Origin of the sequence: Gilliamella sp. B3022 (assembly GCF_028751545.1) — a bacterium.
In the GTDB taxonomy this organism is placed as follows: Bacteria; Pseudomonadota; Gammaproteobacteria; order Enterobacterales; family Orbaceae; genus Gilliamella.
Map to the genome: position 1 here is coordinate 1,557,129 of NZ_CP071867.1, position 115,343 is coordinate 1,672,471.

At 33.1% G+C, this 115,343-nt stretch carries 101 protein-coding genes, 5 tRNA genes and 1 pseudogene (1 of these 107 only partly in view); 63 read left to right on the forward strand and 44 right to left on the reverse strand.

Features of this window, described 5'->3' with window-relative positions; all coding sequences use genetic code 11:
* Window positions 1-154: 154 nt before the first annotated feature.
* Window positions 155-331: a hypothetical protein gene (locus tag J4T76_RS07030; RefSeq protein WP_267339982.1), complete on the forward strand. Its 177-nt coding sequence runs from the start codon at window positions 155-157 to the stop codon at window positions 329-331.
* Between the two features lie 65 nt (window positions 332-396).
* Here J4T76_RS07030 and pntB read toward each other — a convergent pair whose 3' ends face one another.
* Together pntB and pntA are read right to left on the reverse strand one after the other, a co-directional pair.
* Window positions 397-1,791 carry a Re/Si-specific NAD(P)(+) transhydrogenase subunit beta gene (gene pntB, locus J4T76_RS07035; protein ID WP_267339981.1) on the reverse strand — a complete coding sequence of 465 codons (1,395 nt, stop codon included), beginning with the start codon at window positions 1,789-1,791 and terminating at the stop codon, window positions 397-399.
* Window positions 1,792-1,806: 15 nt separating this feature from the next.
* On the reverse strand, window positions 1,807-3,339 hold the full coding sequence (pntA, locus tag J4T76_RS07040) for a Re/Si-specific NAD(P)(+) transhydrogenase subunit alpha (protein ID WP_267354569.1): 1,533 nt from the start codon (window positions 3,337-3,339) through the stop codon (window positions 1,807-1,809).
* A 723-nt stretch (window positions 3,340-4,062) separates the two neighbouring features.
* Here pntA and J4T76_RS07045 point away from each other — a divergent pair.
* The 10 genes from J4T76_RS07045 to J4T76_RS07090 all read left to right on the forward strand — a co-directional run bounded on the left by J4T76_RS07045 (window position 4,063) and on the right by J4T76_RS07090 (window position 18,981).
* Complete coding sequence (locus J4T76_RS07045) at window positions 4,063-4,245, forward strand: hypothetical protein (RefSeq protein WP_267339979.1); 183 nt, start codon at window positions 4,063-4,065, stop codon at window positions 4,243-4,245.
* Window positions 4,246-4,584: 339 nt separating this feature from the next.
* Window positions 4,585-4,842 carry a hypothetical protein gene (locus J4T76_RS07050; protein WP_267339978.1) on the forward strand — a complete coding sequence of 86 codons (258 nt, stop codon included), beginning with the start codon at window positions 4,585-4,587 and terminating at the stop codon, window positions 4,840-4,842.
* 4 nt (window positions 4,843-4,846) lie between these two features.
* Window positions 4,847-6,235 carry a uridine transporter UriT gene (gene uriT, locus J4T76_RS07055; protein WP_267345406.1) on the forward strand — a complete coding sequence of 463 codons (1,389 nt, stop codon included), beginning with the start codon at window positions 4,847-4,849 and terminating at the stop codon, window positions 6,233-6,235.
* Window positions 6,236-7,326: 1,091 nt separating this feature from the next.
* On the forward strand, window positions 7,327-8,649 hold the full coding sequence (gene mukF / locus J4T76_RS07060) for a chromosome partition protein MukF (protein ID WP_267345404.1): 1,323 nt from the start codon (window positions 7,327-7,329) through the stop codon (window positions 8,647-8,649).
* A gap of 43 nt (window positions 8,650-8,692) precedes the next feature.
* Window positions 8,693-9,415: a chromosome partition protein MukE gene (gene mukE, locus J4T76_RS07065; RefSeq protein WP_416380343.1), complete on the forward strand. Its 723-nt coding sequence runs from the start codon at window positions 8,693-8,695 to the stop codon at window positions 9,413-9,415.
* Between the two features lie 2 nt (window positions 9,416-9,417).
* Window positions 9,418-13,836 carry a chromosome partition protein MukB gene (gene mukB, locus J4T76_RS07070; protein ID WP_267354573.1) on the forward strand — a complete coding sequence of 1,473 codons (4,419 nt, stop codon included), beginning with the start codon at window positions 9,418-9,420 and terminating at the stop codon, window positions 13,834-13,836.
* Window positions 13,837-14,229: 393 nt separating this feature from the next.
* Entirely contained in the window at window positions 14,230-14,451 is a 222-nt protein-coding gene (locus J4T76_RS07075; RefSeq protein WP_267339971.1) for a hypothetical protein, read from the forward strand.
* 559 nt (window positions 14,452-15,010) lie between these two features.
* Entirely contained in the window at window positions 15,011-15,232 is a 222-nt protein-coding gene (locus J4T76_RS07080; protein ID WP_267339969.1) for a hypothetical protein, read from the forward strand.
* Window positions 15,233-15,584: 352 nt separating this feature from the next.
* Window positions 15,585-16,877, forward strand: coding sequence for an HlyD family secretion protein (locus J4T76_RS07085; protein WP_267339968.1), 1,293 nt, complete (start codon window positions 15,585-15,587; stop codon window positions 16,875-16,877).
* Complete coding sequence (locus J4T76_RS07090) at window positions 16,870-18,981, forward strand: peptidase domain-containing ABC transporter (RefSeq protein WP_267345400.1); 2,112 nt, start codon at window positions 16,870-16,872, stop codon at window positions 18,979-18,981. Before J4T76_RS07085 ends, J4T76_RS07090 begins: the two co-directional genes overlap by 8 nt.
* 786 nt (window positions 18,982-19,767) lie before the next feature.
* Here J4T76_RS07090 and J4T76_RS07095 read toward each other — a convergent pair.
* The 8 genes and pseudogenes from J4T76_RS07095 to secG form a co-directional block, all read right to left on the reverse strand.
* Window positions 19,768-19,926, reverse strand: coding sequence for a hypothetical protein (locus J4T76_RS07095; protein WP_267339966.1), 159 nt, complete (start codon window positions 19,924-19,926; stop codon window positions 19,768-19,770).
* A gap of 936 nt (window positions 19,927-20,862) precedes the next feature.
* On the reverse strand, window positions 20,863-21,351 hold the full coding sequence (locus tag J4T76_RS07100) for a hypothetical protein (protein WP_267339965.1): 489 nt from the start codon (window positions 21,349-21,351) through the stop codon (window positions 20,863-20,865).
* 334 nt (window positions 21,352-21,685) lie between these two features.
* Entirely contained in the window at window positions 21,686-22,012 is a 327-nt protein-coding gene (locus J4T76_RS11880) for a primase-like DNA-binding domain-containing protein (RefSeq protein ID WP_416380344.1), read from the reverse strand.
* A 9-nt stretch (window positions 22,013-22,021) separates the two neighbouring features.
* A complete protein-coding gene (locus J4T76_RS07105) occupies window positions 22,022-22,255 on the reverse strand; it encodes a hypothetical protein (RefSeq protein ID WP_267339964.1) in 234 nt (77 codons plus the stop codon).
* Window positions 22,256-22,329: 74 nt separating this feature from the next.
* On the reverse strand, window positions 22,330-22,599 hold the full coding sequence (locus J4T76_RS07110; RefSeq protein WP_443135218.1) for a primase-helicase zinc-binding domain-containing protein: 270 nt from the start codon (window positions 22,597-22,599) through the stop codon (window positions 22,330-22,332).
* Window positions 22,600-22,692: 93 nt separating this feature from the next.
* A pseudogene (locus J4T76_RS11885) lies at window positions 22,693-23,927 on the reverse strand (integrase domain-containing protein).
* A 164-nt stretch (window positions 23,928-24,091) separates the two neighbouring features.
* A tRNA-Leu gene (locus J4T76_RS07130) sits at window positions 24,092-24,177 on the reverse strand.
* Window positions 24,178-24,184: 7 nt separating this feature from the next.
* Entirely contained in the window at window positions 24,185-24,559 is a 375-nt protein-coding gene (gene secG, locus J4T76_RS07135; RefSeq protein WP_267354575.1) for a preprotein translocase subunit SecG, read from the reverse strand.
* A gap of 421 nt (window positions 24,560-24,980) precedes the next feature.
* On the opposite strand from secG, the gene thiI reads away from it, so the two are divergent.
* The 4 genes from thiI (at window position 24,981) to trmL (ending at window position 29,194) form a co-directional block, all read left to right on the forward strand.
* Complete coding sequence (thiI, locus tag J4T76_RS07140) at window positions 24,981-26,432, forward strand: tRNA uracil 4-sulfurtransferase ThiI (RefSeq protein ID WP_267339958.1); 1,452 nt, start codon at window positions 24,981-24,983, stop codon at window positions 26,430-26,432.
* A gap of 131 nt (window positions 26,433-26,563) precedes the next feature.
* Window positions 26,564-27,274, forward strand: a complete 711-nt coding sequence (locus J4T76_RS07145) for a response regulator (protein WP_267339957.1) — start codon at window positions 26,564-26,566, stop codon at window positions 27,272-27,274.
* A gap of 41 nt (window positions 27,275-27,315) precedes the next feature.
* A complete protein-coding gene (cpxA, locus tag J4T76_RS07150; RefSeq protein ID WP_267340145.1) occupies window positions 27,316-28,695 on the forward strand; it encodes an envelope stress sensor histidine kinase CpxA in 1,380 nt (459 codons plus the stop codon).
* A gap of 13 nt (window positions 28,696-28,708) precedes the next feature.
* Window positions 28,709-29,194: a tRNA (uridine(34)/cytosine(34)/5-carboxymethylaminomethyluridine(34)-2'-O)-methyltransferase TrmL gene (trmL, locus tag J4T76_RS07155; RefSeq protein ID WP_267339956.1), complete on the forward strand. Its 486-nt coding sequence runs from the start codon at window positions 28,709-28,711 to the stop codon at window positions 29,192-29,194.
* 165 nt (window positions 29,195-29,359) lie between these two features.
* Here the strand turns inward: trmL and efp are convergent, their stop codons facing one another.
* The gene (gene efp / locus J4T76_RS07160) at window positions 29,360-29,926 is read right to left on the reverse strand and encodes an elongation factor P (RefSeq protein WP_267339955.1); all 567 of its coding nucleotides are present in this window, start codon (window positions 29,924-29,926) and stop codon (window positions 29,360-29,362) included.
* A gap of 32 nt (window positions 29,927-29,958) precedes the next feature.
* Here efp and epmB point away from each other — a divergent pair, with 32 nt between their 5' ends.
* The 6 genes from epmB to nudC all read left to right on the forward strand — a co-directional run bounded on the left by epmB (window position 29,959) and on the right by nudC (window position 34,603).
* Entirely contained in the window at window positions 29,959-30,987 is a 1,029-nt protein-coding gene (gene epmB / locus J4T76_RS07165; RefSeq protein ID WP_267339953.1) for an EF-P beta-lysylation protein EpmB, read from the forward strand.
* A gap of 328 nt (window positions 30,988-31,315) precedes the next feature.
* The gene (gene rpmH, locus J4T76_RS07170; RefSeq protein WP_025314679.1) at window positions 31,316-31,456 is read left to right on the forward strand and encodes a 50S ribosomal protein L34; all 141 of its coding nucleotides are present in this window, start codon (window positions 31,316-31,318) and stop codon (window positions 31,454-31,456) included.
* A gap of 11 nt (window positions 31,457-31,467) precedes the next feature.
* Window positions 31,468-31,824: a ribonuclease P protein component gene (gene rnpA / locus J4T76_RS07175; RefSeq protein WP_267345374.1), complete on the forward strand. Its 357-nt coding sequence runs from the start codon at window positions 31,468-31,470 to the stop codon at window positions 31,822-31,824.
* Window positions 31,825-31,871: 47 nt separating this feature from the next.
* A complete protein-coding gene (yidD, locus tag J4T76_RS07180) occupies window positions 31,872-32,114 on the forward strand; it encodes a membrane protein insertion efficiency factor YidD (RefSeq protein WP_267340143.1) in 243 nt (80 codons plus the stop codon).
* Window positions 32,114-33,742: a membrane protein insertase YidC gene (gene yidC / locus J4T76_RS07185; RefSeq protein WP_267339950.1), complete on the forward strand. Its 1,629-nt coding sequence runs from the start codon at window positions 32,114-32,116 to the stop codon at window positions 33,740-33,742. The genes yidD and yidC overlap by 1 nt, the downstream gene beginning before the upstream one ends.
* Window positions 33,743-33,799: 57 nt before the next feature.
* Window positions 33,800-34,603, forward strand: a complete 804-nt coding sequence (gene nudC / locus J4T76_RS07190) for an NAD(+) diphosphatase (protein WP_267355545.1) — start codon at window positions 33,800-33,802, stop codon at window positions 34,601-34,603.
* Window positions 34,604-34,638: 35 nt separating this feature from the next.
* Here the strand turns inward: nudC and J4T76_RS07195 are convergent, their stop codons facing one another.
* The 3 genes from J4T76_RS07195 to hemB form a co-directional block, all read right to left on the reverse strand.
* Window positions 34,639-35,439: a hypothetical protein gene (locus J4T76_RS07195; RefSeq protein WP_267339947.1), complete on the reverse strand. Its 801-nt coding sequence runs from the start codon at window positions 35,437-35,439 to the stop codon at window positions 34,639-34,641.
* Window positions 35,440-35,528: 89 nt separating this feature from the next.
* On the reverse strand, window positions 35,529-36,299 hold the full coding sequence (locus J4T76_RS07200; RefSeq protein WP_267339946.1) for a hypothetical protein: 771 nt from the start codon (window positions 36,297-36,299) through the stop codon (window positions 35,529-35,531).
* Window positions 36,300-36,680: 381 nt separating this feature from the next.
* On the reverse strand, window positions 36,681-37,694 hold the full coding sequence (gene hemB / locus J4T76_RS07205) for a porphobilinogen synthase (protein ID WP_267339945.1): 1,014 nt from the start codon (window positions 37,692-37,694) through the stop codon (window positions 36,681-36,683).
* A gap of 184 nt (window positions 37,695-37,878) precedes the next feature.
* Between hemB and rpsU the strand changes: the two genes are divergently transcribed.
* The 13 genes from rpsU to ribD all read left to right on the forward strand — a co-directional run bounded on the left by rpsU (window position 37,879) and on the right by ribD (window position 53,788).
* Window positions 37,879-38,094, forward strand: coding sequence for a 30S ribosomal protein S21 (rpsU, locus tag J4T76_RS07210; protein ID WP_034882800.1), 216 nt, complete (start codon window positions 37,879-37,881; stop codon window positions 38,092-38,094).
* 132 nt (window positions 38,095-38,226) lie between these two features.
* The gene (gene dnaG, locus J4T76_RS07215; RefSeq protein ID WP_267339944.1) at window positions 38,227-40,005 is read left to right on the forward strand and encodes a DNA primase; all 1,779 of its coding nucleotides are present in this window, start codon (window positions 38,227-38,229) and stop codon (window positions 40,003-40,005) included.
* Between the two features lie 84 nt (window positions 40,006-40,089).
* Window positions 40,090-41,931, forward strand: a complete 1,842-nt coding sequence (gene rpoD, locus J4T76_RS07220; RefSeq protein WP_267339942.1) for an RNA polymerase sigma factor RpoD — start codon at window positions 40,090-40,092, stop codon at window positions 41,929-41,931.
* 67 nt (window positions 41,932-41,998) lie between these two features.
* Complete coding sequence (locus J4T76_RS07225; RefSeq protein WP_267339941.1) at window positions 41,999-42,970, forward strand: bile acid:sodium symporter family protein; 972 nt, start codon at window positions 41,999-42,001, stop codon at window positions 42,968-42,970.
* 69 nt (window positions 42,971-43,039) lie between these two features.
* The gene (gene pitA / locus J4T76_RS07230) at window positions 43,040-44,554 is read left to right on the forward strand and encodes an inorganic phosphate transporter PitA (protein WP_267339940.1); all 1,515 of its coding nucleotides are present in this window, start codon (window positions 43,040-43,042) and stop codon (window positions 44,552-44,554) included.
* A gap of 65 nt (window positions 44,555-44,619) precedes the next feature.
* Window positions 44,620-45,072 carry a universal stress protein UspA gene (uspA, locus tag J4T76_RS07235; RefSeq protein WP_267339939.1) on the forward strand — a complete coding sequence of 151 codons (453 nt, stop codon included), beginning with the start codon at window positions 44,620-44,622 and terminating at the stop codon, window positions 45,070-45,072.
* A gap of 190 nt (window positions 45,073-45,262) precedes the next feature.
* On the forward strand, window positions 45,263-46,015 hold the full coding sequence (locus tag J4T76_RS07240) for an SDR family NAD(P)-dependent oxidoreductase (protein WP_267339938.1): 753 nt from the start codon (window positions 45,263-45,265) through the stop codon (window positions 46,013-46,015).
* A gap of 139 nt (window positions 46,016-46,154) precedes the next feature.
* Window positions 46,155-46,484: a hypothetical protein gene (locus J4T76_RS07245; RefSeq protein WP_267345368.1), complete on the forward strand. Its 330-nt coding sequence runs from the start codon at window positions 46,155-46,157 to the stop codon at window positions 46,482-46,484.
* A gap of 355 nt (window positions 46,485-46,839) precedes the next feature.
* Window positions 46,840-49,296, forward strand: coding sequence for a bifunctional aspartate kinase/homoserine dehydrogenase I (gene thrA / locus J4T76_RS07250; protein ID WP_267339935.1), 2,457 nt, complete (start codon window positions 46,840-46,842; stop codon window positions 49,294-49,296).
* Window positions 49,297-50,235 (forward strand): homoserine kinase, encoded by a 939-nt coding sequence (gene thrB / locus J4T76_RS07255; protein ID WP_267339934.1) that lies wholly within the window; start codon window positions 49,297-49,299, stop codon window positions 50,233-50,235.
* A gap of 118 nt (window positions 50,236-50,353) precedes the next feature.
* On the forward strand, window positions 50,354-51,643 hold the full coding sequence (gene thrC / locus J4T76_RS07260) for a threonine synthase (RefSeq protein WP_267355547.1): 1,290 nt from the start codon (window positions 50,354-50,356) through the stop codon (window positions 51,641-51,643).
* A gap of 573 nt (window positions 51,644-52,216) precedes the next feature.
* Complete coding sequence (gene nrdR / locus J4T76_RS07265) at window positions 52,217-52,669, forward strand: transcriptional regulator NrdR (RefSeq protein ID WP_267339932.1); 453 nt, start codon at window positions 52,217-52,219, stop codon at window positions 52,667-52,669.
* 9 nt (window positions 52,670-52,678) lie between these two features.
* Window positions 52,679-53,788: a bifunctional diaminohydroxyphosphoribosylaminopyrimidine deaminase/5-amino-6-(5-phosphoribosylamino)uracil reductase RibD gene (gene ribD / locus J4T76_RS07270; protein ID WP_267339931.1), complete on the forward strand. Its 1,110-nt coding sequence runs from the start codon at window positions 52,679-52,681 to the stop codon at window positions 53,786-53,788.
* 131 nt (window positions 53,789-53,919) lie between these two features.
* On the opposite strand, the gene J4T76_RS07275 is transcribed toward ribD, so the two are convergent.
* The 4 genes from J4T76_RS07275 to J4T76_RS07290 are packed head-to-tail and all read right to left on the reverse strand — an operon-like array spanning window position 53,920 to window position 57,617.
* Entirely contained in the window at window positions 53,920-54,357 is a 438-nt protein-coding gene (locus J4T76_RS07275) for a PTS sugar transporter subunit IIA (RefSeq protein ID WP_267339929.1), read from the reverse strand.
* 45 nt (window positions 54,358-54,402) lie between these two features.
* On the reverse strand, window positions 54,403-55,818 hold the full coding sequence (locus tag J4T76_RS07280) for a PTS fructose transporter subunit IIC (protein ID WP_267339927.1): 1,416 nt from the start codon (window positions 55,816-55,818) through the stop codon (window positions 54,403-54,405).
* A 12-nt stretch (window positions 55,819-55,830) separates the two neighbouring features.
* Window positions 55,831-56,751, reverse strand: coding sequence for a 1-phosphofructokinase family hexose kinase (locus tag J4T76_RS07285; RefSeq protein WP_267339926.1), 921 nt, complete (start codon window positions 56,749-56,751; stop codon window positions 55,831-55,833).
* An 11-nt stretch (window positions 56,752-56,762) separates the two neighbouring features.
* The gene (locus J4T76_RS07290) at window positions 56,763-57,617 is read right to left on the reverse strand and encodes a tagatose bisphosphate family class II aldolase (protein WP_267355549.1); all 855 of its coding nucleotides are present in this window, start codon (window positions 57,615-57,617) and stop codon (window positions 56,763-56,765) included.
* Between the two features lie 343 nt (window positions 57,618-57,960).
* Between J4T76_RS07290 and J4T76_RS07295 the strand changes: the two genes are divergently transcribed.
* Both J4T76_RS07295 and J4T76_RS07300 read left to right on the forward strand, forming a co-directional pair.
* Window positions 57,961-58,788, forward strand: a complete 828-nt coding sequence (locus tag J4T76_RS07295) for a DeoR/GlpR family DNA-binding transcription regulator (protein WP_267339923.1) — start codon at window positions 57,961-57,963, stop codon at window positions 58,786-58,788.
* Between the two features lies 1 nt (window position 58,789).
* Window positions 58,790-59,755, forward strand: coding sequence for a sugar kinase (locus tag J4T76_RS07300; RefSeq protein WP_267339922.1), 966 nt, complete (start codon window positions 58,790-58,792; stop codon window positions 59,753-59,755).
* A 250-nt stretch (window positions 59,756-60,005) separates the two neighbouring features.
* On the opposite strand, the gene hemW is transcribed toward J4T76_RS07300, so the two are convergent.
* Window positions 60,006-61,139 carry a radical SAM family heme chaperone HemW gene (hemW, locus tag J4T76_RS07305; protein WP_267355551.1) on the reverse strand — a complete coding sequence of 378 codons (1,134 nt, stop codon included), beginning with the start codon at window positions 61,137-61,139 and terminating at the stop codon, window positions 60,006-60,008.
* Window positions 61,140-61,338: 199 nt separating this feature from the next.
* On the opposite strand from hemW, the gene J4T76_RS07310 reads away from it, so the two are divergent.
* The 21 genes from J4T76_RS07310 to yfbR all read left to right on the forward strand — a co-directional run bounded on the left by J4T76_RS07310 (window position 61,339) and on the right by yfbR (window position 84,069).
* On the forward strand, window positions 61,339-62,211 hold the full coding sequence (locus J4T76_RS07310; RefSeq protein ID WP_267355553.1) for a D-hexose-6-phosphate mutarotase: 873 nt from the start codon (window positions 61,339-61,341) through the stop codon (window positions 62,209-62,211).
* 181 nt (window positions 62,212-62,392) lie between these two features.
* Complete coding sequence (rplY, locus tag J4T76_RS07315; protein ID WP_267345362.1) at window positions 62,393-62,677, forward strand: 50S ribosomal protein L25; 285 nt, start codon at window positions 62,393-62,395, stop codon at window positions 62,675-62,677.
* A gap of 181 nt (window positions 62,678-62,858) precedes the next feature.
* The gene (gene zwf, locus J4T76_RS07320) at window positions 62,859-64,319 is read left to right on the forward strand and encodes a glucose-6-phosphate dehydrogenase (RefSeq protein WP_267339915.1); all 1,461 of its coding nucleotides are present in this window, start codon (window positions 62,859-62,861) and stop codon (window positions 64,317-64,319) included.
* A gap of 13 nt (window positions 64,320-64,332) precedes the next feature.
* The gene (pgl, locus tag J4T76_RS07325) at window positions 64,333-65,031 is read left to right on the forward strand and encodes a 6-phosphogluconolactonase (protein WP_267339913.1); all 699 of its coding nucleotides are present in this window, start codon (window positions 64,333-64,335) and stop codon (window positions 65,029-65,031) included.
* 415 nt (window positions 65,032-65,446) lie between these two features.
* A complete protein-coding gene (gene mraZ, locus J4T76_RS07330) occupies window positions 65,447-65,893 on the forward strand; it encodes a division/cell wall cluster transcriptional repressor MraZ (protein ID WP_267339911.1) in 447 nt (148 codons plus the stop codon).
* A gap of 18 nt (window positions 65,894-65,911) precedes the next feature.
* Window positions 65,912-66,850, forward strand: coding sequence for a 16S rRNA (cytosine(1402)-N(4))-methyltransferase RsmH (rsmH, locus tag J4T76_RS07335; RefSeq protein WP_267339910.1), 939 nt, complete (start codon window positions 65,912-65,914; stop codon window positions 66,848-66,850).
* Complete coding sequence (gene ftsL / locus J4T76_RS07340; RefSeq protein WP_267339909.1) at window positions 66,840-67,217, forward strand: cell division protein FtsL; 378 nt, start codon at window positions 66,840-66,842, stop codon at window positions 67,215-67,217. Before rsmH ends, ftsL begins: the two co-directional genes overlap by 11 nt.
* A complete protein-coding gene (ftsI, locus tag J4T76_RS07345; RefSeq protein ID WP_267339908.1) occupies window positions 67,217-68,995 on the forward strand; it encodes a peptidoglycan glycosyltransferase FtsI in 1,779 nt (592 codons plus the stop codon). Before ftsL ends, ftsI begins: the two co-directional genes overlap by 1 nt.
* 13 nt (window positions 68,996-69,008) lie before the next feature.
* The gene (murE, locus tag J4T76_RS07350) at window positions 69,009-70,559 is read left to right on the forward strand and encodes a UDP-N-acetylmuramoyl-L-alanyl-D-glutamate--2,6-diaminopimelate ligase (RefSeq protein WP_267345360.1); all 1,551 of its coding nucleotides are present in this window, start codon (window positions 69,009-69,011) and stop codon (window positions 70,557-70,559) included.
* The gene (murF, locus tag J4T76_RS07355; protein ID WP_267339906.1) at window positions 70,556-71,911 is read left to right on the forward strand and encodes a UDP-N-acetylmuramoyl-tripeptide--D-alanyl-D-alanine ligase; all 1,356 of its coding nucleotides are present in this window, start codon (window positions 70,556-70,558) and stop codon (window positions 71,909-71,911) included. Before murE ends, murF begins: the two co-directional genes overlap by 4 nt.
* 18 nt (window positions 71,912-71,929) lie before the next feature.
* Window positions 71,930-73,012: a phospho-N-acetylmuramoyl-pentapeptide-transferase gene (gene mraY, locus J4T76_RS07360; RefSeq protein ID WP_267345358.1), complete on the forward strand. Its 1,083-nt coding sequence runs from the start codon at window positions 71,930-71,932 to the stop codon at window positions 73,010-73,012.
* Window positions 73,013-73,033: 21 nt separating this feature from the next.
* Window positions 73,034-74,368: a UDP-N-acetylmuramoyl-L-alanine--D-glutamate ligase gene (gene murD, locus J4T76_RS07365; protein ID WP_267339904.1), complete on the forward strand. Its 1,335-nt coding sequence runs from the start codon at window positions 73,034-73,036 to the stop codon at window positions 74,366-74,368.
* Window positions 74,365-75,516 carry a cell division protein FtsW gene (gene ftsW, locus J4T76_RS07370; RefSeq protein WP_267339902.1) on the forward strand — a complete coding sequence of 384 codons (1,152 nt, stop codon included), beginning with the start codon at window positions 74,365-74,367 and terminating at the stop codon, window positions 75,514-75,516. Before murD ends, ftsW begins: the two co-directional genes overlap by 4 nt.
* Complete coding sequence (gene murG, locus J4T76_RS07375; protein WP_267339901.1) at window positions 75,516-76,568, forward strand: undecaprenyldiphospho-muramoylpentapeptide beta-N-acetylglucosaminyltransferase; 1,053 nt, start codon at window positions 75,516-75,518, stop codon at window positions 76,566-76,568. Before ftsW ends, murG begins: the two co-directional genes overlap by 1 nt.
* 148 nt (window positions 76,569-76,716) lie before the next feature.
* Window positions 76,717-78,165 (forward strand): UDP-N-acetylmuramate--L-alanine ligase, encoded by a 1,449-nt coding sequence (murC, locus tag J4T76_RS07380; protein ID WP_416380539.1) that lies wholly within the window; start codon window positions 76,717-76,719, stop codon window positions 78,163-78,165.
* Complete coding sequence (locus J4T76_RS07385; RefSeq protein WP_267339900.1) at window positions 78,166-79,074, forward strand: D-alanine--D-alanine ligase; 909 nt, start codon at window positions 78,166-78,168, stop codon at window positions 79,072-79,074. It begins immediately after the preceding gene.
* A 12-nt stretch (window positions 79,075-79,086) separates the two neighbouring features.
* Window positions 79,087-79,914 carry an FtsQ-type POTRA domain-containing protein gene (locus J4T76_RS07390; protein WP_267339899.1) on the forward strand — a complete coding sequence of 276 codons (828 nt, stop codon included), beginning with the start codon at window positions 79,087-79,089 and terminating at the stop codon, window positions 79,912-79,914.
* Between the two features lie 21 nt (window positions 79,915-79,935).
* Window positions 79,936-81,189 carry a cell division protein FtsA gene (gene ftsA / locus J4T76_RS07395; protein ID WP_267339898.1) on the forward strand — a complete coding sequence of 418 codons (1,254 nt, stop codon included), beginning with the start codon at window positions 79,936-79,938 and terminating at the stop codon, window positions 81,187-81,189.
* An 81-nt stretch (window positions 81,190-81,270) separates the two neighbouring features.
* Window positions 81,271-82,410 carry a cell division protein FtsZ gene (gene ftsZ, locus J4T76_RS07400; protein WP_267339897.1) on the forward strand — a complete coding sequence of 380 codons (1,140 nt, stop codon included), beginning with the start codon at window positions 81,271-81,273 and terminating at the stop codon, window positions 82,408-82,410.
* A 67-nt stretch (window positions 82,411-82,477) separates the two neighbouring features.
* Window positions 82,478-83,392, forward strand: a complete 915-nt coding sequence (lpxC, locus tag J4T76_RS07405; protein WP_267339896.1) for a UDP-3-O-acyl-N-acetylglucosamine deacetylase — start codon at window positions 82,478-82,480, stop codon at window positions 83,390-83,392.
* Between the two features lie 83 nt (window positions 83,393-83,475).
* Window positions 83,476-84,069: a 5'-deoxynucleotidase gene (yfbR, locus tag J4T76_RS07410; protein ID WP_267339895.1), complete on the forward strand. Its 594-nt coding sequence runs from the start codon at window positions 83,476-83,478 to the stop codon at window positions 84,067-84,069.
* A 469-nt stretch (window positions 84,070-84,538) separates the two neighbouring features.
* On the opposite strand, the gene J4T76_RS07415 is transcribed toward yfbR, so the two are convergent.
* The 15 genes from J4T76_RS07415 to J4T76_RS07485 all read right to left on the reverse strand — a co-directional run bounded on the left by J4T76_RS07415 (window position 84,539) and on the right by J4T76_RS07485 (window position 99,937).
* Window positions 84,539-85,177 (reverse strand): autotransporter outer membrane beta-barrel domain-containing protein, encoded by a 639-nt coding sequence (locus tag J4T76_RS07415; protein WP_267355557.1) that lies wholly within the window; start codon window positions 85,175-85,177, stop codon window positions 84,539-84,541.
* Between the two features lie 146 nt (window positions 85,178-85,323).
* Window positions 85,324-86,463 carry a hypothetical protein gene (locus tag J4T76_RS07420; protein ID WP_267345351.1) on the reverse strand — a complete coding sequence of 380 codons (1,140 nt, stop codon included), beginning with the start codon at window positions 86,461-86,463 and terminating at the stop codon, window positions 85,324-85,326.
* A 125-nt stretch (window positions 86,464-86,588) separates the two neighbouring features.
* Entirely contained in the window at window positions 86,589-87,260 is a 672-nt protein-coding gene (locus J4T76_RS07425) for a response regulator (RefSeq protein WP_267339889.1), read from the reverse strand.
* Window positions 87,253-88,881 carry a DcuS/MalK family sensor histidine kinase gene (dcuS, locus tag J4T76_RS07430; RefSeq protein ID WP_267345350.1) on the reverse strand — a complete coding sequence of 543 codons (1,629 nt, stop codon included), beginning with the start codon at window positions 88,879-88,881 and terminating at the stop codon, window positions 87,253-87,255. Before dcuS ends, J4T76_RS07425 begins: the two co-directional genes overlap by 8 nt.
* A gap of 116 nt (window positions 88,882-88,997) precedes the next feature.
* Window positions 88,998-90,155 (reverse strand): NAD(P)-dependent malic enzyme, encoded by a 1,158-nt coding sequence (locus J4T76_RS07435; RefSeq protein ID WP_267339885.1) that lies wholly within the window; start codon window positions 90,153-90,155, stop codon window positions 88,998-89,000.
* A 119-nt stretch (window positions 90,156-90,274) separates the two neighbouring features.
* Window positions 90,275-91,570: a 2-hydroxycarboxylate transporter family protein gene (locus J4T76_RS07440; RefSeq protein ID WP_267355559.1), complete on the reverse strand. Its 1,296-nt coding sequence runs from the start codon at window positions 91,568-91,570 to the stop codon at window positions 90,275-90,277.
* A gap of 501 nt (window positions 91,571-92,071) precedes the next feature.
* A complete protein-coding gene (locus J4T76_RS07445) occupies window positions 92,072-92,737 on the reverse strand; it encodes a DUF799 domain-containing protein (RefSeq protein WP_267339883.1) in 666 nt (221 codons plus the stop codon).
* Between the two features lie 3 nt (window positions 92,738-92,740).
* Window positions 92,741-93,100 (reverse strand): DUF4810 domain-containing protein, encoded by a 360-nt coding sequence (locus tag J4T76_RS07450; RefSeq protein ID WP_267355562.1) that lies wholly within the window; start codon window positions 93,098-93,100, stop codon window positions 92,741-92,743.
* Window positions 93,101-93,134: 34 nt separating this feature from the next.
* Window positions 93,135-93,806, reverse strand: coding sequence for a CsgG/HfaB family protein (locus J4T76_RS07455; RefSeq protein WP_267339880.1), 672 nt, complete (start codon window positions 93,804-93,806; stop codon window positions 93,135-93,137).
* A 487-nt stretch (window positions 93,807-94,293) separates the two neighbouring features.
* Window positions 94,294-94,881 carry a hypothetical protein gene (locus J4T76_RS07460; protein ID WP_267339879.1) on the reverse strand — a complete coding sequence of 196 codons (588 nt, stop codon included), beginning with the start codon at window positions 94,879-94,881 and terminating at the stop codon, window positions 94,294-94,296.
* Window positions 94,882-95,061: 180 nt separating this feature from the next.
* A complete protein-coding gene (locus tag J4T76_RS07465) occupies window positions 95,062-95,766 on the reverse strand; it encodes a lipopolysaccharide core heptose(II) kinase RfaY (protein ID WP_267345348.1) in 705 nt (234 codons plus the stop codon).
* A 936-nt stretch (window positions 95,767-96,702) separates the two neighbouring features.
* Window positions 96,703-96,999 carry a GIY-YIG nuclease family protein gene (locus J4T76_RS07470; RefSeq protein WP_267339875.1) on the reverse strand — a complete coding sequence of 99 codons (297 nt, stop codon included), beginning with the start codon at window positions 96,997-96,999 and terminating at the stop codon, window positions 96,703-96,705.
* A 44-nt stretch (window positions 97,000-97,043) separates the two neighbouring features.
* Entirely contained in the window at window positions 97,044-98,030 is a 987-nt protein-coding gene (locus J4T76_RS07475) for a serine/threonine protein kinase (RefSeq protein ID WP_267339874.1), read from the reverse strand.
* Window positions 98,031-98,046: 16 nt separating this feature from the next.
* Entirely contained in the window at window positions 98,047-98,658 is a 612-nt protein-coding gene (gene yihA, locus J4T76_RS07480) for a ribosome biogenesis GTP-binding protein YihA/YsxC (protein WP_416380537.1), read from the reverse strand.
* Between the two features lie 67 nt (window positions 98,659-98,725).
* Window positions 98,726-99,937: an aspartate aminotransferase family protein gene (locus tag J4T76_RS07485; protein ID WP_267339873.1), complete on the reverse strand. Its 1,212-nt coding sequence runs from the start codon at window positions 99,935-99,937 to the stop codon at window positions 98,726-98,728.
* Between the two features lie 216 nt (window positions 99,938-100,153).
* Here J4T76_RS07485 and J4T76_RS07490 point away from each other — a divergent pair, with 216 nt between their 5' ends.
* The 5 genes from J4T76_RS07490 to pflA all read left to right on the forward strand — a co-directional run bounded on the left by J4T76_RS07490 (window position 100,154) and on the right by pflA (window position 105,937).
* Window positions 100,154-100,423: an oxidative damage protection protein gene (locus J4T76_RS07490; RefSeq protein ID WP_267355566.1), complete on the forward strand. Its 270-nt coding sequence runs from the start codon at window positions 100,154-100,156 to the stop codon at window positions 100,421-100,423.
* An 8-nt stretch (window positions 100,424-100,431) separates the two neighbouring features.
* Complete coding sequence (mltC, locus tag J4T76_RS07495) at window positions 100,432-101,502, forward strand: membrane-bound lytic murein transglycosylase MltC (RefSeq protein WP_267339870.1); 1,071 nt, start codon at window positions 100,432-100,434, stop codon at window positions 101,500-101,502.
* A 199-nt stretch (window positions 101,503-101,701) separates the two neighbouring features.
* Window positions 101,702-102,550 carry a formate transporter FocA gene (gene focA, locus J4T76_RS07500; RefSeq protein WP_267339868.1) on the forward strand — a complete coding sequence of 283 codons (849 nt, stop codon included), beginning with the start codon at window positions 101,702-101,704 and terminating at the stop codon, window positions 102,548-102,550.
* Window positions 102,551-102,618: 68 nt separating this feature from the next.
* A complete protein-coding gene (pflB, locus tag J4T76_RS07505) occupies window positions 102,619-104,901 on the forward strand; it encodes a formate C-acetyltransferase (protein ID WP_267339867.1) in 2,283 nt (760 codons plus the stop codon).
* Between the two features lie 259 nt (window positions 104,902-105,160).
* On the forward strand, window positions 105,161-105,937 hold the full coding sequence (gene pflA, locus J4T76_RS07510) for a pyruvate formate lyase 1-activating protein (RefSeq protein WP_267339866.1): 777 nt from the start codon (window positions 105,161-105,163) through the stop codon (window positions 105,935-105,937).
* A 47-nt stretch (window positions 105,938-105,984) separates the two neighbouring features.
* Here pflA and rarD read toward each other — a convergent pair whose 3' ends face one another.
* From rarD to recA, 10 genes are all read right to left on the reverse strand, one after another.
* On the reverse strand, window positions 105,985-106,881 hold the full coding sequence (gene rarD, locus J4T76_RS07515; protein WP_267345343.1) for an EamA family transporter RarD: 897 nt from the start codon (window positions 106,879-106,881) through the stop codon (window positions 105,985-105,987).
* Between the two features lie 80 nt (window positions 106,882-106,961).
* Window positions 106,962-108,254, reverse strand: a complete 1,293-nt coding sequence (serS, locus tag J4T76_RS07520) for a serine--tRNA ligase (protein WP_267339863.1) — start codon at window positions 108,252-108,254, stop codon at window positions 106,962-106,964.
* A 156-nt stretch (window positions 108,255-108,410) separates the two neighbouring features.
* A tRNA-Arg gene (locus J4T76_RS07525) sits at window positions 108,411-108,487 on the reverse strand.
* A gap of 19 nt (window positions 108,488-108,506) precedes the next feature.
* Window positions 108,507-108,583 (reverse strand) — tRNA-Arg (locus J4T76_RS07530).
* 18 nt (window positions 108,584-108,601) lie between these two features.
* A tRNA-Arg gene (locus J4T76_RS07535) sits at window positions 108,602-108,678 on the reverse strand.
* Window positions 108,679-108,697: 19 nt separating this feature from the next.
* Window positions 108,698-108,790: transfer RNA gene (locus J4T76_RS07540), tRNA-Ser, on the reverse strand.
* Window positions 108,791-108,915: 125 nt separating this feature from the next.
* Window positions 108,916-109,116 (reverse strand): carbon storage regulator CsrA, encoded by a 201-nt coding sequence (csrA, locus tag J4T76_RS07545; RefSeq protein ID WP_198235577.1) that lies wholly within the window; start codon window positions 109,114-109,116, stop codon window positions 108,916-108,918.
* A 152-nt stretch (window positions 109,117-109,268) separates the two neighbouring features.
* On the reverse strand, window positions 109,269-111,902 hold the full coding sequence (alaS, locus tag J4T76_RS07550) for an alanine--tRNA ligase (protein ID WP_267339861.1): 2,634 nt from the start codon (window positions 111,900-111,902) through the stop codon (window positions 109,269-109,271).
* Window positions 111,903-112,114: 212 nt separating this feature from the next.
* Window positions 112,115-112,615 (reverse strand): regulatory protein RecX, encoded by a 501-nt coding sequence (locus J4T76_RS07555; RefSeq protein ID WP_267345340.1) that lies wholly within the window; start codon window positions 112,613-112,615, stop codon window positions 112,115-112,117.
* A complete protein-coding gene (gene recA / locus J4T76_RS07560; RefSeq protein ID WP_267339858.1) occupies window positions 112,615-113,661 on the reverse strand; it encodes a recombinase RecA in 1,047 nt (348 codons plus the stop codon). Before recA ends, J4T76_RS07555 begins: the two co-directional genes overlap by 1 nt.
* Window positions 113,662-114,208: 547 nt before the next feature.
* On the opposite strand from recA, the gene J4T76_RS07565 reads away from it, so the two are divergent.
* Window positions 114,209-115,343, forward strand: partial view of a PqiA/YebS family transporter subunit gene (locus J4T76_RS07565; RefSeq protein WP_267339856.1) — the 5' portion only. Its footprint extends 119 nt past the window's final position; the window shows 1,135 of its 1,254 coding nt (coding positions 1-1,135); the start codon lies at window positions 114,209-114,211; its stop codon lies off the right edge, out of view.

Consider the following 115,343-nt stretch of genomic DNA (forward strand, 5'->3'; position numbering starts at 1 on the left):
ATTAGTCAGAGGTTTTACTTCAGAAAGTTTAAAAGATGTTTAAAATTCTTTCTTTAATTATTGATGCAAGAGTCGATGTTGGCGATATGGATGCAAAACTTGGCTTAGGCTATTTATACAGTTTCTGTTAACTTATACGGTGATACCAGATGCAATGCATTTTAGTTTTATACAAGTTTGTAAACCTAAGGCGATAGCGATATTAGAACAAGAAGCTCGAAGCGAAGGCATTATTTGTAAGGATGGAGGGAAACGGACTCGAGCCGAAATTCATCGTGAAATAATTAAACAAATTACTACTTTTTTAGCTCAAATAAATTTAAACTCTTAACTCTTATAATATTACTGCGGCTAGGCCGCAGTAATATTTTGTATTATCTATAAGACTAATTGTCATTAAAGATTTTGTAACACTTTTTCAACACTATCTTTGGCATCACCAAATAGCATATAACTATTTTCTTTGAAGAACAGTGGATTTTGAACGCCGGCATAACCGGTATTCATTGAGCGTTTAGAAATGATAACCGTTTTAGCTTTCCAAACTTCAAGAACTGGCATACCTGCGATAGGGCTATTTGGATCTTCTTCCGCCGCTGGATTAACCGTATCATTTGCACCAATGACCCATACAACATCCGTATCAGGGAAGTCGTCATTGATTTCGTCCATTTCAAGCACGATATCGTAAGGTACTTTCGCTTCGGCTAATAATACATTCATATGCCCCGGTAAACGCCCGGCAACAGGGTGGATACCAAATCTCACTTCAATACCCATAGCTCGTAGTTTTTCAGTAATATTGCTCACCGCGCCTTGTGCTTGTGCAACCGCCATACCATAACCTGGAACAATAATAACTGAGCGTGCTTCTTTCAAGGTTTGTGCAACTTCAGCGGGTTGAATTTCGCGATATTCACCTTGTTCTTCTTCTGAAGAGCTTGATGAGCTGCCATCGCTACCAAAACCACCGGCAATTACGCTGATAAATGAGCGATTCATTGCTTTACACATAATATAAGAAAGAATTGCACCAGAAGAACCCACTAACGCACCTGTTACAATTAGAAGGTCATTTTGTAGCATAAAGCCTGCCGCTGCTGCAGCCCAACCAGAATAAGAATTGAGCATTGAGATAACAACAGGCATATCTGCACCACCAATCGATGCTACAAGGTGGAAACCAAACACTAATGCAATAATAGTCATAATAAGTAAACAAATTAGAGCGCCAGCACCAGTTTGTATATTGATAAATGTAAACATCAAAATAACAGATATAACTATTGCAGCTAGATTTAGATAGTGTTTATTTGGAAGAGATAATGGTTTTGAACTAATTTTACCATTTAACTTTCCAAAGGCTACAATTGAACCTGAAAAGGTAACCGCACCAATAAATACACCTACAAAAATTTCAATTAAATGAACTGTTATTTCATTTGCTGAAAATGTAACCATATGCGGATCTAAAAAGCTGTTTATACCAACAAGAACGGCTGCCATTCCAACAAAGCTATGTAGCAAAGCAACCAATTCAGGCATTTGTGTCATTTCAACATTTTTTGCTAGGTATAAACCAATAGCAGCACCGATAATCATGGCAATAATGATCCAGTGTAATCCACCATTTATGCTGGCAATTGCTGCGATAAGGGCTATTGCCATACCGATCATACCGTAGATGTTTCCTGATTTGGCTGATTCTTGATTGGAAAGACCTCGTAAACTGAATATAAAAAGTAATGCAGCAATAACATAGGCTGCTTGAATAATTCCGTTACTTAACATTATTGATTCTCTCCTTTATTTACCACGTTGGAACATTTTTAGCATTCTTTGGGTAACAAAGAATCCACCAAAAATATTGATACTCGCAATCAAAATAGCAATAAATGCAATTGCTGTTGTTAAGCCATTATCATCGCCGACTTGCAATATAGCCCCAACTAATATAATTCCGGAAATAGCATTCGTTACAGACATAAGTGGTGTATGCAAAGAATGGGTAACATTCCATACAACGTAATAACCAACAACGCAAGATAGCGCAAATACAGTAAAATGCCCTAAGAAGCTTTCAGGTACCGAGTTTGCTAACCAGAAGTAAGCAATAATAATTAACGCTAAAATCCCATATTTTTTCTGAGGATCCATTGGCTTTGGTTCTGGTTTTGCAATAGGATCGGCTGCTTTTTTCTGAGGTTGGGCAGATACTTGAATTGGTGGCGCAGGCCAAGTGATTTCTTTATCTTTGACTACAGTTACTCCACGAATAACCACATCTTCAAAATTGATGTCAATATTGCCATCTTTCTCTTTAGCAAGCAATTTTAATAAATTAACAATGTTAGTCCCATAAAGTTGAGATGCTTGAGTTGGCATACGATTAGCTAAATCAGTATAGCCAACAATTTTTACATTATTATCTGTTTCAAATATTTCGCCAGGTTTAGTTAATTCGCAGTTGCCTCCTGTTAAGGCTGCTAAATCAACTATAACGCTACCAGGTTTCATTGATTCAATCATTTCTTTCGAAATAAGTTTTGGTGCTGGTTTACCTGGTATTAGTGCTGTAGTTATAATGATATCTACATCTTTTGCTTGGTCTGCAAATAATGCCATTTCAGCTTCAATAAAAGCAGCAGACATTTGTTTCGCATAACCGTCACCTGAACCAGATTCTTCTTCGAAATCTAACTCTAAGAAGTCAGCGCCCATACTATTAATTTGTTCTGCAACTTCTGGACGCGTATCAAATGCTCGAACAATAGCACCTAAACTAACTGCTGCACCAATTGCTGCAAGACCAGCAACACCTGCACCAATTACCAAAACTTTTGCTGGTGGCACTTTTCCTGCTGCCGTTACTTGCCCAGTGAAGAATCGTCCGAATTGATTTGCTGCTTCAATAACAGATCGATAGCCAGCAATATTAGACATGGAACTTAATGCATCAAGTGACTGAGCACGTGAGATACGTGGAACACAATCCATAGCCATTACAGTTATATTTTTAGCTGCAAGCTGTTCTAAAAGCGCTTGATGTTGGGCTGGATAAATATAACTAATGAGAGTTAACCCCTCCTTCATTAGTGAAATTTCTTCATCCGTTGGTGCATGGAATTTTAAGATAAGGTCATTTTGCCAAATCTCTTGATTATTTTGAATTGTTGCTCCAGCATCAATAAATGCTTGATCTTCAAAATGAGCAGCGTGTCCTGCACCTTGTTCTACAGAGACTGTAAATCCAAGTTTTAACAGTTGTCCAACTGTTTGGGGAGTTGCTGCAACTCTAGCTTCATTGGCTAACCGTTCTTTGGGTATACCGATATGCATTGCATTTCATCCTTATGTTAAAGTGAGTTGGTAATAGTACTTTGATTCTAGCATAAAATTGCGGCAGAGCGAGTAGGTAATTTATTTTTTATTATTCAGTCCACATTATTATTTTTAATAATATTATAAGATCATATCAATAAATACGCTCAATAATGAAAACGGGTAATAAGGATTAAAATAATAATATGATTATTTATGCTAAAAAATTGTTGCTTTTTTAATATTTTTTTCTATTTTTAAAGCAATTGACCATATTTAAGTTTAGTTCTATTTGCTTCAGTTTTACTTCATAAGATATGATAATAAATACTTTTTTAATGTTTCAATTTATATTTAATGCAAATTAGGTAGTTAAAACATGAATTTATTTTTTTTAGACATAAAATAAAAAGCAAGAAAAAATAACAGGCAACAATTATATTTTGGGTTCATTCAATATTAACATCATTGCTTAAGTAGCAATTTTTTTAAAAGGTTGTAAATCGCTATTATCTAAAAAATATCATAAATTCAAATTGATTAATGATATTAATCTGGTTTTTTTATTAATAATATTGAAGGAAAGTTCATTTTTATTCCAAAGTTGGAAAAAATTAATACGTATACTTCATATAAATCTAAGAAATAGCCAATAGGTAATGCAATGATTTATGTTTTAAAAGAACCTATAATTGTTATTTCTCTTAGGTCAATTTAACAATTACTGATAAAGAAATTGTAATGTTAGAACCTTATTTAGAAAAATCTGATATTTTATTAGTTCAACTTGAAAATATTATTAATGCTGTTTTTCATACAATGAAATTACCTAAATATGTAAGAGTAAAAGTTGTATTTGACCCTGCTTCATACTCTTTAAATATCATCCAATTATTATCCCAAATAACACCGAGGCAAATTTAATGCGGCTAATTTAGATACTGCAAAACTTGCAACTCGAAAAATATATTTAATAGGTATTCAAACCGTTATTGTTATTTTTAGTAGTAAAAATTTACTGATTTTGATGGGATAGATCCTTAATACATTAACTCTTTTTAGCCATAACTTTAGATACAATAGGTACAAAAGATATTTTTAATGATGTGTTTTATAAATTACAGGAAAAAGATGAATCACTTTACCAATAAGCGATTTATGCTTCTTTGTCAATAGACAATTAAGAAGCATAAAAAAATGCCATTTCATCAGAGTATATTTTACAAAATGACTAACAAATCAATTTTCTATAGGAAATGATTTATGACAAATCAACCAAAAAAAATTATTTTAGATTATGATCTCTGTCATCATGATACTTTCGCGATTTTATTGGCACAGGGTGATCCTGATATTGAATTAGCAGCTATTAAACCCTTAGTGAAAAAAGTCGACATAGCACAAGATATTTATAATGATTCAAATTTGGATAGACGAGTACAATCAAAAACCAGTATACAGTTAAACCCAATACATACAATTAATTTATATATTGATTCTTTAAACGCACCAATGAGGTAAATGCATGATAGATCAAAGTAAGGAAAAGAAAAATATTATAACATTAATGGTTGCGTTACTTGCAGCTTGTACTGCATTTCAACTTAATGCAAGCATGTTAAGTCCAGTATTAGTAACCATAGCTAACGAGCTAGGGACCAATGATGCGGCCGTAGGTTTATCGCAAACCTCTTTTTTTACAGCTGCAGCGTTATTTTCTCTATTTTTGCCACGCTTGAGTGATATAAAAGGCCGTAAGAAAGTATTAACCTTTATGTTGCTTATTATGACATTTGGTACAATACTAGCAGCACTAGCACCTAATATAGAAGTATTGTATGCAGCACGAATTATACAAGGTGTATCAGGTCCTGTTGTACCACTTTGTTTATTGATGCTTAGTTATGAAGTAAAAGATGCCAAACAATATGGAATGTTAATGGGAATTATTACAGCAGTAAATGGTGGTATTGCTGGTGTTGATGCAATTGCGGGTGGTTTACTTGCTACATATTTTGGTTTCCGTTCAGTTTTTTGGGTTATTGCGGTCGTTGCTGCTATTTCTACCTATTTTGTCTATCGTTTTTCTCCAGAATCAAAACCATCAGCGGGAACTAAAATGGATTGGATAGGTGTTCTGTTCATTGTAATGACGATTGCAGCTTTACTGTTAGCACTTAATGAGGCCGGCAATATTGGTAGTGCCAATTGGCTTTATGTCATTGGACTCACACTGATTGCTATTGTTTGTTTTATGTTATTTTGGTGCACAGAAAAACGCAATAAACAACCATTGGTAACAATTGAACATTTAAAAAGAAGGTCAACTTGGGCTTTACTCTTAACGACAACATTAACCATGACAGGTATTTTTGCAATAGTTAATGGTTTAGTTATGTCAATAGCACAAAATCATGAATTAGGTTTCGGACTTGATCCTGATTGGGCATCACTCATTTTTCTTACACCATATGCATTAATTGGTTGGCTTGTGGGTCCGTTCTCAGGTCGTTTAGCGCCAACGATGGGATATAATAATGTATTAAAATTAGGTTTATTGGGTTGTATCATTAGTATTTTAGTAATTATGTTCTATGGTGTTTACTCGTTAACAATTTTATCCATTTGCGTTATAGCACTTGGAATTTTTTATGCAGGAATGGCTAATATTATCTTAAATGGATTAGGTATTGTTTTATCGCCATCAGAAAATCCAGGATTTTTACCTGGTATGAATGCAGGTGCCTTTAATTTAGGCGCAGGATTAAGTTTTGCATTGTTACCCGCTATACAAATGGTAAATGCTAATACTATCAAAGGTTATTTTAATGGTATGTTATTGGGATTGATCATTACTATTTTAGCTTTACTTTGCAGCTTTTTAATTCCTCGACCTATTAATGCAGAGTTATAAAAAGTATAAATTTTTAATGAATCCTAGATAATATTATCTAGGATTTTTAGCTTTGAGTGTAATAAATATATTGTTTCTGTCATTGGCTTACTACTATTTATGATTTGATGTTTTTCGAAAATCTATGTTCTACGATTTGGGTATTAAAGTAAAAACTAATATTATGAAGAATTTGTCTTCAGTAACTAACTTGCTATTTTTAATAGTAAACTAATTTCAATACAAATAACATTAAAGCCTTTTTAGGAACAATAATATCAACTTTTGGTTATTATCAGTTTTTTTAAAGATTAATTTAAATTATTTCCCAATTTAATCATTTCAGAAACTTTTAAGAAAGGTTTACCATCTTCATAAGTAATAATAGAAACTGTTTTACCATATATTAATTTTGTCAGACCAGTTTTAGGTAGGATTTGTAATGGAATATCTCCAATTATTTCAAAATTAGTTAAAATAATAAATAATTTACGCTATATTTTATGACATAATTACCTGAAGTAATGTCTGGAACTTGATTTATAGGTAAATTAACATATTTTCTTCAGTGTTTTTTGTCCAACATCTGTAATTAAAATCCATCCTCATCACTGATTTTTTTCCAATAGTTCAATAGTAATAGAGTTACTGCGGGTTTTTTATAAAGTATTATGTAATCTAATCAATTGGATAGACATAAATATGCTTTTATTCAACCGATTGCAATTGAGATACCACAAGTAGGGGAGAATGTTAGAGTTCTAAAAGAAGTGGCAAAATTTGATAACATCAAAAGCAACATTTTACGCATATGTTAACCTAATTTTTAAAAAATAATGAATTTTCTTTTATGTTTGGTATTGTCACGTTGAGTATAGGTGCCAGTTAAGATAAATTTGACGAATGCAATATAAAATCTAAAATGAGGCTATATAAATGTTCATTTACTGTTATTCAATCATCTAATCGTAAATCTTAAGCTTGGTTATTTTTAACTAGTACAAATTGTTATATAATCGATAATATTTGTCTTTTTAATCTCTATATTGTATTTATTAAACTTTTTTAAGGTATTTTTATATAAAACGATACGTTAATCTAAGGAAACCTCTATGTTGGATTTTTCCCAAACAGTACCTGAACTGGTCTCTTGGGCAAAAAAGAATGATTTTTCAATTACTTTACCTGTTGAAAGGTTAGCTTTTTTATTGGCTATTGCTGTATTAAATAGTGAGCGTTTTGATGGTGAAATGACTGAATCGGAATTAATTGATGCTTTTCGGCATGTTTCACAGATTTTCGAACAAAGTGAAGATACCATCACTGTACGAGCCAATAATGCCATTAATGATTTAGTGCGTCAGCATCTAATTACACGTTTTACAAGTGAAATGACTGATGGCTATTCAATTTATCGTTTAACTCCCCTTGGAATTGGGATTTCTGATTATTATATTCGACAGCGGGAATTTTCTTCACTGCGTTTATCCATCCAATTATCCATTGTGGCACAAGAATTGAAACGTGCTGCCGATGCAGCTGTCGAAGGGGGGGATGATTTACATTGGCATAGAAATGTCTTTGCTCCTTTAAAATATTCGGTTGCTGAAATTTTTGATAGCATTGATATAACGCAACGTGTTATGGATGAGCAGCAAGTTGATGTAAAACGAAATATTTCTGCATTATTAAGCCAAGATTGGCAAGCTGCAATTAGTAGCTGTGAGGGATTGTTAACGGAGACATCACAAACACTTCGTGAGTTGCAAGACACTTTAGCTGCTGCAGGCGATAAACTACAAGCCAGTTTGTTATTAATTCAAGACGCAACACTGGATCATCCTGAACTTGATAAAATTAACAATGTAGTATTAGATTTACAAAGTAAATTAGATCGAATTATAGGTTGGGGGCAAAAAGCGATAGATCTTTGGATAGGTTATGATAGACATGTTCATAAATTTATCCGAACAGCGATCGATTTAGATAAAAACCGTGTATTTTCACAACGGTTACGAAAATCAATTCAGAATTATTTTGATATGCCATGGTCTCTTACATTCGCAAATGCTGATCGTTTACTCGATATGCGTGATGAAGAACTCGCACTACACGAAGCAGAAGTGACAGGTGAATTACCTTCAGAACTTGAATTTGAAATGATAGAAGAGATTCAAGAACATATTATTATGCATATCGAACAAAATTTGTTGATTTTTAAACAAGAAAATAAACCACTTGATATTGGTATAGCAATTTGTAACTATTTGGCACAATTCCCACGCGAACAACATTTTGATATAGCAAGGTTATTTATCGATCAGGCTATTCGACTTGGTATTGCCAAAGATGATTTACTCGGTATACCCAGCGAATGGAAACCTATTAACGATTATGGAGCTAAGGTACAAGCACATGTCATCAACAGATACTAACGATTTAGAAACACAACAAACTGCACATCATCTTGATGAAATTATGGAGCGCATAGCGGCAAATTCACAAGCATCCATTGATAAATATATGCCAGTTAAATTGGCGCAAGCAATTGCAAATCCGATTTTCCCTGAGCTTGATAGTACTTTGCGTTCAGGGCGTCATATTGGCATTGATGAGCTTGATAATCATGCATTTTTAATGGATTTTCAATTAGAACTTGAACAATTTTACCAACGTTATAATGTTGAATTAGTCAGGGCGCCAGAAGGATTTTTTTATCTTCGTCCTCGTTCAACGTCGTTAATTTCTCGCTCGGTATTATCTGAGTTAGAAATGTTAGTTGGCAAAGTACTTTGTTATCTTTATTTAAGTCCTGAACGATTAGCGCATGAAGGGATCTTTACGTTGCAAGAGTTGTTTGATGAACTGATTTCATTAGCAGATGAAAGTAAATTGCTCAAATTAGTTAATCAGCGTTCTACTGGTTCTGATTTAGATCGTCAAAAATTATTTGATAAAGTCAAAACAGCTTTAAATCGATTACGTAGACTTGGTATGATTTTCTTTATTGTTGGCAATGACAGTAGCCGTTTTCGCATTAATGAATCAATTTTTCGTTTTGGCGCTGAAGTCCGTAGTAGTGATGATATGCAAGAAGCTCAATTGCGTTTAATCCGTGATGGTGAAGCAATCAATATAGAATCGTCACTTATTTTAGATGATAATAATGAAGACCAAGATGTTAATGAGGAGATAGAATAATTATGATCGGACATGGTAAATTTCACTCATTGACACTGATTAACTGGAATGGTTTTTTTGCTCGAACTTTTGATCTGGATAAATTAGTTACTACACTTTCTGGGGGAAATGGCGCGGGTAAATCAACCACAATGGCAGCATTTGTTACTGCTTTAATTCCTGATTTAACTTTATTACATTTCAGAAACACGACCGAAGCAGGGGCAACATCAGGTTCACGAGATAAAGGCTTACACGGAAAATTGAAACCTGGCGTTTGTTACTCAATACTTGATGTAATTAATTCTCGTAATCAACGTATAATTTGTGGAGTACGTTTACAGCAAGTAGCTGGTCGTGATAAAAAAGTCGATATTAAACCTTTCCTAATACAAGGTTTATTTGTTGGCATTTCCCCAACAGAATTAGTTACTGAGAGATTAATTGATAAACAAGCACGAATCCTTTCATTACCTGAATTAAAAGAAAAAATTGAAGAAATGGAAGGCGTAATTTTTAAACAATTTAACTCAATTACTGATTATCATTCGGTAATGTTTGATGTCGGTGTATTACCAAAGCGTCTGCGCACATCTTCTGATCGTAGTAAATACTATCGCCTAATTGAAGCTTCACTTTATGGTGGTATTTCAAGCGCTATTACTCGTTCACTTCGTGATTATTTATTGCCCGAAAATAGTGGCGTACGTAAAGCTTTCCAAGATATGGAGGCTGCACTACGTGAAAATCGAATGACATTAGAAGCCATTAGAGTGACGCAATCAGATCGGGATTTATTCAAACATCTGATTACCGAATCAACTAATTATGTAGCAGCTGATTATATGCGTCATGCTAATGAACGTCGTGTACATATTGAATCAGTGCTAGGTCTACGCCAAGATATGTTTAAAACGCAAGCGCTACTTATAAGTAATCAATTCCGCCAAATTGAAATGGCGAAAGAGTTGAAAGAATATCAAGAAGCACAAAGCGATTTGGAAACCGATTTACAAGCAGCTAATGATCATCTTAATCTAGCACAAACGGCATTACGCCAACAAGAAAAGATTGATCGCTATCAAGCAGATTTAGACGATTTAAATGTCAAGCTTGAGGAGCAAAGTGAAGTTGTTGTTGAAGCTAACGAACAATATCAAGTTTACCGTGATCAATTTGAACACACAGAACGAGAAGTTGATGAAATCAAAACACAACTGGCTGATTATCAGCAAGCGCTTGATGTCCAACAAACCCGTGCTATTCAATATCAACAAGCATTGCAAACCCTTAAAAATGCGCAGTCTTTATGCCAATTACCTAAACTAGACCTTAATAATATTGAAAATCATTTTGAAGAGTTTGACGAAAAACAGAAAGTAATAACAGAGAAAGTATTAGAACTTGAACAAAGGCTCAGTGTTTCTAATGCGGCAATCAGTCAATTTGATAGAGCTTATCAACTTGTTGTCAAATTAATTGGCGATGTGGTGCGTAGTGATGCATTTATTGTTGCCAAAGAAGCATTAAGGAAGTGGCCATCACAATGTTATCAAGCTGATCAAGCTGAACATTTACAATTACACTTAGATGAATTAGAACAACGTTTTTTTGAGCAAAAAGAAGCAGAATCATTATTAACTCAATTTTGTAAACGTATTGGTCGTCAAGTTAATTATGAAGATCTTGAAGAGTTAAAACAAGAGATTGAAGTACAATTAGACGAAAGTGCTCAGTTAGCCAATGAATCTAGCGAAAAACGTATTGAATGTAGGCAAGAACTAGAACAGATTCAAGCTAAAATTTCTGATTATCGACAAAAAGCACCTTTATGGCTAAAAGCACAAGATGCTTTAATTTCATTGCAAGAACAATCTGGTCAAACATTTGCCCATAGCCAAGCGATTACACAATATATGCAGCAGTTACTTGAACAAGAGCGAGTACTTGTTACTGAACGTGATCAAATCAATTTTAGACGTAATCAGCTTGATAGACAAATTGAACAACTCAATCAACCAAGTGGGGTTGATGATGGACGATTATCAGCATTAGCAGAACGATTTAATGGCGTATTGCTATCTGAAATTTATGAAGATGTTACTATTGATGATGCTCCATATTTTTCGGCGGTATATGGTCCATCTAGGCAAGCTATTGTGGTACCCGATTTATCTTTAGTAAAAGCACAACTTGAAACTCTTACTGCAAGTGAAGAAGATTATCCTGAAGATATCTATTTTATTGAAGGTGATCCGTCATCATTTGATGATAACGTGTTTGATTGTGAAGAGATGAATAAAGCGGTATTGGTTAAAACAGGCGATCGTCAATGGCGTTTTTCTAGTTTTCCTAAAGTACCATTATTTGGCCGAGCTGCACGTGAGGTTTATCTTGAAAAATTATCTGTTGAACGAGAACAACTGTATGAACGTTATGCAACAGCCTCATTTGATCTACAAAAATTACAGAGAATTGAGCAAAATGTTGGGAAATTTATCGGTCAATATTTAGCGGTAGCTTTTGATATTGATCCTGAAGCTGAAGCGCAAAAATTAGTCGCAAGGAGTGTGGAAGTTGAACGATTGCTGTCGTCTCAAGAAACTATTGATAAACAAAATCAGCAACAAGTATCTAGCTATAAGGAACAGTTAAGTACTGTTAATCGACTTGTTGCACAGATACATTTATTGGCTGATGATGATCTAGCAGATCGTATTGATGACTTACGTGAACAAGTGGTAGAAGCACAAGAGGCAGTACAATATGTCAATCGCAATCGTAACACTGTTTCAGAACTGGAACCAATTGTTGCTGTTTTACAGAGCGATCCTGAACAAAATGAAGCTTTACATAAACAATACAACATCATAAAAGAACAACAACAGATTATTCGCCAACAAGTATTTGCATTAACCGAAGTGATACAGCGTCGAGTTCATTTTAGTTATGAAGATTCCGCTGATATGTTAGGTGAAAATACTGATTTAAATGAAAAACTGCGTTCTCGATTGGAAGTGGTTGAAGCACAAAGAGCTAAATCCCGTAGTCAAATGCAGCACTATCAAGACAAGTATAATCAATATAACCAAACGTTTGCTTCATTAAAAAGTGCTTTTGAAACTAAGCAGGATATGCTTAATGAACTACTTAAAGAGATAAAACAAATTGGTGTAAAAGCTGATACGATTACCGAGGAACGTGCTAAAATTCGCCGTAATGAAATCCATCAAAAACTTAATGATAATCGTCTGGAATGTCTTTCTCTTGAAAAACAATTGATTATGTGTGAAGGCGAAATGACTCAAATGCAAAAACGTTTGAACCAAATATCGCGAGAATATAAGCAATTACGGGAACAAGTGGTGCAAGCTAAAGCTGGGTGGCGTTTAGTATTACGATTAGTTAAAGACAATAGTGTTGAGCGTCGATTACATCGCCGGGAACTTGCTTATTTAAGTGCCGATGAGCTTCGTTCTATGTCGGATAAGGCGTTGGGTTCCTTACGTTTAGCTGTAAATGATAATGAACATCTACGAGATGTATTAAGGCTATCTGAAGATCCAAAACGGCCTGAACGAAAGGTTCAATTCTATATTGCGGTTTATAAACATCTGCGTGAACGAATTCGCCAAGATATCGTGAAAACTGATGATCCAATTGAAGCCATTGAACAAATGGAAATCGAATTATCTCGCTTAACTGAAGAACTCACCTCGCGTGAACAGCAATTAGCAATAAGCTCCAAAAGTGTAGCCAATATTATACGTAAAACTATACAACGTGAGCAAAATCGTATTCGTATGTTAAATCAAGGTTTACAAGCAGTGGCATTTGGTCAAGTTAATGGTGTACGTTTGAACGTAAGTATACGTGAGGCTCATTCTGCTTTATTATCAGCCTTGGCTGATGAACAAGATGAATATCAAGACTTGTTTAGTAACAATCGAATCACTTTCTCAGAAGCGTTAGCTAAACTATATCATCGCTTAAACCCTCATATTGATATGGGGCAACGAAGTTCACAAAATATCGGTGAAGAATTACTTGACTATCGAAACTATCTAGAGATGGATGTTGAAGTTAATCGTGGTGCTGATGGTTGGTTACGTGCCGAAAGTGGCGCTTTATCGACTGGTGAAGCGATTGGTACTGGTATGTCGATTCTATTGATGGTGATTCAAAGCTGGGAAGAAGAATCTAAACGACTGCGTAATAAAGATATTTTACCATGTCGATTATTATTTTTAGATGAAGCTGCTCGTCTTGATACTAAATCAATTGCAACGCTTTTTGAACTATGTGAGCGATTAGAAATGCAGCTTATTATTGCTGCACCCGAAAATATTAGCCCAGAAAAAGGAACTACTTATAAATTAGTTCGTAAAGTTATTAATAACCAAGAACATGTTCATGTTGTTGGATTAAAAGGCTTTGCTTAATAATATTGCTGGTGATTACCACCAGCAATATCTTATTTTTTAAGAAATTTGATTGCTTATGATGTATACTAACGAATAAAATATTTTGATGTTATCACTTAATTTTAAATTTATATAATTACTCCATCATGAATGATTCTATTTCGCTCTAAAAATATAATTTTTCTCTATACAAAGGTTAAGTTTTAGTAAAAAAATTATTAATATTTTTAAAACACTTATGCTTAATTTAAAGTCTTTTTTTTTCATGTGAAAATTAAATGTAATCATAATTGACTTGATCAAAATTTTATTTTCTGTTTAAATATTTATGGGTTTAAACAGTACTATGTATTAATGGTATTTTTTAGACTCTAATTTGAAAATAACTATTGTGGAAAAAAGGAACACATTATGAAAGAATTAAATTTAGTAGAAGTTGAACAAGTTTCAGGTGCTGGCTTTATAGCTGATGCAGCGGGTGCCTTAGGTGCTGGTATTGGTGCTGTAGTGGATGCAGCTCATGGTGACGAAAGTAATGCTGGACAAAATTCAGGTAGATTACTAGGTCAAGGGATTGGTAGAGTTGTTGAAGCTGTTATCGGTATAAATTGCCCATCAGCATGCCGTCCATAATTAATGTTTTGAACGAGAAGCGATCATTCGCTTCTCGTTTTGTATAAAAAATCATCCAGGGAATTAAAACATATATCTTAAGCTAAAATCAATATTTTATATAATTAATAAGTTAAATGATTTGATTTATATATGTGTTTTACTGGATATAAATTATCAAGGAAGATGATGATTAAAATTTTCTCATTATTACCTCATTTAATATCATTAAACTTGAAAGGGAAATATGTACATTATGTACATGAAGTTTTTTTTCTGTTTACCTTCCTACTACTATCAATAAAAAAATCAATAAATAATAACCTTATTTTGCTTACTTAATATAATTTTTTTGCCTATAAAAAGTTAAGTTTAAATTAAAAATAATCATTAATTTTAAAATACTTATATTAAATCTAACATTCATTTATTTCATGTGAAAAATATATGTAATAATAATTGACTTGATAAGAATTTTATTTTCTGATTAAATAATCACGAATTTCATTGGTACCATTTAGAAATTGGTATTTTTGGATTTTAATTTGAAAATAATTATTATGGAGAAAAGGAACATATTATGAAAGAATTAAATTTAATGGAAGTTGAACAAGTTTCTGGTGCTGGCTATATTGCTGATGCAGCAGGTTCTTTAGGAGCTGGTATTGGTGCTGTAATTGATGCAATAAATAATGATTTAACTCAATCTTCTCAAAATGCCGGTCAAATACTAGGTGAAAATATTGGTAAAATTGTTGAAACTCATTTAGGTCTACATTACCCAGCGCGTGTTCCTTTATAATTGATATTATTTAATATCGTCAAACGAGAAGCGATTATCCGCTTCTCGTTTTATTTTAAAAAATCAATTAGTTATATGAAATTATGCATTTTAAACTAAAATTCAGTATTTCTATTTTAGAATAATAAGGGATTGTTCAATGAAAAAATAAAATTAGATAAGATATTAATTAATAATTTATTTTATGTGATTGGTCATCTATCATTAAACAGATTTGATCATTTAAGTAATTATGTTTAGTAATAAACTTATTAGTATATTTTTAAACATGATTTCTTTATTGAAAATTAAAATTCATATTATTGAATAAATAATAATAAATAAATATAAGTATAAGTAGGTAAAACATTTTATGGAAAATAATCGATTGTTTCGGCAAGAAGCTATTAATTACCAGAAAGCAAAATGGATGGGAAAAGCGTTATTAATAAAAGGATATTCTGCATGGTTTGTTTTTTTATTATCGATTATTTTTGTTATCGTTTTAGTTCTTGCTATCATATTCGGTACTTATACTAGACGAATTAATGTGCCAGGTGAAATAACTACACAACCAAGAGCAATTACTTTGTTTTCAACACAGCAAGGTTTTATTATTAACTCTCATGTGAAAGTTGGCGATAAAGTTAAAAAAGGCGATCCAATTTATGAATTAGATGTCAGCCAAACGACACAGTTAGGTAATGTCACTCAAAAAACAATTGAATCAATCAATAATCAAATCAAAAATATATCTGAAATTATTGAAACTCTAAAGGAAAATAAACAGATCACTTCAAATGCATTGAAACAACAAATAGATGAATATAATCGATTCCATCAAGATTCATTATTGCTTGTCAAAAATGCAGAAAAAGGGATGAGTGAAATGTATGAAAGCATGCAAAACTATGCTGATTACCAAAAAAAAGGACTAATTAATAATGAACAATTCAATAATCAAAGATACTTATATTATCAACAACAAAATTCTTATCAATTTTTACAAAATCAAATAATACAAGAAAATTTAAGTATTATACAACTTAATAGTGAATTAGTTACAAAGATAGCTGATTTTGATAACAAAATATCTGAATATCAATTTCAGTTGAATGCTCTACAACGTCAATTAACAGAAGTAAATGCTAAAGGAACATTAGTTATAAGTGCTCCTAGTGATGGACGTATTGAATCACTTAGTGTAACAGACGGTCAGATGGTAAAAACAGATGATAGCCTAGCACAACTTATTCCTGCTAATACTGATATTTACTATTTAGTTCTTTGGGCTCCTAATGAAAGTGTTCCTTATATTTCAGTTAATGATAAAATTAATATTCGTTATGAAGCTTATCCTTATCAAAAATTTGGACAGTTCTCAGGTAAAATTATATCAATATCCAAGGTGCCTGCCTCAAGCCAAGAAATGTCAACTTACAGTAGTTCTCCATTATCTCAAAACAATATTAGTTATCAAGCTTATTACAAAGTAATGGTTTCTCTTGATAAAAAACAAATGGCCAAATTTAATAATAAAATTAAATTAACAAATGGAATGAAAGCTGACATCACTCTCTTTTTAGAAAAAAGACCTATTTATCAATGGATGCTATCTCCTTTTTATGATGTTCAAAAAAGTATTACAGGACCAGTCAATGAATAAAAATCAGTTTCAGCATATACTTCAAAGTTTACATTTTGGTTGGAAAAGAAAAATACCACAAATTTTACAGACAGAAGCTGCTGAATGTGGTCTTGCATGTTTAACTATGATTTGTCGTTATTATGGTATGAACGTAGATTTATTTAGTTTAAGAAATCAAATTGGCGTTTCATCTCATGGCGTCACTCTTGCCACCTTAATTAATATGTCAGCCTCTGTACATTTAAGAAGTCGTCCACTTTCTTTAGATTTAAATGAAATAAAACAGTTAAAAACCCCTTGTATTTTACATTGGGACCTCAATCATTTTGTTGTATTAGTGGCAGTTAAAAGAAGTAAATTTATATTACATGATCCCGCATTTGGTCGCCGTGAAGTAGGTCTTAATGAAATGTCAAAACATTTTAGTGGAATAGCACTTGAATTATGGCCTGATAAAGAGTTTGAACCTCGCACAGAACGCAGTCAACTTAGTTTGATTAAAATGCTTTTCCAAATTGATGGTTTAAAAGGATTTTTAGTTAAAATTTTATCATTATCTCTTATTATTGAATCCATTAATTTATTGCTGCCCGTTGGAACTCAATTGGTAATGGACCATGTAATTATGGCACAAGATCACAGTTTACTTGGATTAATCTGTATGGGATTACTGTTTTTTATATTATTCAGAACATTTATTGCCATGTTACGTTCTTGGTCATCATTAATTATGGGATCTTTAGTAGATATTCAATGGAAAGCTGGACTTTTTGATCATTTAATGAAATTACCATTAGCCTATTTTGAAAAAAGGAAACTTGGTGATATTCAGTCTCGTTTCACATCCTTAGAAATAATTTGTACAACACTAACTAATAATATCGTAAAAAGTATTATTAATATTTTGATGTCAATTGGTGTTTTTATCATGATGTTTCTGTATGGTGGATGGTTGGTTTGGATTGTCTGTGGTTTTACTCTCATCTACATAATATTACGTGTAGCTACCTATCAACGTTATCGACAAGCATCAGAAGAAAAAATTGTGAAAGAGGCTAAAGCTAATTCCCATTTTATGGAAAGTTTATATGGTATTGATACTTTAAAATCACTGAAACTTACTGACTCAAGAGCTCAATATTGGCTCAATATGAATATTGATACATCCAACGCAAATATTCGTCTTACTAAATTAGAAATGATATTTAGTGGTGTTAACACATTGATTATGATGATTGAGCAAACTTCAATATTGTGGATCGGCGCTGCACTTGTTATGGATGATAAAATGACGCTAGGTATGTTTATCGCGTTTACAGCATATAGAGCTCAATTTTCAGAACAAACAGCAAATTTGATAAATATGGTATTAGATTTGAAAATGCTGAATTTACATACTGAACGATTAACCGATATTGTATTAACTGATACTGAAAATGATATCGAATCAAAGCACTCTTTCCCTAAAGATATCCCTGTTGAATTTGAACTGAACAACATAGCGTATCAATACGATAATCTTTCTAAACCTATTTTTACTAATATAAACATGAAAGTTAAAGCGGGTGAAAGTGTTGCAATTATTGGTCCTTCAGGTTCAGGAAAAACCACATTGATGAAAGTTATGAATGGATTGCTTACACCTACTCATGGTGAAGTTCTTATAAATGGAATTGATATTTATAAATTTGGTGTTAATAATTATAGAGATATTATCGGTAGTGTATTACAAAATGATAAACTTTTTGCAGGATCTATATCGGATAATATTTCAAGTTTTGATAATGAAAAAAATTATGAATGGCTTATTGAATGTGCAAAATATTGTAATATTCATAACGAAATTATGAGTATGCCAATGGGATATGAAACGTTAGTAAGTGAGTTAGGAAATAGCTTATCTGGCGGTCAAAAACAACGATTACTAATTGCAAGAGCATTGTATCGTAAGCCTTGTTTATTATTTCTTGACGAAGCGACAAGTCATTTAGATGAAGATAATGAAACTACAATTAATAAGGCGATATCTTCATTAAAAATTACGCGTATTATTATTGCTCATCGAAAATCAACAATTGAGAGTGCTGATCGTGTTGTTAATATTGGTGAAGTAAATTATTAAAAAATAATAAGGGGCGAAAGCTATCACATTTAAATATGTAATAAAAGTTTTTGAAATTAAAGCAACAGTCAGAGAGGACAAAATACTTCAACTTATTAGCAATAAAATGTGATTTATCATTTCAGCAGGCAAGGGTTTTAAAGTTAGAAATGAACATTGCTATTATTTTGCTTAGTTAGTAAATTTTCTGCAATGGCAATATTCTTAATACTTTCACTTCACGATTTGCTGAAAATGGTATATTAAATTTTACTGTTTAAAACTTACTTTAGTTAATTTATTTTGAATATAGAAATACAATAATTAAAAAAATAGTTATTTATTTTTTTGTTTCAGCTATGTTTAGAATACTAAATTTATATAATACAATGATTATATTAATAAAAATAAATGGATAGTCATAGAGACAACTAAAACTTTCAGGTATAGGATGTAATCGTTGATCTGTTGCTATTGAGAACTTGCTGTTGTTGGATTAAGAAGCATTGCATAAAGAAATTTATACTGTGTATATTAAAAAGTTTCACCACAAATTGCCGGAAAAATTTTTTATCATCTCAGTCTGTTAGAAGATATTATAATTTATAATCAATTAGGAGAGCAACTAGTGAATATTATTCATGAATATTCAATACGGCATGAAATGCTTCTTGTGGGATATCAATACAGCCAAACTTACGTTGCGTTATTTTATTTTTTGTTTTTTTTGTTTCTTGATGCAGATCCTTAATAACCACGTCCTATTACACTTTTGCGTAATAGTGGAATATCTCCCTTTATAATGAGTTAACTTTCAAATACCGATTTTACTGGCATTGCATAGAATTTACGAGGTATAACATGTTTCATTTGCTGAACAATTGGCTTATTGCGTTCAAAGATTCTATCTCGTGGCAAAATAAATGAAAAAGCATCGACAATTTCATCATTCAACCAAATATCCATTTTAACTAAATCTGTTACAATATAACTTCGGTCTTAGTAATCTTATGACACATATCAATACGTAATTGATTTTAGTGAATTATAATAATTATAATTAATTCATGAAATTGGCAGTTTAAATATTAATTTGGTCATTTTATTATTCTGATACATCAGATCTACATAAACACACCGTTGTTTCTTCTGACAGAGTCCCATAATCTTACCTACATCTTCTATAGGAATATAATTGTTGTATTAATAAATAGTTCTTCAATACACGTAATCTTTTTCAAAACTCTTCAGTAACATAGGATTGTCTACGATGATAATTTTCACCATTTTTTAACGTTACACGATATTTGCATCAATAACTCAAAATGGTGAACTAAACCAATCATTTAAATATACTGTGACTAAAGTAACCAAAATGTCAGGTTTATCAGTGCAAATGCTGAAATATTATGATTCATTAAGGTTATTTCTATTTCTGTAACTCGCTCAAAATGTAAAGCGTTTTTCTGATGCAGATTTGCAATAGGTAAAATTAACTGAATGTTTTTGTAATGCGAATATATCAATTAACGATATACAACATTATGTTAAGTTTTGCTTACAAGGAGATGAAACATTGGATGAACATCTTACTATCATCAATCAACCAGAAAATAAATTAATCAATACGATAATATAACTAAATGAGCAATTAGCATTATTGAGATTTAAGAAAGGTTATTACAAAAAAGTAATAACCTAATGTAATAAATTAGATGTTATTGATAAAATTTATAAGTGAAAAGTGGTGAAATATATCTTTTAATAGCTGATTAAAATAAATAATCTTTAGTTAGCCAAAATGATGTAAACCAATATAATTAATACAAAATCACTTAGATCATCAATTATTGTCTGAATCATATTAACTTATTTATCTTATTCGAGTGCCATTAATCAATTTTAAAAATTACTTAAGTCAGATTGCCAAAGAATATAAGGGTCATAGTCATCATCGCCATTTGGTAAAGCTCCAGTTTTAGGAGGATGCATAAAATGAGTAGTCACTAATTGATTGTTATCAAGGTAGTCTATCTTCCATTCTAACAAATCTTTCTTATTTTCTGGTTTATCAAAGTTAAAAGTAATGTTGGAAAGTGAATTGTGATAAAGGAATTGTCGCCAACATTCATCAGAATCTTTAATACAAAATTCAACACTCAGAGGTTGATATTTTTTGCCATCTTTAAATAATACAGGTATTGCTTTTTGCTCTTGGGTATCGACAAAAAATGATAAAAAAACATTATCAGCAAGTTGAGCCTTATATTCTGTGTATTGGTTATTATTTTGTGACCTAGGCTGTTTTTGAAAACTGTTTTGGTTTTCATTAGCATAACTATGACTGCAAAATAAGCTACTTAAAAATAATATTGATATTAATTTTTTCATAATATATTCCATTGATGAGTTTAATGATTATTTTGAAAATAAGAGAGTAAAGACTAATAGAAAAACTATTAAACAATTTTTTATAGCATAGCCGAAAAGAGCAGTGATATATACTTTTTTATATTTTTCTTTCGTATTTTTTTATGGTTATTGATTATATAGTCATATTTAGCCTATTGTAATGCTATTAACTTCGTATACTTTACACAAAATAATAAACCTATATAAATAGTTACATCAATTTCCTTCTAAACATAAGTATACACTTTAGGTATTCACTCAATAAAAAAACGCCAATTAGGGCTGTCTTATTTTAGTGGTTCAATTTGAGCTACTAGTTAGGATCTTCGGCTTTATCTAGCCAATTTTTACACATATCTGGGTTTATTACTAAATTAGTTTCTACCCCTATATTAGTTCGTTTTTTAATGTACGCCTTTCTATTTTCTTTTATGGCGTAATTTAATGATGCACCAAAGCCACTCAAGGACAATGGATTATTAAGTCTTGTGTTTCGGACATACTCAATATAAGCATGGTATAAATATTTCTTAGGGATAAATGGTATTATGCCTAAATTGCCAATTAACATCCCATTGGGATAATCAAGAGTATTAAGATAACTACAAAAATCGACTAGGTGGTCAGATTCGCGCTTAATCGCAGTGGCTTACTTAGATTGTTGTTGCTTGTGTAGCCTTTCTTTTGCTTCTATTGGGTTAGTAAATTCATTTAATGGCAATCTGACAATAGAGGGTAACTCTTGTTCTATTTTGCTGACTAAGTTTAAATCTCGTTCTTTTTCAGGGATGACCTTGCCAAAATGAAAGATTACTCTACGCCGAGATATACCGGCATTACGCTCATTAAATCGCCTAGCTTCATTGTTGATTACTAATACCACAGCAGGAATTTTACATGAGTAAGGTTGCTTGTGTTTTGGATCTATTGCAACCTCATCACCCCCAGTAATTGCTTTTAATCCTTTTTACATACGGGATTTTCTGGTGTGTTGTTATTATGCAACTGTTCAGAATCTATCTTTTTAAATACGGTTTTTTCTCGTATTTTGTTACTCTGATTAGGTAGATTCAAACATTCCGCTAATTTAATTGATGCTTCTTTAGTATCACAATGATAATAGTGTTTAATCAGTTCTAAGTCGTCACCGCTACCACATTGATTGCAAATATAAGTACCTCGTCCATTTTGATTATCAAACCGAAATCTATCTTTACCACCACACATAGGACATGGACAATGTTTACCTTTGCCCCATTTTTATTAATCTGCTCAATTAAAAATAAGCCTGCTATAATCGTTATGGTTGAATCGACTATACTATGGTGAATTGCGGTTACCTGATAGTGAAACATTCCCTTTACTGGCTTGCTCGACAAAATCGCCCCACCAGTCAAGCATGATTCTTTTTTGTTGTTCGTACTCTGCTCGGTTATAAGCTCGCCTAACTGCGTTCTTATCAACGTACGATAATGCGTTCTCTATTACATCATAATTAAAGCCCTGTTCATTTAAGGTAGTACTTGCTAACGATCTCAATCCATGTGCTACTAACTTATCTTTGTATTCCATGAGCTTTATTGCCATGTTAGCGGTTTGGCTACTCATTGGCTTGTTATAAGGTGGTCTTGCTGTTGGGAAAATGAATTCACTTTTATTGTTAATAGATTTCATTATCTCAAGGATTTTCATTGCTTGTGGCGATAAAGGTATATTGTGGGGTCTATCCATTTTCATGCGTTCAGCAGGAATGCTCCATATTTCTTATTAAAACTTATTTCATCTCACCGTGCGCCTACAGCTTCGCTAGGTCGCGTTAATGTGAGTAATTGCCATTCAATCACGCATCTTGTTTGTAACTCAATACTAGCCATAGATAAGGCTTGCATAAACTGCGGTAACTCAGTAGGGGATATGATAGGCTGATTTTTTACTTTCGGGCTGTTAAATACGTCGGTAATTTTAGCAAGAGGGTTATTATCGATGATTCCCATATTGACAGCGTAATACATTATTTCATAGATTCGCCTACAAACTCTTTTTACTGTCTCGTATTTATTATTGTTATTTAATGGCTGTAAAGCATTGATTGCCTTAATAGCAGTTACTTAGTTTATGGGAATATCTTTTTATAAAAGAAAACATGATTTTCTAATGAACGCCAAGCCTTTTTTAAAGTTTGTTCTTCTAGTCCTTGTTCTGTTTTGAATTTAAGCCATCGTTCAGCCATGGAGTAGAATGTGGTCAATTGCTGCTTGCTTAAGTTGTTCTTGTTCCGCTTTATGTTTTTGGGGGTCTATGCCTTGCTTAATTAATTCGCGTGCTTCGTCGCGTTGTTTTCGCGCTTGCTGTAGCGAAACTTCGGGATAACTACCAAAACTGATTAATGAACGGATTTTATTTATAGGGTGATAATAGTTAAACCGCCATATTTTAGAGCCGTTAGATTTAATTAAAAGATATAATCCATTACCGTCAAATAAAGAGTAATCCTTATTCTGTGGCTTGGCTGTTTTTATTTGAGTGTCTGTTAATGGGGTGGTTATACGAGCCATAGTTATACGATTTTTAGTTATATGAAATTCGTATAACTAAGCTTATAACTAAAAAATGTGGTTGTAAATGTGTCTTACTGATGCTTGCAGAATAGCAAAATAGGCTCTAAGCCTTATTTATACAAGTTTTGATGTGCTTTAAAGAATGTTACTGAATATTGAATTGGTGCCGTGGGCGGGACTTGAACCCGCATGCCCTTAGAGCACTACCCCCTCAAGATAGCGTGTCTACCAATTTCACCACCACGGCGCCGTTTTTATTCAGGAATATCTGATGTAGGATTTATTTGTTCTGGTTGAACAACAGGATCTGCTGTCGGAGTACTGACTTTTTCGTTTTGTTGTGTCGTTACAGGAACAGTATCTTCGAGGTTATCAAATTCGCCAGTTGAAGTGGTATGACCGCGACTTCCTAAATTAGATAGAACAATACTTATTACAAAGAATAATATACCTAATAGTGTTGTTGTGCGAGTCAAAAAGTTTCCACTTCCTGATGAACCAAATAAAGTTGCTGACGCACCTGCGCCAAAAGAAGACCCCATATCGGCGCCTTTTCCTCGCTGAATTAAAACTAATACGATTATTGCTAGTGCAATGATCAAATAACTTATAATTAAAAGTCCGTACATTTCAACCTGTCAATTTTATGTTTTATACAACAGAATTTATTGAAGCGAAATATTAACGAAAGACAGACCAACAAGCAAGTAAAATTTAAGGTATAGTTGGTATAATTTGAGTTTCGATAATTTAAAACTATTATCAATATTAATTTTTATATTAAAAATTATATTCATTTTTTGTCTTAATCGTTAGGGAAGACAAATCATAACGATTATTTACTTCTAGATATAAAATAGAATATTATTGCTTTTTGCAATAAAATTACCATAATAAATATTATTTTAAATTAATTTGTTCAGATGATTTAATTCAATAAATTGGTTTTATAATCCATTTTAGATTTAATATTTGTTAGATTAAATTTTATGTTTTTTTAGAAAAACAGTATAATGTCCGCCATTTTTATTTAGATCACGCCTTAGTTTTATGAAATTTATTGTTAAACTCTTTCCTGAAATCACGATTAAAAGTGATTCTGTTCGTTTACGTTTTATCAAAATATTAACTAGCAATATTCGTAATATATTAAAACATCATATAGAAGATGTTGCTGTTATTCGTCATTGGGATTTTATCGAAGTTCGTCCAAAAATAGAAAATAGTGAAGCCATGATTCTAGAACTATTAACACGAATTCCTGGTATTCATCACATTCTAGCTGTCGATGAACTAACTTATGTCGATGTGCATGATATTTTTGAAAAAGTTTTAAGTTATTATGCCTCATTAATTGAAAATAAAACCTTCTGTGTAAGGGTCAAACGCAGAGGAAAGCATGAATTTACTTCAATTGACGTTGAACGTTATGTTGGCGGAGGGCTTAATAAATATGTACCTTCAGCTAAGGTGAAGTTAACACGTCCTGAGGTTACGGTAAATTTAGAAATTGATAAAGATAAGTTGTTACTTGTTAAAGGTCGACATGATGGTATTGGTGGTTTCCCAACAGGTACACAAGAAGATGTTATCTCACTTATTTCTGGTGGATTTGACTCAGGTGTATCAAGTTACATGTTGATGCGGCGAGGAAGTCGAGTACATTATTGCTTTTTTAATCTTGGTGGAAAAACTCACGAAATTGGTGTAAAACAGATGGCTCACTATTTATGGGAACGATTTGGAAGCTCACATAAAGTACGTTTTATCGCTATTAATTTCTCGGATGTCGTTGGTGAAATTTTGGAAAAAATTGATGATGGGCAAATGGGTGTAATCTTAAAAAGAATGATGATACGTGCCGCATCTAAAATAGCTCAACGTTATAATGTGCAAGCTCTTGTGACTGGGGAAGCACTAGGTCAAGTATCAAGCCAAACATTAACTAATTTACGTTTAATTGATAATGTTAGTGATACATTGGTTTTACGTCCGCTAATCACACATGATAAAGAAACCATTATCAATATTGCTCGTCAAATCGGCACTGAAGATATCGCTAAAACAATGCCTGAGTTTTGTGGCGTAATATCTAAAAGTCCTACTGTAAAAGCAATTAAAGAAAAAATTGAAGCAGAAGAGTTGAATTTTGATTTTTCAATACTTAATACAGCTATAGAAAATGCAGAAAATATTGATATTCGTGAAATAGCGAAACAATCTAATACAACAATTCAACAGGTTGAAACAGTATCTACTCTTAACAACGATCATATTATTATTGACATTCGCCCATCAGATGAACAAGAAGATGAACCTTTACAATTAGGCGATAATGTTAAAATTAAATTAATTCCTTTTTATAAATTGGCTTCTCAATTTGGTAGTTTAGATCAAAGCAAACAGTATTTGCTTTATTGCAACCGTGGAGTAATGAGTAAATTACAAGCACTTTATCTTATTGATCAAGGTTTTTATAATGTTAAAGTATTAAAATTTTAGAACTTAACAATTATTTACTATATTGTTGGTATTGATAGTATTTTTTGCATATATAATAACTCGGCACAGTGTGGAATCTTGATGTAATTCGATAAAAATAAATATGATAAATGAGTAAACAGAGGATTGTAATGAACAAATTACTTGTAGTGGATGATGATCCAGAAATCGCCTCGTTGTTATCCGAGCTTCTTGAACTAGAAGGGTTTGAAGTTGAAACGGCGAATAATGGCATGCAAGCTTTAGAAAAGTTTGATATGACATTTGATTTGATTCTGCTCGATATAATGATGCCTGAAATGAATGGATTAAATGTATTATCTCAACTTAGAAGCAAATTTACTGTCCCTGTTATTTTTTTAACGGCTAAAGATAATGAATATGATAAAATTATTGGACTTGAACTTGGCGCTGATGATTATATTTTAAAACCTTTCAATGATAGAGAACTTATAGCCAGAATCAATGCTCTATTGCGTCGTACACGTTGGGATAATTTAGTTAATGATGCTGATGACCTTCCTTTACAGTATACAGTTGATAAGTTGGTATTAAATCGAAAACAGCAGTCAGTTTATTATGATAATAAATATATTGAATTAACTGGTACAGAATTTCAAGTGTTACTTAAATTTCTCGAAAATGGTGGTAAAATCATATCTCGAGATACGTTGAGCGAAACAGTTTTAGGTAAAGAATTTATTCCTCTTGCTCGCTCAATTGATGTACATGTATCTAATTTAAGAAAAAAACTTCCTCCTCGTAGCGATGGTTTACCGTGGATTAAAACATTACGTTCTAAGGGATATTTATTTGTTATTGATAGCAATGATGATGTATAACAACATCGATATAGTTTTAAATTAGGTGTGATGATATGTGGATTTTTGACCGTTTAACTGTTCGAATTTTCACTATCTTCCTTCTAACAATAGCTTTTTTTTTGGCATTAATCATTTTATTACCAAATTTAGATTCTAGAAACTTAACTTACATTGCAAATAAAGAGCGAGAAACAGGTAACGAATTAGCTAAACAAATAGAAAAAGATCTATCCAATGTACCTAAAGATAGCTTTCGTTGGTGGATGCGTTTTATTGTTGTAATGGATACCTACCAAAAATCAGGTCAATTTTTATTTATTGTTACTCCAAACGGGCAATATATTACTGCTGATACCAAAAATATTGATTTAGTAAAAAACTTTAGCGAAATATCACATAATATTTCAGATCCTGCTAAAAAAATTTATGATTTCCAAGAGATTATAGGGCCATTTTTAGTTCATTATGCTGATGAACCATATCAATTGTATGTCTTACAACCTGCTTCTGATGTTCAATCTCAATTTGTTAATTTACTTTTTGATCATCCCTTATTGTTATTAACACTAATGATGTTGATCAGTTCTCCTTTTTTGTTATGGTTGTCATGGAGTATAGCTAAACCTGCACGGGGGTTAAAAAAAGCCGCAGATCAAGTTGCTAAAGGAAATTTACAAGAATGGCCAGAACTTGAAAAAATTGGATCTACTGAATATAAAGCAACAGGTGCTAGTTTTAATCATATGTTAAGAGAACTTAAACGGATGCAAGAAGTACAGCAACGCTTATTTTCCGATATTTCTCATGAACTTCGTACTCCTTTAACACGTTTACAACTTGCCACATCTTTATTGCGACATAAGCAAGGAGAAAGTAATGAAGTTATACGTATTAATAATGAAGCGTTAAAGCTTGATTCTATGATAGGTGATTTATTGTCTTTAGCAAGGCAGCAATATGATAATAATGAAATTCGGCAATTTAAGAAAATTAACTTATTATTCAAACAGGTGCTTGATAATGCTACTTTTGAAGCAGAACAAATAGGGAAAAAGTTTTTAGTGACTAATCCTCCAACTAGTCATACTATTTTATGCTATCCTATGGCTTTATGTAGTGCTCTTGAAAATGTGATACGTAATGCATTCCGGTATTCTAATCATGAAATTGTGGTTAATTTTATTGCCCAACAGAATCAGATAATAATTAGTATTGACGATGATGGAATTGGTGTTGCTGACAAGGAGCTTGAGCAAATTTTTAGACCATTTTATCGTACTAGCGAAGCGCGAGATCGTCAATCAGGAGGAACAGGATTAGGACTAGCTATTGTTGCTAATGCTATCATGCGAGATCATGGCAATGTTAAAGCAGAGAAAAGTCATCTTGGAGGACTCCGAATTGTGATAATATTACCAATTCAGAAATATAAACAATAGAAGAGAAAGTATTGTGTCAAATGTTGCGTTAAATATCGTTTTATTTGAGCCCGAAATTCCAGCTAATACAGGTAACATTATACGTCTATGTGCTAATACAGGTTTTAATTTGCATATTATAGAACCAATGGGATTTTTTTGGGATGATAAAAAGCTGAGAAGAGCAGGTCTTGATTACCAAGAGTTTGTCAACGTAACTCGTTATAAAAATCTCGCTCATTTTTTAGAGGTTAACCGACTTGATCTCATCACACAAGTCTATGCATTAACGACTAAAGGTAAAAAATCTCATAGTGAAGTTATTTTTCAGCATAATGATTTTTTGATGTTTGGTCCTGAAACTCGTGGCTTACCTGCATCGGTTCTTGATGCATTACCACAAGATAAAAAAATTCGTATTCCAATGTTAGCTGATAGTCGAAGTATGAATTTATCTAACTCAGTTGCGGTTGTGGTCTATGAATCGTGGCGCCAATTAAATTATTTTGGTGCAAAATAATTTGATTAATTTCTTATTAACAATGAAGATGTTATAATGAATATAAATGATAAGTTTATTTTTGTTGATTAAAAATATGCTATTAAAAAAACGGTTTAACACAAAAAAGAGGTTAATGTAACCTCTTTTTTATATTAATAACATAGTAGCATAAAACGACTATAATTATTTAACACGCGATACATATTCACCTGAACGAGTATCCACTTTAAGTACTTCACCAATTTGCACAAATAATGGTACACGGACAACTGCACCTGTTGATAAAGTTGCTGGTTTTCCGCCTGTTCCTGCTGTGTCGCCTTTTAAGCCAGGATCGGTTTCAATGACTTCTAGTTCAACAAAATTTGGAGGCGTAACAGCGATAGGTTGGCCATTCCATAATGTTAAGATGCATTCAGCTTGATCAACTAACCATTTTGCATTATCACCGACAGCTTTAGCATCAGCCGACAGTTGTTCAAAAGTATCATTATTCATAAAATGCCAGAATTCACCATCAGTGTATAAATATGTTAAATTCATATCAACAACATCAGCGCCTTCAACTGATTCACCCGACTTAAAAGTTTTATCAACAGTTTTGCCTGAAAGTAGTTTTTTAATTTTTACTCGGTTAATTGCTTGCCCTTTACCTGGTTTATAAAATTCATTTTCAACAATTACACAAGGTTCGCCATCTTGCATTATTTTAAGACCGGCTTTAAACTCATTTGTACTATAAGATGCCATAAAAGCTCCAACTATCATTCTGAATTACAAAAATGAGTCATATTATACAGCAAAAAATTGAACTACCAAATAATAAAGATGAATGGATATTAGATCTAAACAATGTCGTGACTGATATCAAGAAACTCTATTCTTATTTAGAATTAGATCCTAATTCCATTTCAATTTCTATGTTACTAGCGAAAAAACAATTTCCGCTTCGTGTCCCTATGGCTTTTATCAATCGAATGAAAAAGGGAGATTATAGAGATCCTTTGTTATTACAAGTTCTTTGTGATGATCATGAAATGATTCATATTGATGGATATAGCAATGATCCTTTGCATGAACAACAAAATGCTATTCCAGGATTATTGCATAAATATCATAATCGTGCTTTATTAATTACTAAAACGGCCTGTGCTATAAATTGCCGTTATTGTTTTAGACGGCATTTTCCTTACCATGAAAATCAGGGTAATAAAAAGAATCTTAATATAGCGCTTAATTATATTTCCGATCATCCGGAGCTTGATGAAATCATTCTTTCTGGGGGAGATCCCTTAATGGCTAAGGATCATGAGATTGAATTTTTAGTGAACGCATTAGAAAAAATTCCTCACATTAAGCGATTACGAATCCATACCCGTTTAGCGGTTGTGATACCATCACGAATTACATTAGCGCTCTGTCAGCTATTTGCTAATAGCCGATTACAAATTATCATGGTTACTCATATCAATCATTCAAACGAAATTGATGAAAATGTAGCTAAAGCGGTTTCATTATTAAAACATCAAGATGTAACCGTGTTTAATCAAAGTGTTTTATTAAAAAATGTTAACGATAAAGCTGAAATACTAGCACAATTAAGTAATAAGCTCTTTGATACTGGTATTTTGCCTTATTATATCCATTTACTTGATAAGGTACAGGGGGCCGCTCATTTTATGGTTAGTGATGAAAAAGCCAAACAATTAATGAGTCAACTGGCTGCTCAAGTTTCAGGTTATTTAGTGCCTAAATTAGCGCGTGAAATAGGTGGTGAAAAAAGTAAGAGAGTCATTGCATTTAGTGATTAATAAATTTAATTTTCGCTCTTCTTTTTTGGTGTTATTTTTATACGTTATATTAATCTATAAAGAAGATAAATTAATCTCATAGTCTATTATTTTGCTAATTATTTCTTGATATTAAGGATTAAAATATCTGCTTAAATTAATAAGGTATATATCAGTTTTTATATAATTGTATCTTAATCAGGTGCTAATGGATTTCTTAAAAATTTATCTGTTAAAATCTCATTGACGACAAATAAAATAAACACTATAATTTCGACCTCTTTAATTAATGCTGTGGAGTCTACACTCTACAACCTTGTTGATAAATTAGATTTGGATATAAATCGTCATGAAACGCACATTTCAACCATCAGTATTAAAACGCAATAGAACTCACGGTTTCCGTGCTCGTATGGCAACAAAAAATGGTCGTCAAGTTCTTGCTCGCCGTCGTGCTAAAGGCCGTGTTCGTTTAACCGTTGCTAGCTGATTTAAAGTTGAGTGATTAAATTCACTTATCCTCGGGAGTTGCGATTGTTAACTCCCTTTGATTTCAGTCATGTCTTCCAAGAATCCATTAGAGCTGGATCTCCTTTTCTTACGCTTGTTTCACGTAGAAATAATTTAGCACATGCTCGTTTGGGATTTGCCATAGCTAAAAAGCAGGTAAAGCGTGCCCATGAACGTAATCGCATCAAACGACTTGTGAAAGAGTATTTTCGTTATCATCAACATCAACTCCCTAATGTTGATTTTATTCTGATGGCTAAATCTCCTGTCATTGACTTAGATAATCAACAAATAGTTGAGATTTTAGATAAACTATGCCAACGAATCATAGCCAAGCAAAAAATTTAAATAAAGTAAAATTAGTGATAAAAAGGCATGTTTTTGCATTTAATTTATTGATAATTAATATTTTTATTTTTTTTATTCGTATATATCAACGTATTCTTAGCCCTTTATTTGGTCCTAAATGCCGTTTTACACCATCATGTTCACAATATGCTGTAATTGCAGTAAGACGCTTTGGATTAATAAAAGGTGGTTGGCTAATGGTTAAACGTGTATTAAAATGTCACCCTTTACATGAAGGAGGAGAAGATTTTGTTCCTCCTAAAATTAAAACCAATAGAGAAAAACACTAATGGGATCTCAACGTAATATTTTAGTCATTGCTTTACTTTTTTTATCTTTTTTTATTTGGAAAGCATGGGAAGACGATCATGCTCCTAAGCTGCCTATGATTAATCAGTTAACACAACAGATAGGTGAAGATAATTCAACTAATACTGCTGAGCTCGGTAAAATAATTACTGTAAAATCAGATGTATTGTCACTTACTATCAATACGTATGGTGGCGATGTGCAAGCTGCTCAATTATTAAAATATGAGCAAACACTTCATTCAGGTACCCCCTTCCAGTTGTTAACATCAAGTCCCGATTTTATTTATATTGCTGAAAGCGGTTTAACTGGTAAAGATGGACCTGATAATGCTATTCAAGGATCAAAACGACCAATATATCAAACTGAACAAACCGAATATGCATTAGCTGAAGGACAAGATGAATTGCGTGTACCACTGACTTATCAGGTAAATGGTATTAGCTATACTAAATATTATATATTGCATCGCGGTAATTATGCTATTGATGTTCAATATGACATTAATAATCAGAGTGGAAATCCTATTGATGTTTCAATGTATGGTCAATTAAAACAAACTATAGAGTTACCTAAAGGCACAGTGACTGAAGGTGGTGGTGGATTAGGTCTAAATGCTTTTCGCGGTGCGGCTTATTCTAGTTCTAACACTAACTATAGTAAATACAGTTTTGATGATATAAAAGATAAAGCTTTAGATGTTAGTACTAAAACTGGTTGGATTGCAATGCTACAACACTATTTTGTAACAGCATGGGTACCAACTCAGGATCAAAATAATTTATTTTATTCTCGAGCTACAGCTAACAAATCTCAAGCAACAATTGGCTTTAAGGGTAAATCAACTGTTATACAATCAGGTAGCAGCCAAACTATTGGGGCAAAATTATGGTTAGGGCCAGAAATTCAAAACCAATTAAAAGAGACCGCTAATCATCTCGATTTAACCGTTGATTATGGTTGGTTATGGTTCTTATCACAACCACTGTTTTATTTGTTAAAATTTATTCATAGCTTTGTTGGTAACTGGGGCTTTGCAATTATTATTATTACTTTTATTGTCCGTGGTATTTTATTCCCATTAACACGTGCTCAATATCGTTCAATGGCAAAAATGAAGTTATTACAACCTCGTATAGAAGCATTGAAAGAACGTTATGGTGATGATAAACAAAAAATAAGTATGGAAACTATGGCGATTTATAAACAAGAGAAAGTAAATCCATTAGGCGGTTGTTTGCCAATCTTTATTCAAATGCCAATTTTCTTATCATTATTCTATATGTTAGGTAATGCTGTTGAGCTACGTCATGCCCCGTTTGCACTTTGGATTTATGACTTATCTGCACAAGATCCTTATTATATTTTTCCTTTATTAATGGGCGGTACAATGTTCTTAATTCAGATGATGTCCCCAACACCGGCCGCTGACCCATTACAAAAAAAATTAATGACTTATATGCCATTAATTTTTACAGTATTCTTCTTATGGTTTCCTTCAGGTTTAGTTTTATATTATATCGTAAGTAATTTATTTACAATTGCTCAGCAACGTATCATTTATTGGGAACTTGAGAAAAAAGGACTTCACGAGAAGAAAAAGAAATAATATTGATAATAAAGGAGGCTAACCCCTCCTTTTTCGTTGTTTTGAGTGTAAATTGATATGAACATACAGCAACAAATAAGTTTGAATGGAAATGAAACGGGCTATTGGTTTGTCAGTAAAAATGGAAGGTTATGGTTACCAAACGGGGAAGTTCCTGTTGGAAATGCCAGTAAACTGGGTTTCAAAAATCTGATTGCCCAACCCATCGGTGAATGGAATGGACAAACGGCTTGGCTTATTTGTCGTGAAATGAAAACTGCAATGAGTTCAATTCGATCTTTGCTTGATAATACTGAACAATCATTATTTTACATGGCTGGCCGAGCTGTTCAATTATCAGAGTTCTATCGTTCTCATAAATATTGTGGTTATTGTGGTCACAAAATGTGTATTAGTACAACAGAATGGTGTTGTATGTGTCATAACTGTAATGAACGTTATTATCCTCAAATTTCGCCATCTATCATTGTCGCTATTCGCAAAAAAAATAAAATATTATTGGCAAAACATGTTAGACATAATAAAAATAGTTTATATACTGTTTTAGCTGGTTTTACTGAAGTTGGTGAGACAATGGAAATGGCTGTTAAACGAGAAGTATTTGAAGAATCAAAATTAAATATTAAAAATATTCGTTACGTAGGATCTCAGCCTTGGCCGTTTCCAAATTCATTGATGATGGCTTATTTAGCAGATTATGAAAGTGGCGAAATTCAATTAGATACTTGCGAATTAGTTGAAGCAAATTGGTATCATTACTCTCAATTACCTAAAATACCTGAATATGGAACTATTGCTCGGCGCTTAATTGAAGACACCATTATACTTTGCCGTAAATACGATGAGTACGGTCATGACTAATCATATTCCCTTTGGTATTAAGAGAATAAATAAAGCTATTGGTATTCGATGGTTCTTATTAAAGTAACGGTTTTTGACTCATTTCCTGTTGTAATACAAATTGCCTTAGTCCAATCTCGGTTTTCATTATAATTAGAATAGGTACAAGTCTCAGTCATTTCAACTTCTTGTTCATTTTTATCATTGATAATAATGTCACCATTTGATGATAGTTTAAATGACTTAGTGATAGTTTTTTCCAATTGCTTACTATCATTGTAAATAATATCTTTTTCTTGTACTAACACAGGAAATTTGGTTTTTTCATCAACTGGAATATAAGCATTATACAAAACCTTCTCAACCCGGTCTTCTTCATAAATTATTTTGCTGTTAAAAATAATATTATTTTCTGCAAAGTGAGATAAAGTTGTTTCAACTAAATGACCTTGCCCATCAAATTCAGAAAAAGCAACAATATCTCCATTACTATTTTTCATGCCAAGTATGTTTTTTGTATTGTCAAAAGTAATTTCATATTCATCTCTGGTTCCTTCCATTCCGTAAATGTATTTGGCTTCATCATAATTAATTTCACCATAAAGTCCTTCTAAATTATAATTAGTCACATAACCCTGATAGTTATAGTTAATTAGTTTATGTGATGGACCTTGAATTTTCTGCTGTTTAAATAACTTGTGAACAGGCAATAATTCTGGTTCTGTATGAAAAAGATAACTGTTAGTCACGGCAATATGAGTTGAGTTTGTATTAGTTGTTTTTTTGTCATCACAACCACTAATTAATAGTGTACTGCTGCATAAACTTATATAGAGAAGAGAAATATAGTTTTTCATAACATTATCTTCTATTATTAATCTTATGGGTTAAAGATTATTTAGAGTAAAACATGAAATTGTCATTCATCATGCTATCTTTACCATTTTTAATGGCTGCTACACCAAATAGATAGGGCATCACACTTCCAAGCTATCATCATTTCACACCATACCGATCGCCATCTCCTTATGGTATTGCTCGTCAATTTTAAATTTTTCTCTATTTGTATATTGTCTTCTCCGGCTAAGAGTAAATCAATAAAATTTAGCCATAATTCAGGTTTGGGTAAACGATTTAGTTTAGTATTACTTAGAAGATTAAAACTATGTCGACATCGTTTACATCGGTAACATGTTCGTTTGCCTATTTTGACTGTTTCTGTTGAGTTGCAGTGTAAACAAACGGGAGTTGTCGTATTAAGTAAAGTATTTATTTTTGATTTGATATAATTATATTGTTCAATTAAGATTGGATTTAAAGTTGTTTGTTGTTTGTTGATATACCATTTATATAATGATAAATAATGTAGCTTTAAGTGATTCATTATAGCATGGTCACGACGCATTATTTTCTCAGTTGAACAATCAAATTTATCTGCTATTGCTTGATAGCTGTAGTTTTTTATCCGGCTAATAAAAATAGTTTCTAACCAGTTAAAAGGAGTTAGACGATTAAAGTGTGTATTGGTTGCCGCCGTAAAATATTTATAACAAGCTTTACAACGGTAAGTAGTAGTTGGTTTTGAACGGATTAGATAAAATTCTTTTTTGTCACAATAAGGACAAACTTCAACATACTGTAAAACTATCCTCTCTAAATCTTGACGAAAATCATTAAGCTCTTCATGCAATTCTATCGGTATGAGTTCATAGATCATTTTTCATTCTCTTGTCATTAATCTGATGAAATATTATCAGATATTTATATAAACATATAGTTTTCCTAAAACTTTTTTACACGCTTTACTAAATATTGGTTACTTACTTTATATTGCTATTAAATCATGTTAATTATTTATATGCTGAAATTGACGGATAAAATAAATATGAAAAGTGTTTTGCTTGAAAATCGGATTTTTGGAGGTAAAATCGACATAGCTTTATCCACTTGTAAAAGTTTAAAAAAGTTCCTAATTTAATAGCTAATTTTACCGAAAAATAGAATGAACAAAGCCAATAATCTAAATGAAGTCTTTTGCTGTGTTTTGATAAATATCCCCATTATATAATATGGGGACTTTACAGTGAGTTAATACATCTTATTGTCTTTGAACTAACCATTCAGCAACTTGTTTAGCGAAATATGTTAATATTCCATCTGCACCAGCGCGTTTAAAGCAAAGTAAGGATTCCATAATTACTGATTGTTCATCTAACCAACCGTTTTCAATTGCTGCGCACAGCATGGCATATTCGCCAGAAACTTGATAGGCAAATGTTGGCACAGCAAAGGTTTCTTTCACTCTTCTGACCATATCAAGATAAGGCATACCTGGTTTAACCATGACCATATCAGCGCCTTCACTAAGATCTTGGTAAATTTCTTGCAAAGCTTCATTGCTGTTGGCAGGATCAAGTTGATAAGTTTTTTTATTACCGCCTTTTATATTTGAAGCAGATCCTACTGCATCACGAAACGGGCCATAAAAACTTGAAGCATATTTAGCCGAATACGCCATGATTTGTGTATTAACAAAATGATGATTTTCAAGCGCATCACGAATTGCACCAATGCGTCCATCCATCATATCACTTGGCGCGATAATATCTGCACCAGCTTGAGCTTGAATTAAAGCTTGCTTAACAAGAATTTCAACAGATAAATCATTTTGAACATAACCATGTTCATCAATAATGCCATCTTGTCCGTGGCTTGTATAAGGGTCAAGTGCTACATCAGTTAGAATACCTAACTCGGGAATTTCTTTTTTTAATGCTCGAATCGCTTTGGGCACTAACCCATTTTCATTATAAGCTTCTTGAGCAAGTAATGATTTTTTTTCTGGTTCAATGGCTGGAAACAGTGAAAGAACAGGAATACCTAGTTTAGCTACATATTCAGCTTCTTTTAATAGCATATCAATGCTCATTCGATTAACATTTGGCATTGATATAACTGGTTTAATAATATTGTTACCTTCAATTATAAAAACAGGATAAATCAGGTCATTAATTGTTAGGTGATTTTCTGCAACTAAACGGCGGCTAAAATCATAAACACGATTGCGGCGTAGGCGACGCTTTGGGTATTGACCGATGATAAATGATGACATAAAAATACCTATCTATCTTAATAAAAATGGTTTTATTATCTAATTGAGTAGGGAGATTAGCAAATTAATTTGTTATGATACAATAATTCGATATTTTACTTTACAACGTATGTCTATTAGGGGTAAAATTGCGCACTAATTTTTAGTCCTTTGTGATATTAAACAAATTTGAGGTGAGAGGCACATGCCAGTAATTAAAGTACGTGAAAATGAACCTTTCGATGTAGCATTACGTCGTTTTAAACGTTCTTGCGAAAAAGCAGGAGTTCTAGCTGAAGTTCGTAACCGTGAATTTTATGAAAAACCAACTACTATTCGTAAACGCGCAAAAGCAGCTGCTGTTAAACGTCACGCTAAAAAATTAGAAAGAGAAAACGCTCGTCGCACTCGTCTATATTAATATTTATACTAAAAGTTTAAATTGATATAAAACTCAATTTTATCTATTTTTTTATAAAAAATTTTTTACAAGCCGTACATATACATGCGGCTTGTTGTCTTTGCGTATAGTGCCAATATCGGTTAAATTATCATGAAAGGTCTTATTCCTCGAGATTTTATTTTAGACTTGATTGCTCGCACAAGTATACTTGATGTGATCAGCAAACGTGTCAAAATGAAAAAAAAGGGGAATAACTACTTTGGTTGTTGCCCTTTCCATGATGAGAAAACTGCCTCTTTTTCATTGAATGAAAAAAAACAGATCTATTATTGCTTTGGTTGTGGAGCATCTGGTTCAGTTGTGAATTTTTTAATGCAATATGAACGTTTGTCTTTTCCTGAAGCAATTGAAGAATTAGCCAGTATGCAAGGAATTCGAGTTCCTTATACGGATAATAATAACCAAATAGATCAGTCCAAACAGATTGAGTCTCGAAATATACGCCGTGATCTGTATACGTTAATGGCTAAAATAACCAATTTTTACCAACAGCAATTAGCATTATCAACCTCGATTGATGCGCATAAATATCTGGAACAACGTGGACTAAATAGGGAAATTATAGCTAGGTATAAAATTGGTTACGCACCTAATTCAAGCCAATTAACTTTTCAAAATATTGTAAAGACCAAAAACGAAGCAGAGTTATATGATAAAGCAGGAATGTCAGTTAATAATGATAGAGGTAATCGATTCGATCGCTTTCGTGGGCGAATCATGTTCCCAATTCGTGATAGACAAGGTAATGTGATTGCCTTTGGGGGAAGAACTATTATTAATGATTCTGCAAAATATCTAAACTCGCCAGAAACTCCTATTTTTCATAAAGGTTTTCAATTATATGGACTTTATGAAGCTTTAGAAGCTAATCGTAATCCGAAACAATTGATAATTGTAGAAGGTTACATGGATGTGGTGTCTCTGGCTCAGTATGGAATTGACTATGCTGTAGCGGCTTTAGGAACTGCAACATCAGAAGAACATATTAAACTTCTGTTTAGAGCTACTGATTCTGTAATCTTTTGTTATGATGGCGATAATGCGGGAAGGAGTGCCGCTTGGAGAGCACTGAATGTTTTATTACCCTGCTTGATTGATGGTAAAGAGATCAGTTTTGCTTTTTTACCTCAAGATGAAGATCCTGACAGTTTTGTACGTAAAATCGGTAACTCAGGTTTTGAAGATTACTTGAACACTGCGTCAAATCTATCTAAATTTTTATTTGATGAATTATTAAAGCAAGTTGATTTGAAAACACCGGAAGGAAAAGCGAAATTAAGTTCATTAGCTCTTCCTTTACTTGATCAAATAAAAGCAAAAGCTTTCCGATTAAATTTATTACAACAACTTGGGCGTTATTTGGGGTTACTTGATTTGTCTCAAATAGAGCAATTAATGCAATCAAATCGCCAAAAATACGAAATTAAGTCCCAAGAATCTGCACCAATAGCACAAATGAAGTTAACTACAATGCGTATTTTGATTGGTTTATTGCTTCAATATCCTAATCTTGCGCAACTTGTGTCCAATATTAATGCTATTGGCCAAGTAAAAATGGCTGGCATTGATATTTTTATTGAGCTACTTGAATTATGCCAGCGTTATCCTAATATAAATACTGCACAAATATTAACTGAGTGTTTAGAGAGGCCATTTTATAGACAACTCAGTCGTTTATCAACCTGGGAGTTTCATTATCAAGATGATGATATAGAATCGATTTTTACACATACTTTAAAAGAGTTATATGATAATATACTCGCCCAAAGACAAGATGAACTAATCGCAAAAGAGAGAGTCTCCGGCTTAAGTACCGCAGAGAAAAAAGAATTAGCGACATTAATACTTGTTTTATCAAAAAAAGACTAAATATATAGGGTATACGTAGATAACAGATAATGTTCTACATATATAATATACACATGATCAAATAACTAAAAGTGGATACCTTTTATGGAGCAAAATTCTCAATCACAGCTAAAACTCCTAATCATTCGTGGTAAGGAGCTAGGATACCTAACCTATGCTGATGTCAACGATCACTTGCCTGAAGAGATTATTGATTCAGATCAGATTGAAGATATTATCCAAATGATTAATGATATGGGGATTCAAGTTCTTGAAGAAGCCCCTGATTCTGATGAGTTATTACTTTCAGATAATGTCCCTGATGAAGAAGCCGTTGAAGCAGCAACAGCATTAGTTTTATCTAATGTTGAGTCAGAAATAGGTCGTACAACCGATCCTGTTCGTATGTATATGCGAGAAATGGGAGCGGTGGAACTCTTAACTCGTGAAGGTGAAATTGACATTGCCAAACGTATTGAAGATGGCATTAATCAAGTTCAAACTTCCGTGTCTGAATACCCAGAAGCAATTACTTATTTACTTGAGCAATATAACTTAATCGAAAGTGGACAAGTTCGTTTGTCTGATTTAATTACCGGTTTTGTTGATCCAAATGCGGAAGAAGTAACTGAAGAATTGCCTGAAGATTTAGAAGATAGTGAAACTGAGATCGAAATCGACGATAGTGACGATGAAAATGAAGATGAGGATGGTGATTCATCTGCTGATGAAGATGCTTCAATTGATCCTGAAGTTGCTAGAGCAAAATTTGCTGAATTACAAGAGCAACACAATAAAACATCTGAAGCTATAAAAAAATATGGACGTGGTCACAAAAAAGCACAAAAAGAGATCGAAAATTTATCAGAGATTTTCAAGCAATTTCGTTTAGTCGCTAAACAGTTCGATATACTTGTCAACAATATGAGAAGCATGATGGATCGTGTAAGAGCACACGAACGTGTAATTATGAAGATCTGCGTTGAACAATGTAAAATGCCGAAAAAACAATTCATGAATTATTTTACTGGAAATGAAAATAATATGGATTGGTATAATAAAGCATTAACTTCTAAAAATGCTTTTGCTGTTAATTTAAAAGATTTTGAGGAGCAGATTGCTGCACAAGTTAACTTATTGAAACAAATAGAGGCTGAAACTAATCTTTCTATTGAGCAAATTAAAGATATTAACCGTCGTATGTCTATTGGTGAAGCAAAAGCACGACGAGCTAAGAAAGAAATGGTTGAAGCAAACTTACGTTTAGTGATTTCTATAGCAAAAAAATACACTAACCGTGGATTACAATTCTTAGATCTAATTCAAGAAGGTAATATCGGTTTGATGAAAGCTGTAGATAAATTTGAATACCGTCGAGGGTATAAATTCTCAACTTATGCGACATGGTGGATTAGACAAGCTATCACACGTTCAATTGCTGATCAAGCAAGAACGATTCGAATTCCAGTACATATGATTGAAACGATTAATAAGTTAAATCGCATTTCACGTCAAATGTTACAAGAAATTGGTCGCGAACCGACGCCGGAAGAATTATCTGAACGTATGCAAATGCCAGAAGATAAAATCCGTAAAGTGCTAAAGATTGCTAAAGAACCAATCTCGATGGAAACGCCAGTTGGTGATGATGAAGATTCACATTTAGGTGACTTTATTGAAGATACCGCACTAGAGCAGCCATTAGATGCAGCAACATCTGAAAGCTTACGTAGTGCAACACGTGATATCTTATCAGGTTTAACACCGCGCGAAGCAAAAGTATTACGTATGCGATTTGGTATTGATATGAATACCGATCATACGCTTGAAGAAGTGGGTAAACAATTTGATGTAACACGTGAACGTATTCGACAAATTGAAGCTAAAGCGTTACGTAAATTACGTCATCCAAGTCGTTCTGATGTGCTTCGTAGCTTCTTAGAATAAGTATTTTTACCCATAAACTAAATCGCCACTTTTGTGGCGATTTTTTTAGTAAAAAAGATCGATAACTATGAATATATTCCAACGTTTGAAGATTGATCCATTCTTATTGACTCTAATTTGTGTTGTTATCACTGCAAGTTTTTTGCCTTGTAAGGGACAAACTAAAATATTTTTTGGGCATCTTACTACTTTTGCCATTGGATTGTTATTTTTTATGCATGGAGCCAAACTCTCTTTTCAATCTATTATTATTGGCATAAAAAATTGGCGATTACATGTATTAATATTTGTAACGACCTTTGTGATTTTTCCAATTTTAGGCATTATGATGCGATTTTTAGTGCCAACTTTTTTATCACAAGAATTTTATTTAGGCTTTGTTTATTTGTGTGTTTTGCCCGCAACAGTGCAATCGGCTATAGCATTTACTTCGATAGCAAAAGGTAATGTTGCTGCTGCAATTTGTAGTGCCTCAGCATCAACATTGTTGGGTGTTTTTATTACTCCTATTTTAGTTGGGTTATTAATGAATACTCAAGCGATTGCTTCAATGGATATAGTAGATGCAATTACTTCGATAATGTTAAAATTGATGTTACCTTTTATGGTTGGGCATTTATCGCGCCGTTTTATAATCAAATGGATAGACAAATATAAAAATGTTATTTTTAAATTTGATCGTTTATCGATTTTATTAGTGGTTTATGTTGCTTTTAGTGATGCAGTTATTAATGGCATTTGGGCCCAAGTTGGTTTTTTATCATTGTTAACTATAATATTTTTCTCAATTGTATTATTAGTAATTGTATTATTAATCACGACCTATAGCGCAAGACTATTTGGTTTTAGCAAAGAAGACGAAATTACAATTGTTTTTTGTGGTTCAAAAAAGAGTTTAGCTAGTGGTATTCCAATGGCTGGTGTTATTTTTCCTATATCGATTATGGGGATTATGATTTTACCTTTAATGATCTTTCATCAAATTCAATTAATGATCTGTGCTTTTTTAGCTGCCCGTTACGCTAAACGAAAAATGTAAAAATTGTTTTGCTCATTGTCCTATTCTAAAGGATAATAGTGCCGTTAATTAACAACAGAAAGATCTATTATGTTTCATCTATTTTCTGATTTAGAATTTTCAACTATTATATTATTAGTCTTTGCATTACTATTTGTGCTTTTTTATGAGGCTATAAATGGATTTCATGATACAGCTAATGCTGTTGCAACGGTTATTTATACCAGAGCATTGAAAGAACAACTTGCCGTTTTTATGGCTGGGGTATTTAATTTCTTTGGTGTGTTACTTGGTGGCCTCAGCGTAGCTTATGCGATTGTGCACTTATTACCAACCGATTTATTACTCAATGTAAGTTCAACACATGGGCTTGCTATGGTCTTTTCTATTTTATTTGCCGCAATTATCTGGAATTTAGGAACTTGGTATGTGGGCATTCCTGCTTCAAGTTCTCATACTTTAATTGGTTCCATTATTGGTGTAGCACTCGCTAATGCCTTTATTATGGATACATCAATTATTGATGCTCTCAATATTACGAAAATGATTCAAATCTTTTTATCATTAATTATTTCTCCAGTGGTTGGTCTTGTTATAGCTGGTTTAATGATTTTTTTATTGCGTAAATATTGGACACGTAAAAGTCAAAGTAAAAAAAGCAGTAAAAAAAGAGAGCGTATCTTCATGACACCAGAGCAGCGTGAAAAACTCTATGGTAAGAAAAAGCCTCCATTTTGGATCCGCATAATGCTTATTATATCGGCAGCTGGTGTTAGCTTTTCACACGGCGCTAATGATGGACAAAAAGGAATTGGTTTATTAATGTTGGTGTTGATGGGCATTGCTCCTGCTGGTTTTATTGTTAATATGAGTGCTTCAACTTATGATATTACCAATACTCGTAATGCTATCCACAATATTGAAGACTATTTTGTTACTCATAATCAAGATTTGACAACGGTAATTGGCTCTCAATCCACCGTTGATTCTAGTGTACCTATCAGCGATTTGAATCAATATCATTGTGATTATTCGAGTTCATTTATTACATTAAATATTGCTAATAATTTATTTAATAAAATGAATGATTATGAATCTCTTACTGTTGAACAGCGCTCACAAGCTAGACGTATTCTACTTTGTTTATCCGATACGGTTTCACATGTTGCTAAACAACCAAATATTTCATTAGAAGATAAACAATATTTAAAATCGGTCAACAATGACCTGCTTAAAACAATTGAATATGCACCTATTTGGATCATTATCTCTGTTGCTTCAGCGCTTGCTCTTGGTACTATGATTGGATGGCGTCGTGTCGCTGTTACCATCGGCGAAAAAATTGGGAAAAAAGGAATGACTTATGCTCAAGGTGTTTCGGCGCAAATTACCACAGCGCTTTCAATTGGTATTGCTAGTTATACTGGTATGCCAGTATCAACCACTCAAGTTCTTTCATCATCTGTAGCTGGTACAATGATTGTTGATGGTGGTGGTGTGCAAAGTAAAACGATTAAAAATATCGCATTAACATGGATTTTGACATTACCGATTTCAATTTTGTTATCTGCGTCACTTTTTTGGCTTGCTCAAAAATTAATTTAGTAGTAATAATAGAGTATAAATTTAAAATTTAACCTGAGCGTCAAAATAGGAAGGAGTAAAATATCATGGCTTATAAACATATATTAGTCGCAGTGGATTTATCACCTGAAAGTGAAGTTCTTGTTGAAAAAGCTGTTTCTATGGCAAGACCATATAATGCTCAAATTTCTTTGATCCATGTTGGTATTAACTATTCTGATTTATATACAGGGTTAGTTGATATTAATATGAATGATATGAAAGATAAAATCACAGAAGATGCACATATTGCCTTAAATAAACTGGCTGATAATGCTGCATATCCTATTGCACACACGCTTTCAGGAAATGGTGAGTTTGGTCAAGTATTAATAGAAGCGATTCATGAATATGGTGCTGATCTTGTTGTATGTGGTCATCATCAAGATTTTTGGAGCAAGTTGATGTCTTCTGCTCGTCAATTAATCAATAATACACATATTGATACACTAATTGTTCCATTGAAAGATGAAGAACCATCAGTAGAAACTGCAAAATGAGATTTAAATATTAGCCCGCTTTATTAGCGGGTTTTTTATAATATCTATATTGAATTATTGTCAAGAAGTTTGAGGTTAACTATACGTTTAAGTAAAATTATGAATTGACCAATTTTTGCTTATTTATCATATCGATTATGAAAAAGTACTCATATTTCATATTATCGTTAAGCTTATAAGGAGATTTACTATGAATATTGCTTTAGTGACTGGTGCTTCCTCTGGATTTGGGCATGCTATTTGTTGCAAGTTAATAGCTGATGGCTATAAAGTTATTGGTGCTGCCAGGCGAGCAGATAAACTACAGAAAATAGCTGATGAATTTGGGGCAAACTTCTTATCATTACCTTTAGATGTAACCAAAAAAGATGCCGTGGAATCTATTTTATTACAACTTCCTAAAGAGTTTCAACCGATTGATATTTTAATTAACAATGCAGGATTAGCATTAGGATTAGAGCCAGCATACCAAGCAGAATATAACGATTGGGAAACTATGATTGAAACTAATATTATAGGTTTAGTACATTTAACTCACCAAATTTTGCCTGAAATGGTCGAACGTAATTTTGGTTATATTATTAATATTGGTTCGGTAGCAGGTAGTTATGCTTATAAAGGTGGTAATGTATATGGTGCATCGAAAGCATTTGTTAAGCAGTTTAGCGCAAATCTACGAACTGATTTGCTTGGGAAAAAGATTAGAGTGACTAATATTGAGCCTGGCTTATGTGGTGGTACAGAATTTTCAAATGTACGGTTTCATGGAAATAATGAACAAGCGACAGAAGTTTACGAGGGTGTAGATTATATCACACCCGAAGATATAGCAAATACCGTATCATGGTTAGTTAATACACCAACACATTTTAATGTTAACTCAATTGAGATAATGCCGGTTGCTCAAGCTTCAGCGGGATTATCTATTTATAAAGAATTATAATAATAAACTTATTCGGTATTAATTGGCATATATTGTTTATTAAAAATAAAAAACTATGCTCAGTAGACAAAATACACTTGCACTTCTGCTGATGGGTTGCTATCCTTTCTTCTTGTGATTTTGATTGAGGTTTATTGCAATGACATTTTCTGAAGTAACGAAAACATTTGCGACAAGTTTGCCTGGTACCGATAGTTATGTAAAACTACGCAAGGCAATGAGGGCATTGATTCAAGAAGATCCGAAAAATGCATCGGTTTATTTTTTGATATTTGGATTTGCTCGCACTTATGTCATGTTATATGAAGATCAAGAAGTATCACCACAATTTGCCGAAGACAATCAGAAATTAATGTTATCGTACCTCAATATTCTGGATGAAGCATTGAATAAGCAAGATGCACAATGTATATATCAAGCTTTGAATAAAGTTGTTAATGAGTACGAAAACAGCAAAAAAGTTTTTTAAAATTACAGCCTGACATGAAAATGTCGGGCTGTTTTGTTTAGAGTTTAAGAAAAAAGTTTTAGGAAAAATAATGATTATTCCAACCCGTATGACAGGTATTACAGGCACCTTAGGTACTATTACACGATCTAGGGCGGGTTGATTTTTCCCAAATAAATATAAAAAACCCGCTCCTAAAAGGCGGGTTTTTTATTGTATATTGAATATTTTTAAACATTAACTATAGTTAAAAAATAGTGTTATAACATAAGTTATAAGACTAAGGGGTTTTCATAATACCTATCGATATAAAAAAGTCGAATAATTGTATTTTGAATCGTAATGGCATAAATAAAAAAGATAAGTAAGGTGTGATATGAAAGTTTTAAAATTTGGAGGAACATCTGTTGCTAACGCAGAACGTTTTTTGCGAGTTGCAGAAATAATTGAAAATAATGCTAAGCAAGAACAAACAGCTACTGTTTTATCGGCACCTGCTAAAATTACTAATCATCTAGTTGCGATGGTTGAAAAAACGGTTGCCGGACAAGATATCAAAAACAATATTTATGATGCCGAAAAAATTTTTGCTGATTTGTTAGCTGGTCTTGCAAAAGCACAACGTAATTTTTCTTACGAGGAAATGCAACGTTTTGCGTTAAATGAATTAAATCAAATCAAGCAATTGTTGGAAGGAATTCGCTTATTAGGTCAATGTCCCGATAGTATCAATGCATCAATTATTTGTCGTGGTGAAAAACTGTCAATTACTATTATGCAAGAGCTGCTTAAAGCGAAAGGTCATACTATCACCCTAATAGATCCTGTTACAATGCTGATTGCTCAAGGTAGTTACTTAGAATCTACTGTTGATATTCCTGAATCAAGTCATCGAATTGCGCAGCTATGCATTCCTCAACAAAACATTATTTTAATGCCTGGTTTTACTGCGGGTAATGAAAAGGGTGAATTGGTAGTACTTGGCCGTAATGGTTCTGATTATTCAGCCGCAGTTCTCGCAGCTTGTTTAAAAGCAAATAGTTGTGAAATTTGGACCGATGTTGATGGTGTTTACACTTGTGATCCTAGGATTGTACCAGATGCTAAATTATTAAAAACTATGTCATATCAAGAAGCAATGGAACTTTCCTATTTTGGAGCTAAAGTTCTTCATCCTAGAACTATTTTACCTATTGCACAATTTCAAATTCCATGTTTGATAAAAAATACCAATAATCCTGACGCACAAGGCACACTTATTGGTGCAAATGTTGTCGATTCTACCACCCCTGTAAAAGGGATCACTAATTTAAATAATATGGCTATGATTAACGTTTCTGGTCCTGGTTTAAAAGGTATGGTTGGGATGTCAGCTCGAGTTTTTTCGGCAATGTCTTATGCAGGAATATCTGTAGTTCTTATCACTCAATCATCATCTGAATACAGTATTAGTTTTTGTGTACCACAATCTGAACTTTTTCGTGCAAAAGAAGCGTTGAGCGATGAATTCTTTTTAGAATTAAAAGATGGATTACTTGAACCGATTGAAATTATTGAAAGATTGGCTATTATCTCAGTTGTGGGTGATGGTATGCGGACTTTACGTGGATTATCAGCTAATTTCTTTACTGCATTAGCTAGAGCAAATATCAATATTGTCGCTATTGCACAAGGTTCATCTGAACGTTCAATTTCAGTTGTAGTTGATAACGATGTTGCGGTAATGGGTGTCCGAGTTGCTCATCAAATGCTATTTGGTACAGATAAAATGCTTGATGTCTTTATAATTGGTGTTGGTGGTGTTGGTGGTGCACTTGTTGATCAAATTGGTCGTCAACAAAAATGGCTTAAAAACAAACAGATTGATTTGCGGGTATGTGGTTTATTTAATTCAAAACACAGTGTGCTTGATCGAGATGGTATTATTCTTGATAATTGGCGTGAACAAATCAAACAGAGTGAAACGAAATACACGTTAGATAGTATTATTGAATTTGCCAAAAATAACCGATTACTTAACCCAATTTTAGTCGATTGTACTTCAAGCAGCGAAGTATCGGACAAATACGCCGACTTTTTAGCTAATGGTTTCCATGTGGTTACTCCAAATAAAAAAGCAAATACAAGCTCTATGGCCTATTATTTGCGCTTACGCCAAGAAGCAGAAAAAAGTAAACGAAAATTCTTATATGATACTAATGTAGGTGCAGGATTGCCGGTAATTGAAAACTTACAAAATTTACTAAATGCCGGTGACGATCTTATTAAATTCTCTGGGATATTATCTGGCTCACTTTCTTTCATTTTCGGTAAGCTTGATGAAGGAATGTCATTGTCTGAAGCAACTAAATTGGCTAAAGAGAAAGGTTTTACTGAGCCAGATCCTCGTGATGATCTATCGGGAACAGATGTAGCAAGAAAATTACTTATTTTAGCGCGAGAAGCTGGATTACAGCTTGAACTCGATCAAATTAATGTCGAATCTGTGCTACCTACTGAATATTCACAAGGCAATATTGATGAATTTATGATTAAATTGCCGCAATTAGATTCTGAATTTAAAACGAAATCTGAACAAGCTTCAAAAAAGGGAAAAGTGTTACGTTATGTTGGTAGTATAGAAAACAATCAATGTAGTGTTAGAATTGAGGCCGTTGATAGTGAAGACCCTCTTTATAAAGTTAAGAATGGCGAAAACGCTTTAGCGTTTTACACTCGTTATTATCAACCAATTCCATTAGTACTACGTGGTTATGGAGCTGGTAATGAGGTAACTGCTGCTGGTGTTTTTGCTGATATTTTACGTACTACATCGGGTAAAATCGGAGGTTAAATGAGTTATAAATCTTTAACAGTATATGCGCCAGCATCAATGGCTAATATCAGTGTTGGTTTTGATATTTTAGGTGCAGCTATTAATCCGATCAGTGGTGTAATGTTAGGTGATCTTATTACAGTTGAAACTGCAACCGAATTTTCCCTCACAAGTAAAGGAATATTTGTTAAAAAATTACCAAGCGATCCTAAATACAATATTGTATATCAATGCTGGCAGCGCTTTTGTGAAGTAATGGGTAAAACGCTACCAGTCAGTATTACGCTTGAAAAAAATATGCCAATTGGTTCAGGATTAGGATCGAGCGCATGTTCGGTAGTGGGAGCACTGGTTGCTTTAAATGAGTTTTATGATAAACCATTTAATGAGTTTGAAATGCTTTCAATGATGGGTGAACTTGAAGGTCGGATATCTGGGAGCGTGCATTACGATAATGTCGCACCGTGTTATTTGGGTGGAATGCAACTTATCCTTGATGAAATGGGCATTATTAGTGAATCCATTCCACATTTTGATAATTGGTATTGGATAATGGCTTATTCTGGTATCAAGATATCGACAGCTCAAGCACGAGCTATTCTGCCTGCGCAATATCAAAAGGCAGATTGCATCGCTCATGGTCGATATGTCGGTGGTTTCATTCATGCTTGTTACACGAATCAACCAAAACTTGCTGCTGCAATGCTGTGTGATAATATTGCAGAACCTTATCGTAAACAATTATTACCTAACTTTGATGAAACGCAAAATCGTGTCAAACAACTTGGTGCTTTAGCATCTGGTATTTCAGGATCAGGACCGACAATGTTTGTCATTGCTGACAAGCTTGAAACGGCCCAGCAAATTGAATTGTTGCTGAAAAAATGCTATTTACAAAATGAGGAAGGTTTTACCCATATTTGCAAAATAGATAAACAAGGCACAAGAGTGATATAACTTTTTCTACGATAGAAAGAATGAAAGTTTCCAACGTGTTATTGTTAGGTCTACAAATGACTAACAGATAAAATAAACAATATAAGCCTTATAAGCCTTAGGATAATCGGAAAATATTATGAAATTGTACAATTTAAAAGATCATTCACAGCAAGTTAGCTTTGCACAAGCGGTACAACAAGGATTAGGAAGAGGACAAGGTCTATTTTTTCCTCAAAATTTACCAAAATTTTCGCTAAATGAAATAGATACATTATTAGAACTGGATTTTGTCAGTCGTAGTGCCAAGATTTTATCCTCCTATATTGGTGAAGAAATTGGTGATGATGATATGCATAGATTGGTGAAAAATGCGTTTCAGTTTCCTGCTCCTGTCAAATCAGTGGAAGAGGATGTAGGTTCATTAGAATTATACCATGGCCCAACATTAGCCTTTAAAGATTTTGGTGGTCGCTTTATGGCTCAGGCTTTGGTGCAAGTCGCTGCTGACAAAAAAATTACGATTCTAACGGCGACTTCTGGTGATACTGGTGCAGCAGTTGCCCATGCTTTTTATCATCTACCTAATATTCGAGTAGTAATTTTATATCCTGAAGGCAAAATTAGCCCCTTACAAGAAAAGCTATTTTGTACACTTGGTGATAATATTCATACTATTGCGATACAAAGTGATTTTGATGCTTGCCAAGCATTAGTTAAAAAAGCATTTGATGATGAAGAATTAAAAACTGCAATTGGCTTAAATTCAGCTAACTCTATTAACATTAGCCGATTATTAGCACAAGTTTGTTATTATTTCGAAGCATTTGCACAGTTAACTCCAGCACAACGTGAGCAATTAGTAATTTCTGTACCGAGCGGTAATTTCGGTGATTTGACAGCGGGTCTACTTGCTAAAACAATGGGGTTACCAATTAAACGTTTCATTGCTGCAACCAATGCCAATGATACAGTGCCGCGTTATTTGGAAACAGGTAAATGGGAGCCTCATGCAACGGTAGCAACGCTATCTAATGCCATGGATGTTAGCCAACCTAATAATTGGCCACGTATTGAAGAGATTTATAAAAGAGAAGGGTGGGTGCTTACATCACTTGGTCATGCTGCAATTTCTGATGAAATATGCAAACAGACTGTGCGAGAACTTGACCAAAAAGATTACCTTTCTGAACCTCATGGCGCAATTGCTTATCGTGCACTGCGTGATCAGTTACAAAAAGGAGAATACGGATTATTCTTAGGTACTGCACATCCAGCTAAATTTAAAGAAGTGGTTGAAGAAATTCTTGGTAAATCCATTACTTTACCTAAAGCCCTTAGTGAGCGTGCGAATATGATATTACTCTCTCATTACATGCCTGATGATTTTACTAAATTGCGTGATTTTTTGATCAAATTAGATTGGTAAATTGTTATTTCCGTCGTTAGTTTGGCGACGGAGTTTTTTATTCATTATTAGTATTAATCTAATTTATACGATCATTGCTTTATCTTTTTATAATTGTTCTGTTAGTGATAATTTTATGACATTAACATTAATGCTAATCTTGAATTACTATTCACATTCTTTATTTTTGAACATTATGATTGAATAAATCTTTGCATTTTTTGATTTCGCCTGTTGTTTCACTGTAAATGATTGTGATATTTTAAAATATTCAATTTTCTACCTTATTCTTTCGAGCTTATCTTATTATCCGGTCTTTACATTATGACTAAAAACGCTTCAAATTTTATACATTAATCTACGTTTTAACATGCTGGCAATGAAAATAATGATATGAATGAAAGATGTCTTTTTTATTCATATATCACAGGTTTTTAAAGAAAATCAATGAGAAATATTGGATAATTTTAATTATGCTTAAACTAAGCAAAATTATTAATTTATTAATGAAATAATCATTCATTATTGAAACCTTGTTTTAATTGATATTTTCAGCTATTGTAATGTTAATTGTGACGTTATTAGGATGATTTTATGCACTGTCCTTTTTGTAATGCTGATGATACTAAGGTGATTGATTCACGCCTTGTTGGTGAGGGTTTTCAAGTTCGTCGTCGTCGACAATGTGTAGAATGTAATGAACGTTTTACCACATTTGAAGTTGCTGAATTAATTATGCCTAATGTTATCAAAAGTAATAAAGTTCGTGAGCCGTTCAATGAAGATAAATTGCGCAATGGTATAAAACGCGCATTAGAAAAGCGCCCTGTTGCTTTTGATGCTATTGAAGATGCAATTACGCGTATAAAATCAAAAATTAGAGCAACGGGAGAACGTGAAATACCCGCTAAACTTATTGGTAATTATGTGATTGAAGAACTTAAAGATTTAGATAAAGTCGCTTATATCCGTTTTGCTTCCGTTTATTTCAGCTTCCATGATATTGAGCAGTTTAGTAACGAAATCGCTAAACTACAACAAAAATAATTACGTTATATGATTAATGATAAAGATCAATTTTATATGCAGCAAGCAATCGAGCTTGCTAAACTTGGACGCTTTACTACTCCTCCCAATCCGAATGTTGGTTGCGTTATTGTTAAAGATGATAAGATAATCGGCAAAGGTTATCATCAAAAAGCTGGGGAGCCTCACGCAGAAGTGAATGCACTAACAATGGCTAGTGATAAGGCTCAAGGAGCAACAGCTTATGTAACACTAGAGCCATGTAGTCATTTTGGTCGAACTCCTCCGTGCGCTGATGCGTTGATTAACTCAGGTATAACTCGTGTTGTTATTGCTATGCAAGACCCTAATCCAAAAGTTGCAGGTAATGGTATTAAACGGTTAAAAGGCGCTGGAATTGAAGTTATTGTTGGTGTTCTAACTGATCAAGCTGAAGCCATTAATAAAGGCTTTTTAAAATGTATGCGCACAGGCATACCCTATGTCCAACTTAAACTCGCTTCCTCGTTAGATGGAAAGATTGCTATGGCATCGGGCGAAAGTAAATGGATAACTTCAAGTGTAGCAAGACAAGATGTTCAACAATTTCGAGCTCAGGCTGGTTGTATTTTGAGTACGCGAGCAACAGTTCAAGTTGATAATGCCAGTTTAACGGTTAGATATAATGAATTACCTAATGAGATCAGAAAATTTTATTCACAAGAAAATATTCGACAACCTGTTCGCATTATCATAGACAGTAAAAATCGATTAACAGGGAATGAAAATATCTTTAGTCAATCAGCTGAAACATGGATAGTGCGAAAGGAAAATATCCCAATTACTCAATCCAACACTAAGCTGATAATTGAATCTTCAGCTCAAAATCATATAAATTTAGTTGAATTATTAAAGCAATTAGGTAAAAATCAAATTAATTCTGTTTGGGTTGAAGCAGGAGCACATCTTGCTGGTGCTTTGATTGAAGAAAATTTAGTTGATGAACTAATAATATATTATGCACCTAAACTGCTAGGTCATAATGCAAAAGATTTATGTGTATTGCCTCATCTAAGAAAATTATCTCTAGCACCCCAATTTAAATTTGAATCTGTAACAGCAATGGGCGATGATTTAAGAATTATTTTAAAAAGAAAGTAAACTTCATTCTTGATGGTAGTTCAATAACCTTATTTTGAATAACATAACGACTTGAAATAATAAAGTGATTGTTAATAAAATAGAAATAAACTCCCATGAATTCACATTATTTTTCTCATGGGATGGTTATATTAGTTTCCTTGAAGAATTGTTAATAGATCTTCTGGTTTTTTAACTGATTGAATTCGCTCTATTGTGTCTTCATCAATCACAGCTCGCGTAAGTTGTCTTAGCACATTTAAATGTTCATTATTTTTAGCTGCTATACCAACTATAACATAAGCAATGTTGTTATCTTCATCCCATCTTATACCTTGTGGATAGTAAATTACTTTTAAACCAGTTTCAATTATACTATTTCGTTTGTCTGTAGTTCCGTGTGGAATAGCAATACCATTACCTAAAAATGTTGAAATTTGTGCATCACGATCTAACATAGCTTGAGTATAATTATCTTTTACTAAACCAGCTTTAATCATATTTTCTGCTACAGTTTGAATTGCTTGTGATTTAGAATAATATCCATCAATAATTAAAATGTCATCGGCTGTTAGTTTAAAATTATTCATTTTATCTCCTTATTAATTGAACATAACAGAATATTAAATAGTAATTTATTTAGGCATTTTCGTCGTTAATTGTCGGTTTTGATGAATACGCAGTAAACCGAATAATATTGCTCCAACTAACGCGCCAGCAAAAATACAACCAACCCATTGAAATGGATTATTAACTAATGGAAGTACTAAAAAACCACCATGTGGTGCTGGTACTTGTATTTGACAAATAAATGTCAATACTGATGCGATAGCGGAAGATAACATCATGATAGGAATGACATGTAATGGATCTTTTGCTGCAAATGGAATGGCCCCTTCGGTGATATGGGTAGCCCCTAAAATATAATTTACTATCCCAGCGGCACGTTCTTCTTCAGTAAAAATCTTATCTCGAAAAATAGTTGTTGCAAAAGCAATAACAAAAGGTGGCACAATACAAGCAGCCGAAACACCAGCCATAAAGTAGAAATTACCTTCACCCAATAACATAGTACCTGTTACATAGGCAGCTTTATTAACAGGTCCACCAAAGTCGAATGAACACATTGATCCAATAACTATTCCGAGCAGAACTGGATTGGCAGTTTGTAATGATTCAAGGAATGATTTCATTGCATTGTTAATGCCTGCTATTGGTCCACCAAGCCAGAACATACCTGATCCAATTACAAATACACCAATTAACGGCATAATAAAAATGGATTTAAGACCTTCAAATGAACGAGGTAGTTCATTAAGTGATTTTTTGACATAAAGCATCAAGTAACCGGCAGCAAAACCAGCTATAATGCCACCTAAAAAACCAGCGCCAGTAATATTGGCTATTAATCCACCAATAAACCCTGCAACCATCGCTGGCCTTCCACTTATGGAGTAAGCAATAAAAGCTGTAAAGATTGGTACCATTATGTTAAATGCTTGTCCACCTATTTTCATTAATAACGCTGCGAACTCATTGTATTGAGCATTATTTGGATCGGCAGAATAGATTCCCCATAAAAATGATAAAGCAATTAAGACACCACCAGCTACTACAAAAGGCAACATGTTTGATACGCCACTCATTAAATGTTTATAAATTTGGCGTCCTATTGACTCTTTTCTTACGAATTGATTTGATGGTGTCGTATTAATCGTGCTATTTTGTTTTCCTTTACGAATGGGAATCATTCCAGAAGTAATTTGTTCTATTAATGTTGTAGCTTTATGAATACCATCTTTAACGGGAACTTCAATAACGGGCAAGCCATCAAACCGATCGGGGTTAATGTCTTTATCAGCTGCGATAATTACACCAATAGCATTGGCAATATCATCATCAGTAATTGCATTGTCAACACCTCCAGCACCATTTGTCTCAACTTTTATCTGTATTCCTGCTTTTTGCGCAGCGCTTTTTAAAGCTTCTTCTGCCATATAAGTGTGGGCAATGCCTGTCGGGCAACCTGTAACGGCTAATATCTTCTTCATAACATTTCCCTTTTATTTAATTTGGATTACGGCTAGTTTTTCCATATAGGAACTGATTTTATTCAGTTGACCTAAGCCATCAGATTCAGCAACGTTAGCACCAGTTGCTGAGGCTTTTTTCATTGCATTCTCAATATGTTTTTGTTCTGGTAACCACTCGCTTAAAAAAGCTGCTAACGATGCATCACCTGCACATGCAGAGCTAACCAGTTTGATTGTAACGGCATCACAAAACCAAATGTGCTGTCCATTTGAAAAATAGAGACCTTTCGATCCCATTGTTAATAAAATATTTTGAGCACCAAATGAATGTACTGTTTCTATAGCAGTAATGACCTGTTTGATTGTTTGAGTTTTCAATCCAAAAATATCATTTAATTCATCATCATTTGGTTTAATTAACAAGGGATGATAAGTGAGTAATTGCTTTAAATTTGGATGGCTGATGTCCAAAATAACTTGTATATTTTGTGTATGACATAATTCCATGATAGATTGATAATAATCAGATTCAATATTATTTGGTAAACTGCCACTAATGACCAAATAACTATTTTTTTCAAGAGTATGGATAATATTTAGCATTTCTGTTTTTTTATTATCTGGAACAAAAGGTCCTTTACTTACCAATTTATATTCTTTTTGCCCATCGTTAATAAAAACATTAATTCGTGTGATATCGTCAATAAAACAAGGTATCGTATGAATTTGCATCTTAGTTAATTCTTCAACGATATATTTGCCAGTAAAACCACCAAAAAATCCTAATGCACACGTCGGTTTGTTAAATGTATGCAAAACTATTGAAACATTGACCGCTTTACCATTTGGACTGTATTTCGTATGTGATGTACGATTAACCGAATATGGAATTAACTCTTGGCAATGTATATTCATATCAATTGCAGTATTAAGTGTTAATGTATAGATCATTATTTTGGCCTCTATAATTTACCTGCACATCCACAAGTAGTAATAATTTTTTCAATAATCTTTTTCATTGCCGCTTTTGCTGGTTTCATATAATCACGAGGATCGTTAGCATCAGAGTGCTCAATAAAATAGTGTTTTAATGCATTAGAAAAAGCGATTTTCAATTCTGTTGCTACATTGACTTTACAAATACCTCGTTTAATACATTCACGAACATCTTTATCAGGAACACCTGAAGCACCATGTAATACCAATGGAATATCTATCATTGAACGGATCTCTGATAAACGCTCAAAGTCAAGTTTTGGTTCAGATTTATAAAGTCCATGAGCTGTACCTATTGCAATTGCGAGTGAATCTATTCCCGTCCTTTCAATAAAATCGACTGCTTGTTTTGGATTTGTATATAAGGCATCTTTAGCATCTACCATTAAATCATCTTCTACACCACCAAGACGCCCTAGTTCTGCTTCAACACTGACATCATAACGGTGAGCATATTCAACAACTTGTTTTACGATGGCAATATTCTTTCCGAAAGGAAAGTGTGAACCATCGATCATTACCGATCTTATACCAGAATTAATTTTGTAAGCGATATCGTTATATTCTTCATGATGATCTAAATGAATTGCTAAAGGAATGTTGTATTTTTTCGATAATTCTTCAGCAATGGCGATAATATTTTCTGTACCAGCATAACTATAAGTACCAGGTGTTCCAGCTAAAATAACTGGTGACTGTAATTCAGAAACTGTTTCTACAACGACTTGTATGGTTTCTAAATTATGGATATTAAAGGCAGGAACGGCATAATGTTCTTTTTGTGCTTTTTTTAACATATTGTGAGTGGAAATGATAGACATGTGTTTTCTCCTTAAATTTGCATAAATTACCAAACATAATAACTTTTTAATTGAAAGGTATTAATAAAAATTATGCTTGCAAAACGAAAGTTATACTAGTGTTAATAGAGTGAGAAAGATCACAAAAATGGATTTTAATATTCAAAAAATAATAAATTTGTTGCTAAAGTTTAATTTTAGCGGTTAACTACTCATCAGCTATATCAGGTTGTAAAAACAATATAATCTTTCTTAATCCTTTTAAAAGGATTAAGTAATTATTGGAGCAATTAATATTGACCACTAGTAGGATAAATTTTATTATCTTCGCTTTAATAATTATCAGTTATATAGGAAATAAAATTTGGCTAGAGCGTCTTCAGCCCTACTAAAACGTCGATTAGATATTGCCCAAATCGTACGTAAGCAAGGTGAAGTAAAAGTGGATGAGTTATCTGACATGCTTCGGGTCTCGAATGTTACTATTCGACAAGATTTAACTTATTTAGAACAACAAGGATATTTAAAACGTTCTTTTGGAGGAGCGATTTATATTTCTCCAGAAAATTTGATTAATCATACAAATATTGAACCACCAAATTGTATTAATATAGGTATAGAGGGTGGTGAAATAGATTTAGTAAAAAATTGTTTAAATTATATTAATGATGGTGATACTGTTTTTTTAAGTCATGGTAATTCAATTCGAAAACTGATCCCTTTTTTGCATAATAAGAAGTCATTAAGATTGATTATGAATGACATTAGGAATGCTCAATTAGTTAGAGAATTTTCTGATGCAGAAGTTATTCTTATTGGAGGGATTTTACAAGATGGAAATACGCTCCAAAATAGTAATACATTAACTCCTATCCTTAACCAATTTCATATTTCGCATTTTATTTTTGAACTAGCAGCTATCAATGCTCATAATCAATTGATGATTGAAAATAGTGAACAACAAAATACTTATCAACAGATATTTAAAAATGCTGATCATACCATTGGTATTATGCCTCAGCGATTTTTATTATCTGATAATTATAGTATTGGAAAATTAAAACATCTGGATGTTGTAATATTATCAAAACCAGCTGTTACTGAATATCATCAACAATTATTAGATTCAGATTTTAAGCAACGTGCTATAAACAAATACTGCATAACTTATCATAATTCAAAGGTAACTTAATATGCAATTTAAAATTTGTACTATTGGAGAATTGCTTGTTGAGTTTTTAGCAAAGCGGCAAAATCAACGTTTTGATCAAACAGGTGAATTTGTTGGACCTTTCCCAAGTGGCGCTCCAGCAATATTTGCTGATCAAGTGGCAAAATTAGGTTTTTCTGTCGTTTTTTTTAGCTGTATCGGTAAAGATCCCTTTGGTAATATGTGTATTAAGCGGCTTAAGCAAGATGGGGTTATTATTGATGGTATTACAACTCATAATAAGGCTAATACGGGTAGTGCCTTTGTAACTTATAAAGGCTCAAATGATAGGGACTTTATTTTCAATATTCCTAATAGTGCATGTGGTTTACTCTCTTTCAATCATATCAATGAAAACTTATTAAAAGACTGTAATCATTTGCATGTTATGGGATCATCATTATATTCTTTTCGTGCAATTGATGCGATGCGTAAAGCAATTGATATTATTAAAAGTAAGGGGGGGACAATTTCGTTCGATCCTAATTTACGAAAAGAGATGTTTAATATTCAAGAGATGGAGCAATCTTTTGACTATATTATGGACTATACTGATATATTTTTACCAAGTGAGGGCGAAGTAAGCTATTTTGCTAATAGTGACGATGAAAGTGAAGAGCAAATAATGTTGTCATTACTCAATAAAGGTATTAAGCACATTGTAGTAAAAAAAGGGCGTAAAGGTGCAAATTATTATGGATATGATGATAACAATAATTTATTAACTTTGCATGTAGACGGTTTTAATACAAACCCAGTTGATCCAACAGGAGCAGGAGATTGTTTTGGTGCGACATTTATCAGTCTGATGTTGGCTGGTTATTCGGTCAAGAATGCATTGCAATATGCTAATGCTAGTGGTGCGTTAGCTGTATCGAAAACAGGTCCAATGGAAGGAACTTCTACATTGACTCAATTAAAACAATTTATAGCTCAGTATAAACATTAAATAATAATATTACGCTATTATTCAACTAGAAACGTGAATGAAAAAAATCCCAATAACAAAGTTATTGGGAAAACATAAGGAATAGGAAAACAATGAAATAAATGCATTGTCGGGCGTAAGTATGCACTTTTTTTCCTAAAATGTATGTAAAAATAACTAAATTATTAATTAAATGGTTAGTATTAATATCGTTAAATAAATGTAAACCATGATTCTTCTATTAATAAATTAATATTTATCCTATAATTATCTATAGGAATATTTCTAATAAAGAATTTAAAAACAGCTTTCCCCGTTCGGTTACTTGCCAACCTAGTGCATTTTCAATTAAATAATTTTGTTCAATAGCAAGATTAATTTGTTTGTTTACAGTTTTTAGCGGCAAGAAAGTTCGTTGTTCAAATTCGTGTTTAGGCACAATTTCAAATAACCGAAAACGATTCATAAAAAATTCAAACGGTAATTCTTCTTGTGTAACAGTATAAGATCTATCTAAATACCGTCCTTCTAGATACCCTTTAGGGTGACGTGTTTTTATTGTACGGATAATCTCGCCATTCAAGCTCGTAATTTTACCATGTGCTCCACAACCAATACCTAAATAATCACCGAAACGCCAATAATTTAAATTATGTTGACATTGAAAATCTGGTTTTGCATAAGCTGATGTTTCATATTGTAGATATCCATGATCAGCTAATAATTGATGACCTTGTTGATAAATTTCCCATAGATTATCATCTTCCGGTAATATTGGTGGTTTAGAACCAAATAATGTATTGGGCTCTATAGTTAATTGATACCAAGATAAATGAGGTGGAGCAATCTTAATTGCTTGTTTTAAATCATATAATGCATCATTAACTCTTTGATTAGGCAAACCGTGCATTAAATCTAAATTAAAGCTACGTAAATTTAGATTGTGAGCAAGAGTTCCTGCATTTATGGCTTCTTCTGGATTATGTATACGTCCTAAATTTTTTAGTTTATCGGCTTGAAAACTTTGAATCCCTATTGAAATTCTGTTAACTCCTGCTTGTTGGTAACCATTAAATCTGTCCACATCAACAGAATTTGGATTAGCTTCAATTGTAATTTCTGCATCCTTATTTACAGGAATTATTTGGTTAACTTTTGTCAAAAGATTAGAAATTAATTCAGCGGAAAATAGACTTGGTGTGCCACCACCAATGAAAATTGAGTGAATTGAACGATCTGAACAAAGAACAGCATCTTGTTGCAGATCTTTAATTAAATTATCGATATATGCTGCATAATCTGGGATTTTTTTCACAGTATGTGAATTAAAATCACAATAAGGGCATTTATGCACACACCACGGCATATGAATATATAGGCTTATTGGGATTTTATACTGTAACATACAAATTTCCTGAAATTTTTTGACAAATGATAAATGATGACTTAATGAGTGCGGGGTATATTACTCTAAATAACTGAAAAAATCTTATTTACATTTATATCGTTTTTATAATGTGCTCAAAAAGCGTAAAATCAATACTAGTATTTAAATTCATTTTTTATGACATTGATCGTCGATCAAGTTAAATATAGGAGTCAATATGAATATTTATAAACAAATTTTAACTAGTACTACAGAATCAAAGTTATTAACCTCATCAGTTAAACAAATAAAATTTGGTGAATTGCCTATTTTAGTTATTCAACATAATCGTTGTTGTGCTGCTGTTAGTCTGCAAGGCGCTCATTTATTATTCTGGCAACCTTCAACAGAGCAGACACCTGTTATTTGGTTAAGTAAACAATCAAAATTTGAAAAAGGCGTTGCAATTCGTGGTGGTGTACCAGTTTGTTGGCCTTGGTTTGGAGCTTCAAGAACTCCTTCTCATGGCTTTGCTCGCCTTGTTCAATGGACTCTAGATTCATGTAATGAAGATAATAATGGCGTTAATCTTGTTTTGGTACTCTCCCAAAATCAACAAACAAAATCTTATTTTGACAAACCTTTTAATGTGTCTTTAAAGATTCATTTAGGTAAAACTTGTGAAGTGACTTTGAACTGTACAGGTGACTTTGAAGCAACCAGTGCACTGCATACTTATTTTAGTATTGATAATATTAGTCATGTTATTGTTAAGGGATTAGGTGAAACTTATCAAGAACGACTTGTTGTTGAAAATAACCCCGTTACTGTTGGTCACATGACTTTTAATCAAGAAGTTGATCGTATTTATACAAATGCTAATACTGAAATAACTATTAATGATAATGTTCGAACTGTTAAACTTACCACTACTGATGCAAGTGATGTGGTTACTTGGAATCCATGGATAGATAAATCTAAAGCAATGTCTGATTTTGGTGATGAGGAATATAGATATATGGTTTGTGTTGAAGCAGGGCGTATCAATAAACCATTAAAATTGTCACTAAATAAACAGTCGACTTATGGTTTCAAGATAGAATTGATTTAATCATTTTTATTCTAGCTGTATACGCGATCAATATTATACTAAGACAATAGTATTATTTGATTGCGTTTAATTGGATAAAACTTTATAATCGCTAGCGCTTTTTTTAAAGCACCTATTTTATAGCCAACTACTGGGTCGCCTGTAATTGGTTTTTATGTTAAAACAATTAAGAGAAATAAAAATGTTTAAATTTAAAGCAGAAGTTAGAAAAGTGCATGGTAAGGGTGCGAGCCGCCGCCTGCGTCACGCTGGTCAATTCCCAGCTATTATTTATGGTGGAACTGAACCTGCAATCTCTGTTGTGCTTGATCACAACCAAATCTTTAATATGCAAGAAAAACCAGAATTTTATTCTGAAGTTTTAACCCTTGAAGTTGACGGTAAAGCGGTTAAAGCGAAAGTGCAAGCAGTACAACGCCACCCATTCAAGCCAAAACTAGTCCATATGGATTTTGTACGCGTATAATTATATTTTAATTGGATATTATCCAATCAAAGATTTAAAATAAAGGTCACCTTCATGGTGACCTTTTATTTTAGAAAAATAAGGCAAATGCCTATTATTATGATTTACCCCATTAACTAGGTATACATAGGTAATACAACAGAATAGAATAAATCATATTCTACTATCTTAGGAGAGAACCATGTCTGATATCCCAGCTTGCGATTTAGTTATTTTCGGTGCTAAAGGGGATTTGACAAGACGCAAATTATTACCGTCTTTATATCAATTAGAAAAATATGGAAAATTGCCAAAACAGACCAAAATTTTAGGTGTTGGACGTGCAGAATGGGATCATGCTGCTTATGTTGAAGTTGCTAAAGATGCATTAACCACCTTTATGTCAGAACCATTGGATGATAATATTTGGCAAAGATTTAGCCAACGGCTTAACTTCCATAAATTGGATGTTAATAATCTTTCTGGTTTTAAAGAGCTTAAAAATAAACTTGATCAAACTCGACCAACTATTTTTTATTTTGCGATGCATCCGGGCGCTTTTGGTACTATTTGTCGAGGTCTAGCTGAAGCTGGATTAAATCAAGATCAGAATCGAATCGTGATGGAAAAACCACTTGGTACTGATCTGCAATCATCTCGTGAAATCAATGATTCAGTAGCAAAATATTTCAGTGAATCACAAGTTTATCGTATTGACCATTATTTAGGTAAAGAATCAGTTCTAAATCTATTAGCATTACGTTTTGCTAATCCATTGTTTGCCTCATTTTGGGATAGAAATTCGATCGATCATGTAGAAATAACGGTAGCTGAACAAGTTGGCATTGAAGGTCGATGGGGATATTTTGATAAAGCTGGACAAATGCGTGATATGGTGCAAAATCATTTATTACAAATTTTAACTATGATCGCGATGTCGCCTCCAGCTAATCTAGAAGATAATAGCCTACGTAATGAAAAAATAGCAGTGCTTGATGCACTTAGACCAATAAATAAAAACAACATTCGTGAGAAAGTTGTACGAGGTCAATATACAGCAGGATTTGTAAATGGTATTAATGTACCGGGTTATTTAGAAGAAGATGGGGCAAACAAAGAAAGTGATACTGAAACATTTGTAGCCATTCGTGTTGATATTGATAACTGGCGCTGGGCTGGTGTACCTTTTTATTTGCGTACAGGTAAACGTTTACCAAGCAAATGTTCCGAAGTCGTTGTTTATTTTAAACCATTACCACTTAATTTATTTAATGAATCTTATCCAGAGCTACCACAAAATAAATTAACTATTCGGTTGCAACCCGATGAAGGAATGGATATTGAAATTTTAAATAAAGTTCCTGGATTAGATAGTACACATACATTACAAACAACTAAGCTTGATCTGAGTTTTAATGAAACTTTTCATCAACATCGAGCCGATGCTTATGAACGATTATTACTTGAGGTTATGCGTGGACGACAAGCACTATTTGTCCATCGTGATGAAGTCGAAGCAGCATGGAAATGGGTTGATTCAATTATTAGCGCTTGGGAATCAGATAAAGAGTCACCAAAAACTTATCAGGCAGGTACATGGGGCCCAGTTGCATCGGTTGCCTTAATCACTAAAGATGGGTATTCATGGCATGAATTTGAATAAAGGAAAATTAAATATGTTTACGTTAAACAAATATGAAAATAGTCAGTTTTTGATTGAAGATTTAACCTCACATATTGTTAATGCTTTAAAACAAGCAATTGAAAAAAAAGGTCATGCTTCTATTGCTGTTTCTGGAGGTAAAACGCCTATTCCATTATTTAACTTACTTAGTCAACAAGATCTAGAATGGAATCGAGTTTTTATCACGTTAGTTGATGATAGATGGGTTGATGATACTGATAATGCTAGTAATGAAAAGTTAGTCATGACCTATTTGTTACAAAATAAAGCAAAATTAGCTAATTTTATAGGACTAAAAAATAGTTATGATAATCCATTTGATGGTGCTGAACTTACTGACGAAACTTTAAATAAAGTACCAATGCCTTTTGATGTAATCATTTTAGGTATGGGAGAAGATGGTCATACAGCATCATTATTCCCTGGTGCAGCTAATTTGCAATTGGGCTTAGATATGAAATCAGGACGAAAGGTTGTTGGTATGACTCCTTTAACAGCCCCTCTTGATCGTATTACTCTGACTTTGCCGACTATTTTAAATAGTACAAATATCTATTTGCTTTTAGTTGGAGAAAGTAAAATGGCAGTATTAGAGCAAGCAGAAAATGGTGATGATGTTAATCAAATGCCAATTCGAGCTATTCTACATCAAAATAAAGTTAAAGTAACTGGATTTTGGTCAGCTTGCTAAATGATATAAATTAGCCGACATTTGTCGGCTAATGATTTTTAAATAAATTAATTAATTTGTTGTAAAATTTCATTAATTCCTGTCGTTACTAATTCAAAAAATTTCTACTCATATAAATCTATATCATTAATCAATGTGTAATTTTTATGGTCAAAGGTAGTAGCATCATGTGAATTTTATTTTTAACACTCTGTTATTATTTAAAATAATAACTTTTGTGATTTTTGGCTTATTTATATTAAAAATAAAAAAAACTGTACTATTAAACAATTAGAAATTAATTAATTAAATGCCTATTAATTTTGTAACTTTTGTGGTAAAAAGTGGGGTTAAGTGGCAAGAAAGTCATAATTATTTAACCAATTGATTATTAACAAATAAAAAATAATTAAAATTTATTACTAACGGTGCTTTTATGTTCAGCGGTGCAACTTCAGTCACTTTAGATAGTAAAGGGCGAATGGCTATCCCTACTCGCTACCGTGAATTTTTGTCTGAAGGTATGGTTTGTACTATTGGATTATATCATTCTTGTCTTACCCTTTACTCCATGTCTGAATGGAAAAGAATCGAGCAACAACTTTCAACACTATCAACAGTGGTTGAGGCTGAACGTAGAGTTAAACGGTTATTATTAGGTTATGCAATTGAGTGTCCAATGGATAATTCAGGTAGAATTTTGTTACCGCCAACGTTACGTGCATATGCCAAATTAGAAAAACATATCATGTTTGTTGGACAATCTAATAAATTCGAGATTTGGGATGAAGTAATATGGTATCAACAAATTAGTGAAGATATCGCTGCATTACCATCCGATATTGCTAATTTATCTGATAATTTGAAAAGTTTAACTATTTAACAAAGAGTAAAAAAATTAATGAGCTATCAACATACAACAGTTTTATTAGGTGAAGCTGTAACAGCATTGAATATAAAAAAAAACGGCATTTATGTTGATGGAACTTTCGGCCGAGGTGGACATTCTCGACTGATACTTGAACAACTTGGCGAACAAGGAAAGTTAATTGCTATAGATCGTGACGCTTTAGCACAACAAGCCGCAACAGAAATAAAAGATCCGCGGTTTACGTTTATTCGAGGAGAATTTTCTAATGTTTATCAATATATTGATAATTTAGGATTACTCGGTAAAGTTGATGGTTTTTTATTAGATCTTGGTGTCTCATCACCTCAATTAGATGATCCACAAAGGGGATTTTCTTTTATGCGTGATGGCCCTTTAGATATGAGAATGAATAGCCATAGAGGTATGACTGCGAGTGAATGGTTATTGAGTAGCGATGAAAGCAATATTGCTTGGGTACTAAAAACATTTGGTGAGGAAAAGTTCGCTAAGCGTATTGCACGGGCCATAGTTGAACAAAATAAAATTTCACCAATAACCCGAACTTTAGAGTTGGCGAATTTAATTGAACTAGCCACACCTAAAAAAGATAAATATAAACATCCTGCAACTCGAAGTTTTCAAGCAATACGCATTTATATCAATAGTGAATTGGAAGAAGTTGAGCAGGCACTAAATAGTAGTTTATCAGTACTTGCTGACCAAGGCCGATTAGCAATAATTAGTTTTCATTCTTTAGAAGATAGAATAGTTAAACAATTTATTAATAAAAACAGTAAAGGACCAGAACTCCCTGCTGGATTACCACTAACAGAACAACAAATTAAACAATATGGTCGGGCTAAATTGAAAACACTTGGCAAAGTTAAACCAAGTGATGATGAGATTAACCACAACCCTCGTTCACGAAGTGCAATATTAAGGGTAGCTGAAAGGAAAAATGAACGGTAATCAAAATAATGATTTTGATAACTTATATGCAGAAATTGATAGCCAAAAAAGGCCAAGAAAGAGTCTATTTGGTCTAATTATTGGTGATCTCATTGAGTATCAAAAATTTTCATTACTATTACTAGTTCTTATAATTTTGTCTGCTGGATGTGTATTAATCACAACTCAGCAGGTTCGTAAGCAGCTATCTGAACGTGAACAACTTCTATTAGAGCAAGATGTATTAGAAAGTGAATGGCGTAATTTAGTCATTGAAGAAAATGTACTTGCAGATCCAAAACGTGTTGAATACAGAGCAAAAAATGAATTAGGTATGTCTTACGTGACACCGCAAAATGAAACCGTTATTGTGATAAAGAGTAAATAATGAAACCTGTTATAAAAAATAATAAAGATAAATCTAAAAAGGTTTTAAAGACAAATAAAGTAAATAAACTGAATAATAAAAAACAGTTTTTTACTCCTAATCGTTTCTATGTTGTATATGGTTTTATTATTTTTGCTATTGTTTGTTTAATTATCCGAATGGCAATTTTGCAAATCATTGAACCAGATAAACTTATTGCTGAAGGTGATAAGCGATCCATTCGTCATCAAGAGATGGATGCTCCAAGAGCCATGATTACCGATCGTAATGGGCGAGCATTAGCTGTTAGCGTACCAATGTTTGATGTTTGGGCTGATCCAAAAATTGTTGTGCAAAAAGGCGGTGTAAAAGCTACTGATATAAGGTGGCAAGGATTAGCAAAAATTCTTAATATTCCGATGTCAACGCTTGAGCAAAAATTGAGTAATCCGTCTATGCGTTTTGTTTATTTATCTAAACAGATAACGCCGACAATTTCGAATTATTTAAAACAATTAAAATTGCCAGGGATTTCATTTGCAAAAACTTCAAAACGATACTATCCGGCAGCAGAGAACGTTGCTCAACTTATTGGTTTAACTGATATCGATGAAAATGGTACAGAAAAAGGCGCTGAAGGTATCGAGAAAACTTTTAATAAATGGTTAACGGGTGAATCAGGGCAAAGAGTTATTAGACGTGACAGAGTAGGGCGCGTTATTGAAGAAATAGAACGAACCGAAAGTGAAGCAGCAGAAGATTTAATATTAAGTATTGATGAAAGGTTACAATCTTTAGTTTATAGCGAGCTTAGTCAAGCTGTTACATTTAATCAAGCAGACAGTGGTACTGCAGTTTTAATTGACGTACATACCGGAGAGATTTTAGCGATGGCAACTAGTCCATCTTATAATCCTAATAATCGCTCATCAATTGATTATAATTTGCTGCGTAACCGTGCTGTAACAGATGCATTTGAACCGGGTTCTACTGTAAAACCTCTAGTTGTTATGGCTGCGTTAGAGAAGAAAATCGCGGATTTGAATACCATTATTGATACTAGACCTTTTTTAGTCAATCGTTATGAGATTAAAGATGTGTCATATCAAAAATCATTAAATTTAGCAGGAATTTTGGAAAAATCGAGTAACGTTGGCGTGAGTAAATTAGCTTTGCAAATGCAGTCTAGCGAACTTGTTGAGTATTATAGTCGTTTTGGCTTAGGGCAAACAACAGGACTTGGATTAGGTGGAGAAGTTAATGGGTCAATAGCCGCAGAGCGAACCAGAAAATGGGCTGATATTGAAAGAGCAACTTTCGCCTTTGGATATGGATTAAGTGTGACACCACTACAGTTAGCAAGAGCCTATGCAACTATTGGTAGTTATGGAATTTATCGACCTGTTTCTATTTTAAAAGTAAATACCCAAGTCGATGGTCAGCGAGTTGTGCCAGAAAAAATAGCTAAAATAGTAGTTCAACTAATGGAAGCTGTAGCTGTTTCAGGTGGTGGAGCAAAAGCCTCCGTACCTGGTTATAGTGTCGGGGTTAAAACAGGCACAGCTAAAAAATTATCGAGTGGACGCTATGTTAATCAATATTTAGCGTACACAGCAGGGATTGCACCAGCAACAAGGCCAAAATATTCGTTGGTCGTTATAATTGATAATCCGAAAGCTGGTCAATATTACGGAGGTTCGGTTTCTGCTCCAGTTTTTAGTCGAATTATGGGGGGAGTACTTAGAACTATGAATGTTAAACCAGATCGGCAAATTGACGGTCAAACGATTATTTATTAATAGGTGGTAAATGATGGCTACAAGCACATTTAAATCATTATTTAAATTATTAGGAGGACAACACACTCAAAAATTAAATGATTTCCCGCTTAATAATTTGCAAATTGATAGTCGCAAAGTGAAAAAAAATGATGTATTTGTTGCTATCAAAGGTTATTCAGTTGATGGACGAAAATTTATTCCTCAAGCTATTACAGCGGGCGCTGTTGTTGTTTTAATTGAAACTTATAGGAAATCGAATGATTTAAAAATTGATTATTTGAAGAAAGATGATCAATCGCTTATACCACAGATAAGTGTTTTTCAACTTTCACAGCGTTTATCCGCTATTGCAAATGATTTTTATCATTCTCCATCAAAAAAATTAACGGTTATTGGTGTGACAGGTACAAATGGAAAAACAACAATTACGCAGCTTATTGCTCAATGTACAACACTTCTTAATGACAAAACAGCTATTTTAGGTACCATCGGAAATGGAATCTATAATCATCTAAAACCATCAGTTAATACAACGGCATCCGCTATAGATGTTCAATCATTATTAGCTGATTTTGTAAAAAAACATGTCAAAGTTTTGGCGATGGAAATTTCATCTCATGGATTAGTAATGAATCGAGTGAAAGGTTTGAATTGTGCAGCAACGGTATTTACTAATTTAAGTCGTGATCATCTTGATTATCATAAAACCATGAGTAAATATGCTAAAGCAAAATGGTCATTATTCAATCCTGATGAAAAAGAAAAGCAAGTTTCAAATTCAGGTAAGTCAATCATTAACTATGATGACAAATATGGTAAACGTTGGATTGATAAGCTTTTAGAAGTAACAGCTGTGTCTTGTCAGCCTAAATCTTTAAAACGCTTAAAAGCATTAAATATCCCTTACGTTGGTGTATCTATGATCGAATATCACGATAAAGGTGCCAAAATTCATATGGAATCAACTTGGGGTAATGCCATTATTAACAGTCGATTATTAGGTGAATTTAATGTGTCTAACATTTTGCTATCTATAGCAACATTATTAACGCTTGATTATCCATTTTTTGCAGTAATTAATATGGCATCTTTTCTTAAACCAATCTGTGGACGAATGGAAGTCATACATTCAAACAATAATCCAACAATTATTGTTGATTATGCTCATACTCCTGATGCGCTACAAAAAGCATTACAAGCAAGTCGAATTCATTGTAAAGGAACTTTATGGGTAATTTTTGGTTGTGGTGGAGACAGGGATGTAGGGAAAAGGCCTTTAATGGCTGAAATAGCCGAGCAATTTGCTGACAAAGTAGTATTAACTAATGATAATCCTCGCACCGAAGATGAAATGAATATCATTCGGGATATAGAACAAGGTTTTTATAATAATCAAGAAACACAAGTGATTACAGATAGAAAACAAGCTATTATGCAAACAATTGCACAAGCAAAAGCGAATGATGTGATTTTAATTGCAGGAAAAGGTCATGAGGACTATCAAATTATTGGTAAAACGAAGTACCACTATTCAGATCAGGAAACAGTCAGACAGTTACTAGGAATTGAGAATCAATTATGATCCCATTAAGTATTGAAAAAATAAAGCAAGTGATAAATGGAAAATCTTATTATATCGATAATGAGAATAGGGTAGTTGAGGCTATTAGTACCGATTCGCGAAAAATTTCTAATATGTCTGTATTTATTGCACTTATTGGTGATAATTTTGATGGTCATGAATTTGTCGATCAAGCTATAAAAAATGGTGCTATTGCGGTGATAGTTAATCATAAAATTGATAGTGAAATACCACAAATTATTGTAAGCAATACTCATTTGGCTTTGAGTAAAATAGCTGCATATATTCGCCAACAAAGCAAAGCAAAAATTGTAGCACTTACTGGTTCTTCTGGTAAGACATCAGTTAAAGAAATGATCGCTTCTATTTTACAAAATTGCGGACAAACGCTTTATACACAAGGTAATTTTAATAATGATATTGGTGTACCATTAACGCTATTTCGTTTAACTCGGCAAGATCAGTTTGCCGTTATAGAATTAGGCGCTAATCATATCGGTGAAATTGCTTATACAACCAATATTGTTAAACCTCAAAGTGCTTTAATTAATAATATTTCTGAGGCGCATCTTGAAGGTTTTGGTTCGATCGAAGGTGTTGCAATAGCTAAAGGTGAGATTTTTCGGGGGTTATCCAATGATGGTATTGCAATTATTAATTTGGATAGTTGCAGTGATAAATGGTTTACTCAATTAACAAATAAAACTGTCTGGACTTTTTCTTTGAATAATTCGTCGGCAGACTTTTATGCTAGTAATATTCAACTTTCTGAATATACAAGATTTATTTTACATTCCCCTCATGGCGAATGCGAAATTATATTACCATTAATTGGAGAGCATAATATTTCTAATGCTATTGCAGCTTCAGCTTTAGCTATTTCGGTTGGTGCCAATTTTGAACAAGTAGTTAAAGGCTTATCTACTTTGAACCCAGTGAAAGGTCGGTTATTTCCAATAAAACTAAATCGAACTCAACTAATTTTAGATGATACTTATAATGCCAATGTTGGTTCAATGTCTGCTGCGCTCAAAGTTTTAGCAAAGCAGCAAGGATATCGAGTATTTGTTGTTGGTGATATGGCTGAACTTGGCAGTGAGGCAGAAAAATATCACCAAAAAATAGGCGAGATAGCTAAACAAGAGCAAATTGATTGTGTAGTAAGTGTTGGTATACTTAGTCAGGCTATCAGTGAGTTTAGTGGTGTAGGACACCATTTTAGTAATAAACAAGATGCAGTTAGCTATTTGCTAACTTTACTACGTCAGTATCCAAAATTAACTATGCTTGTTAAAGGGTCGCGTAGTGCAAAAATGGAAGAACTCATCGAAAAAATATATATTAAACAATAGTGAGTCAGGATAAAAATTATGTTGGTTTTATTATCAGAATATTTGGTTAAATATTTTACTTTTTTTCATGTTATCTCTTATTTAACGGTAAGAGCTATTTTAGGTTTATTAACTTCATTAGCTATTTCGTTAATTATGGGACAAAAAGTCATTGATTGGTTGCAAAAATTACAAATTGGTCAAGTTATTCGTAATGATGGTCCAGAATCTCATTTAAGTAAAAAAGGCACTCCAACTATGGGAGGAATTTTAATTTTAGCCTCTATTTTGTTATCCGTATTTCTATGGGCCGATCTTCGCAATCCTTATGTTTGGATATCATTATTTGTATTAATTGGTTACGGAATAATTGGCTTTGCTGATGATTATTTAAAAGTCATTCGTAAAAATAGTGCAGGGTTGATTGCAAGATGGAAGTATTTTTGGCAATCGTCAATTGCCTTAGTTGTAGCTTTTGGTCTTTATGCTTATGGTAAAAATAGCTCAGTTACAGTGCTCGTAGTACCATTTTTTAAAGATGTCATGCCACAATTAGGTATATGTTTTATTTTACTTACTTATTTTGTCATCGTAGGCGCTGGTAATGCCGTTAATTTAACAGATGGACTCGACGGACTTGCGATTATGCCAACGGTATTTGTTGCAGCTGGATTTGCACTGGTTTCTTGGGCAACAGGTAATGTCAATTTTGCTGCTTATTTACATATTCCGTATATAAAATTTAGTGGTGAGTTAATGATTATTTGTACCGCTATTATTGGTGCTGGGCTAGGTTTCTTATGGTTTAACACCTACCCCGCGATGGTATTTATGGGAGATGTTGGTTCATTAGCTTTAGGTGGAGTCTTTGGCATTATCTCTGTTTTACTAAGGCAAGAATTTTTATTACTGATAATGGGCGGTATTTTTGTTATTGAAACTTTATCGGTTATATTGCAAGTGGGTTCCTTTAAATTACGGGGAAAAAGAATATTTCGTATGGCACCCATTCATCATCACTATGAATTAAAAGGTTGGCCAGAACCTCGTGTAATTGTGCGGTTTTGGATAATCTCATTAATGTTAGTTGTAATTGGCTTATTAACTTTGAAATTACGTTAATAAAAATATCAGGATTAAATTATGGTTAACTATCAGGGCAAAAATATTGTTATTATTGGATTAGGCATCACAGGTTTATCTTGTGTTGATTATTTTCTTGCTCAAAATGTTATTCCTAAAGTCATTGATACCCGTCTAAAACCGCAAGGATTAGAACAATTAGATGATCGCATTGATTATCATTTAGGGGCATTAAAAATTGATTGGCTATTAGCTGCTGATTTAATTATTGTCAGTCCTGGTATTGCCCTATCCTCACCTGAATTGAAACAAGCATCTCACAAAGGTATTGAAATTATAGGCGATATTGAGCTGTTTTGTCGTGAAGTGAATCAACAAGAAAATAAAAAAATTGTTGCAATTACTGGTGCGAATGGAAAAACGACAGTGACAACTTTAGTTGGTGAAATTGTTAAGTCTGCAGGTATTAAAGTTGGTGTTGGAGGTAATATTGGTGAACCAGCATTATCTTTATTAAATCAAGATTGTGAAGTATATGTACTTGAACTATCTAGTTTTCAATTAGAAACAACAAATAGTCTAAAAGCCACAGTCGCTACAATTTTAAATATATCCGAAGATCATATGGATCGTTATCCATTAGGTCTAAAGCAATATACAGCGGCTAAACAACGGATTTATCATAATGCGAGATATTGCATAATTAACCATGATGATCAATTAACTGTACCATTATCTAAACATCATCATACAGTTTCATTTGGATTAAAAGAAGGTGATTACCATTTAGATGAGCTATGTGAATATTTAATTGCTCAAAATCACCCCGTACTGTCAACTCAAGATATGAAACTAATAGGTTGTCATAACTATCTTAATGCTTTGGCTGCATTAGCTATTTCCGATAAATTAAATATAGATAGGCAGTTAAGCTTAGTTACAATTATGACATTTCAAGGTTTACCGCATCGTTTTGAGTTGGTTTTAGAACAAAATGGTGTGAAATGGATTAATGATTCTAAAGCAACGAATGTTGGTAGTACTGAAGCCGCATTGAAAAGTGTTGTCTGTCATGGAAAATTATATTTATTATTAGGTGGGGATGGAAAATCAGCTGATTTTTCTCCTTTAATTCCTTATTTACAAGATAAAAATCTTGAAATTTTTTGTTTTGGTCGAGATCGTAATTTACTTGCTGAATTAGCGCCTAATTTATCTACCGTTATAGAAACGATGACAGATGCTATGCAAATTATAGCTCGGAAAGTACTATCAAGAGATGTAGTCTTGCTTTCCCCTGCTTGTGCAAGTTTGGATCAGTTTAGAAATTATATTGAGCGAGGAAATCTCTTTGCCTATCTTGCCAAGCAATATGTTCTAAGGAGTGAAAAATGACACTTTTAGGAATAAAAAAACAAGTTAATCCTAATATACCATTTGATAATTCATTACTTTGGATAATCCTTAGTTTAATGGTATTTGGTTTGATAATGGTCACATCAGCGTCAATGTCATTTAGTGAAAGCGATCCTTTTTTTTATACACGGCGAGAACTGATTCAGATAACAATTTCATTGTTATTGATGATTATTACTTTATATATTCCTATGCAACGATGGCAACAATTTGGATCTGCATTATTAATTGTTGCCATTATAATGTTAATTGCAGTTTTAGGTATAGGTTCTTCAATCAATGGTGCTTCAAGATGGATTCCGTTAGGTGTTTTTAATTTTCAACCAGCGGAGTTAGCTAAATTATCCCTTTTTATCTTTTTAGCAGGGTATTTATCAAGAAAATCTGATGAAGTCCAAAATCGATTTTGGGGATTTTTTAAACCTATGGTTGTAATGACAGTTCTTTCTATTTTGTTACTCAAACAACCTGATTTAGGGACAGTTATTGTATTATTTATGGTGACAATCGGCATATTATTTATAGCTGGAGCTCAATTGTGGCAATTTATTGCTATTTTATTAACTGGTGTTGGTGCTGTAATTTGTTTGATATTGTTTGAAGCTTATCGTTTAACTCGTTTATTAACCTTCCTTGATCCTTGGCAAGATGCGACAGGTTCGGGATATCAGTTAGTTGCATCATTAATGGCAATCGGTAGTGGTGGTATCACCGGTCAAGGAATGGGTAATTCAATTCTTAAATTAGGCTATTTACCAGAATGTCATACTGATTTTATTTTTTCAATTATTTCGGAAGAATTTGGTTACGTTGGTGTAATTACCTTATTAATATTACTTTTCTTTTTAACATTTAAAGCATTGGCCATTGGATACCGAGCATTAAATGACGGTTCACTGTTTTCAGGATATTTAGCTTGTGAAATAGGTATTTGGTTTGGTTTTCAAACATTTGTGAATATTGGAGTTACATCAGGTATGTTACCAACTAAAGGATTAACATTACCATTTATTAGTTATGGTGGTTCAAGTCTTATAGTAATGAGCATTGCTGTAGCAATATTACTAAGAATTGATTTCGAATTTAGACAAAAACAATCGCAAGCAAGAATTAGGATTATAAAGTAATGAAAAAATTGTTAGTTATGGCAGGTGGTACAGGAGGTCATGTTTTTCCTGGTATTGCAGTTGCGCATTATTTGATGAAACAAGGTTGGCAAGTGAGATGGTTGGGTACTGCAGATAGGATGGAAGCGCGTCTTGTACCTGAAAATGGTATTGATATTGATTTTATCGAGATTTCAGGATTACGTGGAAAAGGGGGAATGGCATTATTAAAAGCACCTTATAAAATTTTAAAAGCAGTATTACAAGCTAGAAAAATTTTAAAAACTTATCGTCCTGATGTTGTCCTAGGCATGGGGGGATATGTTTCTGGTCCAGGTGCTATAGCGGCTAAAACTCTTGGTATACCTATTGTATTGCATGAACAAAATGGTATAGCTGGCTTAACTAATAAATATCTTGCAAAATTTGCAACTAAAGTGTTACAAGCATTTCCAACGGCATTTAATAAAGCTGAACTAGTGGGTAATCCGGTACGAAATGATTTGTTAACTATTACAAATCCAGAGGTAAGATTTAAAGATCGAAATGGACCTATTAGAGTATTAGTTATGGGAGGCAGTCAGGGAGCAAAAGTTATTAATGACATAGTACCTCAAGCGATAACAAAGTTATCCGATAACTTTGTGGTATGGCATCAGACAGGTAAAGGGATGTTGAATTCTGTCTCTCAATCTTATCAAAATTGTGATATGACAAAGAATAAGGTTACTGAATTTATTTCTGATGTAGCTGAAGCTTACAGCTGGGCTGATATAGTAATCTGCCGTAGTGGAGCATTAACTGTAAGTGAAATTGAAGTTGTTGGAATTGGTGCAATATTTATTCCATTTATGCATAAAGATCGCCAGCAATATTGGAATGCAAAATCTTTAGCCGATATCGGAGCAGCATATATTATAGAACAACCAAATTTTAATGTTGAAGTGTTATCAAGTTTATTATTGAATTTTAATCGTGATAAGTTAACAGATATGGCCATTAAAGCAAAAAGTTTATCTATTGTCGATTCTACAGAAAAAGTGGCTGAAACTATTTGTTCAGTGGTAAAATAATAATTTTTACATAACGTTATGTAATGGTTTCGGTTAATTTGTAGTTTTGAGTTAAATGTTTTATTGAAATTATAAATTCGTAATATGAACTGAGTTTTCCATAAAGATTTGACGATAAACACTAAATAAAATGATTAGGAGTTAAATAGTGAATACTAAGGAATTAGCTGAATTAAGAGCAATTATTCCCGTAATGAAACGTGTTAAACATATCCATTTTGTTGGGATTGGTGGCGCAGGAATGGGGGGCATTGCTGAGGTTCTGGCTAATGAAGGGTACCAAATTAGTGGTTCAGACATTGCTGAAAATGCGGTTACTCAACACTTAGAAACATTAGGTGCAAAAATTGTTATTGGGCATGCCGCTGAAAATGTGCGTAATTCAAGTGTTGTCGTTATTTCTTCAGCTATTTCACAAGATAACATTGAAGTAATTACAGCACGTGAAGCTCGTATACCGGTTATTCAAAGAGCAGAAATGTTAGCTGAATTGATGCGTTTTCGATATGGTATTGCAATAGCAGGCACTCATGGTAAAACTACTACAACGGCAATGGTTACAGCTATTTATGCTGAGGCAAAACTTGATCCAACTTTTGTTAATGGTGGTTTAGTTAAAGCTGCTGGAACACATGCTAGATTAGGTAGCAGTCGTTATTTTATTGCAGAGGCAGATGAAAGTGATGCGTCATTTCTTCATTTACAACCAATGGTATCTATAGTAACAAATATAGAGCCTGATCATATGGATACTTATAACGGTTGTGTTGAAAATCTCAAACAGACCTTTATTTCGTTTTTACGTAATCTTCCGTTTTATGGTTTAGCTATTATGTGTTATGACGATCCAATTAATCGTGAGTTATTGCCAATTGTTGGTCGTAAAATCATCACTTATGGATTCAATGAAGAGGCAGATATTGTTATTAAAAATTATCGTCAGGAAAGAGGTGTTAGTTATTACACCGTTTGTCGCCCTGATCGCCAAGATTTACAAATTGAATTAAATGCACCAGGAAAACATAATGCCCTAAATTCAGCAGCTGCTATCATTGCTGCAACTGAAGATGGTATTGATGATGAATCTATTGTAAAAGCTTTGGCTAAATTTGCAGGTACTAGTCGACGTTTTGATTTATTAGGTATTTTTCCTAATTCAGATGGGGGCGATGTCATGATGGTTGATGATTACGGTCATCATCCAAGTGAAGTTAATGCAACCATTCAAGCTGCAAGAAATGGTTGGCCGGATCGTAGATTAGTTATGTTATTTCAACCACATCGATATACACGCACTCGAGATTTATTTGATGATTTTGCACAAGTATTATCACAAGTTGATGCGCTTGTTATGTTAGATGTCTATTCAGCTGGTGAGCAACCAATTGCTGGCGCTGATAGTCGTTCATTATGTCGTACTATTCGCAATCGAGGTAAAGTTGACCCCATTTATGTGTCTGATTTAAATCTATTACCTGAAATTATGCAAGAAATATTAAAAGGTGGAGATCTTTTATTGACACAAGGTGCTGGTAGTGTTGGTCGAGTTGCACGTCAGTTGGCCAATACACAATTATTTTCAAAAGAGGAATTATAAATGGTTGATAAAGTTGCCATATTATATGGTGGTACCTCTGCAGAGCGAGAAGTGTCGCTTAAATCAGGTAATGCGGTTCTAACCGGTTTATTAGCAAATGGTATTGATGCACATCTTATTGATACAAAAGATCACCCTATAACTAATTTAAAACAAGAAGGATACACCAAGGCTTTTGTAATTTTACATGGGCGAGGTGGTGAAGATGGTATTGTTCAGGCAATATTGACTTATCAAAATATTCCTTATACTGGCAGTGACGTATTGTCTTCAGCATTAACAATGGACAAATTAAAAACTAAATTAGTTTGGAAATCATTAGGTTTACCTGTTGCTGATTATGTAATGGTGGAAAAAACGCAATCCATTGATATTGACGATATTGTTAAACAATTGGGTTTACCCTTGTTTGTTAAACCTAGTCATGAAGGTTCAAGTGTAGGTATGACTAGGGTTAATCAAGTATCGGAATTAAAAGCTGCCCTTGAGATTGCTTTTAAATATGATAGTGTTGTGATGGTTGAATCATTTTTATCAGGTCCAGAATTTACAGTGGCAATAGTAGGAGATGAAGTTTTACCTTCAATTTACATTAAGCCATCTACCCAATTTTATGATTATGATGCAAAGTATTTATCAGACTCAACTCAATATTTTTGTCCAAGTGGATTATCTGATGAAAAAGAACAAGAAATCCGTAAATTAGCTTTGGATGCTTATAAAGCTGTTGGTTGCAGAGGTTGGGGAAGAGTCGATATTATGTTTGATGATAGTCAAAAACCATATTTACTTGAAGTTAATACTGCTCCTGGTATGACAGATCATAGCTTAGTTCCAATGGCAGCTAAACAACATGGTTGGTCATTTAATCAACTAGTTAGCCAGATATTACAACTAGCAGCAGTTTAACTGGCTAATTTTATGAAACAAGTTAGACAAGCAGCACATAGAAGAGATGAAAGAAGAAGGCTGCTTATTTTTCGCAGTAAAGAACATTTGATGGGATTTTTGTTCTTTATTGTGATTATTCTAATAAGTGCTTGGATTGTAAAAAGCATTAAAAACTGGATGGATGATCCTGAACAAATGGTACTGTCACAGTTAACATTAAGTGGTGAGCACATTTTTACAACAGAAGATGATCTTCGTGAGGCAATTTTAGGATTAGGTTTGCCTAATACTTATGTTGGGCAAGATGTTGTTGATATTCAGCAAGAAATAATGAGATTTCCATGGGTTAAGCAAGCGAGTGTGCGAAAACAGTGGCCGGATAGATTAATTGTCTACGTAGAAGACTATAAGCCAGCCTATTATTGGAATGATTTGTTTTTTCTTGATAAAAAAGGAAATGTTTTTAGTGTGCCATCGGATCGTATCGCTGATTTAAAGTTATCAAGGCTTTATGGTCCAGAGGGTAAAGCTAAATCTGTACTTGAAAATTATTATAAATTAGAAAATCTTTCTAAAAAATTAGCTAATAATCAGTTGGCATTACAGATTAACGCTACAATATCTGATGAGCGTAATTCTTTACAACTGATGGTTACACAATGTATAGCTGGTGTATGCGATGAAAATCAGGAAATAAAATTAGTGTTGGGAAATAAAAACATTGAAGAACGTTATGAGCAATTTATTAGATTGTTTCCTGAAATTAAGTCAAAAACGCCGGTTGATGAAAGAATAATAGTCGCTGATTTACGTTATGAAAATGGTATTTCAGTACAAACAGAGAAAATAGCGCAGTAAGGAATCAATAAAGGCTGAAATATGAAAGCAACAGAAAAAAAATTGGTTGTTGGATTAGAAGTTGGTACCTCTAAAGTACTTGCTCTCGTTGGTGAAGTTCTTCCCGATGGTATTATAAATATTATCGGTGTAGGTCATTGCCCATCAAAAGGGGTTGATAAAGGTGGTGTTAACGATCTCGAGTCGGTAGTGAAATCAATCCAACGAGCAGTTGATCAAGCAGAGCTAATGGCTGACTGCCAGATATCTTCCGTTTATTTAAGCCTTTCAGGAAAACATATTCGTTGTCAAAATGAAATTGGTATGGTGCCAATTGCAGAAGAAGAAGTGACAGCAGAAGATGTTGAAAATGTTGTGCATACAGCAAAATCAGTTCGAATTTTAGATGAACACCGTATACTGCATGTGATTGCTCAAGAATATTCTATTGATTTACAGGAAGGGATAAAAAATCCAATCGGTTTATCAGGTGTACGAATGAAAGCAAAAGTACACTTAGTTACTTGTCATAACGATATGGCAAGAAATATTGTAAAAGCTGTTGAACGTTGTGGATTGAAGGTGGATCAACTTATTTTTTCTGGTTTAGCTTCTAGCTATGCCGTATTAACTGATGATGAAAAAGAACTTGGTGTCTGTGTCATTGATATGGGGGGAGGGACAATGGATGTAACTGTCTATACAGGTGGTGCATTACGACATTCCGTTGTCATACCTTATGCAGGAAATGTAGTTACTAGTGATATTGCTTATGCATTTGGTGCACCTCCGATGGATGCTGAAAATATTAAAATCCGTTATGGATGTGCCGTAGGCTCGCTAATTGGTAAAGATGAAGTGATTGATGTGCCAAGTGTTGGTGGAAGGCCATCACGTTCTTTGCAAAGACAAACGCTTGCTGATGTCATTGAACCCCGATATTCAGAGCTTCTTTCATTAGTACAAAAAGAGTTGCTCACATTACAAGATGAGCTGAAAAAACAAAATGTCAAATATCAATTAGCAGCAGGGATTGTATTAACCGGTGGCGCAGCACAAATTAAAGGAATGGTTGAATGTGCTGAAAAAGTTTTTCAAAATCAAGTGCGTATAGGTCATCCTTTAAATATTTCGGGCTTAACGGATTATGTACAAAAACCTTATTGCTCAACAGCAGTAGGATTATTGCATTATGGAAAACAGAGTTTATTAAATGATGACTCTAAAGATAGTGATAAATCATCATTAAAAGGGATAGCTAAACGTTTGACCGGTTGGTTTAAAAAAGAATTTTAGCTAATATATTACAAGAACTTCGTGGACATTGCAGGCGGTTATCTGTACAATGTTCGTAGAGCGTAAATTTGGAGATAAGTTATGTTTGAGCCTATGGTTGCAGATGATGAACCAGCAGCAGTCATTAAAGTTATTGGTGTAGGTGGTGGTGGCGGTAACGCTGTCGAACATATGATTGCTGAACATATCGAAGGTGTAGAGTTTTTTGCGGCAAATACAGATGCACAAGCATTGCGAAGAATTAAGGTAGGTCAAACTATCCAAATCGGTACCAATGTTACTAAAGGACTTGGTGCTGGAGCCAATCCTGAAGTGGGTAGAAACTCTGCTGAGGAAGATCGTGAAGTAATTCGTAGTGCTATTGAAGGTGCTGACATGGTGTTTATTGCTGCTGGAATGGGTGGTGGCACAGGAACAGGTGCAGCACCAGTAGTTGCTGAAATAGCTAAAGAGTTAGGTATTTTAACTGTTGCTGTTGTGACTAAACCTTTCGGTTTTGAAGGTAAAAAGCGCATGGCTTTTGCTGAGCAAGGTATAGCTGAATTAGCAAAGCATGTAGATTCGCTTATTACGATACCAAATGATAAATTATTAAAGGTGTTAGGTCGTGGAGTTAAACTGCTTGATGCTTTTGCAGCAGCTAATGGCGTGTTAAAAGGTGCAGTGCAAGGTATTGCAGAGCTGATTACTAAACCAGGTCATATTAACGTTGACTTTGCCGATGTCAGAACGGTTATGTCTGAAATGGGATATGCTATGATGGGTTCAGGCTGTGCGAGTGGTGATAATCGTGCTGAAGAAGCGGCTGAAATGGCAATTTCAAGCCCTTTACTTGAAGATATTGATTTATCGGGAGCTCGTGGTGTCCTTGTCAATGTTACAGCTGGTTTAGATCTTGGATTAGAAGAGTTTGAAACAGTGGGTAGTACAGTTAGAGCTTTTGCTTCTGATAACGCGACTGTTGTGGTTGGTACGACTTTTGATCCAGATATGTCAGATGAGATTCGAGTAACGGTTGTAGCAACAGGTATTGGTATGGACAAACGTCCAGAAGTAAAAATAGCTAAACCAATGACTCAAAATCCATTATTTGGTCAAAGTGGTAATTTAGGACAACAAGAAGAGAGATTAGCTAAAGTTGTGAATGAACAAGGTATTTCTCCTCTTGAAGAAAATAAAATTTTAGATATTCCTGCATTTATCCGTAAGCAGGCAAATTAGTATTGAACTTAGTTGATTTTTTATTGTCTAATATTTCAGTAAAAACAAATAGAATAGTAGGTGCAAAGTGAAACAAAGAACATTAAAAAAGACAATACAAGCGACAGGTGTTGGTTTGCATACTGGCAAAAAAGTTACTTTGACCTTACGTCCCGCACCTGAAAACACAGGGGTTATTTATCGTCGTACTGATTTAAATCCGTATGTGGATTTCCCTGTTGATGCTAAATCTGTGCGTGATACTATGCTTTGTACATGTCTAGTGAATGAAGATAATGTTCGCATTTCAACTGTTGAGCATATTAATTCAGCATTAGCAGGTCTTGGTATCGATAATATTATTATTGAAGTTAATGCGCCAGAAATTCCAATTATGGATGGTAGTGCAAGTCCATTTGTATATTTATTACTTGATGCAGGTATTACTGAACAAAATGCATTAAAAAGATTTTTGCGAGTTAAAGAAACAGTTCGAGTTGAAAACGGCGATAAATGGGCAGAATTAAGACCGTATAATGGTTTTAGATTAGATTTTACTATCGACTTCCATCATCCGGCTATTGATAGTAGCTCACAGCGTTATCAATTAGATTTTTCGTCTGAATCTTTTATTCGCCAAATTAGCCGAGCAAGAACATTTGGTTTTATGCGAGATATTGAAGCGTTACAATCAAAAGGGTTATGCTTAGGTGGTAGTTTGGATTGTGCTATTGTTGTTGATGACTACAAAGTACTTAATGAAGATGGTTTACGTTTTGAAGATGAATTTGTTCGTCATAAAATGCTTGATACTATTGGTGATTTATTCATGAGTGGTCATAACATGATTGGTGAAGTTGTTTGTTATAAATCAGGTCATGCTTTAAATAACCAATTATTACAATCATTGTTGGTAAACCAAGAAGCATGGGAATATGTAACATTTACTGAAGAGCAAAATGTTCCACTTGCTTTAGGTACACAACAACTTGTTTTAGCATAAAATTCTAAAGTAATACATTTTAATCGATTGAACGCTTCCAATTATATGGAGGCGTTTTTATTTTTTAAAAAAGAGATTTTTATATGAACGGCAGCCATTTTTTTGCTCATTTATCACGATTAAAATTAATTAATCGTTGGCCATTAATGCGTAATGTGAGAACTGAAAATGTATCTGAACATAGTTTGCAAGTTGCTTTTATTGCACATGCCTTAGCAATTATTAAAAATAAAAAATTTAATGGTAATGTTAATCCTGAACGAATTGCATTATTGGCTATGTATCATGATGTTTCAGAAGTAATAACAGGAGATTTACCAACACCAACGAAATATTATAACCCACAAATCACGGTTGAATATAAAAAGATTGAAAAAATAGCACAGCATAAGCTTATAAATATGCTTCCTAAAGAGTTACAAGATGAGTTTAAATTATTAATTGATGATGACTATTATGATGAAGCAGAAAAAAGTATAGTAAAGCAAGCTGATGCATTATGTGCGTATTTAAAAACGATTGAGGAACTGAGTGCTGGCAATAATGAATTTAGATTAGCAGAACAGCGTTTAAAAAAAACCTTATCACAACGTCATAGTCCTGAAATGGACTATTTTTTAGAAGTCTTTGTTCCAAGTTTTAAGTTATCTTTAGATGAAATCACTATGGATTATTAGTAGATTTTAATATTCAAAAAAATGATTATTGAGGTCTAGATGCTCATAAAAAATATATGCAACATCCTATTGTTATTTTAGATGATTAAAAATTAAATTTAGCAAGCACAGTAATATAGTTTGAGTTTGTCTTGCTTTCGCCAAAATATTGATAGTCAATATTAAGATCAATAAGATTATAATTATAGGTTAGTTCCAATCCTAGATTGTATTGATTATTAGATCGATTAGAGGTATGGGAACTCATTTTAGATATTCCATTAATTCCATTGATAGTGATATCACTATCAAATTCATTATGACTTAAATTAACTGTATATCCTGATTTTAGAAAATTAAATAATCAATTTTCAGATCCAGAGGAATTAATAATGTCGAATTTGATGCTTTACCATATTTAACTAGGTCAATTTTATTATAGCTAGCATTATGTGAACTGTTTTCTGTATAGAGATAATTTAAACTTATACTAGGCGTTAAATTTAACTTTCTTTAACTTGCCAATTATATCCAATAGTATTCCCAATATTCCAAGTATTACTGTGAAATTTCTCATTAATTGAATAATAATTATCATAGGTATTAAGATGATTTTTCCATAAGTGTAACCAACATAAGCAGAAATTATAATATTATTTGGAAAACTATAGCCAGAATATAATTGGATTCGATAATTACTTATATCGGAATTATTCGAGGATGCAGCATTATCTTTGTATTTACCCGAAGTATAACTCAACGTTGTGCCGACTAAAAAATTATCAATTATTTTTTTATCATATCCTACTATGAAACCACTAGATGTATATTTGTATCCAGAGATGTCATAGTCATTATTTGTATTTCGAGTATAATTAAACGAATGCATTGTGATTTCTGTTAAATGTAATCCATGATGATTATTGTATAATCCTGCTAAATTCTTGTTGAAATATAGAGCTGTATTTCTATTTTCAATTGCCAAATTTCCTTTTCCTATAGCTGCTAGAATTTCCCAATTCAAATCTCCAGCTAAAGATTTATCAGAACTTACATTGCCATTTTCGGCTATATTGTAAAGTGATTCGTACGATACTTTTGCTAAATTTTGAGCAAAAACCTTGAGCAATATTTTTAATTTGAGTACCTAATTGCTCATAGTAACGATAAATTTGTCGTTCTGCCGCCAATTTTGCATGATGTAGATCACTGAAATTGGTTACATTGCTTGCATTTACAAATTGAAGTTTATTTCCTATTTTTTTAAAGTTTAAATCACCATAAATATTTTGAATTAGTGGGTTTAGTTTCACCATCATTAATATTAGAAATATTTAATGAATTATTTGCAGATAAAACGGTAGCATTTATTTCAGAGGAACTATATTTGAGACTGTATTTAATAAAATCATCGATTGCAGAGATTTTAGCGTAAGATAAGATATTAACATTATCTCCATGAATATTGTTATACTGTTTGGTCTCTGATATTCCAAAATTAAGCGTTCCAGCAATATTCAAATGGGAAGTATGATTATTGTGATCACTTATATGTAATGAACCTTTAGATGACTCTATAGTGGCTGTTTTATCAATATTAAGTTGTCCATTAGATGAAAGTTTTACAAAACCATCCCCTCTACTGGAAGTTAATTGACCTTTATCCATCACATCAAAATTACCACCACGACTCAAATCAACAGTTGCCCCACGCATAATGATCATTTTTCCGGTTTTTCCTATTAAAACAGAGGATCTTTGAATATCATTATTGGTTGTTTCTAATACTGTTTTAGCACCGATAATTTCTATATCGCCACCAGTTAGATTAAAACTACGTGTAATAAGTCTTGCAGGAGATGATGATGTTCCTGCTAAATGGTTATCACCACTACGGATATTAGTATCACCTTCTACCTTCACTGTTGTCCCCGTACCCATGACGTTACCAGATAAAATCATGAGCCCGCCTCTTTTTTTGTCTGCACCTAATTCAACATTAATGTTTCCTGTTACATGTACATCAATATTATAATCGATAGGAGCATACGGAAAATCAGTATGCAGCCCTAAATACTCGGTAAAGAACTTGGTATCGAATTTACCAATCCAAGTATCATTAAAAATTTGAAAATTACCATTAACCGTCATATTGATATCACTGTTAGCAATGGAAGCAGATTCTTTTGCCGTTTTACCAGTAAAACCAAGATGAAATGATCCCTTATTATGAACGATTAAACTATCGGATGTTGTAATATTGATAGGTAGATTAATATTGTTTGTTAGAAAATAACGTTCATTAATCTGATTAAAGGGTAAGACAATATCTGTTGATGCATCATAATTATAAGCATTAGCATAACTTGTGCCAAATACAGTTGTTATGAGAAAAGAAATTGGTTTGATCTTCATTGTTTTATTTAAAAAATTTTTATAAAGAAATGAAATGATAAACGATTAAAAATGATAATCAATAAATTATAAATTGAGTGTATATTGATTTAACTGAATATCTGATTATTTGAAAGCAGTAAAAATTATTTTTTATAAATATAATGTTTTACAGGACGGCCAATAGATAAATAAGTCAAATAACTTTCAAGTTCGCCTAATTCTTCTAAATAATCGAGATATTTTTTTAAAGATATCCTTGATAAAGTAATTAGTTTAACAATATTGCTCATTGAAAATTCTTTATTATAGTTAATAATAACCTCTCTAACTTTTTTTAGTGTTTGGCTATCAATACCTTTAGGAAGATTTTTATATTGAATAGTAGGTTTTGCAAAAATCCGATCATCTAACTGATGTTGATTAAGTCTTGTTGAGGATGATAATAAACGAATGCGTTCTTGATATGAAATAAGTGCTATTCTTAATCGCTCAAAAGTAAAAGGTTTAACTATATAATCAATTACTCCTAACCGTAATGCTGTTTGGATATCACTAGCGTTACATGCAGCTGTAACCATTATTATATCAATTTGCGGATAACTAATACGTATATGTTGTAAAAGTTCAAGCCCATTTAGTTTTGGCATAAAGACATCAAGTAAAATGAGATCAATATGGTTATCATGAATAAAATGTAATGCTTGTTCTCCATCATTGACATTAGCAATTAAATTGAAACCTGTGATCATTTGTAAATATTTTTTGTTTAATTCAGCAACCATAGGATCATCTTCAACTATTAAAACTTCAATCATGAATTTCTTTCTCTCTATAGATCTCTTTCAAAGGTAATAATACTTTAAAACAGGCACCTTTTTTATTATCTAAATCACATAATTGAATATAACCATTTAATTCATCAATGCTTGCTAAAACCAAATAAAGTCCAATCCCTCGATTATCCCCTTTAGTTGAATATCCTTTTTGAAAAATATAGTGTGTATCTTCTTCAGAAATACCTTTACCATTATCATTAATTTCCATTTGAAAGGTCTGATTGGATATAATTAAATTCACATCTATCTGTTTTTTATCTAAAAATTGAACTGCATCTAAACCATTATCAATGAGATTACCAAGAATTGTTATCAAACCATGTGTTACAGAGGGATTGGGAATCACTTTTAATTCACCATCAACATTCAAAGATAGACTAACACCTAGTTCTCTCGCCCTGATAAATTTGCTGTTTAAGAAACCAGCAAGAATAGGATCTTTTATTGTTTGACTAATCACATTTGATTCAGCTTGTTTATTACCTATTATTTCCTTCAAGTACTCAATGAGTTCTTGCTTATTATTGTTGCATGCTAAACCATAAATTACATGTAATTTATTGTTGAATTCATGAGATTGAGAACGTAATGCATCGACATACCGATTCACACCGGTAAGATTTTCGGCCAACTGTCGAACCTCAGTCATATCCCGAAACGAAGCAATGGCTCCAACTAATGATTCTCTTACAAACAAAGGTGTCCTATTGGTAAGAATCACAACACCATTAATGTTTTGTTCACAATCATATTGTGCAACACCAGTCATCATGACTTCATATAATCGGGTATTGGGAATAATGTCATCAATTTGATGTCCAATAATATTCTCTTTACTGTTATTAATGCGTAATATGCGCCTTGCTTCATTGTTAATTTGGGTAATAAAGCCTTGACGATTAACCACAACGATACCTTCTTTAACTGTTCTTATAATTGCATTTCTTTCTTCAAATAGCTGCGCCATTTCTAATGGCTCAAGTCCATGTAGGATTTTTTTTATATTACGAGAAAGCAATGAGGCCAAAATGATAGCAATGACTAATGATGCAACCAGTGATAACCAAATTGGTTGACTTGTCTTTGCAGCTAAATGATCAATTTTCTTTAGAGTTTGACCTACCAGTATTCCGCCAATTTGATGATTGTGTTCATTAAAAATAGGGCTAAATGCACGTACAGAGTTACCTAAAGTTCCTTTAGCGATTGATGTGTAAGATTCACCTTTTAATGCTCTTTGTTCATCACCGCCAACAACGAATCGACCTATTTTATTTTTATCAGGATGAGAGTAACGTACACCTTGCATATTGAAAATGACGACAAAATCGACTTGCGTCAATCTTCGGATTTGTTCAGTATTTATTTGAATAAAATCTAGATTTAGTGGGGTTGGGCTTTGCATTTTATCAATAAAATCATTTGAATTTGAAATTATATTAGCTATTTTTTCAACTTGTTGACGCGAATGATCGAAATACTCGTCGTTCACAACATGAATAATGTATATATTTTGTACAATCACTGAAAGTATAAAAACCAAACAAATCAGTGTGATGAGTTTAGCTTTCAGTGTTAATCGATTAAAGAGATACTTCATTTTTATTATTCAATTTTTTAATACCAACATTATTGTTCTAACGTATTAAATACCTACTAACAAAAAAATTATTAGTAGGTGTATTTGAAATAAATTAGATAATTTCAGAATGATCACTACTCTTTAGCTGCATTTTTTACACTTTCTGCAACTATTTTTGCCACATTGGGTTCAAAGGCATTTGGTAAGATACAATCTGCTGACAATTTATCATTAGATACGATGCTCGCTAACCCTTTAGCGGCTGCTAATTGCATTTCCAACGTAATATTTTTGGCTCTCGCATCTAAAGCCCCTCTAAAAATACCAGGAAAAGCAAGTACATTGTTGATTTGGTTTGGATAATCACTACGTCCTGTACCAACAATGTAAGCACCAGCTGCTTTGGCTTCTTCTGGAAAAATTTCAGGTGTTGGATTAGCCATGGCAAAAATAATTGATTTTTCTGCCATTGTAGAAACCCAATCAGGTTTTAACACACCAGGTGCTGAAACACCAATGAACACATCTGCATTTTTTATTGCATCTTGTAAGGTTCCTCGCTGTCTTGAACGATTAGTTCGTTTTGCTATTGCTATATGATGGGAAGGTAAAGAGCTATCATCTTCAGATAAAATTCCTATTTTATCGACAACTTTAAGATCTGTTACCCCAGCTGCTAGTAACATATCTGCAATAGCTAATCCAGCGGCTCCCCCACCATTTATAACTACCTTAGCTGATTCAATACTTTTATTTACAACTTTCAAGGCATTAAATAATGCAGCTAAAACAACAATTGCAGTACCATGCTGGTCATCATGGAAAACAGGAATATCTAAGATTTCTTGGAGACGTTTTTCAATTTCAAAACACCGTGGAGCACTGATGTCTTCAAGATTAATGCCACCAAAGGATGGAGCCAGCGCAGCAATATAATTAACTAGTTCATCAGAATCTTGTGTATTTAAAGATAAGGGAATTGCATCTACATTCGCAAATTGTTTAAATAATATTGCTTTACCTTCCATAACCGGAATAGCTGCTTCTGGTCCAATGTTACCAAGTCCCAATACCGCTGATCCATCGGTAATAACCGCCACTAAATTACGTTTACTCGTATACTCATAAACAGATTCAGGATTTTTTGCGATCTCAGTACAAACTGCTGCCACACCGGGAGTATAAGCAACGCTAAGATCCGACATTGAATTAACCGGTACTTTTGAGTGGATTTCAAATTTACCATGCTTTTGTTTACTGATGGCTAAAGCTTTTTCTTGAACTGTTGTCATAATTATTCCTTTCCAATTTCACTTAAAAAATATCAAATCAATAATTAATATTTTGTTATTGATATTGTATTAATTATTCTTAAAATTATCACTCTCCATTAGTTTATAATATTATGTCATTACATATATAAAGATCTTAATAGTGCTGTAGTACATATCACCATCAAAGCTCCTCCTAATCTTGTTGCAACTTGTGCAAATGGCATTAGGTTCATTCTATTTGCCGTTGACAAAATAGCGACATCACCAGTTCCACCCATACCGCTTTGACATGATGAGATGATTGAGGCTTCGACGGGATACATTTTCAGCAAAAAACTACAGATAAAACCTGTCATTGAAACGGTAAATACTACAGAAATGATTGTGATAAAGTAAGGGATTGTTAGAACATTTACAACACTACCTAAATCAATATATAACAGACCTAAACCTGCCATTAATGGAAAGGTAAAATTACCCGAGATAAATTTATACCATTGCTGACTTCCACGTTCGACACTTTCGGGTAATAAACGAAAATATTTAACAAATGCCGTGGCAATAATCATTAATACGGGACCAGGAAAATGCGTTATCTTTTCTAAAATCATACCAAATATGAACAATGTGGCTAAAATCATCACCGCACCACTCATTGCTCTGGCATCTAATGATGTTTTATCTTCTTTTAATGCATCTGCTAACCCAGCAAATTCGATTTTTACCAGTTGTCCATGTCCACTTAAATGAGGCTTAATTTCACCAATTCGACTCATTATGGCAGTGAAGGTAATTGCAAAAAAGTTACCTACGACTGTTGCAGGAATTAATGCACTCACAAATTTGTCATAATCTTGCTCAAGAATATTACTATAAGCGTTTGAAAGTTGTAATACCCCCTCACCAATTCCTCCCGCCATAACAGGCGAAACAGTATAGAAAAATGCATGTTCCCAAGTGTCACCAAAAGCAACAGCAACACAGACACCAACTAAAGCAGCTAAACACATCCCAAGTAACATCGGAATCATCATACGAATAAAACCGTGTATTAAAATGACTCTATGCATACCTAAAATACTACCACATACTAAGCTGGCAATATAAAAGAGTAGGAAATTAGAATCTTTCATTAACATTTTGACTGCTGTTAAAGTATTCGCATCAAAAACATCGTAATAAACGAATAGTGAAGGTACAATTAAGGACAAAATTGCTGGAGCTCCAAATTTTTTAAAAAAAGGGATATTTTGACCTACAGTTCCTAAAAACCATCCCAATGGTAAAATAACAGCAAATCCTCCAATCAATGTTTTTGGTAACATATCCAATTGGGCTGCAATAATTACAATAATTGAACAAATCACAAAAATGGGTAAGGGAAGCGATCCTACGTAAATTTTATTAATTTCGAAATCCTTTGTCATGTTCATAACTCAACCTTTTTATTGTGAAACTTCTCTTGGGAATTTTAAAACAGTATAATTGTTGACGCAAAATTCAGAAGAATAAGAAATTTATATAACTGATTTTGTAATTAATGTAAGTTATTTAAGTTTTTCAAAATTTTTAAATTTGTTACATCATAGTCAATCAGGAAAAACTATCGAAGTAAGCACTCTTGCACCAACTCAATTTATAAAAAGCGATAAATAATTTTACAACGATATTTGTTGGATTAAGTATGACTAAACCATATTCAATTGGAGGAAGAATTTGACTGGACATGTCAAAAAATATTAATTGGAAATATTGTTGTATTAGCAGAGCATAATTAACATAACCAATAAAAAATCGGTAGTATTATTCAATAAAAAGTATTAAACAAGAATAAAATATAATAGTATAATATTTATATAAAAAAGACGGTAAAAGATACCGCCTTGCATTCACAATAAATGATTTTATTTATATGAATTTGATTAAGGGTTAACCTAATTTTCTACTTTAGTCGCTGCATAAGGCCCATATAAAATTCCATCTGCTTTTATTGGATTGGGAGTAAATAATCGTGCTGTAGCGACTCCAGAAATAGCAACACTGTGATCTCTAACTGTATTCGTAATTTGTGTTATTGCGGCAGAAATTAGAGTTGAAATTAGGCTGTTGCTAGTTTGTTGGTTTTCTAAACTTGACGCTGAAGCAGAGCCAGTCCAAAGAATTTTTTCAGAACGAGCATCGACTAATTTTGCGTCTAATGTTACTCGTGTGTCACTTTGAATGATTTGATAATTTGTTCCATAATTTTGAATATTAATAAATAAAACAGCATCAGGATTAAAAATTTTTCGTATTTTTGCTAAACTAACCGATTGAATCTCATCTGCAACGATTAAGCCATTTTGTTTAAATACTTCATAAGTTAAGTTAACTGGAAAAACATAATACCCAGCTTCAGATAATGGAAATGTTACTTGTGAAAAAACACCAAAGCTGGCACTCAATTCATTTGAATGATTGGTAGGTAATAATACCAATATAGATGCTGGTTTGCTTTCTTTAAATGCGGTGTAATCGTAGCTTCCTTTTTGTGTTGAGCAGCCAACTAGCATAAAAAGTGCCAATAAAGTTCCTAATAGAGCAATAATTTTATTCTTCATTAATTAATGTCCTTGATATTTGTGTTCAACAAACTTAATAAAGTTTTTGGACTCTGGAAAAAGTGATTTTTCTAACTCAAATTGTTCCATAGCTTTATTATTGTTTCCTACAGTTGTATATAACAATCCTAAATGAGCATGTAATCCTGGAGGAATAGGTTTATTGGCTGATTTTGCTTTTTCAATGGTTTTTTCTAGAGCTTTAATTTGTTCAGAATGGCTTGATTTATCTGATAGGTTATAGTTATAAAGATTTTCTTGATAACCCTCCCAATAATAGATTGTTTTCGAGGATTGGCAACCGCTTAATAACAACAAAACTCCTGAAAACAATAAATATGTAATATATTGTTTTTTTAACATTATAATAATCCTTTAATAATTAAAATCTAATTTTTTATTTAGTTGCAGGTTTCCATGCACCGTAATTTATTCCATTAACGAGATTATTAATCGCCTCTCGAATAGCGAGATCTAGTACTTTTCCGTTAAGAGTGGAATCATAACTAGCCTTACCACCAAAACCTATAATTTCACGATTGGATAAACTGTATTCACCTGCTCCTTGCACACTGTAAACCACTTGAGATGTATTAATATCTATGATGTTCAAATTAACTTTAGCATAAGCAATTTGCTGTTTACCTTTTCCAAGAATTCCCCATAACTGATGATCACCCACTTCTTTGCGTCCGAACTCAGTGACATCACCAGAAATAATGTAATTGGCACCAATTATGTTTTGTTTTTGTTTTTTATAATTCGCTTCAGCAGCTAGTTCACCCATATTTGTTCTATCTAATACATTGAAATGATTTGTTTGCTGTAAATGACTGATGAGTAATGTTTTTGATTGATTACCAAGTCTATCAATACCATCTGAAAATATACCATTTTGATAATTTGAACGGTTTTCGAATTTACCTATGGCAATATTGGTTTTTACACCATTATATTGTGAGTTATAACTATTGACTGTTGGGGATACGATGGTTTTTGATGACTCTTGAGCACAACCCATTAATAAACTACTAAAAATAATAATTCCAACTAATTGTTTTTTTTCCATTGCTTATTTTTTCCTTTTATTGCGTAATAAATCTTTAGTAATAAATAATAATATAGTAATTAGAACCATTATCAATAATAATTTAGTCATTATTATTATAATTTAATTAATCGATTGTTAAATTATTTAATATGTTATATAAGTTGGTTTTAATTTTGTGAAACGGATATATCCTTTAAATGAATGCATTACTATGAAATGACATATTTAATGTTAGTTATATTAGCAATAACATAACCATAATCTTGATACGAGTTATTTTTGGAATATGTAAAAATAATCTCAATAAAGAGGAGGGAAGACGGTGGTGTTATCTGATTTACAATAGAAAGTTCATATAATTTAAAACGATAGTTATTAAACTATTAACATATTGCATTGAGTGAATTTATTGTATCACCAAAAATAGTTACCTAATTAAAAAATATACTTAAATGTATACTTAATCTCAAACTTTTTTACAAAATTGTTATGCATGATGACAACATTATTGACGTTCTAAACACTCGTGAATTTTAGCAACTTCTTTATTTAGAGACTCAATAACGAGATCAGGATGAGCTCTTGCAACAGTTTTGATATTTTCAAATCCATCATTTACTGATGAACCAGAATATTGCTGAGCTTGCTTAATATTACTAAATAGATAATTGATATCATTTTTGTTACGAGTCGCAGTTAAAGTATAACTTACAAAATATTTTGAATAATATTGATAATTTGTTACAGCACTAGCAACAACATTATTACCTTCAACAAGTTTTATTGTTTCGCCACCGCTAACAGTGATTGATTGATGATTAGGCATATTGTAATAAGACCACCAATGTGAACCATAATAATTCTCATTAATGAGCACTACTGGACTATTATCAAGTTCTTGAGCGATGCAGAGCGATAATGAAGAGCGAAGTGCGGTGATAGGTTTTGAAATACTGTATTTTTTTAATATATCTATGCCAGACGTGTTTTGACCTATTTCGACTCCCTCAGTTTTATAAATTAACATCATTTTTTGAGAGGTACAGCCAGTTAGCAAAGCAAATATTGTTAAAATCCCAATTAAATTTTTCATGCAACGCCCTTTGTAGAATAAGCCAACTAATTCTAGTTGTTTACCAATTGATTTATTAGTGTCTGTAAAAGCAATAAGAATAATAATCAAAAATAGGTTATTTATTAGCATTAATTCAATAAGATATACTATTAAAATAACAATTTAGATATGAGAGAAAATAGCATTTTTCTCATTATTTTACATCTCTTTACCTCGTAATTTTCGAGATAATTTTTTAAATCCATGGGTGAATTTTTTTATTGCCATCGCCATAACAGGGACTTTGATTTTGATGTTAAAACGTTCTTTTAACTCGATTGCATCATTGGCCTTCGTTAACCAAATAAAACCTGAATTGGTTAAATCAATTGCTTTAATCTTTCCTTCAGGTGTTAAAATAAAATTACCGCCATGTACATCATTTGAAACCAAATTATAACTATGTAATTTTTCAATACAGTTCTTTACTTGAACACCATATTTATTCATTTCTTCCCATTTCAAGGAACGACCTTCCACAAAATTGAATATCATATAGTGACGTTGAGTTTTTTTATCAAAAGCTACCAAGTATAGCTCATAAGCGATGTCACATTTATCAAGTGAAATTTTTGCTAACTTATGAATTAAATTGAAATAAAAATCACCAGTCATCATGGCAATAATACGACGCTCTAAACGCTTCTCTACACCTCCATCGATCTTAAAAATAAATTTGCTTTGATTATGATTTATTAAATAAGTATATCGCTCCAACTTATCACTGGGGTCAAGAAGCTCATGATGTCCTTCTTCTGCCAAAAATTGGTCAAAAAGGTTTAAATAGTTGATTTCATCATTTTGCACATACGCGAACTTTATATCACCGCGTTCGATTTCAATAATGTTTGCAAAGTTATTCAAATTTTAAGTCCCAAGATGTATCAAAAAATTGGTTTATCTTAAACACTATCAAGCATAAAGTAAATGAAACAGTCGATTTTTAAGGTAGGTACAAGTTGATAGACGCAAAGAGATTAGATAATACTCTCAGTGCTTCTATTTTAATATACAAATAAAGTATGTATAAATCTCGTCTCATCAATAACTAATAGTAATGCATTTCTATATACGGGTGAGTACCTAAAAATGTAAATTTTCTAACTTTAAATAGATAACATCATTTTTTCTATAAACGTGAAATTATTCACTTTAATGATGATTCATCACAGATTTATCTTTAATTATTTAAAAAATTTGAGGTAATTTTGTCAACAAATCAACGGTGTTAGGGCAGAAGTTATTGGTGAGATTGTCAAAAGGTAAAAATGTTTACAACCCTGGAATAAGGGATAGATGGATTACCGCCATACGTGTCCCTTGTTTTACAGTGATTAACTTTACTAATGGTTAAGGAGTGAATGTTAAAGTTATTGCTGATATTTAGCGTACCAAGAAATGGTTATTAGTATTCACATGAGTTACTTTTTGATCAATTTTTCATTTTTTATTTATGTTACTAATTCAATAAGAATGCCAAACTATTTTTTCCTCAAAAAAATAAAGGAGATCATTTTGTTTTAAAAATATCAATTTTTATTTTATTGGTTATACTGAAACTCTTTGGACTGTATTACAGCTATTTTAAGGTTGATTTGATTCTAATCTCTTACATTAAAATAAATAAACTAAACTAAACTAAATTAATTGCAAAAACATTAAAAAATGTGGCTTTTGTTTAAGCGTATGTTAATCAGCAAATAAATTGGTTAATGCTTTTGTATACCATTAGTATTGTAAATGTTGAAAATAATTTTGCAGTTACAAATTCCTAAAATTCTTATCAATTTATTAATTAACTTATTGATTAATAGTAGTTAATAATTTCGCTAAGTCTGGAGCGTTTACCACCAATTGTTCTTTTTTCTGTTTGGAAAGTTGTTTTATATGATACTCCAGCTTTAAAGCTGTTGCTTTATCGCCAACATGTAGTTGGTAAACAATACGAAGATCTTTATGACCTTTTAAATATTTAGCACCACTTCCATTTTGATGCTGATGCAAACGCCTAACCACATCGGTTGTGATTCCTGTATATAAAGATTGTTTAGCGGTTCTTATAATATATAGAAACCATGTCACAGTTTTACTTTGCATAATCAATAATGTTGTTACTTATCATTTTGTTCATTAATATGTTCTTAACACATTGACATTAATTGTAAAGGTGGCGCAGTAAGCGCATTTATCTGTTGATTGAATTCTGATAATTGTCGGTGCCAATAATCGACATCGGTTATCCATGAAAAGGCAGTAGGAAAGGCAGGATCTTTCCATCGTTCTACGATCCAAGCTAATTGATGCACCATTCGCATAGTTCGTAAAGGTTCAATTAGTTTGAGTTGTCCTTTATCAAAATTATAAAACTCTTGATACAATTCAATCAATTCTTCTAATTGTAAGCGCTGAGCTTGTTGGTTTCCATATAACAGCATCCAAAGATCTTGAATTGCTGGACCATTACGAGAATCATCAAAATCCACAAGCGTAGCACTATCGCGCCATAAAATATTGCCTGCATGGCAATCAGCATGTAAGCGTATAGGTTGCCAATCAGTATGCCAATATTGTTCAACTGTTTTGATAAGCTTTGCTAATACAGTTTTAAGATCAAGTTGTATATTTTTGGGAATATAGGCCGATGATAATAGGATATCTTGTGGACGATAAAGATACTCTTCAAGTCCAATAATTGGACGGTATGAGAAAGTTTGTGTTGCACCAATTTGATGAATTCGACCAATCAAAGTACCTACCGACTCCATTTGATTTCGATTATCTATCTCATAGGGTCTACCACCAAAACTAGGAAATAAAGCAAACAAATAACCTTGATACTCATGTAATGTATTATTATTATGTGCAATTGGCGATACTACAGGAATATCAGCAAGGTATAGCTGTTCTGTAAACTTGTGTTCTTCGACTATTTGTTCTCGACTCCAACGATGGGGGCGATAAAATTTAGCAACATAACGTTTATGTTCTTCATCGTGAAATTGATAGACGCGATTTTCATAACTATTTAAAGCAGTTAAACCCGAATTTATATAAATGCCAATTGAAGATAAACTCTTGACAATAAGATCGGGTGATAAAAATTGAAATGAAAATGCTGAACTATCCATTGAATGATTCCTCTCGTTATTGTTGATTAAACCATTCATCTAATTTTTGTTTTAACGCTTCAAGTCCTACTCGTTTAGGAGAGGAAAAAGGCGTGACAGTAATATCACCTTGGAAAGGTAAAATAGCCTCTTTTACCATATTGACCTGTTTTTTAACTGCACCAGAAGCAAGTTTATCCGCTTTAGTGAGTAATAACATGACTGGGATTTCTACTGAAACTGCCCAATGAATCATCTGTTGATCTAAATCTTTTAGAGGATGTCTTATATCCATTAAAACCACTAATCCCAATAAACTTTCGCGTTTTTGTAAATATTCTCCTAGTGATTTTTGCCATTGACGTTTTATTGCTTCAGGAACCTGAGCATAACCATAACCCGGTAAGTCCACTAATCGGCAATTTGTTTCTACCTCAAAAAGGTTGATTAATTGTGTCCGTCCCGGTGTTTTACTTGTACGAGCTAAAGACTTCTGGTTGGTTAATGTGTTGAGTGCACTGGATTTACCTGCATTCGATCTGCCAGCAAATGCTACTTCTACACCACTGTCACTTGGTAAATGAGAAATATCAGGTGCACTTAAGATAAAATGTGTTTTTGCATAATTTAATGGACGAATATCAGTCATAAAAAGTATCCTTTAAATGCTATAATGGCACTTAATTGATTTAAATGCCGCTACTGTATAGAAAAACTCAGGCATTGACAACTTTTTCGACTGCTTTTGTAAATCGTATCATACCTTCTTGAATTTCTTCTTCCGAGATAATTAATGAAGGAGTAAAACGTAATACGTTAGATCCAGCATTTAATATCATTACTTTAAATTCTGTTGCAACGTTTAAAAAGTCTCGAGCTTTGTTATGGAACTCTGGTTGTAGTTCTGCGCCTAATAATAGACCTTTACCACGATATTCTCGAAATACTTTATATCTATCATTAATCTTTTCAAGTTGTTCAATAAAGATTGCACGTCGTTTTTGCACCCCTTCTAAAACTTCTGTTGTGTTAATGATATCAAATGCTTCACAACCAACAGCACAAGCTAAAGGATTACCGCCATAAGTTGTACCATGGACACCAGGATGCATTATTGTAGCAATGTCTTCTGTTGTTAGCATGGCACTAATTGGAAATCCACCGCCCAGCGCTTTGGCAGAAGTCAAAATATCCGGTGTTACATCATATTGTTGATAAGTATATAAACTTCCTGTTCGACCCATTCCACATTGAACCTCATCAAAAATAAGCAAAGCATTATATTTATTACAAAGTTCGCGAACACCTTTTAAAAACTCCACTGAAGCGCAAGTTAATCCTCCTTCACCTTGTACAGGTTCTAGCACGACAGCACAGGTATGATCATCTATCACTGCTTTTACTGCATCAAAATTATTAAATGGAACATGAATAATGTCAGCAGGTTTTGGACCAAAACCATCTGAATATTTAGCTTGACCGCCTACAGACACGGTAAAAAATGTTCGTCCATGAAAGGATTGATGAAAGGCGATAATTTTGGTTTTATAAGGATTGTATTTTTCGATAGCATAATACCGAGCCAATTTAAAAGCCGCTTCATTTGCTTCAGCTCCTGAATTGGCAAAAAAAACACGATCAGCAAAAGTATTATCAATTAGTTTTTGTGCTAAATTTAATGCGGGTTCGTTGGTGAAAACATTACTAACATGCCATATTTTTTCACTTTGCTCATGCAACGCTTTAACTAATTTTGGATGGCAATGACCTAGGGCATTGACTGCTATGCCACCAGCAAAATCAATGTATTCTTCACCATTCTGATCCCATACTCGGCTGCCTTGCCCTTTAACAGGTATAAATTGGGCTGGGGCATAAACAGGTAAAATGACCTTATCAAAGAGTTGGCGTGTGATTTTTGCTTGCATTGTTAAGTCCTGATCTATTTTTATTGAATGGAATATCGTTTATTTTATGCTAATTAATTTTTGAGTAAAGTAAATAATTATTCAAATATAATGAATTAATATTCATATGTAAAAAATATTTAAATTTAAAACCTATTCATTAATTTGCTTCTTTTCTATAATTATTTTCAGGTATAATCAAATTATGTTGGTTAATTGCACTTAAAAGAGTTAAAAATGAGTCGTATTATTTATTGCCATTATTTAAAAAAAGAAGCAGATGGTTTAGATTTTCAGCTTTATCCAGGTGAACTTGGTAAGCGTATTTTCAATGAAATATCAAAACTTGCATGGCAAGAATGGCTCAAAAAGCAAACTATGTTAATTAACGAAAATAAACTTAATATGATGAATCCTGAGCATCGTAAACAAATTGAAACGGAAATGGTTAAATTTTTATTTGAAGGTGAAGAGATTGTTATTAATGGATATAAACCCCAAAACTGAGGTATAACATGAAAAACAATAAAAATATCATTATCTTATTTATAGCGGTAAGTCTTTTAAATGGATGTTCAGGTAATAATTCAGCTAAAGAAAATGAAGATTTTTATATTAAAGATACTAATGCCTTCAATATTTTAATTAGTCAATATGCAAATAATATAGAAGAAATTTGGGGACCGCAGGAAGTCCTTATTGCTGGTCCAAAAGATTATGTTCAGTATGAAGATAACTTGCAAACTCGAGTTCATATCAACTTCGTTTCTGGGGTGATAACCATTGAAACTTTATCCGATTTACCCATAGAATCTTTGAAAGAAGCAATAGTTTCAACACTATTAATGCCTGAACCGGTTGATATCATCCGTTATGATAAATTTAATCAAAATTTGTCACAAGAACCTTTTTTATATAATCAGGTTTTAGATCAAGAACAACAACCCATTCGTTGGAGTGGTCGAGCAAATAATTTTGCTGATTATGTGCTTGCTAATAACTTGAAAGTTCGCTCATCAGGAATGCATAAAATTACTTATGTTGAAATCAAATTGGTCCCTAATCACATTAGTGAACGGGCAAGAAAATTCTTACCATTAGTGACGGAAGCTTCAAACCGCTATTTCATTGATGAAAGGTTGATTCTAGCAATTATGGAAGTCGAGTCTGCTTTTAACCCTTATGCTGTAAGTCGTTCAGATGCGCTTGGATTAATGCAAGTACAGCAGCATACCGCTGGACGGGATATTTTTCAATTACGTGGTAAGTCTGGAGAACCGAGTCGAAAATATTTACTGGATCCACATAATAATGTCGATATGGGTACAGCTTACTTATCATTATTAAAAACAAAATATTTGGCTGGTATTAATAATCCCATATCTTTAAGGTATGCAATGATTACTTCTTATAATGGTGGGGCAGGTAGTGTATTGCGCACGTTTTCTAATGATCGGGTTCGAGCAATTGATATTATTAATTCAATGACGCCACAACAAGTTTTTCGAAAATTAGTCACGTCACATGTCTCTCAGGAATCACGTAACTATCTGATAAAAGTGAGTAATATATTAGATAACAGATAAAATTAAGTTAAATAATACTAGCTATTACAAATAAAATAAGAAACAAGAAATAGGGGTATTGTTTTATTGGAAGTAATATCTTTAAAAAAATAAGATTTTTAAAATTTAAAAATTTTTTAATAAAAAAAAACGTGATCTACTTCAAATTTTGAGTATACTATGCGTCTCATAAAACCCTAGTTTTTTTGAGGATGTTAGTTTGAGTACCGATAAACTTGTGGATTCATATTCCCCCGCACAAATGACACAAATTGCTGAAGACCTCGGCAACTACAAATTAAGTAAACACCCATATAGTACTATTTTATCTGCGATTATCGCAGGCGTGTTTATTTCTATTGCTTTCGTATTTTATATTACTGTAACAACTGGCACTGCAACGGTTGCTTTTGGTTTAGCTAAACTAGTTGGTGGCATCTGTTTCTCATTAGGATTAATGTTAGTAGTCTGTTGTGGTGCAGATCTCTTTACTTCAACTGTATTGACGATTTTACCAAAAATGACTCATAAAGTTAGTTGGACAAAAATGATCCGTAATTGGATTTTAGTCTATATTGGTAACTTTATTGGTGCTATACTGTTTGTAACAGTTATTTGGTGTTCTGGTCAATATATGGTAGCTAACGGAATGTGGGGTTTAAATGTCCTACAAACAGCAGATCATAAGTTACACCATACTTTTATTGAAGCCGTCTTTCTTGGTTTATTGGCTAATTTGATGGTTTGCTTGGCAGCTTGGTTAAGTTATGCTGGACGTAGCTTACTTGATAAAATGTTAATTATGGTTTTACCTGTAGCAATGTTCGTTGCAAGCGGTTTTGAGCATAGTATTGCAAACATGTTTATGATTCCTATGGGAATTGTAATTAATAACTTTGCATCTCCTGAGTTTTGGACTGCAGTAGGGGTATCGCCAGATACATTTAAAGAACTGACTGTAGAGCATTTTGTTTTAAATAATTTAATTCCTGTAACAATTGGAAATATTTTAGGTGGTTTAGCTGTAGCGCTACCATATTGGGCTTTATATTTGCGTAAACCACATTGATTTTATGATATTTATCCTCATATAGGAGAGGGTAAATAGATATTTTTGTAAACCTGAGGTTAATAATTATGAGTAATTTAAACGAAGTACAAGCAAAGGCTTGGAAAGGATTTAAAGAAGGTGATTGGCAAAATAATGTCAATGTTCGTGATTTCATTCAAACGAATTATACACCTTATGAGGGTGATGAATCTTTCTTAGCTGGCGCTACAGATGCAACCACTAAATTGTGGGAAAAAGTGATGGAAGGCATCAAATTTGAAAACTCCACTCATACACCAGTTGATTTTGATACGAGTGTAATTTCCACTATTACTGCTCATGATGCGGGTTACATCGAAAAAGATTTAGAGAAGATTGTCGGTTTACAAACTGAAAAACCATTAAAACGTGCTATTATTCCGTTTGGTGGTATCAAGATGATTGAAAACTCTTGTAAAGCTTACGATAGAACTTTAGATCCACTAGTCAAAAAAATCTTTACTGAATATCGTAAAACTCACAATCAAGGTGTGTTTGATATTTATACTCCAGATATCCTTCGTTGTCGTAAATCAGGCGTTATTACTGGTCTTCCTGATGCGTATGGCCGTGGTCGTATCATTGGTGACTACCGTCGTGTGGCACTTTACGGTATTGATTACTTAATGCAAGATAAATATGCTCAATTTACTTCATTACAAGCTGACTTTGAAAATGGTGTTGATTTACCAATGACGATGCAACGTCGTGAAGAAATTGCTGAGCAACATCGTGCACTTGGTCAAATTAAAGAAATGGCTGCAAAATATGGTTTTGATATTTCAGCACCAGCAACAACTGCACAAGAAGCTGTTCAATGGACTTATTTTGGTTACTTAGCTGCGGTTAAATCTCAAAATGGTGCGGCAATGTCATTAGGTCGTACTTCGACGTTCTTTGATATTTACTTCCAACGTGATTTAGAAGCTGGTTTAATCACTGAGCAAGAAGCACAAGAAATCGTCGACCATTTCGTGATGAAATTACGTATGGTTCGTTTCTTACGTACACCTGAATATGATGAATTATTCTCTGGCGATCCAATTTGGGCAACTGAATCTATTGCTGGTATGGGTGTTGATGGTCGTACTTTAGTAACTAAGACATCTTTTCGTTTCTTAAATACTTTATATACAATGGGTCCATCACCGGAACCAAACATGACTATCCTTTGGTCTGAACACTTACCAAGTGGATTTAAAGAATTTGCATCTAAAGTATCAATTGATACTTCATCATTACAATATGAAAATGATGATTTAATGCGTCCTGACTTTAATAATGATGACTATGCAATTGCATGTTGTGTAAGCCCAATGATCGTTGGTAAACAAATGCAATTTTTTGGTGCTCGTGCTAACCTTGCAAAAACTCTTCTATACGCAATCAATGGTGGTGTGGATGAAAAATTAAAAATGCAAGTTGGTCCTAAAGAAGAGCCAATCACTGACGAATATCTTGATTTTGACAAAGTGTTCGCTCGTTTAGATCACTTTATGGATTGGTTAGCGAAACAATACGTAACGGCTTTAAATGCTATTCATTATATGCACGATAAATACAGCTATGAAGCGTCATTAATGGCGTTGCATGACCGTGATGTTATTCGTACTATGGCTTGTGGTATTGCTGGTTTATCTGTTGCTGCTGACTCATTATCTGCAATTAAATACGCAAAAGTAAAAACGATTCGTGATGAAGATGGTTTAGCAACTGATTTTGAAATCGAAGGTGAATATCCACAATTCGGTAACAATGATCCGCGTGTAGATGATATTGCTGTTGATTTAGTTGAACGTTTCATGAAGAAAATTCAAAAACTTAAAACTTATCGTAATGCAATTCCTACTCAGTCAGTATTAACCATTACTTCAAATGTTGTATATGGTAAGAAAACTGGTAATACTCCAGACGGTCGTCGTGCTGGTGCGCCATTTGGACCAGGTGCTAACCCAATGCATGGACGAGACCAAAAAGGTGCTGTTGCTTCATTAACATCTGTTGCTAAACTTCCATTTGCTTACGCTAAAGATGGCATTTCATATACTTTCTCTATCGTTCCAAATGCATTAGGTAAAGATGATGATGCACGCAAACGTAACCTAGCAGGTTTAATGGATGGTTATTTCCACCATGAAGCTACTGTTGAAGGTGGTCAACATTTAAATGTGAACGTATTAAATCGCGAAACTTTATTAGATGCGATGGAACATCCTGAAAAATATCCACAATTAACAATTCGTGTTTCTGGATATGCAGTACGTTTCAATTCATTAACTAAAGAGCAACAAAAAGACGTTATTACACGTACTTTCACTCAATCAATGTAATTTAGTTAATTGAACAACTAAACTTAAAATAGCGCCTTAAAGGCGCTATTTTTTTATTAAATAGAAAAATAGTTGCTTTAAAGTTAACAAAATCATAGTGCAGCAAGAATAATGAGATATTGTTGTTCTTTTGTATAATTTAGTTAAATACACATCATATCAATTAATGCAATTGGTGTAAGCAAAGTATTATCTGAGTTAAAATAAGAATGAAAAGTATAAAGCAAAAAGCAATGTGAGTAATTATTAGAGAATATGTATGGAACAAAATATTATTATGACAACGAAACAACCTATAAAAGGTCGTATTCATTCTTTTGAATCCTTTGGTACTGTTGATGGTCCTGGAATTCGCTTCATTGTTTTTTTTCAAGGCTGTTTAATGCGTTGTTTGTATTGCCATAATCGTGATACATGGGATTTGAAAGCTGGGCGAGAAGTCACTGTTGAAGAACTGATGAAAGAAATTGTTTCTTATAAAAGTTTTATTATCCCTAATGGTGGCGGTGTTACAGCATCAGGTGGCGAGGCTACCTTGCAATCTGAATTTATCACTGAATGGTTTAAAGCCTGCCATAAAGAAGGTATTAGTACATGTTTAGATACTAATGGTTATGCGAGGCAGTTAGACCAAACGGTTGATGAGCTTTTAGAGGTAACAGATTTAGTAATGCTTGATTTGAAGCAAATCAATGATGAAATTCATCAAAAACTTGTCGGAGTATCTAATAAACGTGTGCTTGAATTTGCCAAACACCTCCAAAAAATTAATAAACGGACTTGGATTCGATACGTAGTTGTTCCTGGGTGGACAGATGACGATAACTCAGCACATTTGCTTGGTAAATTTATTGAAGGTATGAATAATATAGAACGAGTGGAATTACTTCCTTATCATAAAATGGGCGCTTATAAATGGGATACCATGGGCGATGAATACAAACTACAAGGCGTAGAAGCTCCGCCTCGTGAAACACTTGACAGAATTCAAGCAATTATAGAAAGTTATGGTCAACCAGTAACATTCAGCAAATAGTTAACTATCCATTGTTAATAGGCTCCTATTATGGTGCCTATTGGCAGTTATTTCAATTTTTTGCGCTTTACTGTACGTAATAGATAAATACTACCTTCTAATGCTAAAACACATACAGATAACCAAATAAGTCCATATGGTACAACCTGCTCTTTAGAAACAGATTCATGTAAAAATAACACCGATACAAGAGTAAGCAGTACTGGCTCTACATATCCGAGCAATCCAAATAATCCAAGCGGTAACAACTGTCTAGCAACAAAATACATGGCAAAAGCAATGGCTGTAATGATACCTAGCATTGGAATAAAAATATGAAAGTGAGATAGATCACTTATAATCTGATTTAAAGAGTAATGCAAATTAAAATAAATGAGGCAGCCAACAAAGATAAAAAAGAAATCTGAAAATGTCCCTGAAATGCCTTCTATTTGTAATTTACGGCGTGTCATAAAGTAAATTGGGTAACCCAATGCAATAACCGCTGTTTCCCACGAAAAAGCGCCAGTTATATAAATTTCTAAAACAACACCTATGCAGGCTAGCAGAATTGCTACTTTTCGAAAAATACTCAGTTTTTCTTTATAGAATATTTGTCCAAAAACGACCATCGTTAATGGCAGTAAAAAATAGCCTAGTGAAGCTGATAATCCATGACCATTGATCGGAGCCCAAATAAAAATCAACATTTGGATGGTCAATAGAAATGAAGAAAATATGAGACCGATTAAAATCAAGGGTTGTTGTTTAATCCGAACAAATAGATTGATAATTGCTGACCCTTGTTTTTCGACAATAATTAGAAAAATTATTGCAGGAAAGGAGGTTAATAATCGCCAGCAAAAGATATCAATAACGGACAGTGGTTGTAATAGAACAGGGTAGTAATATAGTAAACCAAAAAGACATGATGCAAATATTGAAAGCGCAACGCCCTTTATCATTTTTTCACCTTTATTAATAAAAAATAGCGCTAATTATTAGCGCTATTATCTATATGTAATGAAAGCCGGACAAATTTTATTTATCCAATTATCTCTACACCATTCATATAAGGTACTAGTACGGACGGAATTTTAATTTTTCCATCAGCTTGCTGATAGTTTTCCAAAATTGCAACTAACGTGCGCCCTACAGCTAAACCAGAGCCATTTAACGTATGTACTAAATAAGTTTTATTATCAGCTTTATTACGATAACGTGCTTGCATACGACGAGCTTGGAAATCCCACATATTCGAACAAGAAGAAATTTCACGGTAAGTATTTTGTGCCGGTACCCATACTTCAAGATCATATGTTTTACATGATCCAAAGCCCATATCACCTGCACATAATACAATTTTGCGATATGGTAATTCTAATAATTGTAAAACTTTTTCTGCGTGTGCGGTTAATTCTTCTAAAGCTTTCATTGATTCTTCGGGTTTAACAATTTGGACTAATTCTACTTTGTCAAATTGATGCATACGGATTAAACCACGAGTGTCTTTACCGTAAGAGCCAGCTTCAGAACGGAAGCATGGGGTATGCGCGGTCATTTTTAGAGGTAACACACTTTCATCAAGAATCTCGTCACGTACCAAATTAGTTACTGGTACTTCAGCAGTTGGAATTAGGGCATAATTACTGCTTTCTGATTCTTCATCAAGCGGTTTTGTGTGAAATAAGTCATCTGCAAATTTTGGTAATTGTCCGGTACCGTACAAAGTAGTTTGATTGACAAGGTAGGGCACATAAACTTCAGCATAACCATGTTTCTCTGTATGAAGATCTAACATAAATTGTGTGATAGCACGATGTAGGCGAGCTATCTGTGACTTCATAACAACAAAACGTGAACCAGTAAGTTTTACACCTGCAGCAAAGTCGAGCCCCCCTAAACGTTCACCTAATGCAACATGATCTTGTATTGGAAAGTCAAATATTCTTGGAGTTCCAAAGCGAGAAATTTCGACGTTGTCGTTTTCATCTTTACCATCAGGTACAGAATCATCAGGAGTATTCGGAATCGTAGAGGTAATATCTTTGATTTTAGTTAATAAGGTTTCAAGCTCAGCTTTAGCATTATTCAGTTTTTCACCGATTTTATTAACTTCTTCACGTACAGCTGTAATGTCTTCGCCTCGAGCCTTAGCTTCACCAATAGCTTTAGAACGAGCATTACGCTGCGCTTGTAAGCTTTCAGTTTCAATTTGCAGTACTTTGCGTTTTTCTTCTAGTTGACTAATAGTATCAACATCTAGTTTAAATCCACGGCGAGCTAATTTTTTAGCGACAACATTTAATTCATTTCGGAGTAAATTCGGGTCCAACATAAATAACGTCCATTCTTATTAATAAGGAAATATCTTTCTACTTTAATTATTATTCTAATACAGTTAACAAAACATATAAATCAAAAAGTAGATTGATTATAGATATTAAATATTTTGAGCTTAGTATACTAGAATTATATCGGGATTCAACCGCAATGGTGCACCCGAAGGGATTCGAACCCCTGACCGCTCGGTTCGAAGCCGAGTGCTCTATCCAGCTGAGCTACGGATGCGTGTAAGTTCGTAAAAAAATGGTGCATCCGAAGGGATTCGAACCCCTGACCGCCCGGTTCGTAGCCGGGTACTCTATCCAGCTGAGCTACGGATGCATTTTGAATTTGTTAAAATGGTGCATCCGAAGGGATTCGAACCCCTGACCGCCCGGTTCGTAGCCGGGTACTCTATCCAGCTGAGCTACGGATGCATATTTTAATTTTTTTAAATGGCGGTGAGAGAGGGATTCGAACCCTCGATGCAGCTTTTGACCGCATACTCCCTTAGCAGGGGAGCGCCTTCAGCCTCTCGGCCATCTCACCAAAAACATTATGACTTTGCTTGAACAACAAAATCATAATGTCGTGGCGCACATATTACGTTTTACAAAAAATAAGTCAAACATTTTTTTGCTTACGCGTGCTGGTTGTTTATTTCGTGCCCAATATTACTCTTTGGACTCAGGTAATTCATCATTTTTGTTCTGAGATTGATGAATTCTATTGTATATCTCTTCTCGATGAATTGAGACTTCTTTAGGTGCATTAATACCAATTCTGACTTGATTACCTTTCACGCCAAGAATAGTAATAACAACATCATCACCAATAATTAGTGTTTCACCTACTCTCCTAGTTAAAATTAACATTAGATCTCCTAATATCAGTTAAGTATACATCACAATTTTAAGATATAGCTTCGTCAGCCCCCCATCGATAGGACAGAAAGACGGAATTTTACAGAAATACTCAAATATTCAGTTAATAAATATTATATCAACCAATACTGAAATATATCTGGCTAACTTGCTTGTAATTTATTACTGATTTCCTTTTTCATTGAAGACAATGCTTCTGGTAATGCTGATAGATCCATTCCACCTGCTTGGGCGAAATCAGGCCGCCCACCGCCTTTACCACCTACTTTTAATGCTAATTGGGAAACTAATTCGCCGGCTTTGACAATATTGATTAAATCATTCGTTACGCCAGCGGCTAAATTGATTTTGTTATCATTAACAGCGGCCAAAATAATTACTCCCGTTTTTAATTGATTTTTAAGATCATCAATCATGGTACGTAATACTTTTGCCTCAACATTATCAAGTTTAGCAATTAGTAAATTTTTATTATTGATTTTTTCACATTGATTAATTAATTGAGCGCTTTGTTGGCTAGCTTTTTGCGCTTTTAATTGCTCAATGTTTTTTTCAAGTAGTTTAGTTTGTTCAAGCAATTGCTCTACACGAACTAAAACTGCTGATTTATCGCTTTTAACCAATTGTGCAATTTGATTTAATAAATTTGCTTCTTGGTGTATAAAATCCATTGCACTTTGCCCAGAAGTAGCCTCAATACGGCGAACTCCAGAAGCAATGCTTGATTCAGATATTATTTTAAATAAACCTATATTGCCTGTTCTATTTACATGAGTACCACCACATAATTCAATTGAGAAATCGCCCATAGTTAAAACACGAACAATTTCTTCATATTTTTCTCCAAATAGTGCCATAGCCCCTTTATTTCTAGCTTCATCTATTGGCATCAGTTCAACGTCAACAGGTAGATTACAACGGATTTGTTGATTAACTAGATTTTCAATTTCAACAATTTGTTCTTGCGTAATGCTTTGATTATGTGAAAAATCAAAACGCAGATAACTATCAGTAACTAAAGAACCTTTTTGATGAACATGGTTACCTAAAATTTGTTGTAATGCAGCTTGTAATAAATGGGTTGCTGAATGATTGCGTTTAATACGTTCTCTTAACTCAACATCAATTGCCGCTGTTACTAAGTTCCCAACTTTTAGAGAACCTTTAACAAGGTTACCGATATGTCCAATGCTTTTGCCATACTTTTGGCTATCTAAAACAGTAAACTCGCCGTTTGCAGAGGTTAACAAACCTTTATCACCAATTTGTCCGCCTGATTCTCCATAGAATGGCGTTTTATCTAAGATGATAATAGCTTCATCACCAGCATTGACACTTTCAACTTTTTGACCATTTTGGAAAATGGCAATTATTTTCCCTGATGCTTCGGTAGCTTGATAACCTAAAAATTCGGTAGTATCATCAAGTTTAATTACATTGCTATAGTCAACACTAAAAGCACTTGACTCACGAGCACGTTTACGTTGTTCTTCCATACATAGATTGAATCCATCTTCATCAATGGCAATATTTTTTTCGCGACAGACATCTGCGGTTAAATCTAATGGAAAACCAAAAGTATCGTAAAGTTTAAATGCAACATCACCAGGTAATACCGAATTGGTAATTTTAGCTAATTCTTGATCAAGTAAAAACAATCCTCGTTCTAATGTTTTTAAGAATTGCTCTTCTTCAATTTTAAGTGCATCTTCTACTATTTTTTGATTATTCGCTAATTCATCTGCTGCACTTCCCATTACATCAATGAGAGGTTTAACCAATTTGTAGAAAAATATTCCTTTAGCACCTAACATATGTCCGTGACGTACAGCTCGTCGAATAATACGGCGCAACACATAACCACGACCTTCATTAGAAGGCAATACGCCATCTGAAATTAAAAATGCACAAGAACGAATATGGTCAGCAATAACACGTAAAGATTTACTTTCTAAATTTTTAGTTTGAATGATTCCTGCTGCATCATGAATTAATTTTTTAAATAAATCAATTTCATAATTAGAATTAACATGTTGTAAAACTGCAGCAATTCTTTCCAATCCCATACCAGTATCGACCGATGGCTTTGGTAAAGGCTCCATTGTGCCATCAGGATGACGATTAAACTGCATAAAGACAATGTTCCAAATTTCAATGAATCGGTCACCATCTTCTTCAGGACTGCCTGGAGGGCCACCCCAAATGTGATCACCATGATCATAAAAAATTTCTGTACATGGTCCGCATGGTCCTGTATCACCCATTTGCCAGAAGTTGTCTGAAGCAAAAGGAGCACCTTTGTTATCACCGATACGTATGATACGTTCTTTGGGTATACCAATCTCTTTTTCCCAAATTGTGTATGCTTCATCATCTGTTTCATAAACAGTGACGGTTAATTTCTCTTTAGGAATATTAAACCATTCTCTACTGGTTAATAACTCCCAAGCAAAATGAATCGCATCATGTTTAAAATAGTCACCGAAACTAAAGTTTCCTAACATTTCAAAAAAAGTATGATGTCGGGCAGTGTAACCCACATTATCCAAATCATTATGTTTACCGCCAGCGCGAACACAACGTTGTGCAGTTGTTGCTCTGGTATAGGGACGTTTTTCTATTCCTAGAAATACATCTTTGAACTGATTCATTCCCGCGTTAGTAAATAATAGCGTTGGATCATTATGAGGAACAAGGGAACTACTTGCTACAATTTCATGTCCTTTGCTATTGAAAAAGTCAAGAAAATTTTGACGAATTTCTGCAGTGCTTTTCATTTAGGCATCCATATAAACGATAAATTTTTAAACATAGTAATATACCTGTTACAACTAAAGTTGAAAAGTAAAGAAAAGTAAAAAATTCTTTATAATACGGTTGTTCTAGCTAATATTACATGCAAATAAAAGGAAAAATAAAATGATTTAGTGAGCTTAACTAATGGGTAATGAATAATTTAATTCCTGTGTATTTTAGATATTATCAAAATTTAAGTCAATAAATTATACACATCTTTTATATCATCTTGGGTATAACCTCGGGTAACTAAAAATTGCATTATCTTTTGTTTTTCCAAGAGATTTTTAACATTAATTTGGTTAAATTTTTTTAATATTTGCTTGTAGGCATTATACGACCAATTAATATCTAATTTACTTAAAAGTTCATTAGTTAAGTTATTAGGTAGACCTCGTTGTTTTAATTCCATAGCGATTTTATATCTTCCATAACCTTTATTAGATCTCATAACAATATATTTTTCGATATATTGTGTATCGCTCATCCAATTTTGATTAGTACAATATTGAACCACATCAGCAGTTTCAATTTTGAGTTGATTCAATTGCTCATAGTATTCATCTTCTGAGCTTTTTATTTTTTTTGTAAAAAATTGGATAATTTTATTGGTTAGTTCGTAAGATGAATGATCGCGCTGTGCAAGTAATTGCACAGCTTTATTTAAGATTAATTTATTGAGTTTTTTATCCATTATTCAAAGCTTTCATCTTCCGATGCAGTCTCTACGTCCTCAGCAGAAAAAACGGCAGGACTGTTTAATAATAAATCACGTAGTCTTGTTTCAAGTTCTTCAGCTATTTCTGGATGTTCTTGTAAAAATTTAATTGAATTGGCTTTGCCTTGACCAACTTTTTCGCCATTGTAGCTATACCAAGCGCCAGCTTTATCAACTAATTTATGTTTGACACCTAGATCAATCAATTCTCCTTCTTTAGAAATACCACAACCGTAAAGAATTTGAAATTCAGCTTGTCTAAATGGTGCAGCAACTTTATTTTTCACTACTTTTACACGTGTGTCACTACCAATAACATCTTCGCCTTCTTTTACTGCACCAATACGTCGAATATCTAAACGAACTGATGCATAGAATTTAAGCGCATTACCGCCAGTTGTTGTTTCTGGATTACCAAACATTACACCGATTTTCATACGAATTTGGTTAATAAACACCACTAAGCAGTTAGCATTTTTAATATTTGCGGTTAATTTACGTAAAGCTTGTGACATCAAGCGAGCTTGTAATCCCATATGAGAATCACCCATTTCACCTTCAATTTCTGCTTTAGGTGTTAATGCTGCTACTGAGTCAACAATAATAACATCAACAGCACCAGAACGAACTAAGGCATCACAAATTTCAAGTGCCTGTTCACCAGTATCAGGTTGAGAAACTAATAAATCATCAACTTGCACGCCTAATTTAGCGGCATAAATTGGATCTAAAGCATGTTCAGCATCAATAAATGCACATGTTTTGCCTTCTTTTTGCGCTTGTGCAATAACAGATAAAGTTAATGTTGTTTTACCCGATGATTCTGGTCCAAAAATTTCAACAATTCGACCCATTGGTAAGCCGCCAATACCTAATGCAATATCGAGTCCTAAAGATCCAGTAGAGACAGAATCAACGTCCAACGTTTGGGTATCCCCTAAACGCATAATAGAACCTTTACCAAATTGTTTTTCTATTTGACTTAATGCAGCCGAAAGTGCTCGTTGTTTGTTTTCGTTCATATTATAAAATTCCAATGAGTTAGTATATTGATACACATTATACTGTATTGTTATACAGTATCAAGTTTTTTTTATATCTAATAATCATTTAGTTAATAATGGGAAATCCTTCACAATTTTTGTTTAAATATTACTGGTAATAGTTCATTTGATTGTAACAAATAGTGACGAAACGAAAAGATTCAAGATTACATTTAAACAGATGAATGGATTCGATAATGATATAATTTTATATACGGTTTTTATAATGTTTTATGCATTTTAATTTTGAGGTAAGATTTTTCATTTAATATATAAAAAACATTTCTTAACCAACCGATATACTCAAAAGTGAGTAATCAAATTATGCTAATTTGAGTTGGTAATGCTTTCATAAAAAAATGGCATTTGATATGATGAGTAACGAAGAAGTTTTAGTCATTTTATATATTAAAAGTAATTATCCCCTTGTGATAAAGTAAAAGTAATGTATCAATTTTTTTACTTAAATATTACGCTAACCTGAAACATCTTTACATTTAAAGTAACTATCAAATAAAGAGAAATAATGACTGTTGATAAACAACAATATGTTTTATGTTCGCACTGTGATTTGGTCATAGAATTAGCTGATGTAACAATAGGTCATAAAGCTATATGTCCTCGTTGTAATACAACTTTAGCCAAAAAAAGCATTAATATGAAATTTCGAGCTGCAATGTATGCGGTTTGTTCACTGATTATGATTATTGTAGCTTGCGGTTTTATTTTTATTGATATTCGCCTTGTTGGTAATTTTAATGGTGTAAGTGTTTTAGATATTCCAAAAACCCTTTTTTTTGATAAATATAGTTATATATCAGCACTTTTTATTTTATTTGTTTTAATTTTTCCCATAATAAATCTTCTAATCATTGGTTTGCTTTGTTCAAAATTTAAAATATCAAAGTATCGTAAAAGAGATTTATTAATTATTTATGAAAAATTTAAACATTGGTGTATGCCTGAAATATTTATCACAGGCATTTTGGTTAGCTTCGTAAAACTAATGAGTTATGGCAGTATAGGTGTCACAAGTACATTTTGGGCATTTTGTTTATTTGTATTTTTTTATATAAAAGCCCAAGTTATTTTTTCACCAGAAACAATTTGGGAAGAAATTCATACTAATAATTTTGCTCAAACACCATTAAAAGTTGGTAAAACGGCAATAAGTCAAAACTTGAAGTTGTGCGGTTGTTGCCATGCCATGATGCCAATAGCTTTTGGTAAATGCCCAAGATGTAAACAAAAAAGTGCCGTGAGAAATCGCGATAAAATACAGTGGACGATAGCGTTATTAGTTACTTCACTAATTATCTATATTCCTGCGAATGTATTTGGGATCATGATAACGGTAGTTTTTGGTTCACCATCAACATCGACAATTATGGATGGTGTTATTTATATGTGGCAGGCAGGTGATGTGCCTGTGGCATTAGTTATTTTTATTGCCAGTATCGTTATTCCAATTTTGAAAATAATTTCATTAAGCTGGCTTTGCTATTTTGCAATAGCAGTGAAAAGAAAAAATAAGCATAATTGCCTGCAAATGAAGAAATTGTATGGTGCAGTTGAGTTTATTGGTAAATGGTCAATGATTGATATATTTGTTGTATCGGTTGTTTGTTCACTAGTTAGAAATCAACAAATGATGGGGGTTT

Coding starts and splice junctions, on each gene's coding strand:
- J4T76_RS07030 (WP_267339982.1), top strand. CDS start 155: ATGCATTTTAGTTTTATACAAGTTTGTAAACCTAAGGCGATAGCGATA.
- pntB (WP_267339981.1), bottom strand. CDS start 1,791: ATGTTAAGTAACGGAATTATTCAAGCAGCCTATGTTATTGCTGCATTA.
- pntA (WP_267354569.1), bottom strand. CDS start 3,339: ATGCATATCGGTATACCCAAAGAACGGTTAGCCAATGAAGCTAGAGTT.
- J4T76_RS07045 (WP_267339979.1), top strand. CDS start 4,063: ATGTTAGAACCTTATTTAGAAAAATCTGATATTTTATTAGTTCAACTT.
- J4T76_RS07050 (WP_267339978.1), top strand. CDS start 4,585: ATGACAAATCAACCAAAAAAAATTATTTTAGATTATGATCTCTGTCAT.
- uriT (WP_267345406.1), top strand. CDS start 4,847: ATGATAGATCAAAGTAAGGAAAAGAAAAATATTATAACATTAATGGTT.
- mukF (WP_267345404.1), top strand. CDS start 7,327: ATGTTGGATTTTTCCCAAACAGTACCTGAACTGGTCTCTTGGGCAAAA.
- mukE (WP_416380343.1), top strand. CDS start 8,693: ATGGAGCGCATAGCGGCAAATTCACAAGCATCCATTGATAAATATATG.
- mukB (WP_267354573.1), top strand. CDS start 9,418: ATGATCGGACATGGTAAATTTCACTCATTGACACTGATTAACTGGAAT.
- J4T76_RS07075 (WP_267339971.1), top strand. CDS start 14,230: ATGAAAGAATTAAATTTAGTAGAAGTTGAACAAGTTTCAGGTGCTGGC.
- J4T76_RS07080 (WP_267339969.1), top strand. CDS start 15,011: ATGAAAGAATTAAATTTAATGGAAGTTGAACAAGTTTCTGGTGCTGGC.
- J4T76_RS07085 (WP_267339968.1), top strand. CDS start 15,585: ATGGAAAATAATCGATTGTTTCGGCAAGAAGCTATTAATTACCAGAAA.
- J4T76_RS07090 (WP_267345400.1), top strand. CDS start 16,870: ATGAATAAAAATCAGTTTCAGCATATACTTCAAAGTTTACATTTTGGT.
- J4T76_RS07095 (WP_267339966.1), bottom strand. CDS start 19,926: ATGGATATTTGGTTGAATGATGAAATTGTCGATGCTTTTTCATTTATT.
- J4T76_RS07100 (WP_267339965.1), bottom strand. CDS start 21,351: ATGAAAAAATTAATATCAATATTATTTTTAAGTAGCTTATTTTGCAGT.
- J4T76_RS07110 (WP_443135218.1), bottom strand. CDS start 22,599: ATGTGTGGTGGTAAAGATAGATTTCGGTTTGATAATCAAAATGGACGA.
- secG (WP_267354575.1), bottom strand. CDS start 24,559: ATGTACGGACTTTTAATTATAAGTTATTTGATCATTGCACTAGCAATA.
- thiI (WP_267339958.1), top strand. CDS start 24,981: ATGAAATTTATTGTTAAACTCTTTCCTGAAATCACGATTAAAAGTGAT.
- J4T76_RS07145 (WP_267339957.1), top strand. CDS start 26,564: ATGAACAAATTACTTGTAGTGGATGATGATCCAGAAATCGCCTCGTTG.
- efp (WP_267339955.1), bottom strand. CDS start 29,926: ATGGCATCTTATAGTACAAATGAGTTTAAAGCCGGTCTTAAAATAATG.
- epmB (WP_267339953.1), top strand. CDS start 29,959: ATGAGTCATATTATACAGCAAAAAATTGAACTACCAAATAATAAAGAT.
- rpmH (WP_025314679.1), top strand. CDS start 31,316: ATGAAACGCACATTTCAACCATCAGTATTAAAACGCAATAGAACTCAC.
- yidC (WP_267339950.1), top strand. CDS start 32,114: ATGGGATCTCAACGTAATATTTTAGTCATTGCTTTACTTTTTTTATCT.
- nudC (WP_267355545.1), top strand. CDS start 33,800: ATGAACATACAGCAACAAATAAGTTTGAATGGAAATGAAACGGGCTAT.
- J4T76_RS07195 (WP_267339947.1), bottom strand. CDS start 35,439: ATGAAAAACTATATTTCTCTTCTCTATATAAGTTTATGCAGCAGTACA.
- J4T76_RS07200 (WP_267339946.1), bottom strand. CDS start 36,299: ATGATCTATGAACTCATACCGATAGAATTGCATGAAGAGCTTAATGAT.
- hemB (WP_267339945.1), bottom strand. CDS start 37,694: ATGTCATCATTTATCATCGGTCAATACCCAAAGCGTCGCCTACGCCGC.
- rpsU (WP_034882800.1), top strand. CDS start 37,879: ATGCCAGTAATTAAAGTACGTGAAAATGAACCTTTCGATGTAGCATTA.
- dnaG (WP_267339944.1), top strand. CDS start 38,227: ATGAAAGGTCTTATTCCTCGAGATTTTATTTTAGACTTGATTGCTCGC.
- rpoD (WP_267339942.1), top strand. CDS start 40,090: ATGGAGCAAAATTCTCAATCACAGCTAAAACTCCTAATCATTCGTGGT.
- J4T76_RS07225 (WP_267339941.1), top strand. CDS start 41,999: ATGAATATATTCCAACGTTTGAAGATTGATCCATTCTTATTGACTCTA.
- pitA (WP_267339940.1), top strand. CDS start 43,040: ATGTTTCATCTATTTTCTGATTTAGAATTTTCAACTATTATATTATTA.
- uspA (WP_267339939.1), top strand. CDS start 44,620: ATGGCTTATAAACATATATTAGTCGCAGTGGATTTATCACCTGAAAGT.
- J4T76_RS07240 (WP_267339938.1), top strand. CDS start 45,263: ATGAATATTGCTTTAGTGACTGGTGCTTCCTCTGGATTTGGGCATGCT.
- J4T76_RS07245 (WP_267345368.1), top strand. CDS start 46,155: ATGACATTTTCTGAAGTAACGAAAACATTTGCGACAAGTTTGCCTGGT.
- thrA (WP_267339935.1), top strand. CDS start 46,840: ATGAAAGTTTTAAAATTTGGAGGAACATCTGTTGCTAACGCAGAACGT.
- thrB (WP_267339934.1), top strand. CDS start 49,297: ATGAGTTATAAATCTTTAACAGTATATGCGCCAGCATCAATGGCTAAT.
- thrC (WP_267355547.1), top strand. CDS start 50,354: ATGAAATTGTACAATTTAAAAGATCATTCACAGCAAGTTAGCTTTGCA.
- nrdR (WP_267339932.1), top strand. CDS start 52,217: ATGCACTGTCCTTTTTGTAATGCTGATGATACTAAGGTGATTGATTCA.
- ribD (WP_267339931.1), top strand. CDS start 52,679: ATGATTAATGATAAAGATCAATTTTATATGCAGCAAGCAATCGAGCTT.
- J4T76_RS07275 (WP_267339929.1), bottom strand. CDS start 54,357: ATGAATAATTTTAAACTAACAGCCGATGACATTTTAATTATTGATGGA.
- J4T76_RS07280 (WP_267339927.1), bottom strand. CDS start 55,818: ATGAAGAAGATATTAGCCGTTACAGGTTGCCCGACAGGCATTGCCCAC.
- J4T76_RS07285 (WP_267339926.1), bottom strand. CDS start 56,751: ATGATCTATACATTAACACTTAATACTGCAATTGATATGAATATACAT.
- J4T76_RS07290 (WP_267355549.1), bottom strand. CDS start 57,617: ATGTCTATCATTTCCACTCACAATATGTTAAAAAAAGCACAAAAAGAA.
- J4T76_RS07300 (WP_267339922.1), top strand. CDS start 58,790: ATGCAATTTAAAATTTGTACTATTGGAGAATTGCTTGTTGAGTTTTTA.
- hemW (WP_267355551.1), bottom strand. CDS start 61,139: ATGTTACAGTATAAAATCCCAATAAGCCTATATATTCATATGCCGTGG.
- J4T76_RS07310 (WP_267355553.1), top strand. CDS start 61,339: ATGAATATTTATAAACAAATTTTAACTAGTACTACAGAATCAAAGTTA.
- rplY (WP_267345362.1), top strand. CDS start 62,393: ATGTTTAAATTTAAAGCAGAAGTTAGAAAAGTGCATGGTAAGGGTGCG.
- zwf (WP_267339915.1), top strand. CDS start 62,859: ATGTCTGATATCCCAGCTTGCGATTTAGTTATTTTCGGTGCTAAAGGG.
- pgl (WP_267339913.1), top strand. CDS start 64,333: ATGTTTACGTTAAACAAATATGAAAATAGTCAGTTTTTGATTGAAGAT.
- mraZ (WP_267339911.1), top strand. CDS start 65,447: ATGTTCAGCGGTGCAACTTCAGTCACTTTAGATAGTAAAGGGCGAATG.
- rsmH (WP_267339910.1), top strand. CDS start 65,912: ATGAGCTATCAACATACAACAGTTTTATTAGGTGAAGCTGTAACAGCA.
- ftsL (WP_267339909.1), top strand. CDS start 66,840: ATGAACGGTAATCAAAATAATGATTTTGATAACTTATATGCAGAAATT.
- ftsI (WP_267339908.1), top strand. CDS start 67,217: ATGAAACCTGTTATAAAAAATAATAAAGATAAATCTAAAAAGGTTTTA.
- murE (WP_267345360.1), top strand. CDS start 69,009: ATGGCTACAAGCACATTTAAATCATTATTTAAATTATTAGGAGGACAA.
- murF (WP_267339906.1), top strand. CDS start 70,556: ATGATCCCATTAAGTATTGAAAAAATAAAGCAAGTGATAAATGGAAAA.
- mraY (WP_267345358.1), top strand. CDS start 71,930: ATGTTGGTTTTATTATCAGAATATTTGGTTAAATATTTTACTTTTTTT.
- murD (WP_267339904.1), top strand. CDS start 73,034: ATGGTTAACTATCAGGGCAAAAATATTGTTATTATTGGATTAGGCATC.
- ftsW (WP_267339902.1), top strand. CDS start 74,365: ATGACACTTTTAGGAATAAAAAAACAAGTTAATCCTAATATACCATTT.
- murG (WP_267339901.1), top strand. CDS start 75,516: ATGAAAAAATTGTTAGTTATGGCAGGTGGTACAGGAGGTCATGTTTTT.
- J4T76_RS07385 (WP_267339900.1), top strand. CDS start 78,166: ATGGTTGATAAAGTTGCCATATTATATGGTGGTACCTCTGCAGAGCGA.
- J4T76_RS07390 (WP_267339899.1), top strand. CDS start 79,087: ATGAAACAAGTTAGACAAGCAGCACATAGAAGAGATGAAAGAAGAAGG.
- ftsA (WP_267339898.1), top strand. CDS start 79,936: ATGAAAGCAACAGAAAAAAAATTGGTTGTTGGATTAGAAGTTGGTACC.
- ftsZ (WP_267339897.1), top strand. CDS start 81,271: ATGTTTGAGCCTATGGTTGCAGATGATGAACCAGCAGCAGTCATTAAA.
- yfbR (WP_267339895.1), top strand. CDS start 83,476: ATGAACGGCAGCCATTTTTTTGCTCATTTATCACGATTAAAATTAATT.
- J4T76_RS07420 (WP_267345351.1), bottom strand. CDS start 86,463: ATGAAGATCAAACCAATTTCTTTTCTCATAACAACTGTATTTGGCACA.
- J4T76_RS07425 (WP_267339889.1), bottom strand. CDS start 87,260: ATGATTGAAGTTTTAATAGTTGAAGATGATCCTATGGTTGCTGAATTA.
- dcuS (WP_267345350.1), bottom strand. CDS start 88,881: ATGAAGTATCTCTTTAATCGATTAACACTGAAAGCTAAACTCATCACA.
- J4T76_RS07435 (WP_267339885.1), bottom strand. CDS start 90,155: ATGACAACAGTTCAAGAAAAAGCTTTAGCCATCAGTAAACAAAAGCAT.
- J4T76_RS07440 (WP_267355559.1), bottom strand. CDS start 91,570: ATGAACATGACAAAGGATTTCGAAATTAATAAAATTTACGTAGGATCG.
- J4T76_RS07445 (WP_267339883.1), bottom strand. CDS start 92,737: ATGAAGAATAAAATTATTGCTCTATTAGGAACTTTATTGGCACTTTTT.
- J4T76_RS07450 (WP_267355562.1), bottom strand. CDS start 93,100: ATGTTAAAAAAACAATATATTACATATTTATTGTTTTCAGGAGTTTTG.
- J4T76_RS07455 (WP_267339880.1), bottom strand. CDS start 93,806: ATGGAAAAAAAACAATTAGTTGGAATTATTATTTTTAGTAGTTTATTA.
- J4T76_RS07460 (WP_267339879.1), bottom strand. CDS start 94,881: ATGAAAAATTTAATTGGGATTTTAACAATATTTGCTTTGCTAACTGGC.
- J4T76_RS07470 (WP_267339875.1), bottom strand. CDS start 96,999: ATGCAAAGTAAAACTGTGACATGGTTTCTATATATTATAAGAACCGCT.
- J4T76_RS07475 (WP_267339874.1), bottom strand. CDS start 98,030: ATGGATAGTTCAGCATTTTCATTTCAATTTTTATCACCCGATCTTATT.
- yihA (WP_416380537.1), bottom strand. CDS start 98,658: ATGACTGATATTCGTCCATTAAATTATGCAAAAACACATTTTATCTTA.
- J4T76_RS07485 (WP_267339873.1), bottom strand. CDS start 99,937: ATGCAAGCAAAAATCACACGCCAACTCTTTGATAAGGTCATTTTACCT.
- J4T76_RS07490 (WP_267355566.1), top strand. CDS start 100,154: ATGAGTCGTATTATTTATTGCCATTATTTAAAAAAAGAAGCAGATGGT.
- mltC (WP_267339870.1), top strand. CDS start 100,432: ATGAAAAACAATAAAAATATCATTATCTTATTTATAGCGGTAAGTCTT.
- pflB (WP_267339867.1), top strand. CDS start 102,619: ATGAGTAATTTAAACGAAGTACAAGCAAAGGCTTGGAAAGGATTTAAA.
- pflA (WP_267339866.1), top strand. CDS start 105,161: ATGGAACAAAATATTATTATGACAACGAAACAACCTATAAAAGGTCGT.
- rarD (WP_267345343.1), bottom strand. CDS start 106,881: ATGATAAAGGGCGTTGCGCTTTCAATATTTGCATCATGTCTTTTTGGT.
- serS (WP_267339863.1), bottom strand. CDS start 108,254: ATGTTGGACCCGAATTTACTCCGAAATGAATTAAATGTTGTCGCTAAA.
- csrA (WP_198235577.1), bottom strand. CDS start 109,116: ATGTTAATTTTAACTAGGAGAGTAGGTGAAACACTAATTATTGGTGAT.
- alaS (WP_267339861.1), bottom strand. CDS start 111,902: ATGAAAAGCACTGCAGAAATTCGTCAAAATTTTCTTGACTTTTTCAAT.
- J4T76_RS07555 (WP_267345340.1), bottom strand. CDS start 112,615: ATGGATAAAAAACTCAATAAATTAATCTTAAATAAAGCTGTGCAATTA.
- recA (WP_267339858.1), bottom strand. CDS start 113,661: ATGAACGAAAACAAACAACGAGCACTTTCGGCTGCATTAAGTCAAATA.